The sequence below is a fragment of the Nostoc sp. genome, assembly GCF_036917635.1.
Taxonomy (GTDB): Bacteria; Cyanobacteriota; Cyanobacteriia; order Cyanobacteriales; family Nostocaceae; genus Nostoc.
Genome location: NZ_JBALCW010000021.1, coordinates 1 through 115,343, shown reverse-complemented (window position 1 = coordinate 115,343; position 115,343 = coordinate 1). Strand labels below are relative to the sequence as shown.

At 41.9% G+C, this 115,343-nt stretch carries 103 protein-coding genes, 1 tRNA gene and 2 pseudogenes; 52 read left to right on the top strand and 54 right to left on the bottom strand.

What is annotated here, in order from left to right; genetic code table 11:
* Positions 1-79: 79 nt before the first annotated feature.
* Positions 80-328 (bottom strand): DUF6761 family protein, encoded by a 249-nt coding sequence (locus V7K32_RS06500; RefSeq protein WP_334884950.1) that lies wholly within the window; start codon positions 326-328, stop codon positions 80-82.
* Positions 329-912: 584 nt separating this feature from the next.
* On the opposite strand from V7K32_RS06500, the gene V7K32_RS06495 reads away from it, so the two are divergent.
* Positions 913-1,683 (top strand): response regulator transcription factor, encoded by a 771-nt coding sequence (locus V7K32_RS06495; protein WP_334991370.1) that lies wholly within the window; start codon positions 913-915, stop codon positions 1,681-1,683.
* A gap of 133 nt (positions 1,684-1,816) precedes the next feature.
* Here the strand turns inward: V7K32_RS06495 and V7K32_RS06490 are convergent, their stop codons facing one another.
* The 4 genes from V7K32_RS06490 to V7K32_RS06475 all read right to left on the bottom strand — a co-directional run bounded on the left by V7K32_RS06490 (position 1,817) and on the right by V7K32_RS06475 (position 4,540).
* A complete protein-coding gene (locus V7K32_RS06490; RefSeq protein WP_334991368.1) occupies positions 1,817-2,590 on the bottom strand; it encodes an ABC transporter ATP-binding protein in 774 nt (257 codons plus the stop codon).
* Between the two features lie 83 nt (positions 2,591-2,673).
* Positions 2,674-3,240, bottom strand: a complete 567-nt coding sequence (locus V7K32_RS06485; protein WP_334991366.1) for a hypothetical protein — start codon at positions 3,238-3,240, stop codon at positions 2,674-2,676.
* A 98-nt stretch (positions 3,241-3,338) separates the two neighbouring features.
* A complete protein-coding gene (locus tag V7K32_RS06480) occupies positions 3,339-3,800 on the bottom strand; it encodes a DUF4079 domain-containing protein (RefSeq protein WP_334991364.1) in 462 nt (153 codons plus the stop codon).
* 344 nt (positions 3,801-4,144) lie between these two features.
* Positions 4,145-4,540 (bottom strand): DUF1830 domain-containing protein, encoded by a 396-nt coding sequence (locus V7K32_RS06475; protein ID WP_334991362.1) that lies wholly within the window; start codon positions 4,538-4,540, stop codon positions 4,145-4,147.
* Positions 4,541-5,124: 584 nt separating this feature from the next.
* On the opposite strand from V7K32_RS06475, the gene V7K32_RS06470 reads away from it, so the two are divergent.
* The 3 genes from V7K32_RS06470 (at position 5,125) to V7K32_RS06460 (ending at position 8,847) form a co-directional block, all read left to right on the top strand.
* A complete protein-coding gene (locus tag V7K32_RS06470) occupies positions 5,125-6,714 on the top strand; it encodes a photosystem II high light acclimation radical SAM protein (protein WP_334991360.1) in 1,590 nt (529 codons plus the stop codon).
* Positions 6,715-6,814: 100 nt separating this feature from the next.
* Entirely contained in the window at positions 6,815-8,212 is a 1,398-nt protein-coding gene (locus tag V7K32_RS06465) for a DICT sensory domain-containing protein (RefSeq protein ID WP_334991358.1), read from the top strand.
* Complete coding sequence (locus V7K32_RS06460; RefSeq protein ID WP_334991356.1) at positions 8,209-8,847, top strand: pentapeptide repeat-containing protein; 639 nt, start codon at positions 8,209-8,211, stop codon at positions 8,845-8,847. The genes V7K32_RS06465 and V7K32_RS06460 overlap by 4 nt, the downstream gene beginning before the upstream one ends.
* Positions 8,848-8,944: 97 nt before the next feature.
* On the opposite strand, the gene V7K32_RS06455 is transcribed toward V7K32_RS06460, so the two are convergent.
* The 7 genes from V7K32_RS06455 to clpS form a co-directional block, all read right to left on the bottom strand.
* Positions 8,945-9,427 carry a nucleotide exchange factor GrpE gene (locus V7K32_RS06455; RefSeq protein ID WP_334991354.1) on the bottom strand — a complete coding sequence of 161 codons (483 nt, stop codon included), beginning with the start codon at positions 9,425-9,427 and terminating at the stop codon, positions 8,945-8,947.
* Positions 9,428-9,432: 5 nt separating this feature from the next.
* Positions 9,433-9,786, bottom strand: coding sequence for a hypothetical protein (locus V7K32_RS06450; protein ID WP_334991352.1), 354 nt, complete (start codon positions 9,784-9,786; stop codon positions 9,433-9,435).
* Between the two features lie 16 nt (positions 9,787-9,802).
* The gene (locus V7K32_RS06445) at positions 9,803-11,596 is read right to left on the bottom strand and encodes a tetratricopeptide repeat protein (RefSeq protein ID WP_334991351.1); all 1,794 of its coding nucleotides are present in this window, start codon (positions 11,594-11,596) and stop codon (positions 9,803-9,805) included.
* Between the two features lie 62 nt (positions 11,597-11,658).
* A complete protein-coding gene (locus tag V7K32_RS06440; RefSeq protein WP_334991349.1) occupies positions 11,659-11,865 on the bottom strand; it encodes a hypothetical protein in 207 nt (68 codons plus the stop codon).
* Positions 11,862-14,057, bottom strand: a complete 2,196-nt coding sequence (locus tag V7K32_RS06435) for an Hsp70 family protein (RefSeq protein WP_334991347.1) — start codon at positions 14,055-14,057, stop codon at positions 11,862-11,864. Before V7K32_RS06435 ends, V7K32_RS06440 begins: the two co-directional genes overlap by 4 nt.
* Before the next feature lie 311 nt (positions 14,058-14,368).
* Positions 14,369-15,208 (bottom strand): CPBP family intramembrane glutamic endopeptidase, encoded by an 840-nt coding sequence (locus tag V7K32_RS06430; protein ID WP_334991345.1) that lies wholly within the window; start codon positions 15,206-15,208, stop codon positions 14,369-14,371.
* Between the two features lie 71 nt (positions 15,209-15,279).
* Positions 15,280-15,561 (bottom strand): ATP-dependent Clp protease adapter ClpS, encoded by a 282-nt coding sequence (clpS, locus tag V7K32_RS06425; RefSeq protein WP_334815609.1) that lies wholly within the window; start codon positions 15,559-15,561, stop codon positions 15,280-15,282.
* Positions 15,562-15,862: 301 nt separating this feature from the next.
* Here clpS and V7K32_RS06420 point away from each other — a divergent pair, with 301 nt between their 5' ends.
* On the top strand, positions 15,863-16,207 hold the full coding sequence (locus V7K32_RS06420) for a hypothetical protein (protein WP_334991490.1): 345 nt from the start codon (positions 15,863-15,865) through the stop codon (positions 16,205-16,207).
* Between the two features lie 319 nt (positions 16,208-16,526).
* On the opposite strand, the gene V7K32_RS06415 is transcribed toward V7K32_RS06420, so the two are convergent.
* On the bottom strand, positions 16,527-16,730 hold the full coding sequence (locus V7K32_RS06415; RefSeq protein ID WP_100899826.1) for a hypothetical protein: 204 nt from the start codon (positions 16,728-16,730) through the stop codon (positions 16,527-16,529).
* A gap of 459 nt (positions 16,731-17,189) precedes the next feature.
* Here V7K32_RS06415 and V7K32_RS06410 point away from each other — a divergent pair, with 459 nt between their 5' ends.
* The 4 genes from V7K32_RS06410 to V7K32_RS06395 all read left to right on the top strand — a co-directional run bounded on the left by V7K32_RS06410 (position 17,190) and on the right by V7K32_RS06395 (position 23,991).
* Complete coding sequence (locus V7K32_RS06410) at positions 17,190-17,519, top strand: STAS domain-containing protein (protein ID WP_334991343.1); 330 nt, start codon at positions 17,190-17,192, stop codon at positions 17,517-17,519.
* Positions 17,520-17,667: 148 nt separating this feature from the next.
* Complete coding sequence (locus tag V7K32_RS06405; protein WP_334991341.1) at positions 17,668-20,346, top strand: TIGR03960 family B12-binding radical SAM protein; 2,679 nt, start codon at positions 17,668-17,670, stop codon at positions 20,344-20,346.
* An 808-nt stretch (positions 20,347-21,154) separates the two neighbouring features.
* Positions 21,155-23,326, top strand: coding sequence for an Rne/Rng family ribonuclease (locus tag V7K32_RS06400; RefSeq protein WP_334991339.1), 2,172 nt, complete (start codon positions 21,155-21,157; stop codon positions 23,324-23,326).
* An 8-nt stretch (positions 23,327-23,334) separates the two neighbouring features.
* The gene (locus V7K32_RS06395; RefSeq protein ID WP_334991337.1) at positions 23,335-23,991 is read left to right on the top strand and encodes a ribonuclease HII; all 657 of its coding nucleotides are present in this window, start codon (positions 23,335-23,337) and stop codon (positions 23,989-23,991) included.
* An 8-nt stretch (positions 23,992-23,999) separates the two neighbouring features.
* On the opposite strand, the gene V7K32_RS06390 is transcribed toward V7K32_RS06395, so the two are convergent.
* Positions 24,000-24,587 (bottom strand): DUF1997 domain-containing protein, encoded by a 588-nt coding sequence (locus V7K32_RS06390; RefSeq protein WP_334991335.1) that lies wholly within the window; start codon positions 24,585-24,587, stop codon positions 24,000-24,002.
* A 183-nt stretch (positions 24,588-24,770) separates the two neighbouring features.
* On the bottom strand, positions 24,771-25,625 hold the full coding sequence (locus V7K32_RS06385; RefSeq protein ID WP_334991333.1) for a class I SAM-dependent methyltransferase: 855 nt from the start codon (positions 25,623-25,625) through the stop codon (positions 24,771-24,773).
* 439 nt (positions 25,626-26,064) lie between these two features.
* On the opposite strand from V7K32_RS06385, the gene pheA reads away from it, so the two are divergent.
* On the top strand, positions 26,065-26,940 hold the full coding sequence (gene pheA, locus V7K32_RS06380) for a prephenate dehydratase (protein WP_334991331.1): 876 nt from the start codon (positions 26,065-26,067) through the stop codon (positions 26,938-26,940).
* A gap of 186 nt (positions 26,941-27,126) precedes the next feature.
* Here the strand turns inward: pheA and V7K32_RS06375 are convergent, their stop codons facing one another.
* The 9 genes from V7K32_RS06375 to V7K32_RS06335 all read right to left on the bottom strand — a co-directional run bounded on the left by V7K32_RS06375 (position 27,127) and on the right by V7K32_RS06335 (position 37,019).
* Positions 27,127-27,774: an LON peptidase substrate-binding domain-containing protein gene (locus tag V7K32_RS06375; protein ID WP_334991329.1), complete on the bottom strand. Its 648-nt coding sequence runs from the start codon at positions 27,772-27,774 to the stop codon at positions 27,127-27,129.
* A 197-nt stretch (positions 27,775-27,971) separates the two neighbouring features.
* Complete coding sequence (rpsJ, locus tag V7K32_RS06370; protein ID WP_017320518.1) at positions 27,972-28,289, bottom strand: 30S ribosomal protein S10; 318 nt, start codon at positions 28,287-28,289, stop codon at positions 27,972-27,974.
* Between the two features lie 179 nt (positions 28,290-28,468).
* The gene (tuf, locus tag V7K32_RS06365) at positions 28,469-29,698 is read right to left on the bottom strand and encodes an elongation factor Tu (protein WP_334991328.1); all 1,230 of its coding nucleotides are present in this window, start codon (positions 29,696-29,698) and stop codon (positions 28,469-28,471) included.
* A 23-nt stretch (positions 29,699-29,721) separates the two neighbouring features.
* Positions 29,722-31,800 carry an elongation factor G gene (gene fusA, locus V7K32_RS06360; protein WP_334991326.1) on the bottom strand — a complete coding sequence of 693 codons (2,079 nt, stop codon included), beginning with the start codon at positions 31,798-31,800 and terminating at the stop codon, positions 29,722-29,724.
* Positions 31,801-31,939: 139 nt separating this feature from the next.
* Positions 31,940-32,410 (bottom strand): 30S ribosomal protein S7, encoded by a 471-nt coding sequence (rpsG, locus tag V7K32_RS06355; RefSeq protein ID WP_094331156.1) that lies wholly within the window; start codon positions 32,408-32,410, stop codon positions 31,940-31,942.
* Positions 32,411-32,984: 574 nt separating this feature from the next.
* The gene (rpsL, locus tag V7K32_RS06350; protein ID WP_334937366.1) at positions 32,985-33,371 is read right to left on the bottom strand and encodes a 30S ribosomal protein S12; all 387 of its coding nucleotides are present in this window, start codon (positions 33,369-33,371) and stop codon (positions 32,985-32,987) included.
* 147 nt (positions 33,372-33,518) lie between these two features.
* Positions 33,519-33,848 (bottom strand): HesB/IscA family protein, encoded by a 330-nt coding sequence (locus tag V7K32_RS06345; RefSeq protein ID WP_334991488.1) that lies wholly within the window; start codon positions 33,846-33,848, stop codon positions 33,519-33,521.
* Between the two features lie 228 nt (positions 33,849-34,076).
* A complete protein-coding gene (locus tag V7K32_RS06340; protein ID WP_118168994.1) occupies positions 34,077-34,496 on the bottom strand; it encodes a cupin domain-containing protein in 420 nt (139 codons plus the stop codon).
* A gap of 489 nt (positions 34,497-34,985) precedes the next feature.
* The gene (locus V7K32_RS06335; protein ID WP_442938701.1) at positions 34,986-37,019 is read right to left on the bottom strand and encodes a phosphodiester glycosidase family protein; all 2,034 of its coding nucleotides are present in this window, start codon (positions 37,017-37,019) and stop codon (positions 34,986-34,988) included.
* Positions 37,020-38,052: 1,033 nt separating this feature from the next.
* Here V7K32_RS06335 and V7K32_RS06330 point away from each other — a divergent pair.
* A complete protein-coding gene (locus V7K32_RS06330) occupies positions 38,053-42,750 on the top strand; it encodes a glutamate synthase-related protein (RefSeq protein ID WP_334991321.1) in 4,698 nt (1,565 codons plus the stop codon).
* A 931-nt stretch (positions 42,751-43,681) separates the two neighbouring features.
* On the opposite strand, the gene V7K32_RS06325 is transcribed toward V7K32_RS06330, so the two are convergent.
* Positions 43,682-44,596, bottom strand: coding sequence for a polysaccharide deacetylase family protein (locus tag V7K32_RS06325; RefSeq protein ID WP_334991319.1), 915 nt, complete (start codon positions 44,594-44,596; stop codon positions 43,682-43,684).
* A gap of 1,521 nt (positions 44,597-46,117) precedes the next feature.
* On the opposite strand from V7K32_RS06325, the gene lepB reads away from it, so the two are divergent.
* Positions 46,118-46,690 (top strand): signal peptidase I, encoded by a 573-nt coding sequence (gene lepB / locus V7K32_RS06320; protein WP_334991317.1) that lies wholly within the window; start codon positions 46,118-46,120, stop codon positions 46,688-46,690.
* 134 nt (positions 46,691-46,824) lie between these two features.
* On the opposite strand, the gene V7K32_RS06315 is transcribed toward lepB, so the two are convergent.
* Complete coding sequence (locus V7K32_RS06315) at positions 46,825-47,358, bottom strand: ComEA family DNA-binding protein (protein ID WP_334991315.1); 534 nt, start codon at positions 47,356-47,358, stop codon at positions 46,825-46,827.
* 13 nt (positions 47,359-47,371) lie between these two features.
* Complete coding sequence (locus V7K32_RS06310) at positions 47,372-47,749, bottom strand: NINE protein (protein WP_334991313.1); 378 nt, start codon at positions 47,747-47,749, stop codon at positions 47,372-47,374.
* Positions 47,750-47,938: 189 nt separating this feature from the next.
* Here V7K32_RS06310 and V7K32_RS06305 point away from each other — a divergent pair, with 189 nt between their 5' ends.
* The gene (locus V7K32_RS06305; protein ID WP_334991312.1) at positions 47,939-48,871 is read left to right on the top strand and encodes a DnaJ domain-containing protein; all 933 of its coding nucleotides are present in this window, start codon (positions 47,939-47,941) and stop codon (positions 48,869-48,871) included.
* Positions 48,872-48,996: 125 nt separating this feature from the next.
* Positions 48,997-49,320 carry a DUF1825 family protein gene (locus V7K32_RS06300; RefSeq protein WP_334991310.1) on the top strand — a complete coding sequence of 108 codons (324 nt, stop codon included), beginning with the start codon at positions 48,997-48,999 and terminating at the stop codon, positions 49,318-49,320.
* A gap of 64 nt (positions 49,321-49,384) precedes the next feature.
* On the opposite strand, the gene V7K32_RS06295 is transcribed toward V7K32_RS06300, so the two are convergent.
* Positions 49,385-51,310: a transglycosylase domain-containing protein gene (locus V7K32_RS06295; RefSeq protein ID WP_334991308.1), complete on the bottom strand. Its 1,926-nt coding sequence runs from the start codon at positions 51,308-51,310 to the stop codon at positions 49,385-49,387.
* A 173-nt stretch (positions 51,311-51,483) separates the two neighbouring features.
* Between V7K32_RS06295 and tyrS the strand changes: the two genes are divergently transcribed.
* The 6 genes from tyrS (at position 51,484) to gmk (ending at position 56,287) form a co-directional block, all read left to right on the top strand.
* Complete coding sequence (gene tyrS, locus V7K32_RS06290) at positions 51,484-52,671, top strand: tyrosine--tRNA ligase (protein WP_334991486.1); 1,188 nt, start codon at positions 51,484-51,486, stop codon at positions 52,669-52,671.
* Positions 52,672-52,685: 14 nt separating this feature from the next.
* Positions 52,686-53,414 (top strand): orotidine-5'-phosphate decarboxylase, encoded by a 729-nt coding sequence (gene pyrF, locus V7K32_RS06285; RefSeq protein ID WP_334991306.1) that lies wholly within the window; start codon positions 52,686-52,688, stop codon positions 53,412-53,414.
* Between the two features lie 110 nt (positions 53,415-53,524).
* Positions 53,525-54,241: a hypothetical protein gene (locus V7K32_RS06280; RefSeq protein ID WP_334991304.1), complete on the top strand. Its 717-nt coding sequence runs from the start codon at positions 53,525-53,527 to the stop codon at positions 54,239-54,241.
* A gap of 244 nt (positions 54,242-54,485) precedes the next feature.
* Positions 54,486-54,935: a DUF29 domain-containing protein gene (locus V7K32_RS06275; RefSeq protein ID WP_334991302.1), complete on the top strand. Its 450-nt coding sequence runs from the start codon at positions 54,486-54,488 to the stop codon at positions 54,933-54,935.
* Positions 54,936-55,152: 217 nt separating this feature from the next.
* The gene (gene remA, locus V7K32_RS06270) at positions 55,153-55,419 is read left to right on the top strand and encodes an extracellular matrix/biofilm regulator RemA (protein WP_100899850.1); all 267 of its coding nucleotides are present in this window, start codon (positions 55,153-55,155) and stop codon (positions 55,417-55,419) included.
* 268 nt (positions 55,420-55,687) lie between these two features.
* Positions 55,688-56,287 carry a guanylate kinase gene (gene gmk, locus V7K32_RS06265; RefSeq protein WP_334991484.1) on the top strand — a complete coding sequence of 200 codons (600 nt, stop codon included), beginning with the start codon at positions 55,688-55,690 and terminating at the stop codon, positions 56,285-56,287.
* 71 nt (positions 56,288-56,358) lie between these two features.
* On the opposite strand, the gene V7K32_RS06260 is transcribed toward gmk, so the two are convergent.
* The 3 genes from V7K32_RS06260 to V7K32_RS06250 form a co-directional block, all read right to left on the bottom strand.
* Complete coding sequence (locus tag V7K32_RS06260; protein ID WP_334879443.1) at positions 56,359-56,880, bottom strand: photosystem I reaction center protein subunit XI; 522 nt, start codon at positions 56,878-56,880, stop codon at positions 56,359-56,361.
* Positions 56,881-57,121: 241 nt separating this feature from the next.
* Positions 57,122-57,256: a Photosystem I reaction center subunit IX gene (locus V7K32_RS06255; protein WP_334991300.1), complete on the bottom strand. Its 135-nt coding sequence runs from the start codon at positions 57,254-57,256 to the stop codon at positions 57,122-57,124.
* A gap of 39 nt (positions 57,257-57,295) precedes the next feature.
* On the bottom strand, positions 57,296-57,793 hold the full coding sequence (locus V7K32_RS06250) for a Photosystem I reaction center subunit III (RefSeq protein ID WP_334991298.1): 498 nt from the start codon (positions 57,791-57,793) through the stop codon (positions 57,296-57,298).
* Positions 57,794-58,154: 361 nt separating this feature from the next.
* Between V7K32_RS06250 and tsaD the strand changes: the two genes are divergently transcribed.
* Positions 58,155-59,204, top strand: a complete 1,050-nt coding sequence (gene tsaD / locus V7K32_RS06245) for a tRNA (adenosine(37)-N6)-threonylcarbamoyltransferase complex transferase subunit TsaD (RefSeq protein WP_334991296.1) — start codon at positions 58,155-58,157, stop codon at positions 59,202-59,204.
* Positions 59,205-59,274: 70 nt separating this feature from the next.
* Here tsaD and V7K32_RS06240 read toward each other — a convergent pair whose 3' ends face one another.
* Together V7K32_RS06240 and V7K32_RS06235 are read right to left on the bottom strand one after the other, a co-directional pair.
* On the bottom strand, positions 59,275-60,192 hold the full coding sequence (locus V7K32_RS06240; RefSeq protein WP_334991295.1) for an alpha/beta fold hydrolase: 918 nt from the start codon (positions 60,190-60,192) through the stop codon (positions 59,275-59,277).
* Between the two features lie 264 nt (positions 60,193-60,456).
* Positions 60,457-61,176: a hypothetical protein gene (locus V7K32_RS06235; RefSeq protein WP_334991294.1), complete on the bottom strand. Its 720-nt coding sequence runs from the start codon at positions 61,174-61,176 to the stop codon at positions 60,457-60,459.
* 647 nt (positions 61,177-61,823) lie between these two features.
* On the opposite strand from V7K32_RS06235, the gene V7K32_RS06230 reads away from it, so the two are divergent.
* The 13 genes and pseudogenes from V7K32_RS06230 (at position 61,824) to V7K32_RS06165 (ending at position 77,369) form a co-directional block, all read left to right on the top strand.
* Entirely contained in the window at positions 61,824-62,375 is a 552-nt protein-coding gene (locus tag V7K32_RS06230; protein WP_334991292.1) for a GNAT family N-acetyltransferase, read from the top strand.
* A gap of 298 nt (positions 62,376-62,673) precedes the next feature.
* Positions 62,674-62,747: transfer RNA gene (locus tag V7K32_RS06225), tRNA-Pro, on the top strand.
* Positions 62,748-63,337: 590 nt separating this feature from the next.
* Positions 63,338-64,144 (top strand): Tic22 family protein, encoded by an 807-nt coding sequence (locus tag V7K32_RS06220; RefSeq protein ID WP_334991290.1) that lies wholly within the window; start codon positions 63,338-63,340, stop codon positions 64,142-64,144.
* Positions 64,145-64,169: 25 nt separating this feature from the next.
* Complete coding sequence (gene prmC / locus V7K32_RS06215) at positions 64,170-65,054, top strand: peptide chain release factor N(5)-glutamine methyltransferase (protein WP_334991288.1); 885 nt, start codon at positions 64,170-64,172, stop codon at positions 65,052-65,054.
* Positions 65,055-66,169: 1,115 nt separating this feature from the next.
* The gene (locus tag V7K32_RS06210) at positions 66,170-67,534 is read left to right on the top strand and encodes an aminotransferase class I/II-fold pyridoxal phosphate-dependent enzyme (RefSeq protein WP_334991286.1); all 1,365 of its coding nucleotides are present in this window, start codon (positions 66,170-66,172) and stop codon (positions 67,532-67,534) included.
* Positions 67,535-67,598: 64 nt separating this feature from the next.
* Positions 67,599-69,667: pseudogene (locus V7K32_RS06200) on the top strand (fatty acyl-AMP ligase).
* 231 nt (positions 69,668-69,898) lie between these two features.
* Positions 69,899-71,443 carry an acyl-CoA dehydrogenase family protein gene (locus V7K32_RS06195; RefSeq protein WP_334991482.1) on the top strand — a complete coding sequence of 515 codons (1,545 nt, stop codon included), beginning with the start codon at positions 69,899-69,901 and terminating at the stop codon, positions 71,441-71,443.
* A 32-nt stretch (positions 71,444-71,475) separates the two neighbouring features.
* The gene (locus V7K32_RS06190; protein WP_334991282.1) at positions 71,476-72,435 is read left to right on the top strand and encodes an acyl-CoA desaturase; all 960 of its coding nucleotides are present in this window, start codon (positions 71,476-71,478) and stop codon (positions 72,433-72,435) included.
* Positions 72,436-72,460: 25 nt separating this feature from the next.
* Positions 72,461-72,721, top strand: coding sequence for an acyl carrier protein (locus tag V7K32_RS06185; RefSeq protein ID WP_334991280.1), 261 nt, complete (start codon positions 72,461-72,463; stop codon positions 72,719-72,721).
* A 31-nt stretch (positions 72,722-72,752) separates the two neighbouring features.
* Positions 72,753-73,988 carry an acyl-CoA dehydrogenase family protein gene (locus V7K32_RS06180; RefSeq protein ID WP_334991278.1) on the top strand — a complete coding sequence of 412 codons (1,236 nt, stop codon included), beginning with the start codon at positions 72,753-72,755 and terminating at the stop codon, positions 73,986-73,988.
* Between the two features lie 147 nt (positions 73,989-74,135).
* Positions 74,136-75,092, top strand: coding sequence for an acyl-CoA desaturase (locus V7K32_RS06175; RefSeq protein WP_334991276.1), 957 nt, complete (start codon positions 74,136-74,138; stop codon positions 75,090-75,092).
* A gap of 514 nt (positions 75,093-75,606) precedes the next feature.
* Positions 75,607-76,227: an L-threonylcarbamoyladenylate synthase gene (locus tag V7K32_RS06170; RefSeq protein WP_334991274.1), complete on the top strand. Its 621-nt coding sequence runs from the start codon at positions 75,607-75,609 to the stop codon at positions 76,225-76,227.
* Between the two features lie 200 nt (positions 76,228-76,427).
* Positions 76,428-77,369 (top strand): sensor histidine kinase, encoded by a 942-nt coding sequence (locus V7K32_RS06165; protein ID WP_334991272.1) that lies wholly within the window; start codon positions 76,428-76,430, stop codon positions 77,367-77,369.
* Here V7K32_RS06165 and V7K32_RS06160 read toward each other — a convergent pair.
* The 6 genes and pseudogenes from V7K32_RS06160 to V7K32_RS06135 all read right to left on the bottom strand — a co-directional run bounded on the left by V7K32_RS06160 (position 77,311) and on the right by V7K32_RS06135 (position 83,064).
* Positions 77,311-77,826: a GNAT family N-acetyltransferase gene (locus V7K32_RS06160; protein WP_334991480.1), complete on the bottom strand. Its 516-nt coding sequence runs from the start codon at positions 77,824-77,826 to the stop codon at positions 77,311-77,313. The two genes, V7K32_RS06165 and V7K32_RS06160, sit on opposite strands and share 59 nt — an antisense overlap.
* Before the next feature lie 349 nt (positions 77,827-78,175).
* Positions 78,176-78,586: a hypothetical protein gene (locus V7K32_RS06155; RefSeq protein WP_334991270.1), complete on the bottom strand. Its 411-nt coding sequence runs from the start codon at positions 78,584-78,586 to the stop codon at positions 78,176-78,178.
* Between the two features lie 72 nt (positions 78,587-78,658).
* On the bottom strand, positions 78,659-79,636 hold the full coding sequence (gene secF / locus V7K32_RS06150; protein WP_334991268.1) for a protein translocase subunit SecF: 978 nt from the start codon (positions 79,634-79,636) through the stop codon (positions 78,659-78,661).
* Positions 79,633-81,051 carry a protein translocase subunit SecD gene (gene secD, locus V7K32_RS06145; protein ID WP_334991478.1) on the bottom strand — a complete coding sequence of 473 codons (1,419 nt, stop codon included), beginning with the start codon at positions 81,049-81,051 and terminating at the stop codon, positions 79,633-79,635. The genes secF and secD overlap by 4 nt, the downstream gene beginning before the upstream one ends.
* A gap of 83 nt (positions 81,052-81,134) precedes the next feature.
* Positions 81,135-81,968, bottom strand: a pseudogene (locus tag V7K32_RS06140) (preprotein translocase subunit SecD); the annotation flags it as partial.
* A gap of 112 nt (positions 81,969-82,080) precedes the next feature.
* Positions 82,081-83,064 (bottom strand): alpha-ketoacid dehydrogenase subunit beta, encoded by a 984-nt coding sequence (locus V7K32_RS06135; RefSeq protein WP_334991266.1) that lies wholly within the window; start codon positions 83,062-83,064, stop codon positions 82,081-82,083.
* 743 nt (positions 83,065-83,807) lie between these two features.
* Between V7K32_RS06135 and V7K32_RS06130 the strand changes: the two genes are divergently transcribed.
* The 3 genes from V7K32_RS06130 to V7K32_RS06120 are packed head-to-tail and all read left to right on the top strand — an operon-like array spanning position 83,808 to position 84,794.
* On the top strand, positions 83,808-84,074 hold the full coding sequence (locus V7K32_RS06130; RefSeq protein WP_334991264.1) for a hypothetical protein: 267 nt from the start codon (positions 83,808-83,810) through the stop codon (positions 84,072-84,074).
* Positions 84,071-84,490, top strand: a complete 420-nt coding sequence (locus tag V7K32_RS06125) for a putative toxin-antitoxin system toxin component, PIN family (RefSeq protein ID WP_334991262.1) — start codon at positions 84,071-84,073, stop codon at positions 84,488-84,490. Before V7K32_RS06130 ends, V7K32_RS06125 begins: the two co-directional genes overlap by 4 nt.
* 34 nt (positions 84,491-84,524) lie before the next feature.
* Complete coding sequence (locus V7K32_RS06120) at positions 84,525-84,794, top strand: hypothetical protein (protein WP_334991260.1); 270 nt, start codon at positions 84,525-84,527, stop codon at positions 84,792-84,794.
* A gap of 194 nt (positions 84,795-84,988) precedes the next feature.
* Here V7K32_RS06120 and V7K32_RS06115 read toward each other — a convergent pair whose 3' ends face one another.
* From V7K32_RS06115 to V7K32_RS06105, 3 genes are all read right to left on the bottom strand, one after another.
* Positions 84,989-85,165 (bottom strand): hypothetical protein, encoded by a 177-nt coding sequence (locus V7K32_RS06115; protein WP_334991258.1) that lies wholly within the window; start codon positions 85,163-85,165, stop codon positions 84,989-84,991.
* Between the two features lie 143 nt (positions 85,166-85,308).
* Positions 85,309-86,289 (bottom strand): porphobilinogen synthase, encoded by a 981-nt coding sequence (gene hemB / locus V7K32_RS06110; protein ID WP_334991256.1) that lies wholly within the window; start codon positions 86,287-86,289, stop codon positions 85,309-85,311.
* Between the two features lie 389 nt (positions 86,290-86,678).
* Positions 86,679-87,038: a DUF4870 domain-containing protein gene (locus V7K32_RS06105; protein ID WP_334991254.1), complete on the bottom strand. Its 360-nt coding sequence runs from the start codon at positions 87,036-87,038 to the stop codon at positions 86,679-86,681.
* Positions 87,039-87,162: 124 nt separating this feature from the next.
* Here V7K32_RS06105 and prfC point away from each other — a divergent pair, with 124 nt between their 5' ends.
* From prfC to V7K32_RS06060, 9 genes are all read left to right on the top strand, one after another.
* Entirely contained in the window at positions 87,163-88,812 is a 1,650-nt protein-coding gene (gene prfC / locus V7K32_RS06100; RefSeq protein WP_334991252.1) for a peptide chain release factor 3, read from the top strand.
* A gap of 108 nt (positions 88,813-88,920) precedes the next feature.
* Positions 88,921-91,182: a M48 family metalloprotease gene (locus tag V7K32_RS06095; protein ID WP_334991251.1), complete on the top strand. Its 2,262-nt coding sequence runs from the start codon at positions 88,921-88,923 to the stop codon at positions 91,180-91,182.
* 643 nt (positions 91,183-91,825) lie between these two features.
* Positions 91,826-92,338, top strand: a complete 513-nt coding sequence (locus V7K32_RS06090) for an RNA recognition motif domain-containing protein (protein WP_334991250.1) — start codon at positions 91,826-91,828, stop codon at positions 92,336-92,338.
* A gap of 702 nt (positions 92,339-93,040) precedes the next feature.
* Positions 93,041-93,475 carry a SufE family protein gene (locus tag V7K32_RS06085; protein WP_334882936.1) on the top strand — a complete coding sequence of 145 codons (435 nt, stop codon included), beginning with the start codon at positions 93,041-93,043 and terminating at the stop codon, positions 93,473-93,475.
* Positions 93,476-93,549: 74 nt separating this feature from the next.
* A complete protein-coding gene (locus V7K32_RS06080) occupies positions 93,550-94,458 on the top strand; it encodes an alpha/beta fold hydrolase (protein WP_334991249.1) in 909 nt (302 codons plus the stop codon).
* A gap of 365 nt (positions 94,459-94,823) precedes the next feature.
* On the top strand, positions 94,824-95,795 hold the full coding sequence (locus V7K32_RS06075) for a CobW family GTP-binding protein (RefSeq protein ID WP_334991247.1): 972 nt from the start codon (positions 94,824-94,826) through the stop codon (positions 95,793-95,795).
* Positions 95,796-95,908: 113 nt separating this feature from the next.
* On the top strand, positions 95,909-96,967 hold the full coding sequence (locus V7K32_RS06070) for a WD40 repeat domain-containing protein (protein WP_334991245.1): 1,059 nt from the start codon (positions 95,909-95,911) through the stop codon (positions 96,965-96,967).
* Positions 96,968-97,045: 78 nt separating this feature from the next.
* Entirely contained in the window at positions 97,046-97,318 is a 273-nt protein-coding gene (locus V7K32_RS06065) for a hypothetical protein (RefSeq protein WP_334991243.1), read from the top strand.
* A 659-nt stretch (positions 97,319-97,977) separates the two neighbouring features.
* A complete protein-coding gene (locus tag V7K32_RS06060) occupies positions 97,978-99,582 on the top strand; it encodes an NAD(P)H-quinone oxidoreductase subunit N (RefSeq protein WP_334991241.1) in 1,605 nt (534 codons plus the stop codon).
* A 238-nt stretch (positions 99,583-99,820) separates the two neighbouring features.
* Here V7K32_RS06060 and V7K32_RS06055 read toward each other — a convergent pair whose 3' ends face one another.
* The 7 genes from V7K32_RS06055 to V7K32_RS06025 all read right to left on the bottom strand — a co-directional run bounded on the left by V7K32_RS06055 (position 99,821) and on the right by V7K32_RS06025 (position 106,134).
* Positions 99,821-101,194 carry an ATP-binding protein gene (locus V7K32_RS06055; RefSeq protein ID WP_334991239.1) on the bottom strand — a complete coding sequence of 458 codons (1,374 nt, stop codon included), beginning with the start codon at positions 101,192-101,194 and terminating at the stop codon, positions 99,821-99,823.
* An 84-nt stretch (positions 101,195-101,278) separates the two neighbouring features.
* Positions 101,279-101,821, bottom strand: coding sequence for a methanogen output domain 1-containing protein (locus V7K32_RS06050; RefSeq protein ID WP_334991237.1), 543 nt, complete (start codon positions 101,819-101,821; stop codon positions 101,279-101,281).
* 311 nt (positions 101,822-102,132) lie between these two features.
* The gene (locus tag V7K32_RS06045; protein ID WP_334991235.1) at positions 102,133-103,176 is read right to left on the bottom strand and encodes a sensor histidine kinase; all 1,044 of its coding nucleotides are present in this window, start codon (positions 103,174-103,176) and stop codon (positions 102,133-102,135) included.
* Positions 103,177-103,182: 6 nt separating this feature from the next.
* Positions 103,183-104,334 (bottom strand): FIST signal transduction protein, encoded by a 1,152-nt coding sequence (locus V7K32_RS06040; RefSeq protein ID WP_334991233.1) that lies wholly within the window; start codon positions 104,332-104,334, stop codon positions 103,183-103,185.
* A gap of 55 nt (positions 104,335-104,389) precedes the next feature.
* Complete coding sequence (locus V7K32_RS06035) at positions 104,390-104,632, bottom strand: ATP-binding protein (protein ID WP_334991231.1); 243 nt, start codon at positions 104,630-104,632, stop codon at positions 104,390-104,392.
* 282 nt (positions 104,633-104,914) lie between these two features.
* Entirely contained in the window at positions 104,915-105,043 is a 129-nt protein-coding gene (locus V7K32_RS06030) for a hypothetical protein (protein WP_334991229.1), read from the bottom strand.
* Between the two features lie 392 nt (positions 105,044-105,435).
* Positions 105,436-106,134: a response regulator gene (locus V7K32_RS06025; protein WP_334991476.1), complete on the bottom strand. Its 699-nt coding sequence runs from the start codon at positions 106,132-106,134 to the stop codon at positions 105,436-105,438.
* Between the two features lie 604 nt (positions 106,135-106,738).
* Between V7K32_RS06025 and lipA the strand changes: the two genes are divergently transcribed.
* Positions 106,739-107,659: a lipoyl synthase gene (gene lipA / locus V7K32_RS06020; RefSeq protein WP_334991227.1), complete on the top strand. Its 921-nt coding sequence runs from the start codon at positions 106,739-106,741 to the stop codon at positions 107,657-107,659.
* 74 nt (positions 107,660-107,733) lie between these two features.
* Here lipA and V7K32_RS06015 read toward each other — a convergent pair whose 3' ends face one another.
* Positions 107,734-107,880, bottom strand: coding sequence for a hypothetical protein (locus tag V7K32_RS06015; protein ID WP_334991225.1), 147 nt, complete (start codon positions 107,878-107,880; stop codon positions 107,734-107,736).
* A 15-nt stretch (positions 107,881-107,895) separates the two neighbouring features.
* Between V7K32_RS06015 and V7K32_RS06010 the strand changes: the two genes are divergently transcribed.
* Positions 107,896-108,036 (top strand): photosystem I protein PsaX, encoded by a 141-nt coding sequence (locus V7K32_RS06010; protein WP_334991223.1) that lies wholly within the window; start codon positions 107,896-107,898, stop codon positions 108,034-108,036.
* Positions 108,037-108,057: 21 nt separating this feature from the next.
* Here V7K32_RS06010 and V7K32_RS06005 read toward each other — a convergent pair whose 3' ends face one another.
* The gene (locus tag V7K32_RS06005; RefSeq protein WP_334991221.1) at positions 108,058-108,924 is read right to left on the bottom strand and encodes a branched-chain amino acid ABC transporter permease; all 867 of its coding nucleotides are present in this window, start codon (positions 108,922-108,924) and stop codon (positions 108,058-108,060) included.
* Positions 108,925-109,128: 204 nt separating this feature from the next.
* On the opposite strand from V7K32_RS06005, the gene hrmK reads away from it, so the two are divergent.
* Together hrmK and larE are read left to right on the top strand one after the other, a co-directional pair.
* A complete protein-coding gene (gene hrmK, locus V7K32_RS06000; RefSeq protein ID WP_334991219.1) occupies positions 109,129-110,991 on the top strand; it encodes a hybrid histidine kinase/response regulator HrmK in 1,863 nt (620 codons plus the stop codon).
* 66 nt (positions 110,992-111,057) lie between these two features.
* The gene (gene larE / locus V7K32_RS05995; protein WP_334991216.1) at positions 111,058-111,888 is read left to right on the top strand and encodes an ATP-dependent sacrificial sulfur transferase LarE; all 831 of its coding nucleotides are present in this window, start codon (positions 111,058-111,060) and stop codon (positions 111,886-111,888) included.
* Positions 111,889-111,913: 25 nt separating this feature from the next.
* On the opposite strand, the gene V7K32_RS05990 is transcribed toward larE, so the two are convergent.
* On the bottom strand, positions 111,914-112,276 hold the full coding sequence (locus V7K32_RS05990; protein ID WP_334991474.1) for a DUF4864 domain-containing protein: 363 nt from the start codon (positions 112,274-112,276) through the stop codon (positions 111,914-111,916).
* Positions 112,277-112,320: 44 nt separating this feature from the next.
* Positions 112,321-113,376 (bottom strand): SGNH/GDSL hydrolase family protein, encoded by a 1,056-nt coding sequence (locus V7K32_RS05985; protein WP_334991214.1) that lies wholly within the window; start codon positions 113,374-113,376, stop codon positions 112,321-112,323.
* A gap of 739 nt (positions 113,377-114,115) precedes the next feature.
* Between V7K32_RS05985 and V7K32_RS05980 the strand changes: the two genes are divergently transcribed.
* Positions 114,116-114,328 carry a hypothetical protein gene (locus V7K32_RS05980; RefSeq protein WP_094349429.1) on the top strand — a complete coding sequence of 71 codons (213 nt, stop codon included), beginning with the start codon at positions 114,116-114,118 and terminating at the stop codon, positions 114,326-114,328.
* A 72-nt stretch (positions 114,329-114,400) separates the two neighbouring features.
* Here the strand turns inward: V7K32_RS05980 and V7K32_RS05975 are convergent, their stop codons facing one another.
* Complete coding sequence (locus V7K32_RS05975) at positions 114,401-114,547, bottom strand: DNA methyltransferase (RefSeq protein ID WP_442938698.1); 147 nt, start codon at positions 114,545-114,547, stop codon at positions 114,401-114,403.
* 454 nt (positions 114,548-115,001) lie between these two features.
* On the opposite strand from V7K32_RS05975, the gene V7K32_RS05970 reads away from it, so the two are divergent.
* Positions 115,002-115,310: a tetratricopeptide repeat protein gene (locus V7K32_RS05970; protein ID WP_334991212.1), complete on the top strand. Its 309-nt coding sequence runs from the start codon at positions 115,002-115,004 to the stop codon at positions 115,308-115,310.
* The last annotated feature ends 33 nt before the right edge of the window (positions 115,311-115,343 follow it).

Sequence of the window (115,343 nt, the reverse complement as noted above, 5' to 3'; positions counted from 1 at the left end):
TTAGTTGACCAATACAGATAATATGCTATAATCATCTGCGGTAATTAACGGTTACTATCAACGACTAGATAAATAGTACTTAGTAGTAATCGCGTAATGGCTGTGGTTGCGGGACTGCAAAATTTGATCCATCGTACAAGTAGCGGCTGGCTTCCTCTTCTAAGCGATGAATCAGGATAGGTTCAAGAATATTCCCATGTCGTAGTGCGGCTAGATATCCATCCAAATACATCCGCATGTCATCCGTGCGATAACCGCGATTCCATAACTCGACGAAGGCGTCGGTAAGTCTTTGGTAATAGCGGATGGTTTGTGTGTCTTGGAGCATAACTGCTGTATTAAACTCTTTGGAATGAGAATTGTAAATGATTTACGCTCAAATGTGAACTGTAATTTCACTTTGGCATCAACTCAAAGTCAACACATCTACTTTGGGGAGTACCCTCCTAGCAGTTACAAGCTACTCTAATCCTATTCCAGAAAACATCGATTCTAGTTATCTGCTAAGTTATTTTTATGATTTTCATACTCAACAGCCAAATTGTATTGGTGATATATTCGTGGGTGTAGGGACTAATTTCTGCAAGTTCCGAATCCACTTTTATCATCAGGTTAAAAAACTGTTGTGGTAAAAGCTAGCTGCTTAGGCTATAGTTTTTGGCAAGAGTTCTCATCTAAAAGCAAAATGTTAAGCTAGAAGAATTTCCCATAAGTTTAACAAATGTTTCGATAAATTTAATAAAAATTTAAGAATATTTCTAATCGCCTTCGGCAAGGCATAAATTCAAAGATATTGCCACTATTTTTATGAGGAAATGTAAAGCTAATAGCTATTGAAGTAACAAAGGCTACAAAACCTTAGAGATGAGCTTGTTACTTTGAAAGTCATCGACGCTAAGGGGTCTTGCCACTGTGGGTTCGGTTTGTATAGAAATCATTGAGGGGAATCCCCATCTGAGGTCGTTGCTGGGTTGGCACTTGCAACAACTGGAATACCGTGTGCATCAAGCTGCCAGCATTTATCAAGCAAGGGAAGTATTTTTAAGCCATCAACCAACACTGGTAGTTTTGGATGCAGACCTCCCTGATGGTGATGGCATTGAGTTTTGTCGTTGGTTGCATCGTCAGCAGCAGCCTCTAATCTTAATGCTATCTGCCCGTAATACTGAAGGTGATATAGTCGCAGGTTTAAAGGCGGGTGCAGATGATTATCTGAGCAAACCTTTTGGGATGCAAGAGTTTTTGGCACGGGTAGAGGCGCTAATTCGCCGGAAGCGCACACCTACTGCTCCAGCTTATTTGGATTATGGCACTTTGCAAATCGATTTAGTTCAGCGCCGTGTCCGCTTCCAGGGGGAGTTCATTGACTTAACACCTCAAGAATTCAGTTTGCTGTACGTTTTGGCACAAGCTGGGGGAGTGCCTCTTAGTAGGTCAGAATTACTGCGCCGTGCTTGGCCTGACGCTATCGATAACCCTCGTACCATTGATACTCACGTTTTATCGTTGCGGAAAAAGGTTGAACTTGATCCTCGCCAACCCAATTTGATTCAAACTATCCGTAATGTAGGATACCGTTTTAATATGGAAATTTTGAATAGCAATATTTCACAATCACAAACAACAAAGTTAGCTAGAGAGAGATTTAATAATCAACGTTCAACGCTTAGTAGTAGTGTGTGATAGGAATGGGGAGTGGGGAATAGGAATATGGGGGAGATGAGGGGATAATTATTAACTCTTAACTCCTAACTCTTAACTCCTAACTCAGCACTCTTAATGCCCAATGCTCAATGACGATTGACTAATCCAAAATTTAAAATCCAAAATCGTCTTGAGCTTCTGCTTGAATTAAGCTTTCTCGTAATTCAACCCAGTTGATTTCAGAGACTGTTTGATTTGCTAATAAATGGCCTTGGTGTAAGTGTAATAACTGAGTGCAAAACATCTGGGCTAGTTCCAGTTGGTGGTTTACCATCAAAATCGTAGTTTGATGAGTTTGACTTAACTGGGTTAAGACTTGCATTAGATGAGAAGCAGTACTAGCATCAAGCGCAGAGGTTGGCTCGTCTAATAATAATATTTTAGGCTGGATGGCTAAGGCACGAGCGATCGCTACTAGTTGTCGTTGTCCAGCAGAAAGTTGTACCTCAGTTCGCCCTAACCATTCACTGGGAATATGCAGTTGTTCTGTCGAATGATTGACTCGTTGCTGAATTGTCTGTTTGGATAAACCACGCAAAACTAAAGGATAAGCCAAGGCTTGCCCAACTGTCATCCCTAACAGTTTTGATTCTTGTAATACAAGTACAAGCATCTGGCGTAGCTGGATGACGGGAATTTGGCGATATTCTTGGTTTTCTAGATAGATTTTGCCACTACTGGGTTCAATGAGGCGATTGAGGAGTCGTAATAACGAAGTTTTCCCAGCACCTACTGGCCCTACAATGGCAATGCGATCGCCCTGAAATATTCCTAAGCAAATATCTCGCAATATGGGGTATCCTTGCTGATTGCCTGGAAGTTGGGTTTTCAGCTTCGTAAACAGATTAACTTGCTCTAGCCTGAGTGTGGCTTTTGCTGTATTCAAGGGGACAAGGGGACAAGGGGACAAGGGGACAAGGAGACAAGGGGACAAGGGAAATAACTATGCCCAATACCCAATACCCAATTTTAAGTTAATTGTCTGGTAGTTAAGGCTGTAGCGATCGTCCAGCCATCGACTAATAGTAACAGCAGTGTGAATACTAGTAAAATCAAGTACATCCACGGCTGTGCTAAAGGGCGAACATCTGTGGTATCGAGACCTGTCTTTGCTTGGACAATTTGCACGAAACGGGCAAATCCGGCTACACGCATTGGTAATAAATAAGCTTTCCCATCCTGGCTGAGGAAGTAATAAACTAGCCCTCCTTGACCAGTGGTGCGGGGTTTTAACTCTTTCACATCTGACCAAGGTAAAAACCAGCCTTTACGAAAAAAGCTAGGTACCCAAGCGGGGTAAGTAACCTGAATTCCCTGGTCATCTACCGTTACTCGTTCAGTCAATACAGCATACAAAGCAACGAAGCCGATGCTAATCCCTATCCACAATAATTTTGGGGGTACTGGTGCTGCTGTTACCTGCGATAAGAACGGTAATGGGACTGTGAGTGCTATGTATAGACTCAGCAGCGTTATCCGAATCAAAGGAGACAGACGAAATACAGAAGCTGAAATATTGGCTGAGTTTGCTGTCACGGCTCAATTACAATGCTTTTCTTCATTGTAGGGTAGGTCTATGTCCTACTTCGCCCGTCGCACATAAGCTATGCCACTTTGAAATTGCAAATTATCCTTTACGGTAAATACTTTTGCACTACAATCCAACCAGTAAGGGATACCCAGGCAAATCCTATAAATAGAATAATATTTACGCCGACGTGTAAGGGTCTAGCCCAAGGTCGTCCGGCGCTAATTTGCGTCGCACTGAAAGCAGATAGTAAAACTAATCCTACTACTATCAATCCAGAAACTAAATGTGATGAGTGACCCAAGGAGCCAAAGTGACCGAGAGTTCCAACAATGCCGATCGCTAGCAGTAGTAGTACTAAACTTACCATGCTGATGCCCATTGTATAGTGGAGCGATCGCACCCCTTTATTTCCGCCCATAAATGGGGTAATAAAAGGGAATTGCTGCGAAGTTCTCGCCTGAAACATCCAAACGCCGGTGACTGCTAACATTAGATATGCTAGCAGGGACAACCCCATCGACCAGGCGGCTATTTTCCACAACCAAAGAAATGAAGGCAGATTCATAAGAATGATTGTAAATGAGATGAGGGGATAATTCTTAACTCCTAACTCCTAACCTTTAACTCTTAACTCCTAATACCATTTCTTTGTGAGGCTGCGCCAAACCCTCTTAACTTCTTCTTTCTTTGTATTCTTTGCGGACTTTGCGGTTCGTTTTTCTTTCTTGTACTTAAATATGGTTTAGCGCATCTTCATACAGAATTGGTATAACTCTTAACTCTTAACTCTTAACTCTTAACTCTTAACTCTTAACTCTTAACTCTTAACTCAGCACTCTTAATGCCCAATAAATAATAAACAAAAAGGGCTGCTGAATTAGCAACCCTTAAATTTAATAAATTTTTTTTTTAATCAACCGACGCTAAACCAAGAATTTGCAAGGGTTTTGTAGTATCTCCGATTTTTGTATTAATTTGCTGCACCATTAGTTTGGTATTAATAGGGTCTTTTTCATCTGATGAGTCTGTATAAAACTCACTAGTACTGGGTTCTTCGAGCATCAAGCGATCGCACGGAATTTTATCGGATAAAATTGCACTTGCCATCATCCCTGTATGAATCTCCAACTGACCTTTTCGCGGGGCTTCAAACACTAAACGCTGTCCAGGGAAAACAACTCTTTCAAAGTACCAGTTGGGAATATTGGAGATGCGGGCTACCTGTATTTTGCTCGTGGCATTAATGTAGCAGCAGAGAATTTTTCCCGATTGCTCAGGTGGTAGAGGATCTAATATTTGAGCCATAACTGCTGAGGAGCTTTACGCCACAATTTTACATTACACTAGCCAAGCCTAGCATTGCTTGATCCCCAGTTGCTGTAACTCCGACTACCAACTGAACTTTTGTAGATTATTTTTATCTTAAGATATATCGCAGTTTATAAAAATTTTGTAAAAATTTATGCTTTGTCTGCAATTATACACTATATGAACATCTTTTAATTTTTAATTTATCGCAAAAAACCTTTAACTTCTTTAGGACAAATAACTACAGGGTAGCTATGGCAAAGATACCCTTACCTTGAGCCTAGTTGAGGAGTGGATTTTTGTGTTTCATCTATCGCAGGATTAAAAGCCTGGGATCATCGCTTAATGAATGAACTCGATGTTATCGTAAAGCTATATGAAAAATGTCTTCATAAAACCTCTCTTGATGCCATGCGGTTGGTACAGAAACCAATTTCATTGATTCCTATATCTTTGAATAAAATTTCTACCTATATCAGTAATAGGCTTTAATGTCAAGCCAAATTGTCACAGATTAAAAGCAGCCAAAACAAAAACACCCTTTAAAACTGGAATTTATCTCGTCCCCAACGATTGGCAAGATGGAAGTCAAAACACCCATGATGGAAAATCGAATTCTTTACGTTCGCCTTCCTTGTAACCCTATCTTTCCCATTGGGGTTGTCTACCTGAGCGATCACGTCCACAAACAGTTCCCTAATATTGAACAGCGCATTTTTGATTTGGGAACAGTGCCACCTTTAGACTACAGTTCTGCTCTGGATCGCTGTATCGATGAATTTAAACCGACACTGCTAGTATTTTCGTGGCGGGATATTCAAATTTATGCCCCAGTTGGTGGACGTGGTGGCAACCCACTACAAAACGCCTTTGAATTTTACTACGCGAAGAATCCTTTATTGAAACTACGTGGGGGATTGGGCGGTTTGCGAATCTTCATCGCTTACTATGTAGAGTTGTGGCGGAATCAGGGCTTAATCAAACGTGGCTTAAAGCGCGCCCAAAAATATAATTCTGATGCCCGTGTAGTTGTAGGTGGTGGTGCAGTCAGTGTATTTTACGAACAGTTGGGTAAGAGCTTACCCCAAGGGACAATTATTTCTGTGGGTGAAGGGGAAACCCTGCTGGAAAAACTTTTAGGTGGCAAAGATTTTCGAGATGAACGCTGTTACGTTGCGGGAGAAACTCAACCACGGGAAAGGCTAATTCACGAACAACCCACTCCACTAGAAAAAACAGCTTGTAACTACGACTATATCGAAAGCATCTGGCCAGAATTTAACTTTTACCTGCAAGAAGAAGACTTTTATATAGGTGTACAAACTAAGCGTGGTTGTCCTCACAACTGCTGCTATTGCGTCTACACTGTCGTCGAAGGTAAACAAGTCCGCATCAACCCAGCAGATGAAGTAGTTGCTGAGATGCGCCAATTATATAATCGCGGCATTCGCAACTTCTGGTTTACCGATGCCCAATTCATCCCAGCCAGAAAATTTATCGACGATGCCATAGAGCTATTGCAAAAAATCGTCGATTCTGGTATGACAGATATCCACTGGGCAGCATATATCAGAGCCGATAATTTGACACCCCAGTTGTGCGACTTGATGGCAAAAACCGGGATGAACTATTTTGAAATCGGGATTACCAGTGGTTCTCAAGAACTCGTGCGAAAAATGCGGATGGGGTATAACCTACGCACCGTCTTGGAAAACTGCCGTGATTTAAAAGCAGCTGGTTTCAACGATTTGGTTTCCGTCAACTACTCCTTTAACGTCATTGACGAACGTCCCGAAACCATCCGCCAAACCATCGCCTACCACCGCGAACTAGAACGAATTTTTGGTGCTGATAAAGTCGAACCTGCCATTTTCTTTATTGGATTGCAACCCCATACCCATTTAGAAGAATACGCATTCAAAGAAGGCATCCTCAAACCAGGATACGATCCAATGAGCTTGATGCCCTGGACAGCCAAAAAGCTCCTTTGGAATCCTGAACCTCTGGGTTCATTTTTTGGAGAAGTCTGCTTGCAAGCTTGGCAACAAAACCCTAACGATTTCGGACGCGAAGTCATGAAAATTTTAGAAGAAAAGCTGGGTTGTGCCGACTTAGAAGCAGCACTTACAGCACCAATAGAGAAAAAAGACAAACAGTTAGCAGCTGTTTGATAAAGTTCCCAGAATCAGACAAGAGCAAATTTTATCACCTTGTCTCGCGCCTACCCCTACCCTAATCATTCCCCCTCTGCGGTTATTTTCACCCAATCCAATGTTAGAAGGTTCAATCCTACAAAAGCTAGAAACAGCCCATCGCCACACCACCAGGCCAATTCGATTCGGTGTTTACTACAAAAATACCTTAGTTGCCCTGTGCCATGCTCTAGAAGACCATATCTTAACCGACGACGGTACATCCCTAGTAATCTCAGCTTTCCAACAGGGGAAATGGTATCTACAAGAAGCCGGGCGATATGCAGATATCGCCCAGCGCAGCCGCCAAATTGTGATTATGGCTGCTGCTGAATCCGGCTTTGCTGAACATCCCACAAGTCTTTTACCCAATGTAGACTTAGTGGCATTAGATTCAGCCGATCCAGTAGCTCAGGAGTGGCACTTAATTATTTTATCGCCTAAATACACAGCAATGGTAATTTGTCAAGAATTATCAGAGGCTGATTATGGCAGCACTGGAGTACCGACATCAGACTTAGAGCGTAAATTCTATGGTTTGTGGACATTTGAGCCAGAGTTAGTGCAAGATACAGCAGAAATAGCGATCGCTCACATCAAAAAATACAACCCAGAACTGGCACAAAAGCTCACAGCCGAGAAAGAACAAATTGTACCGTCAATGGACAGATCGCAAAATTTAGGTGCAGTTGTCTCCCGTGTAGTAGATTACCTCCAGACTGGGCAAGATAATTTATCCATCCCTACAGCACTTCAGCAACAAACCCTAGATCGCAATTTGGTTTCCAACGAAATCCAAGCCTTTTTGCGAATGGCGCAACTGATGGATATGGCAGATGTCAACAATCCAATGGCAGCTGCGGAAGTAGTAGTACTTGCAGAAGCGATCGGACAGCTTTTGGATCTTCCCGCATGGCAGATTAAGAGGTTACGGCTAGCAGCTTTGTTGCATCGCATAGATCCGTTACAGAAAGCAGAAAGCTTACTCAGTGGCGGTATATCCACACGCTACCAAGAAGATGCCCCCAGTTCTCCCTTAACTTGTCCCTTAGTACCTGGGGCGCAAGTATTGCGAACCATGCCAAGACTGCGAGCCGTTGCCCAAATTATCACTCACCAAAGCGAGTCGTGGAATGGCACAGGTGAACCAGCAGGTTTAGCTGGAGATGAAATTCCCCTAGAGTCGAGGATTTTGGCATTATTAGCAGACTTTCAGTGGCGAGTCAATGAGCGAAAATCGTCAAATCAAAGCCGGGAAGAGATATTTACTCAAGCTTTAGATGAGTGCAGACAGCAACAATCTACCCGCTTTGACCCTAAACTTGTAGATACCCTAGCTTTATTAGTTATGGGTTTACAACAGGGACTCGACTTACCCGTGATGACACCCAAAGTCAGCGCCGGCATCTGGATACTTGATTCCCAATGGGATAGCCAAAGCAAGATAAGTGAGGAGATTGGTAGTTACTTTACATGAATATTGAAGCCATTAAATTAGGAAAACTCAAACAACTTCCAGGGGCAAATTTAGAAGACGAGGAACTTTCTCGACTGGATTTAAGCCGGATTAATCTTGCAGGCGCTACCCTTGTCGGCACTAATTTCGCTAGTTCCAAACTCGAAGGTGGGCATTTGGAGGGGGCAAATTTGATGGGAGCAAACCTCCAAGAAACTGACTTGCGGGCGAACTTGATGGGAGCAAACCTGATGCAAGCAGATTTAACAGGCGCTGACTTACGAGGTAGCAATTTGCGCGGCGCTAACTTAATGGGAGCAAGACTCAGTGATGTGTCATTAATGGGTGCTTTCTTGAGTGGTGCTAATTTAATGAATGTGAACTTGCAAGGCGTGGACTTGCGCGGTGCTGACTTGCGCGGTGCAAACCTGACAGGGGCAAATCTCAAAGGTGCAGATTTGAGTCGCACCGATTTGCAGGGGGCTTTGTTGAGTGAAGCAAACTTAGAAGAAGCTGACTTGCGGGGGGCGAATTTAGCAGGGGCGAATTTGACAGGAGCGAATTTACTCTGTGCAGAGTTAGAAGGTGCAAATTTGAGCGGCGTTAATTTGAATAAGGCGTGTGTGGTGGGTACAGTTGTGGAGGCGGTTTCGTAATTAAACTGGGGACTCAGGAGCAGAAGAAAACTTTCTCTCTCGTCTTTCCCCTCTCCCCCTACCGTCTGAATGGGCAAATTAAAAGCACAACAGCTTACTACTTTTCTGTCTTGGAAGTGATAACTTCAATAGCTCGTAATAGTTTATCACCTACATTAAACCCACGTAAAATAACTTTTGTAATTGTCTGGTTTGGTAAATCGTTGCGGATTTCTCTATCTACTACTTTACACAACCTAAAATCTGGTTGAGTATCTTGAAAATCTATAGATTTAACTCCCCGTTTTTGGAGTATGTTCAAAAGCTTGTTCTCTACACTTTTAAGAGATTTTGGGATCCGCTGCCAAGATGTAGGTACACACTCTTGATTTTCGCTCATATAGTTGTGTAAAAATTCTAAGGAATCCAACACTTCTAATAACTCTAAAAAAAGTTCTTCTGAATCTGCGATCGCTTGCTGTTGTTGTTCGCGTAAAGTTTGTTGGAGAATGACTTTTTCTCTAATAATTGAGCCAAACTCTTGGATTAATTGATTGCGTTGTTCTTTATTAAATCTAAATACTTCAGTTTTTTTATTCATAATTTCTACAAAAAGTTGATCAGATTTAATCCAATTCTGCAATCACTTTCAGAGATTTTTTCTACATTGGCGCTCGCTACTTCTAAACCATCAAATTCATCTAAAAAATTAAGGCATTTTTCCTCTTCTAAATACGAAAAATCTTGACGTTGAAAATCAATGATATTATTGGGTATAATCGGATGTAAATAGTCAGCAATAATACGTTCTTGTTTATTAAGTAAAGCTTTACGAGCTTTTGCTATAACATCTGGGGGATATTTCTGCGTCTTCATCGCCATAGCAAATGCTTTATTAATTTCAGCATTTGATGCTTCCGGTGATACTTCCAGAATTTCGTAGGGATTAGTATTTATCATTTGAAATATTTAATTATTAATAATTAACTTGTTCTAAATAATCTTGAGCAGTAGCACTAGCTATTAAATTATACCAAAATTGTGTAAATTCTTTACTATCTTCCTTGTTCCAAGAAATAATATTATATTGTTTTTGACAGAGTTGTTCGATATGTTCTAACCACTCATAATTTTGATTAATTTCTGATTTGGCTAAACTCAAAGGTACAACTGCTGAACGCCAACGTGGGTATCCTCCCAGAGGAATATCAAGATAGTAACAACCTTCATGGTAGGCGACAAACTTTCGTGCATACATCTCTGCTTCTGAGGTTGGTTCGCTTTTAGGTTTAATTTGCATAGCTGTGAAAGTATCCCCTTCCATACAAGCTAATACAGACCGCCACCAACTTGTGTATAATGCCCATAATGGACTACCTGCTGATAGGTTTACCTTCAATTTGTGGCAATAGCATTGGTAAAAACCAGGGGTAATAAATAAACCTTTTACCCGTAAACCAGCGCTTGAAGGAGTACCCATCAAATTCAAGGCTTTGACTTCTAAGCGGTATAAATCAAATAGTCGAGTGTATTCTGCTAAATTTGGCTCCTCAATCCTTTTCAATAAAGGTTCTATTTGTTGCTGTAATTGTAAGGTAACTTCTTGCCAGTCAATTGCTGTTTCTCCCAACCAAGGAAGATTATGAAGTGATGGGTTGAGATGTAAATTGGCAATTGCTGCTGACCAAGTTACAATTAAGTTTTCTAATTTGGTAGTATTAGTTCCAGCTTGATAATAATTTGCTAATGCTAAGTTATGTAAAGCAGCGATATCCCATTCACGCAACCAACGCTGTTCTATAATTTGGTTTACTATCTGCCATTTTTGTTCTCTCCACAAAGTAATTTCTATACGTGGAAGAATATTTTTATAAAGATTTTCTTTAACAATTGGTTCATCACCAAATTTTTGGATAAAATCTTGACTATCTAACATCGCTTGCCAAAGATTTCCTTGATCAACTAATTCTTGAATTTCCCGTTTGGCATTGTCCTTATCGCGTACTAAGTCAGAAGTCGGATATAATTTTTTTAAATCTTTTAAATCTACTAAATGAGATATATTTTGCCACTCCTGTTCAGCCTGTGGCAACTTCCCTTGTTTAGCTAAAGCAAATCCTCTAATATAAGTAGCTTGTTCTGTATTAATACTTTCTAAGTGGGAAATTGCCTCTGCCCATTTTTCACTTTTGACAGCGATTATACCAAGTCTAATTTGACACTCCAAATTCCATTCTGGCGATACTGATATCGCATTTTGGTAATGTTCTCTTGCCACCTCCAAATTCCCTGCTTGCTCTGCAAACAAACCTAATTTCAATGAAGTCTTCCCGGCAAAAATTTGATAAATTTTATCAAGTAATTTTTTGCCCTGTGGTTGAAAAAATTGATGTTGAATTGGTTCTAATAATGCGATCGCCTCTTGCCATCTTCCTTCTGTCGCTAACCAGTGCGATCGCTCCAGTGCTGCATCATACTCTCGCAGTGCTAAAGGTTCCCAAATAGCTAAATGTGCTTTGGCTTCTTTGAGAAAATTCTTCATCATCAAGCGGCGGAATTGATCCTCTACATTCAGTCTAATATTATACCATTCATCAATAATTTGTTCTCCTATTTTTAAAGCTTCAATGTACCGATGCTTTTTGGCAATTTCACGAGCCTGTTGAAATCTAGACTTAGAAGCAGAAGCTTTTTGAAATAGGTCAATTATGCCGATTCCTAAAAGCCAACGGCTGATTGAATTTACCCAGTTAACAATCAGTTTGAGCATTTTTTTCAAAATGTTACTTAATACTTATTTTAGGACTCTTAATGACCCTAGCTGCGGTATTTTCAATATACAAACACTCGTGAACAAAGTATTCCTAGAATTAAACAGGCGATCGCGATTAAAACTACGAATACAACAGGAACACCTCTAGGTTGGCTGGGTAATTCTACAAGTATCCGCATCAGATGAAGATTAGTCTCGCAATTAGGGCAAATATCATCTACAATTTCTTGGCGATCGCACACCGGACAGGTAAGCTTTGTTTTCATTTTCTCATCCCTGTTTCAAATCTTCCTGGTGGTAGTTGCTGATATGACCAATATTGGATTTCGGGCAGTAGTTCTAACCAAATGCGATCGGCTTCTTGCCTATCTAAACGCCTTAGTGCTGACACCATCCGCTCTTTTTGGTCATTCATTGCTTCTGCGCGTGCAGGAGAAATGCGACTAGCTTTGAAATTAGCATCACGACAGTCAAGAATCTTTTTAACATCGTCTGGAAGCAAATTTATTTCCTGGGTTGCTTGTTCCACACCCATTTGCATTGCCGCAATATTATTTTGATGTAGTGAATTACGTAATTGCGTAGAAATTGTTTGTAACCTTTCTTGTTGTTCTGGGTGTAATAAAAACCCATAAGTATAAGCCAGAAAATTACACTCATCAGCCCAAAAAGTAGCTAGCTTGCGGTCAATAGATATAGAAGACTTTAATTCTGCGTGCTTTTGGTAAGCGGAGGTACGTAAATCTTCTCTTTCTTTGCCAGTGATTCGGTCAACAATTTGGTTAGTAGCTTGAATTACCCGGATGACTTTTTCGCTAAACTCTTCAATTGTATCGGTTGGATAGCCGCGAGAATTAATTTCTTGGATAATTCCATCTACTTCGTCATTTATCTTTTCGTCTGTTCCACCTCGTGAGAACAAACTACCTACTTTCACCGAAGGGTCATTTTTAAGTATCGCCGTAATTTGCAATTCGCCTCGCAACTCATCCAACTCCAAAGTTACCAACACCTCAGTTCCTTTGGGATAACGCTGGTACAAAGGCAACCACATTTTACCAATCGCTTCCATAACCTGACGCTCGTCATCGCGGTTAAATAATTCCAAGCGAATTAAGCGTTGTCCGTCTTCTACAGTCTTAAAAGTTTGAGTAGTTGTAATCGGTAGAACTTCACCACGACTAATAATTTTGTAAGCACCATCAACTAGTTGAATATAATAGTCACGCGAGACTGTTCCAACTTTTTCCGTCATTCCGGCTGCAACAATTGCGGCTCCTTCCGCAACAGCATACATCGGACGAGGATGAACAACTACCATTGTTTCACCAAATGCCTCGCGGACTTTTTGTTGCACCAAAGGAATTTGTGAAGAACCTCCCACTAGCAACACTATATCTATCAAGTCGGGTGTATATTCTGCGTAGCGAATAGCATCGTGACAAATCGGAATAGTCCGTTCTACTAAAGGAGCAATGATTTCTTCAAATTGCTCCCGCTTTAACTCTACATCAATCATTATCGGCATTCCTAACTCATTCAGTAAAGGAGTTGGAGGAATGATGCGAACGCTTGATGCATTACTCAAAGCTGTTTTTGCCCACTCAACAGTAATTTTTAAATCTGCCAAAAAGCGCAGACGTTGGTAATTAGGCATATTAGCAATTAATGCATCGATACTTTCGATATCTTCTTGTTGTGCAACTTGCATTTTCACAAACTGAATTATTTGCTGATCAATATCATCACCTCCTAACCAAAGGTTCCCAGCTTTACCCAGTTCGATAAATTGATTACCGCTAGCTGTCAAAAGCGAGGCATCAAACGTACCACCACCAAAGTCATAAACTAAAATTGTTTTAACATCACTAGATTCATCCGGTGTAAACCCATAGGAAATAGCTGCTGCTGTAGGTTCTGGCAACAATTCGCGGGGATTTAAACCAGCCCTTTGAGCTGCGGTGAAAGTTGCGTATCTTTGCTTATCGTTAAAATATGCGGGAATAGTAATAACAGCTTCTGTAATAGTGCTTGTCTGCCCTAACTTACTTTGGAAATTTTGGGCGTTTTGGACAATTTTTTTGAGAATTTCTGCTGATATATCCTCTGGTTGATATTCTTGACCGTTTAACCAAACCGCTATGCTATTTTCTGTACCATGGGTTCCCTGAGTAATTTTATAACCAAAACGAGATAATTGCTCCTGTACCTCTGTGTCAACAAAACCTCTTCCCATCAAGCGTTTAATTGAAATGATCACATTTTCCGGGTCAGCTCGTAATTGGTTGTAAGCTTCTTGACCGGCCACTAGATGATTTTGAGTTAAAGCTACTACAGAACGGGTCAATTTCCGGTCAGGTGGTGTATTATCAGCAGAGGTTACTACCTCGACTTGGGCAAATTTAAAAGCAGCTAAAGAGTTGGTTGTACCTAAGTCAATCCCAACTATATTACCCATTACATCCTCCTGGGTTGGTTAATGGTGAGGTTTATGATACTGATTAATTTTCTGATAATAAGTTATACCATTATTGATTTTGGATATGAAAGAGTGATTGATAATCGCTTTTGTAACTCAGTATATCACAATCAATTTTCAAACTGGTATTAACTTTAACCACTGGTTAATTACTTAAATTTCAATACTTTACACACATAAAGTATCAACAACCTCAATTTATTTCATTTCCGAATATTCACTACAAATTTTTGTAGAGCCGCTATTGTTTTTTGAGTATGTAATGGTTCCAAAGTTATTCAGCAATGCTACTAATTCAGCACACCCAAATTTTTAACTGTTCGTCCCCTTATCCACCACGCCAATACACTCATTAACAACACCCCCATCACTCCTTGCAGGGGATTATTATTCACACCAGTTACCCAATCAGGAACTTGGCCAGAATATTTCACTAATTTACCTACATTAATAATGTAGTAACCCCAAACTAAACCACCATGCAAACCAATTGGTAAACCCAAGCGTCCCCTCCGCCAACGCTTTCCCCATACCTGCGTTAATCCCAACAATACTAAAGCTGGAAATTGTGGCAGTGTATGAATAATTGCTTCCAAAGGTTTAATAAAGTGCAATGTAGCAAAGGCAGTTGCATCTGTCCACATTGCCACACGCGGACTATAATCTCGTTGTAACTCATCTAACAACCAGCCTCGGAATAACAATTCCTCAGCAAACCCGATACCCAAGCCAACAAGTAAACCCTCTAAAATCACTTTCAGCAAAAAAACTTTCGGTTGTTGCCACACCAACCAACCCAACAAACTTTCTACCCCAAAAAGGATCAGAATATTAATTATCCCTATAGCCAAGCCACGCAGTAAATCTACACCGTTTTGTCGTGTAAATTCTAAGCCATAATGCCCCAAAATTTGGGGCTGTTGGTAGACATATTTACCCCATAGTCTCAGGACAAAAATAAATACTCCATATAACAATACCAATGTCAATATACTTTCTAAATTTGAATCATGCACTAGTAAGTATATTGGTGTAGCCAAAGGTAACCATAGCAACAATAAAGTCAAAATAAAACCACCCAGCCTGATAGGGGCAGGGCGTTCGGCTAAACGGACAAGGTTTTTTTTCATACTAAATAAATCATCAATCACCAGTCAATACTCTAAATTTCGACTAATGACCAATGACCAATAACCAATGACTATTCATCAGGTTCAATCGTGCTACTTAAACCGTGACTTATCAATGTTTCGCAATAAAACTCAGCGTGTTCCAGAGCGCAAGCAATGACTAAAGCTAGCCCGTTAGTATGGGCTTCCATCATGATGCTCACAGCTTGGGGTTGGGTAAGGCTAGGTACAGTGGCTATTAATGACTGTACAACATGCTCCATCGAGTTGTAGTCGTCGTTATGGAGCAAAACGCGATACCGAGGCGCGAGCTTACGGGTTGTGGAAGGCTTTTCAATAGTTTCAACTGACACGGCTCTTTGCTCTTTTCTCGTTAATTCACTACAACAAAATAACTGTTAAGCGATCGCTTAACAGTTATTTACCTATTCTATAGTATTTCTGTCCAGATACTATGCTAATAAAACCCTCTGCTGCCAGAGATTGGTCATATTAGTTTGGCGTAGCCACTTGTGAGGGATATCTCTTAAGACATCGTTGCCGTGAGAGTGCTACCCTAATGTTACAGAAGCTTCCTTTAAAAGTAGGGCATTCTCACTTTTAAAATTAAGGAAGTTGCAAAATAATCCTTGCCCCTGCCCAAATTGCATAATGATGGACATTAGCCTAAATTTTCTTCAACCAGGACAAATTGTGTCTTTAGAGCATGGTGACAGGAATCTGTATGCAGAAGTCATTCAATTTGTAGTTTCCCGCCAGTTGTGCTGGGTGCGCCCTTTATTAATGGTTACTTTCATTCAAGAATCGCCACTAATTACAGATTTGCGAGATGCGTCTGATTTGCTTTGGCCTGCCAATTTATTTCGGCCAGCATTAGACACAGAAGTAATTACCTTCTTGAGCCAAGTTTTAGCAAAAGAACCAAAAACTGAAGCTGACTCAGCCGCCAAGCAGCAACTCAATCAGTTTATTCACCAACTTTGGCAAGCATATCAATAGGGATTTGGGTATTGGGCATTGGGGGCATTGCAAACAGGACTTGGGGACTCTTGAGAAAGACTTGTTGCTAGTTCTCACCTGTTGTCACCTTGTCACCTTGTCCCCAATTCTCCCCTTACCTCCCCTGCTCCCTCATCCCCCCACTCCCTACTCCCCATTCCCTTGTACAGAAGATGTTTCTGAACCTTTGATGTTAATAAAAATACTTTTCAAATATCCTCTTACTAAAACTTGTTTTACCTACTTTAAATTTTGATTGCTTCAGCCATAATCAAATTCAATTGATATAGATAGGCAATAAACCTCTATACCTAAGCAATTAGGAATATCCCAAGTTAGGAACCAGCTGAATTCTACCAGCATCCATCTCTGCCATTAATAATTCCAGAGCTTCGTAGTCAACGTCAGAAATATAACCTAGTTCCGTCAATTCTGAGTTGATTTCATTTTCTATCTCAGGAGTTAATTTTTTAATGTCAAGAGCCTTTTCTACTAATTTACGAATAGCGTACTTAGTTCTCATAAGTAATAACCTAGATTTATATGATACTAATTATTCCAAATTTATCTAAGCATAAATAGCAATCTAATGGTCATATAGATCACATTTTAATTAGTTAAAGAAATAATTCGCTATGAGGATGTAGTATGCCGTCAGCAACGCTAAAGTGAGGAATTTAACTTACCGTTAAAACTTGGCTAAATTAGCTTCAGTTATAGACTAAGCAAGTTTGATCAGCATACTTACTGATGATTTGTCGTTTCTATGGCTGTCTATAGTTGATTGTTTTTGAACTAGCATAAAAAAAAAGTATAGATAATTACATTTTAACCTGGAATTATGACAATCTTTAAACAGAGATGCTAAAGCAATAAAGATTCAGCAAAGAGAACTAAGACATATGGTCGATGCAACAAAATAGAGTTTATGTTCAAATAATTCTTAGCTTGACGCTTTAACAATTCTCAATAGGATGTAACTATGCAGGCAGTTCTTAACTATCCCAAGATTGCAGTTATTCGCCCCCAAGGCTTTTTGAATGCTACAAACGCCTTTGAATTTGAACGAGATATGACTACAGCGTTAGCACAAAGTGGTATTTCTATCTTGGTAGTAGACCTCGCAGCAGTAGAATCGTTAGACAGCGCGGGTTTGATGGCATTGTTATCTATACACAAACTGGCTCTTAGTTTAGGAAGGGGTTTCCAACTTTGGGCTGTTGCTCCGTCAATTAGAATTATTTTTGAATTAACGCAACTCGATAGGGTGTTTGAAATAGTGGATGGTGAAGTTGAGTTGGCTGCAACATAACTTTATGTAAAAGCACAAAGGTTCGGGTAGGAAGTGGACTTTATGTAAAGGAGTTATAAGTTGCAACGATAAACTATGCTAGAAAACCTAATTCAATGCTAATGTTGGGTTTGATTAGCTGTAATTAAGGTAGCTAGAAGATAGCACAGTGGCTGTTGCAGTTGAAAAATTAATAACATCGGATATTTTAAAACCAGGACGTTACCTGGGTAATGAGCGTTTAGCAGTACACAAAGCTTGGGATACGGCAAAAATACGCTGGGTATTAACTTATCCAGAAGTATATGAAGTTGGTGCATCCAATTTAGGGCATATTATTCTCTATAACATCCTGAATGCCCAACCGCGTCAATTGTGCGATCGCGCCTACCTCGCAGGAAAAGACCTAGCAGCCAAACTACGCGAAACTAATACGCCATTGTTTGCGGTAGAGTCGAAGCGATCGCTCATAGAATTCGACATTTTAGGTTTTAGCCTCAGTTACGAACTGGGTGCAACTAATATCCTAGAAATGTTGGATCTAGCTGGAATCCCCTTGACGTGGAGAGAACGCCAACAAACAGGGGGAGAATTTACAAATCTCCAATCCCAGTTTCCATTGATTTTTGCTGGTGGGCAAACAGCAACATCCAACCCTGAGCCTTACGCTGACTTTTTCGACTTTATCGCCCTTGGAGATGGAGAGGAACTGCTGCCAGAAATTGGTTTAGTGTTGGAGGAAGGCAAACAAGCAGGATTGAGTCGGCAAGATATATTACTGGATTTGGCACAGATACCAGGCCTATATGTTCCCCAGTTTTACGATATGGCAGAGGATGGCTCAGTTCAACCTTGTCGCTCTGACGTGCCCAAACGAATTCTGCGACGGGTTGCAACTCCCATACCAGCATATTCCATTGGGTTAGTTCCTTACGTAGAAACGGTGCATGACCGTTTAACAATTGAGATTCGGCGTGGTTGCACTCGTGGCTGTCGCTTCTGTCAACCAGGAATGCTGACTCGCCCAGCACGGGATGTAGAACCCGATAAGGTTGTAGAAGCAATTGAACAGGGAATGCGGGCAACTGGTTACAATGAGTTTTCCTTGTTATCTCTGAGTTGTTCTGATTATTTGTCCCTACCAGCAGTGGGGATGGAAATCAAAAATCGCTTAAAAAACGAAAATATTTCTCTGACTCTACCAAGCCAACGGGTAGACAGATTTGATGAGAATATTGCCAATATCCTGGGAGGTACGCGGCAAGGTGGACTGACTTTTGCTCCAGAAGCTGGAACTCAGCGAATGCGAGACATCGTAAATAAAGGTTTGACGAATGAAGAATTGTTGCGGGGAGTGAAAACCGCTTGGGAGCAAGGCTGGGATAAAATCAAGTTGTATTTTATGATTGGCTTGCCGGGTGAGACGGATGTTGATATCTTGGGCATTGCGGAAACAGTCAGTTGGCTACAGCGAGAATGTCGGGGCAAAGGCAGAAAACCCCTAAACTTTAACCTGACTATTTCTAACTTTACGCCCAAACCCCATACGCCATTCCAATGGCACTCAGTTTCTACGGCTGAATTTAAACGCAAACAAAACCTGTTGCGGCAAGAATTCCGCCGAATAAAGGGAGTGAAGGTAAATTTTACCGATGTTCGCATTTCGGCAATGGAAGATTTTGTGGGACGAGGCGATCGCAAATTGAGCACAGTAGTCCGCCGCGCCTGGGAATTGGGCGCAGGAATGGATTCCTGGTATGAAAATTTAGATCAAGCTTTTAGCGCTTGGGGAGATGCGATCGCCGGGGCCGATCTAGACTGGAAATACCGCCAAGTAGAAGATGGCGAATGGAATTTGTTTCACGCACAAGATCAGACGAGATCGAAAGATGCGGAAAATACCCCACTCCCAACTCCTAACTTCCCACTCCTAACTTCCCACTCCCTCGATACTCCCCTCCCTTGGGATCATATTGATACCGGAATTGACAAAAAGTGGCTCAAAGAAGACTTGCAACGCGCCTTAGAAGCTGCAATTGTACCCGATTGCTCTTTTGAAGGTTGTTCTCACTGTGGCGTATGTGGAACCGACTTTGGCCATAACATTGTGATTGAATCACCTGCCATCCCGAAGTTCGCTGGCGAGTTTGTCCCCAACACAACTAAGCTACAACGACTGCGAGTTTGGTTTGGAAAACAGGGTAATATGGCTTTGGTAAGCCACCTAGATTTAATCCGTCTGTTTGACCGAGTTGTGCGGCGAGCAGGCTTACCAATCGCTTTCACTGGTGGATTTCATCCAATGCCGCGAATTTCAGTAGCAACTGCTTTGGCTTTAGGGGCTACTAGTAGTGGTGAAATTGCGGATTTTGAGTTAACTGTACCAATGGCAGTCGATACTTTTCGAGAAGAATTGGTTCGGGAAATGCCCACAGACATACCTATATATAATGTGGAGCAGATAGATTTAAAAACTCCGGCAGCGACTCAACTGCTAGAAACCGCAGAATATTTAATTACCGTAGCAGCACTTGAAGAAGTAACACCTATACAATGGCAAGAATGGATTGATACCATCAAAGCAAAAGACGAACTGTGGTACGAGCATACAACAAAGTCAGGCAAGAGCCAGTTAATAAATCTGCGCGATCGCTTGTTTGAACTGGAATTAGTAGAAACCCGCAAAAGCATTGCAGAATCTATATCTGTTATCCGTTATGTAGGTAGCTATCGCCAAGATGGTTTTCTATTGCGTCCTGAACAAATCCTGTTTATGCTAGGGATGGTGGCTAATGGAGAATTCCAACTCCTGCACATCCACCGCAATCGGCTAACTTTAGGGGTATAATCCCTGTAGGGCAGCTTGCTAGTAGTTGTCCTAACGTGGGTATATCGTTGGAATTGATTTTTAGCAAGGTTGCGTTAGAATGGGGTGAAGAGAAATTTTCTGGCGCTGCATTGAATTAGCTGGTTCACTACCCTGGTGTTCAGGGGGCGAAAGCAAAGATATTAGAGTGCAAATTCTAGGATTTTATCCCAGACAAACTGAGGCAGATTAAAGAACACACACTCTCTCTATAGCTACCTTGTGAATCAGTAACTAACAGCAGGCTCGTTTAGATTCTCTAAATCCATGCTTTTTAAACAACTGCTGAATGTTTAATCCCCAGTAGTGCCAAAGAGCTAGTGAGCCACTTTTCTACTAGAGTTGTTCGCCTTTGGCGTTAATGTAGGTTAGGTTAAGCTAAATTTGCAAGACGTTCACAACGCGCAAAGCGCGGCTTAAAGTAGGGTAGCATCTGGCGTTTGGAAAATAGAAATAGTTTCTTTTTCTTAACGACATCAGTAGGTTACTCTCAAATGAAGCTTCCTGAGTTAAAAACTCACTCAGGATTCAGAACTTTTAACGAAGAACTCTCTTTATTGAGGGTATTGCATCACAAATCAACCACGGACGGTTGATTTAATTGCTTAAACATGCAGCCGTTCTGGAATAATCCGCCGTAAAAATGCTCTTAAGAGCGCCAATAGCTATTTAATTTAGAAGCTCAGGTTTGCGATTTTTATTATCAGTAGCGCCTTTTGAGGGTTGCAGGGGCAACAAAGGTATAACAAACCTCCAGACCTATTGGTGCTGCCAATTTTGAGGAAATTGAATGCCAAAACAAATTATCATCGCGGAGCAGCACCAAATTGCTGCTGTATTTTCTGAAGATCAAATACAAGAATTAGTTGTTGCTACGGGTCATCACCAAATAGGTGATATCTACTTAGGAGTAGTTGAAAACGTATTGCCTGGGATAGATGCAGCTTTTGTCAATATTGGCGACCCAGAGCGCAACGGTTTTATTCACGTCACCGACTTAGGACCATTAAAGCTAAAGCGTACCGCAGCAGCAATTACAGAATTACTAGCACCACAGCAGAAAGTTTTGGTGCAAGTAATGAAAGAGCCAACGGGGACAAAAGGCCCCCGGATGACGGGTAATATCACCTTACCCGGACGCTACGTAGTACTGATGCCTTATGGTAGAGGCGTAAATTTATCCCGACGGATTAAAAGTGAAAGTGAGCGCAACCGCTTGCGAGCACTAGCAATTTTGGTCAAACCGGCGGGAATGGGCTTGCTTGTGCGTACAGAAGCAGAAGGCAAACCCGAAGAAGCGATTATGGAAGATTTGGAATTGCTGCAAAAGCAATGGGAAGCCATTCAGCAGGAAGCGCATTCCACCCGTGCGCCAGCACTACTCAACCGGGACGATGACTTCATTCAGCGCGTATTGCGGGATATGTACGGCGCGGATGTAAATCGAATTGTCGTAGATTCCAGTACTGGTTTGAAGCGCGTGAAGCAGTACTTGCAGAACTGGAGCGGAGGTCAAACACCACAAGGATTGTTAATTGACCATCATCGCGATCGCTCCCCTATTTTAGAGTACTTCCGCATCACTGCCGCCATTAGAGAAGCCCTCAAACCGAGAGTAGACCTACCTTCTGGAGGCTATATCATCATTGAGCCGACAGAGGCATTAACCGTAATTGATGTTAACTCAGGTTCCTTCACGCGATCGGCAACAGCTAGAGAAACAGTTTTGTGGACAAACTGCGAATCTGCAACAGAAATTGCTCGCCAGTTGCGTCTGCGGAATATTGCTGGGGTGATCGTTGTTGATTTTATTGATATGGAATCACGACGCGATCAACTGCAAGTTCTCGAACACTTTAATAAAGCACTCAAAGCAGACAAAGCTCGTCCGCAGATTGCCCAATTAACCGAACTGGGTTTAGTAGAATTGACCCGCAAACGCCAAGGTCAAAACATTTACGAATTGTTTGGTGATACTTGCCCCACCTGTGGCGGTTTAGGACATACTGTGCGTCTGCCTGGAGAAATCGAAAACCGATTACCAATACCAGCAGAAACACCAGAGCGTGAACGTGAGCGTTTTATATCCCTGCCTCACCGAGAACCACGTCAGCCTGCTACCCGCATCCCAGAACCACGAGAAACCTATGATGGATTTTCAGAAGCATTTGAGGGTGACCTAGAATCGGGTAACCTAAATCTGATCAATCATCCTAGTTATCAAGACCTTAATGATAATAAGCGTCGTACCCGCACTCGCCGCAGTCGAATTCCCATCAATGGGTTAAACGGTAAAGATGAAGCTCGGGTTATAGCCAATCCACTGGCTTTTGTCAACGAGCCAGACTTAGACCTTGATATTGAACCAGAACTAGGAGTTGCACCAGAGATTCCCTCACCCACCCTTAGTAAACCAGGTTGGAGTGAAAGACTAGAGCGCGCTGTAATAGATCGGACTATAGATCGGACTATAGATCGGACTATAGATCGGACTGTAGATCGCACTAAAATTACCAAGGCAGAGCCAATTAAACCAGTGGTAGAACCACCGGAGATTAGAACTGTAGAAATGAGCCTCCAGGAACAGGATATTTTTGCTTTGATGGGAATATCTCCCTTGGTGAAATTAGAGCAAGAGGTTAAAAATCCCAAGTCTGTGATTATTAATGTAATTCAACCTGGTCAGCAGCCAACGACTCCAACTCAATCAACCTCAGAATTAACTATTGTCCAAAAAGCAACACCTGAAATAACCCCAAGCAAGCTACCAATACCAAAAGTTATTGACCCAGAACCAAAACCTTTGATAGAAGAGATAACTGAACCATCTGAGTTGACTGCTAGCCCAACGGGTAGCTTGTCTGCCAAAGCTTCCGATAACGAAGATGAAAGTGATGCCAACAGCGCCGCCACTGCCAGCCGTCGCCGCCGCCGTCGTTCCTCAGCGATCGAGGATAACTAATTTGCTTTATGGTAGAAACGTCGCCAACGCCCTTGGAACAATCCAATTGGCTGGAGTTTTCTACCTTGTCAGGGATTCCAGGGTTGGTTGCAGGTGTGGATGAAGTAGGGCGAGGCGCTCTATTTGGCCCTGTGGTGGCAGCAGCAGTGATCCTACCAGATTATGCTCTGCCAATACTGATGGCAGCTAAAATCAAAGATAGTAAAAAGTTATCTAGTTCTCGGAGAACTCAGCTAGCGCAGCAGATTTGTGGGCTGGCTATAGACTGGAAAATTGGGTTTGCTTCTACTGCCGAAATTGACAAGATAAATATTTTGCAAGCAACGCTGTTAGCAATGAAGCGGGCTGTGCTGAAGTTAAAGGTACAGCCTGCACTCTGCCTGATTGATGGTAATCAGTCAATCAAAGACTTGCTATTGCCGCAACAAACAATAATTAAGGGGGACGAGCGATCGCTCGCTATTGCCTCTGCTAGTATTGTCGCTAAGGTTTGGCGTGACGATCTGGTACTGCGTCTAGCATTAAAATACCCCATGTACAACCTGGAGTGTAACAAGGGTTATGGTAGCCAGCGGCATTTGCTGGCTTTGCAACAATATGGGCCTTCGCCCCTACATCGTCAGTCTTTTCGTCCTTGCCAAATCAAAGTATCGAACGCTGAGTGATTAAATAATTACTCAGCATTCAAGATTGGCAATTCAGTACTGTTACCGCTAATTCCTCTATCTTTGGTTTGTGATATCACCCAGTAGCGATAATCCGCCAAAAGTTGATTTAATAACCGTTGCTTGACCGACAACAGCACGCTTTTGAGCAAAGCATTGCCAGTAGCTTCTAAAATTGGCTTAGGAGTGAAGCAAAATGGCGGTGGCAAATCCACTAGCACTTCTAAATCAGCCCTTCCTTGCAGGCGAGTGCCAGTGCTTAACTCTTTGGGAGACAAATGACCTTTTAAATTGAGAGCAAAGCGCTGGTTAATATACTCGAAGCCCAGAATTTCACAGCCTAGCGATCGCAAATTAATTATTCCATTTGATTCTGCCCAAACTCTCATGTCTACAGTAGGTTGAATACTCAATGACATAAAAGTTAACGGACGCATTTTCAAGCGAAATACTTCCTCAGAAAGCTGCTCAATTCTACTGTTGTCAGCCAAAGCCTTAACTAGACGTTGAGGCTGGCGCAAGTAGTGCTGAATGGGAATAGGCTGCTCTGGAACAGCGATTTCAACCGATTGGGAGGCAGTAAACCGGGTAGCCATGAGCGGATAAAAATATTTGTTTCTTAATTTTAATATTTTTTAATAAATTAAATCTAATTATTAAAAAATTACAAAATTTATTGACCATAAAAATGATTGTTGCTTATCAGCTATACATCACTAGCAAAAAGTTGCTACGCTTATTACTATCTTTAGTTCAATAAATATAGATTAGGGGTGAGCTCAACTACTATGTAAGATGCTATTTTTTGGCTTGCGACCTATCACATACCAAGTTGTAACATCATCCCACACGCCCTGCTCTGTTTGTCGCGCCTCTAACTCTGCTTCAAATTCGGCTTTGGCTTGTTCTAACTGCGCTTCAGAAAGTCTTGATAAGGGTTTTTCCGGTTGTCCAGGGGTTGGAAAAGAATTGCCGCCCCAAGCTGCTTTTGCTTTGTCTAAGCTCAGGTAGCTACCGTGCTGCTCAGTTTTAATTTCAACCGCTTCAAAACACGCACTTAAGAACAGTTTCCGACACTCTTCAAATGTTCCAAGGCGATTACTCGGTTCTAGCATTACTCCGTACCTCGCAAGTACCTCCCGAAACACCACATAGCCGACATAGGCTGTTTCAGCAGGAGTATGAACGCCAATCAGTCCATCTGGTTTAAGAAACTGATGCCAGAGGCGTAATGTCGCTGCTTTGTTTTCTAGCCAAGGGAATGTGTTGGCACACAAAATTCGGTCAAAACTGTTGGCAGGAAAATTGAGTAATTCAGCGTCTGCCAGTTGAAACTCAACGTTGCCTAAATCTAAAGCTTCAGCTTTGTCCCTTGCTTGTTCCAGCATCCCAGCAGAAATATCTACACCAATGACTCGACCTGAATTTCCAACAATTCGAGATGCTTCGAGTACAAGATGCCCTGTCCCAGTTCCAATGTCTAAAATCTGATGACCAGAACTGACTTGTGAATATTCAAGTAAACGACGACAAATTTGCAAATGCCAATTGGTATCGTCGTAGGTCTGACTTCTTTGGTTGTATAAATCAGCGATTTTCTGCTTGTAATTGTTTAAGCTAAGTTGCTCAACCATTGGCAAGTCCCCTTTAACTGCGACTCAGTTTAACACTAACTCAGGCTCCATCGCATTACCGATTAATTCTGAACCCTTAATACGCCTACTTACCCCAGAAATTGTTGCTTCCCTGACTGGTTATGACTACATTTTGAATGCCCTATCTATCGTAAACATTTTTTGAATTGGTATTAAAATTTCATTCTTGACACCAAATCAAGAATATGAATTGTTATTTGGTCAGAAACTAATATAATTGCTCTTAAATCTTCAGAGGAATTTAGCAAAAAAACTGCCAGGAAATTTATCTGCTAGAAGACTGATTTCCATAACCTATTTTCCTGGATACATATTTCGGTCTATTCGTTTAGTAAGAGTAGATGTTAGATACATTTGCCAAAACCAAAATATCATAATCTCTGTTTACTTATTAAACTTGCAACTCAAGGCTAAAGGTATGACTTTATCGATCGCACATTTAGGGCCTCCCGGCACTTATACAGAACAAGCAACTGTTTTTTATGTCAACTGGCTAACTAAAAGTATGGGAGTTGAAGCTAGCCTATGTCCCTATCCCACCATCTCCCAGTCACTGCACGCCGTTGCTCATGGCCAAGCCAACTTGGCTGTTGTGCCTGTGGAAAATTCTATTGAAGGGAGTGTGACTATGACACTAGATACACTGTGGCAGTTGGACACTTTGCAAATTCAACTAGCCTTAGTATTACCTATTGTCCATACGTTAATTTCTTGCGCGTCTAGCTTAGATAAAATTAAAACTGTTTACTCTCACCCGCAAGCTTTGGCACAATGTCAGGGATGGTTAGAGCGGTTTCTCCCGACTGTACAGATTATTCCCACCAATTCTACAACCGAAGCACTACAGCGATTGGAGCAAGAGACAACAACAGCAGCGATCGCTTCTAGTAGAGCAGCGCAACTCTACAACCTGCCGATACTTGCTAGTGGCATCAACGACTATCCAGAAAACTGTACTCGTTTTTGGGTAGTAAGTCAGGGTGAAGTTGACGCTGGATATCAGGTATCAAAAGTGCCTACCAGTCACACATCACTGGCTTTTAGTATGCCTGCCAATACACCCGGAGCATTGCTCAAACCTTTGCAAATATTTGCTCAACTAGGAATTAACCTCAGCCGGATTGAATCTCGTCCGACGAAGCGATCGCTTGGCGAATACTTGTTTTTCATGGATTTAGAAGCGGATGCCAAGGAAGCACAAATGCAATCTGCTTTAGCAGAATTGACTATGCACACAGAAATTTTAAAAATTCTTGGCGCTTACAATCTTTTGCCAATCAGCGCTCTTACTTGATAAGTTAGGAGTGAGGAGTTAGGAGTTAGAAGTTAAGAATTATTAGTTAGGATTTAGGAGTTATCAGTTATTAGTTATCAGGTAGAGGGAATATAAATTATAAGTTGCCAATCTTTTATTTTTTTGTTATTTATTCCTAACTCCTAACTCCTAACTCCTCACTCCTAACTCCTAAATCCTAACTCATCACTTTTCATTAAACGTGTCTTTAAGAACAGCGCGAGCCGCCAAGTGATTCCGAGTAGAGGTTAAAATTTCTGCTTCCCGCTCAAGACGAGTTGTAGTATCTTGCATTTCTAGCAATAACTGCTGCTCTGCGGCGACACCATAAAGATTACTCGCTACCCAATAAGATAACTCTGTTGGTAGGTCAGGTAAATCTTCTGGCAGTTCGATATTTTGTTCGGTTAATTTGCCTGATAGACGCACAACATCTCGCAGTAGTTGTTCTACTTCAGTTGATAAAGGTCGCAAATCTTTAGCTGGTGGTTGGTCTTCAATCCACTCAACTAAGCCAACCATATATGGCTTTTCCCGAACATACTCTAATACCCGAAATCTTTGCTGCCCTAAAGTCAACATCTTGATGCGATCATCTGGCAGCCGTTGGTGATGAACGATTTCCGCACAGCAACCAGTGTTTGCAATTGTACCTTTAACAGGATCGACCATCAAAACACCGAACCTGCGATCGCTCTCCAAAATCGTGTTCATCATGATTCGGTAGCGAAATTCAAAGATGTGCAAAGGCAATGGTCTGGTAGGAAACAGAACTACTTCGGGTAACGGGAACAGAGGTAGTTCACGAACTGCAATTTTAGAAGATGATGTCATTGTTACTTTGGTATAAACTTAATCTTAAAAATAATTTTTCTCTGCTTTTCCCGTACTTCATTTACATTCTATCATTTGTTTCCTAGCTAAATAAAAGCCCTGAGATATATTTCTTCAGGGCAATGTAAAAATTCATACTAATCTCATTTGTCATTTTTCCTTTGCTAATGACTAATGACTAATGACCAATGACTAAATTAAAGTTTGACTTCGATATCTACACCTGATGGTAGATCCAATTTCATCAGGGCATCTATAGTCTTAGAAGAGGGCTGGTAAATATCAATAATCCGGCGATGAGTACGGGTTTCAAAGTGTTCCCGTGAATCTTTATCTACGTGAGGCGATCGCAGCACACAATAGATCCTGCGTTTTGTTGGTAAAGGAATTGGGCCTACGGCTGTAGCATTTGTGCGGTTAGCTGTATCTACAATCTTCTCGCAAGATGTGTCTAATAAGCGTCGGTCAAAAGCTTGTAAGCGAATTCTAATTTTCTGCTGCTGTAGAGTTGCCATCTTTAATTTTCCAGGTTCTGCGTAATTAGGGGAATATTTACAGGTAAAAGGTTACAGGTTAAAGGTTACAGAAAACTATTACCTGTCCCCTGTAACCTATTACCTTATTTATAGAGGGAAGAGAAAGGAGCAGAGAGGAATTATACCATCTCTGCTCCTTTGTTATGAGCGAAAAGGTGCTATTTGATAATTTTGGAGACGACACCAGCACCGATGGTGCGGCCACCTTCGCGGATAGCGAAGCGCATTCCTTGTTCAATAGCGATCGCGTTGATCAATTCTACTGTCATCTTGATGCGATCGCCTGGCATCACCATTTCTACTTCTTTGCCATCATCAGAGGTGTAGGCTTTGATAGTACCAGTTACATCGGTTGTCCGCACGTAGAACTGGGGACGGTAGCCAGCGAAAAATGGAGTCTTACGACCACCTTCTTTTTCTGTTAAGACATAAACCTCACCTTCAAATTCATTGTGAGGTTTAATCGAACCAGGTTTGGCGATGACCATACCCCGTTCAATATCAGCCTTCTGGATACCCCGGAGTAGTACGCCAGCGTTATCCCCAGCCATACCTTGGTCGAGACTCTTCTTGAACATTTCAATACCAGTTACGGTAGTGGCGCGAGTATCTCTGATACCCACTAGTTCAACGTTATCGCCAACTTTGACTATACCCCGTTCAATCCGACCAGTGGCGACAGTACCACGACCTGTAATTGAGAACACGTCTTCTACAGCCATCAGGAAGGGTTTATCAACATCCCGCTCAGGAGTGGGGATGTAAGAATCTACAGCATCCATTAATTCGTAGATTTTGTCTACCCAAGGATTTTCACCGCGTTTGGTCTTGGGATTTTTGGTCATTGCTTCTAGAGCTTGCAGACCAGAGCCTTTGACGATGGGGATGTCGTCACCAGGGAAATCATAGCTGCTTAACAGTTCTCTCAGTTCTAGTTCTACCAGTTCCAAAAGTTCTGGGTCATCCATCAAATCTTCTTTGTTCAAGAAGACAACCAGACTGGGAACGCCTACCTGTTTTGCCAACAGGATGTGTTCGCGGGTTTGGGGCATAGGACCATCGGTAGCAGCAACTACCAGGATTCCTCCGTCCATCTGGGCAGCACCGGTGATCATGTTCTTCACATAGTCAGCGTGTCCTGGACAGTCTACGTGAGCATAGTGCCGACTTTCGGTTTCATACTCTACGTGAGCAGTATTGATGGTAATACCCCGGGCTTTTTCTTCTGGGGCATTATCAATTTGGTCGTAGCCCTTAGCTATAGCCTGACCCATAGCTGCCAAGGTCATGGTGATGGCTGCTGTCAAGGTAGTTTTACCGTGGTCAACGTGGCCAACTGTACCGATATTAATGTGGGGTTTATTCCTTTCAAACTTTGCGCGTGCCATGAATGCTCATTTCCTTATTTTAACTAAGCGTTCCCTTTGCTTTTTGCAATGATAGTTTCAGCTACGCTGCGAGGAACCTCTTCGTAGTGGCTGAACTCCATCGTGAAGGTACCCCGACCTTGCGTTTTTGACCGGATATCAGTGGCGTAGCCAAACATGCTCGCCAGTGGAACTTTTGATGTTACCTTAGCAAGTCCCTTTTCCGTGCTTTGGCTTTCAATCTGCCCTCGGCGGGTGTTGAGGTCGCCAATGACGTTGCCCATATAGTCTTCAGGAACTTCAACTTCAACTTTCATCATAGGCTCTAAGATGACAGGTGAAGCTTTCAGCACAGCCTCTTTCATCGCCATTGAACCAGCGATTTTGAAGGCCATTTCTGAAGAGTCTACATCGTGGTATGACCCATCAATTAGCGTCGCTTTAACGTCAATCAACGGATATCCAGCTAGAACACCGGATTCGCAGCTTTCTTTCATCCCTTGTTCTGCGGGGCCAACGTACTCTTTAGGTACTGTACCGCCAGCAATTTTGGAAACGAATTCAAAGCCAGTACCGGGTTCTCCAGGCTCCAAATTGATCACAACGTGACCGTATTGACCTTTACCACCACTTTGGCGGATGAATTTGCCCTCAACTTTGTTCACAGCTTTCCGAATTGTTTCTCGGTAAGCTACTTGTGGCGCACCTACATTCGCTTCCACCTTGAATTCTCGTAACATCCGGTCTACTAGAATTTCTAGGTGTAGCTCTCCCATTCCGGCGATCACGGTTTGGTTTGTTTCGGGATCGACGCGGACGCGGAAGGTGGGGTCTTCTTCTGAGAGAGATTGCAGAGCCTTGGACAGTTTGTCCATGTCGTTCTTGGTTTTGGGTTCAACCGCCACCGAGATTACAGGCTCAGGAATGAATAGGGATTCCAGAATTACTGGCGATCCATCATCACAGAGGGTGTCACCTGTCAAGGTGTCTTTCAATCCCAGAGCTGCTCCTAAATCACCCGCTCGCAGTTCATCGACATCTTGCCGATCATCTGCCTTCATTAGAACTAAGCGGGAAATCCGTTCTTTTTTATTCTTGCTAGCGTTGAGAACGTAGCTGCCCTTTTTCAGGACACCAGAATAAACGCGAACAAATGTTAGGCGACCGTAAGGGTCAGCCATAATTTTGAATGCCAAAGCTGCTAGGGGTTCGTTGTCATCAGCCCGCCGCTCAATAGTATCGCCATTGGGCAGTAAGCCTTGAATTGGCGGTACTTCACTTGGCGCTGGCAGGTAATCTACAACGGCATCCAGCATCAACTGCACGCCTTTGTTTTTGAATGCTGAACCACAAAGTACTGGTACAATTGTTCCCGCAATTGTGCCTTTACGCAGGGCAGTCCGAACTTCCTGCTCTGTAAGTTCTTCGCCCTCGAAGTACTTAGCCATCAGAGCATCGTCGGTTTCTGCTGCGGCTTCTATGAGCTTGGTGCGGAATTCGTCTACCTGCGCTTGCAATTCTTCGGGGATATCGGTTTCCTGGATATCGGTTCCTTGGTCATTGGCGTAAATATACGCACGTTGCCCTACTAGGTCAACGATCCCTTGGAAGTCGTTTTCACTACCAATTGGTAATTGAATAGCGATCGCATTTGCCCGCAGGCGATCGCGAATTTGCTCGTGAACTTTATAAAAGTTCGCTCCGGTGCGATCCATTTTGTTGATAAAGGCGATCCGAGGTACTTTGTAGCGCTCTGCTTGCCGCCACACTGTCTCAGACTGCGGTTGCACGCCGCCCACAGAACAAAATACTGCGATTACGCCATCTAACACGCGCATGGAACGCTCAACTTCAATTGTGAAGTCTACGTGACCCGGAGTATCGATAATGTTAATTTGATGATCTTTCCAGCTGGTACTGATAGCAGCCGCAGTAATGGTAATTCCCCGCTCCCGCTCCTGCTCCATCCAGTCTGTGACGGCAGTTCCTTCATGAACTTCGCCAATTTTATGAATTATCCCAGAGTAAAATAATATTCTCTCTGTTGTTGTTGTTTTGCCCGCATCTATATGCGCCGCAATACCAATGTTGCGTACTTTGTCTAGCGGGATCGTGCGTGCCACAGCTACCTCCTATAGTTTTTGCCTCATGATATCTTGTATATTACTCTTTGTTAAGATTCTATACTTTTAGGGAAAACCGTCTGCTTTTTGTAAATCATCCGATATACCGCTTCTGGAGGGCGATATATCGCTTTTCTACTTAGTAACGATAGTGTGCGAATGCTTTGTTAGCTTCCGCCATCCGGTGCGTTTCTTCGCGTTTCCGAATTGCATTGCCTGTTTCATTGGCAGCATCCATTAATTCATTTGCCAGTTTGCTTGCCATTGTCCGCCCTGGTCTAGACCGGGAATATTGCACTAACCAACGCAGTGCTAGGGTAGTACCCCGTTCTGTACGCACTTCCATTGGTACTTGGTAGGTTGCTCCACCAACCCGCCGAGCTTTTACTTCTACTAAAGGCGTGGCATTTCGCACTGCTCTTTCAAAGGTTTCTAAAGCACCGTTACCAGTGCGTTCCTCAATAGTTTTCAATGCTTCATAAACAATTCGTGCGGCAAGTGATTTTTTGCCATGACGCATGATTCGCCTGATAATCATGCTCACAAGGCGACTGTTATATACAGAGTCAGACGGGACTGGGCGCCTTTGAATAACACCACGACGAGACATACTTCACCTTTAATTCGGAATTTGGCAACGAAATTATATGCTATCAGAGACCGGAAACTAAAAGCTGTGGAACCCAACCCTCAGACTTTTTCAACTTTGTTTTCGACTGTTACAGCAGGGCTGACCTATTGACTGCCAATTTTGGATTAGAGTTTTTGGTAGACGTTCCGACCACAAGGATTGGAAAAAATCAAAAGTCTGTAAGTCTCATCCCCTTGTGGGTTCGACCAATCCAAAATTGCAAATCGTTCGATGCTTCCTGAGCGAAGTCGAAGGACTGAGCCTAGTCGAAGTCTAAAATCTAAAATTCATTGACTTGCTACCTGCAACTAAATACTCAAGGCGAAAAGATTCTAAATCTTAATGTTCAGATTAGATTCTGCTGTGGGTTACAGCTTTCTCCTCAGAACTTCTACACTTGCTCGCTCAGTGTAGGTGTAGCTTGCTTGATTTTTTTTTAAACTTGAGCAGCTTTCATAACTGCTGTGAGAACACAGACCCTGATAGTTTTTTTGTCCTTGAGCGTTTTTCAGGTAGACGATTAACCGTGTTGGGTGCGATTAATCGTCTAATCCTATTTTTTCGCTGCTGCTTTCGGACGCTTGGTTCCATACTTGGAACGCCCTTGTTTACGGTCTTTGACTCCGGCTGTATCTAAGGTGCCACGAATAATGTGGTATCTCACGCCTGGTAGATCCTTAACCCGACCGCCACGAATCATCACAACTGAGTGTTCTTGTAAGTTGTGACCAATACCTGGAATATAAGCTGTGACTTCAAATCCAGAGGTAAGTCTGACTCTTGCTACTTTACGTAGAGCTGAGTTCGGCTTTTTTGGTGTGGTCGTGTATACTCTGGTACAAACTCCCCGACGTTGGGGGCATTGTTTCAGAGCCGGGGACTTGGTTTTCTGACGCGCTTGTTCGCGCTCGTTACGTATTAGCTGCTGTATTGTTGGCATGAGTTACAGCGCGTAAAGCTGCTTATATGTCTAAGTTTTAACAAATCCTAATTATATCGTTTTTTACGGGTTTATGTCAATTGTAATTTTTCCTTAATTACTTGGTCATTTTTCCTTTGTTATTGGTAAACGATCGCTAATTAAGGACTATTGACTAGTTGTGGAGAATGAATTACCACAGCCACAGGTTGCGATCGCCTGGGGGTTGTGAAAGCGAAAACCACCACCCATTAAGTCTTCTGAATAATCCACCCTCAAACCGTTGACGTAATTTAAGCTTGCGGCATCTATGACTACTTGAATCTCATCTAAGTTGAAAACCTGGTCGCCGACTTTTATTGCTTCATCAAAGGACATATCATAAAATAACCCGGAACAACCACCTGGTTTTACTGCCAATCGAAACAAGACATTTGGCTGCTGCTTGGACTTTATTCGCCCAATTTCACTGGCGGCTGCAAGACTCAGATGAATCATGGAACTCGTTTTTTGCAATTGAAGACCCCATCTTCATTTTACAGACAGATGGGTTAATCCTAGCTTCTTGAAAATTCCAAATCATCGAAGCTATGAGTGCGATCGCTATTACTACATTTATAGCACAACATGCTTCAGTCCCCACCTTAACTAGGTAGGGACTTCTGGGGTGCAGTGGTTCCAAAAGCTGGTTTGCACAAAAATGTATTGAGTTTTTAGATTAGAGCTTTAATCCTTAGTACGGGCATAGTCATCTTGGTAGCGAATAATATCATCTTCTCCCAAGTATTCGCCATTTTGGACTTCAATTAACACCAAAGGGATTACGCCAGGATTCTCTAAACGATGAGATGTACATTGGGGTACATAAGTTGACTCATTATTGCTCAGTAGTACTTCTCTCTCGCCACAAGTTACCCTAGCTGTACCAGAGACGACAATCCAATGTTCGCTGCGGTGGTGGTGCATTTGTAGACTGAGGCGGTGTCCTGGCTTAACTTCGATGCGCTTGATTTTGTATCCGCGCCCTTCTTCCAAAACTGTAAAAGCACCCCAAGGACGTAACTCAGTTGCAGCAACGCCTTTGGATGTGATAATTGAAGGTAGATGTAGAGTTTCAGTCTGTGTAGTTTCTTGATATCGAGCCATAGTTACCTCATTTGGAGACATAACAAACCGTTGGTACTCTTACTATTGATATAAAAATCTGGCGCTATCTTGCAACTTTGGAAATCAGCAATTTTGTCGCACCTTGATAAAGATAGCAAAATCAAACGTGACGGTGTAAATCATCACTACTGAAATTCTGGCATCTACACCAAGTCTTCATCAAGCAAAATTACAGCTTGTTCTAATCTTTAAGAAAGATTGGGCATTAAGAGTTTGGAGTTAGGAGTTAGGAGTTTGGAGTTAGGAGTTAGGAGTTTGGAGTTTGGAGTTAGGAGTTTGGAGTTTGGAGTTTGGAGTTTGGAGTTTGGAGTTTGGAGTTTGGAGTTTGGAGTTTGGAGTTATCCCCTCATCTCCCTCATCGGGAGCATCCCAATTTTGGCTTAAATCTTTTCCCTCAGCCCCAGCCTCTCTCCCATATCACGGGAGAGGGGAGACATAATTCTAGTTCCCCGAATCCCTACTCCCTCATTATCGTGGTTTCAAGAAAATACCAATTCCATTATGAACACGAGCAGCTGTACTAGGTGAGCGATTGAGTAGTTGTCCTCCTAAGTAAAGGCTGGTAGAACTACCTCCGTCCAAATTTAGGGCATCCACACAGCCCATCTGTTGCAGCAATTGGGCATGTTCTGCCAAATTAGGGCCATAACCGCCTGCACGATTATGTATGGCAGTAATCATCAATGTGCCTGTTGCTGTTGTGCAAATACCGCTACGAATAGCCTTTTCGGCAATAAAGGCATTGCTGAATTGTTCGCTTTTGGCATCGAGGACAATTTGACGATTTTGGACTAATAAAGGACCTGCTCCGATAATCTGGGGATAACGGCTAAAATCAGCCGGAGTAGTGGCGCTAGAAATACTTACTGCGGTTCCAATCGGTAGCTGTGAGGCAGCACTAGCAGCGTTGGCGCGTAAGGTTAGTAGGTAGCCATCCTGGGGAATGGGAACGGCCGTCTCACCAATTTTGCCGCCTGGTAATTGTTGAGTAATTTGGTCTTTCTGTACGACTAGGATAATTTCGTTATCCGTCAAGGGCGTGTAAGTTGATCCCCAAGCTGGGGTGTAACGAGCAATGCCACTCTGGACGTAGCCACTGTTAAGATACAGAATTGGTAGGCGCTGGTTATTTGCTGTGATTAAAGTTTCTTCTAAGGTGAGACGACCGAAGTAAAATTGGCCAGAATCATTCCAAGCGATCGCACCACGGTTGAGAATGGGGCTTGATAACCACTGACCATCCCGACGAATTGCACCCAAGGGGAATCTGTTATTGCGGTTAAAATAACCACCGTTAATTCCAGCTACTGCTAAGTAACGTTGTGCTGTTTGAATTAAGGGAGCAGTACCCGCAAGCCCATCAGGACTAGCCCACATAGGTTTCAACGTTAGCCCAAATTTACGGGGATTAACTTCTAACCAGACCACCGGGAAGCGTTCTGTGCCTAAGTTGACATAATGCTGTCGCCAGCGCAATCCAGGAGCCCAACTAATATCTCTTTCTTCTAGGGGATCGGGTCGAATATCGATAATCAAGCGATTGGGGTTATCTACAGTACTAACTTGAGGCGATAGACCAAAAGGAACGCTCAGACTAATTATGGTTTGGTTTTTCACCACCTCCACTTGTTGAATCAGTGGTTCAGGGGCTGGGGCTGCTGGTATTGGTTGTGTTGGTGTAACTGGTAATAATTGTTTGAGCAAGTTTGGCAGCAATGTTGGTGGTGCTGCTGGTGGCATTCGGGTATAGCGTTCTATCAAAAGGGGATCAGCTATTCCATCCAGGGTAATTGTCCACTCTCGATTTGCCGGTGTAGTCGGTTTTGGGGTTGGTGTGTCTGGGTCAGAAGATGGAGTTTGGGGTTTTGCGATCGCTGACCCTTGTGCAACTTGCCAGGGTGTTGGACGATCTAAATCAACAAGAATGCGAGCCTGTTGCAAAGGAGTAACACTCGCCTCTGGAGGTTGCTGGCTCTGAACAATATTTGTAATTTGTGCTTTTGGGGTAGCAATCACCAAAATGTTGTCATTGGTTCGGATTTCCCATCCAGATGTTTGAGCAAAATTAGTAATATCCAAATAGCGATATGCGCCTAGTAGCTTGGTGGATAAAACCTGTGGCTTTATCACCGATGAAAACCACTGTATTGGTTGCCTTGCTGAGTTACTACTGTTTAAGAAATTTACTCCAATTAACTGCCTAAATGCCCCATCACTCAGATGAGTTGTAATCCGACCAGCTTTTCCAGGTCGCTGGAACCATGTTGCTGGTAAAGTACGACCATTGAGGGAAATTTGATTACCAGAGGATAGTACGCCTGTTAAAGCAGGTACAGGTGACTGGGAGATCAGCCTGGGTATTGATTGGGCGTTGGTAGTACAGGTAGTAGTTAAGCATAGTGTTATTAAAAATAATGGTGACACAGTAGCCCAGAAAAATCTGCGATCGCCTTTGACCTTGGCTTTGCGATCGCTATTCCCTGATTGTCCATAATTCGGCATTTTTACCATAATTTCTTACGTTTTTTGGAAAACTATCAGCCAAGGTATAAACTAACTAATTATTTGGAAATATAAAAAAAACATGAGTTTATTTTGGAAAAAACATGATATTCTATATATTGGCTAGCTGTCTCTTTTAAACGCCAATCAATTTATATAGACGCTAAAGCCACTGCAATCAAGTGTTTTAACTGGCACTAATTCTAACCACACTATACACGGTAGTTTTGATTATCAAAACTGGATTAATATATTTAATCCTGACTGAACGTTGCTAATTCAGTAAGGTCTAGTTAATAGTAATACATGTGCCAACTGATAAGCGGCAAAACTCTAGACAACAATATTTGGGAATTGTCAAATGGGTATATATTGTAATACGCTGATTTTATTGCTGGATCGGGATAACTAAATAATTACTAATTCGTAATTCGTAATTCGTAATTAAAAGGGTACAGCAGCCCACACTAAATTAAAAATTTAGTGGTTAACAACACAATGGAGGGTACAACCCCCCACTGATTGCAACTACGAATTAAGGTAGCGTAACTAAAGCCTTCTCTTGTCCCTTGGCGTTAGCCTCTCCTAAAGGGAGAAGGGGAGAGGCTACGCCAAGGCTTAGAGCGAGTAATTGATCGTGACGATCAATTACGAATTATTTTGACTTTGGCTTTAAAAGATAGTAGAGCGTTCAGTTTTAGTTTTGTTTCAGGTGAGCCGAAATAGGCTCTATGAGTAGCTAGCGTGCATCTGGAAAAAGGGAATTGAGAAAATATTTAGCTTCACAATATAAAAAAGAAACTGTCAGGGCAAAAATCATGTCTTGGCGGAGGTAACTTGTCTAACACCGCATAAATACATAAAAAATACGCCAAAATTTTAACTTAACACGGGTGAACTAACACAGTAAAACCGAAGTTAAAATTTTTTTTCCCTAAATTTCGGTGCTTGTATATTTTTCCATCGCTGAATTTAGAAATTTTTCCGATAACGTAGTGGCAAAATTGCTAACTCAATACTTCAGGAACAGGGTATGAATAATAAACCGATGAATCAAGACCAACAAATCACAGAGGATATAAACTCAAGAGATACCTATCAGGGGCAGAAGTGGTTAGTAGAAGAACGAGATGCCTGTGGTGTAGGTTTTATTGCTCATCGCCAAAATCATACCAGCCACGAAATTGTCGAAAAAGCCTTAGCTGCCTTAACCTGCTTAGAACACCGGGGAGGTTGTAGCGCCGATCAAGATTCTGGTGATGGGGCTGGAGTATTGACAGCAATACCTTGGGAGTTGTTCCAACAAGACTTTGCCCAAAGAGGAAAGGAATTTCCATCCACCAATAATATAGCTGTGGGGATGATATTTCTACCACAAGACGAGCAAGCAGCAAAAAAAGCTAGGGTTGCAGTTGAGCAAGTAGCTGCTGAAGAAAAATTTATTTTACTTGGTTGGCGAGTTGTGCCAGTGCAACCTGATTTACTTGGGGTACAAGCAAGAGAAAATCAACCCCAGATTGAACAGGTTTTGTTAGCTTCTGTTGACAAAAGCGGCGATGAATTAGAACGACAATTGTATATTACCCGCCGCCGAATTACTAAAGTTGCAACCAACATCTCAGAAGAATTTTATATCTGCTCGTTGTCAAGCCGCACAATTGTCTACAAAGGTATGGTGCGTTCTGCTGTCTTGGGCAGCTTTTATGACGATTTAAAAAATCCAGCTTACAAAAGTGCTTTTGCTGTTTATCACCGCCGCTTTAGTACCAATACAATGCCCAAGTGGCCCCTAGCTCAACCAATGCGGCTTTTGGGTCACAACGGCGAAATCAATACTTTGTTGGGTAACATCAACTGGATGATGGCGCGAGAAGCTAGCTTAAATCATCCTGTATGGAGCGATCGCATTAAGGAACTCAAACCATTAGTTCATATTGATAACAGCGACTCAGCTACTCTAGACAATGTACTGGAATTGCTAGTGTGTTCTGGACGCACCCCCTTGGAAGCTTTAATGATTATGGTTCCAGAGGCTTACCAAAATCAGCCTTCTTTAAATGACTATCCAGAAATTATTGATTTCTACGAATATTACAGTGGACTGCAAGAAGCATGGGACGGGCCAGCACTTTTAGTATTCAGTGATGGCAAAAAAGTTGGTGCAACACTAGATCGTAATGGTTTAAGACCAGCCCGCTACTTGATCACTAAAGATGACTACATTGTTGTAGCTTCCGAAGCTGGTGTAGTGGACTTTCCAGAAGCCGATATTGTCGAGAAAGGTAGACTCGGACCAGGACAAATGATTGCCGTGGATTTAGTCAACCATGAAGTGCTGAAGAATTGGGAGATTAAGCAGCGCATTGCCAAACAGCACCCTTATGGGGAATGGCTGCAACAGTACCGTCAAGAACTCAAACAAATTGTCAGTAGTCAGTCGTTAGATGTCAATGGAAATGGACATCTGGCTGCTGAAAATGGCAACGGGCATAGTACAACAGACAAAATTGACAAGCAAACCTTACTTCAGTATCAAACTGCCTTTGGCTACACCACAGAAGATGTAGAAATGGTGATTCATCCAATGGCGATCGCAGGTTCAGAGCCGACTTTTTGCATGGGGGATGATATTCCTTTAGCAGTGCTGTCAACAAAACCCCACCTGCTGTATGACTATTTCAAACAGCGTTTTGCTCAGGTGACGAACCCAGCGATCGATCCCCTACGGGAAAAGCTAGTGATGTCTCTGAAAGTCGAACTGGGTGAACGGGGTAACTTATTAGAACCCAAGGCAGAATATGCTCGGAGATTGAAGCTGGAATCGCCAGTATTAACGGATGGTGAGTTAGAGGCAATTAAGCTGTCAGGATTTGCCACAGCTGAGTTATCAACCCTATTTGCGATCGCCACTGGCCCAGAAGGATTAAAAGCCGCAGTCCAATCTTTACAAGCACAAGCAGCTGAATCAGTCCGCGCAGGTGCAAAGATTTTAATCTTAAGCGATAAGGGAAATGACGGTATCAGCCCAGAAAATACATACATTCCTCCCCTGTTAGCAGTGGGTGCTGTACATCATCACCTGATTCGGGAAGGGTTGCGAATGAAAACATCCCTAATTGTCAATACTGCTCAATGCTGGAGTACCCATCACTTTGCTTGTCTCATTGGTTATGGTGCTGGTGCAGTTTGTCCGTATATGGCTTTGGATACGGTGCGTGATTGGTGGTCTGATCCCAAAACTCAAAAGTTAATGGGTGTGCAAAAAATTGCAACCCTCACCCTAGAACAAGCTTTAGGAAACTATCGCAAAGCAGTAGAGTCGGGTTTGCTAAAAATTCTCTCCAAGATGGGAATTTCTCTGCTATCCAGCTATCAAGCAGCCCAAATCTTTGAAGCTATTGGCATTGGGGGAGATTTAATTGAACTGGGATTCCGTGGTACGACTTCCCGGATCGGTGGTTTGAGTGTTAGCGAACTCGCTGATGAAGTGCTTTCCTTCCACAGTAAAGCTTTCCCAGAACTGACGACCAATAAGTTACAAAACCTGGGCTTTGTGCAATACCGTCCTGGCGGCGAGTACCACATGAATAGTCCAGAAATGGTGAAGGCGCTGCATAAGGCTTTAGATGGCAAAAACTACGACCACTACGAAGTTTATAAAAAGCACCTCCAAGGTAGACCAGTAACAGCTTTGCGTGACTTGTTGGACTTTCAAGGCGATAGCACACCCATTTCTCTAGAAGAAGTAGAGTCAGTAACTGAAATTGTCAAGCGCTTCTGCACCGGAGGCATGTCTTTAGGCGCTTTGTCAAGAGAAGCCCATGAAACTTTAGCGATCGCCATGAACCGCATTGGCGGTAAATCTAACTCTGGAGAAGGCGGCGAAGATCCAGTGCGCTATACAGTTTTAGATGATGTAGACGAGTCTGGTCACTCGCCAACCCTACCTCATTTAAAAGGATTGCGGAATGGCGATCAAGCTTATAGTGCTATCAAGCAAGTTGCATCGGGACGTTTTGGTGTCACACCAGAGTACCTAGTCAACGCTAAACAAATTGAAATCAAAATTGCCCAAGGTGCCAAGCCTGGGGAAGGTGGACAACTGCCAGGCCCCAAGGTGAGCCAATACATTGCCATGTTAAGGCGCTCAAAGCCAGGTGTAACGCTGATTTCACCACCACCGCACCACGATATCTATTCCATTGAAGACTTAGCGCAACTGATTTTTGACCTGCACCAAATTAATCCCAAAGCAAAGGTGTCGGTGAAGCTAGTTGCAGAAGTTGGCATTGGCACGATAGCAGCTGGTGTAGCTAAAGCAAACGCTGATATCATCCAGATTTCTGGCCATGATGGTGGTACAGGTGCATCGCCGCTAAGTTCGATTAAACACGCTGGTTCCCCGTGGGAACTGGGTTTAAGTGAAGTGCATCGCGTCTTGATGGAAAATGGCTTGCGCGATCGCGTGATTTTGCGCGTAGATGGCGGTCTGAAAAGTGGCTGGGATGTGGTAATAGGTGCATTGATGGGCGGTGAAGAATTTGGTTTCGGCTCCATCGCCATGATTGCTGAAGGCTGTATTATGGCGCGAGTTTGCCACATGAACACCTGCCCTGTAGGTGTTGCTACTCAAAAAGAAGAACTCCGTAAGCGGTTTACGGGAATGCCGGAACAGGTTATCAACTTCTTCTACTTCGTCGCCGAAGAAGTGCGTAGTTTATTAGCACGACTTGGTTACCGTTCTTTGTCAGAAATTATTGGACGTGCAGATTTGTTGAAACTGCGCCCAGAGGCAAAACTCACCAAAACGCGATCACTGAATCTCGACTGTTTACTGAAGCTACCAGATACCAGAGACAATCGTAGTTGGTTAGTGCATGAAGAAGTCCACAGCAACGGTGTAGTTTTGGATGACTTGATGCTTGCCGATCCCGACATTCAGACTGCCATTAGGGATCAGTCCACTGTTACCAAAACTTACCCTATTGTTAATACTGACAGAACAGTAGGCACAAGATTAGCGGGAGCGATCGCTTCTCAATACGGTGATAGTGACTTTGAAGGACAAATTAATCTCAACTTTACAGGTAGTGTTGGGCAAAGCTTTGGTGCGTTCAACCTCGTTGGTATAATTCTTTACCTAACAGGAGAAGCAAACGACTACGTAGGTAAAGGGATGCATGGTGGTGAAATCATCATCAAACCTCCAACTGATGCTACCTATAACGCATCACAAAACGTGATAGTTGGCAATACGTGCCTCTATGGTGCTACTGGTGGCATGTTATTTGCCAACGGTTTAGCAGGAGAGCGTTTTGCTGTAAGAAATTCCAAAGGCATAGCAGTGATTGAAGGCGCTGGGGATCACTGCTGCGAATATATGACTGGTGGTGTGATTGTCGTCCTCGGCAAAGTAGGACGTAACGTAGCAGCCGGAATGACTGGTGGACTGGCATACTTCTTAGATGAAAACGACTCATTTCGTGAGTTAGTCAACCCCGAAATTGTCAAAATCCAACGGGTGATTACAGAAGCAGGTGCAAAACAACTGCAAGAGTTAATCAAAACTCATGCGGAACGCACTGGTTCACCAAAGGCGAATAAAATTCTGCAAAACTGGCAAGAATTTTTGCCGAAATTCTGGCAGTTAGTACCACCTTCTGAAGCTGATAGTCCCGAAGCCAATCCTGAAAATAAAACAACTGAGTTCAGTTTAGTTAGCAGTCATTAAGTAATACCAATTCTGTATGAAGATGCGCTAAACCATATTTAAGTACAAGAAAGAAAAACGAACCGCAAAGTCCGCAAAGAACACAAAGAAAGAAAGAAGAAGTTAAGAGGGTTTGGCGCAGCCTCACAAAGAAATGGTATAAGTAGGTCGGCGAGAAAAAACCAAACTATGTAACGAAAAGTAAAATCTCTGTATTTGGCTCGTAAGTAGGGAGGCAACATAAAACCAAACTATGTAACAAAAAATAAAATCTCTGTATTTGGCTTGTAGTTGCGCTATCTTGCGCTAAAGCGCAACTACGAGCCAGTGATGATTATTTGCGCCCACTTACTTAGTTGCGCTATCTTGCGCTAAAGCGCAACTACAAACCAGTGATGATTATTTGCGCCCACTTACTTACCTACTTAGTAACTGTAACCATTTTCATCCTCAGCCTTAAGCCATTCTCTCGTCAAAGAAGCTGCACAAACAGCTACTCTGCGAAAATCCCTTTGGATACTTAAAACAGTCGCTTGAATTTACTTCTTAAAAAGACTGTAGAGATAAAAAAATATTCCCCCTTATTTAGGAGGAATATCACTAAATGATTCCCAACTGGACTTTAAACTAAGCCAACAAAAGTGACTGTCAAAGTCCAGGTAATAAAGTCGAGATCAGCACTGTTTTGAAATTTATCTAATTGGGTATAGAAGGCATTATCTAAATGCTGGTAAACTACTATATAAATGTTTCCTAACAACTAGGATTTGTCTATAAAAATGCTTATAGATACAATAGCAAGCTTCCGAGCGCAAAAGTTCTGAAGAGAACGTTTCCAAAATGATTATTTTTTACACTTTGCAAGCACTACTGACCATTGCAAGGAGTACCCTAAATATCTGGGCAGTTTAGACAGTTATTGCTTCTTCATCGCTGGTTAAACGCGATTTTATTACTTTTTGCTTTTGTTAACAATCAACTTTTGGTCTGCATCTTCCATTTGTAAAAGCTCTGGAATAGTAACAAAGCGATAGCCTTGCTTTCTAAAGTTGTTAATAATTTCTGGCAAAGCTTGCACAGTTTTGGAACGGTTACCACCTCCATCATGCATTAGCACAATACCACCAGGTTTTGAATCTTTAATCACGTTATCTATCAACTTTGGTACAGCTGGCTGCTTGTAGTCTGTGGAGTCAGCTGACCACATCACCACAGCATATTTTTGCCCTTTCGCATAAGCAGCTAATCCATTGTGCAGGAAGCCACCAGGCGGTCGGAATATATTTGTTTTAACACCTGTAATTTGAGAAATTAAGTCTTCTGTGCGATCTATTTCAAAAGCAGCAGCTTGTGGATTCATGAAGTGATACCAGTGATGCCAAGTATGGTTGGCAATGACGTGACCTTGAGCTACAATCTGTCTTCCTAATTCTGGATAATTTTTTAGGTTCTCCCCAACGACAAAAAACGTCCCTTTGATATTATTTGATTTCAGAATATCTAGCACTTGCTCTGTGGTCTTAGGCCAAGGGCCATCATCAAAAGTCAGAGCAATTAGTTTCTCTCCCTTAGTGAGTTTTGCCGCTTCAATTATTGCCCCTTGAAAACGTGATGGTATAGCGTAGGATATTCCTTTTGTTTGTGCTTCTTGCTGCCAACTTGTAAGCATCGCCGCCTTTAATTTCTCAATCCGCTCCTGAGTTCCTACGTTAGCAGCTACATCTTTGACATTTATACTCTGTCTACTCTGAGCCTCAGAAGGATTTGGCCTTAGAAGCATCATGAAAGCAAGGCTAAAAACACCACATAAGGCAAGTAGTGCAATTAATATTCCTTCTGGCCACAGAAACGACTTATTGTTTTCCACCTAATAACTCCTTCAAATATCGAACCATCAACCACGTTATGACGGTATGTTATAGCACATTTTTTTGAGATATTTTAGATACCAGATGCTTTCTGGTAATCCTGAAAATTGGAATTGGGACTAACGAAAATTCATAATCGAGAAGATAGACTATACAGCTTTAACTGAAATTTAGATGCTATAGATTTGGGGAGCATCCTAATTTTGGCTTAAATCTTTTCCCTCACCCCCAGCCCCTCTCCCATTTTTGGGAGAGGGGAGACACAATTCTAGTGGGAGCAATGCCAAATGATGGGATTCGGGGTTAGGGGATGAGGGCTATCAAGGTTTTTGCACCTGACGGGATGCTTCCTAGATTTGGGCGATCGCTTATACAATACTTGATACTGCTTAATGTCAATCCATTTATAAAAGGCAAGGTCTGAACTTCCACATTCTTACCGCTAGCTCTCACGGATGAGCGCAATCAGATAATTAATCAGACCCCAAAATCCTGTTTATCAAAGTTCTGAATTCGTTTGTGTCTTTCACTTCACGGCTAAGGCAGCATATCCTTTCAAGTTTTATAGCTTTACAAATAAGATGTAGCTCAACTCTCACGCCTACGATTTGCATTTTTCGCGGGCTGAAGTTTAGCAAGACTTTCTCAGAGAAAAGCTGTATAATTTGTAGCTGAGTAAATTATTTAATTAAATACAAAACTACTTACAAGGGGCAGGGTATCTTTTAGAAAAGAGTCTAATAAACTATTAGCTCTATTCTTGATAAGATATATCTTACTGCCTGCTGCCATTCTTTCCTTTTTAAGAAAAAATTAAATTTTTAACTTACAGAATGTTGCCTTGAACTTTCTATGAAACAGACAGACGAAAATTGATTAAATATAGTTTCTCATTGCCAAGGGGCATTTCTTCGTTAATCGAGATACCTTGAAATCATTCAACAAAAATGATTTTATCAGCAGCTTAACTCTGTTTTTGATACTGATACTTAAGCCTAAATTACTATAGGATTACTATTTGATTTCTGAACGAAATTAGGTATTGTAGCGTGTGTTAGAACGGAGTTCGTAACGCACTATTCTCAAGGGTTTGATGCGTTTCGCTGTCGCTAACACATCCTACGTATATTTTCAGAAATCAAACCGGATTCCTATAGTAGCTTTTTGTTTGTTAATCTTCTTCTTGATACTAAGGGAGATTTATATATTATTAATAGTACAATTTAGTATATACTGTCACAGTAAAATTACGCAACTTATTCACCTCTTTATAATCAAGCTGTTAGAAATGTAATTATATAGTATCTATCTATACTAAAGCATCAGTCCAGTAGAACTATTTGACGTAAAGGCTTTATACTTGGCTTTGAGACTTAGCTAGTGTACCTCAGTAAATTGAAATCTGCTGTATTTAATATATAGTATGGATTTATGCAGAATCCAGCTTGTTTATTAGTATACATTTTGAGTCAAAATAATCAAGGTATTTGTTCCACTTTTTAACCTGGCTAGAAACTTTTATGATTCCTCACGAAAGTGATGCAAAAGAAGATCGTGCGTCGTTAAAAGTATGGCGTGGTTGGCAAGAAAATCTGATTTTAATTGCGATCGCATTGTGTTTGGCATTTCTAATCAGGACTTTTATCGCCGAACCCCGCTATATACCTTCTGATTCGATGCTGCCTACCTTACATACAGGCGATCGGTTGGTAGTTGAAAAAATATCCTACCATTTTCACCCTCCCATAACTGGTGATATTATTGTTTTTCAGCCACCCGCAGAACTACAACGTCGAGGATATCCCAAAGACCAAGCCTTCATCAAGCGGGTTATTGGCCAGCCTGGTCAGGTAATTAGTGTTGCTTCTGGCAAAGTCTATCTCAACGGTCAACCCTTGGCAGAAGACTACATCGCTGAACCCCCAAATCAGCCATATAAACCAGTGAAAGTTCCAGAAAATGAGTTTTTTGTCATGGGAGATAACCGCAACGATAGTAATGACTCTCGTTATTGGGGCTTTTTACCCAGAAAAAATGTCATCGGTCGAGCAGCGTTTCGCTTTTGGCCTCTCGATCGCATTGGGTTCATTTAATCAATTTTGGATTTTGGATTTTAGATTTTAGATTTTTCCTTTAATCGAAAATCTAAGTTGCACTGTAAGGGGATCAAAGGTGTGACTCAAAATCTAAAATTGCCGGAGTTAGGAGTTATTTTAAAACTTCTAACTTAAAAGCTCAAATAATACATCAGTTGAGCGATCGCATCACCAGTTAACTCTAACCGTCGTTGAAAATCAGCTAAGTTACGGTACAATCCCCCTGATTGCCGATTTTGCACCACTGCTTGCGCTAGAGACAAATCTATAAATGGAATTTGGGCTAAATTTTCAACTGTTGCTGTATTTGGATTGACTAAATGGATCGGACTTTCTAAAGATTCATGGTCATAATAAATAAAATTCAGCAGAGGCTTTAATGGCTCTAACCGGGGCGATGGTACAGCCAAAGCCGCAGCGATATCTTCAATACAGTAAAATTTAACACCCAAACGTGAAAGTTCTACAAGCGATCGCGCTTGGTGAATTGACAAACCTGGTAAACGTAACCAATCATCTACAGTCGCTTGATTAGCATCAATGCGAATACCTAATTTAGCCGCTATCTGAATTTCTTCGCCAGATTGTAGGCGATAGTAAGGATCGTTGAGGAGTTTGGCGCGGAGTTTTTGCAGTCTGGGGTTCAAAGGTAGCCAGTTATTCATGTTGTCGCTTACCTCAAGAAATCTGGTCTAGCAATTGGCGGCGCTTTTGCTCAAATTCATACTCTGAAATTAGCCCATCCTGGCGCAAAGCATCTAATTCACGCATTGCATCAGCGATCGCTCCTACCTGATTACTCACCTTTTGTGAGTTCCTTGTTGCTGACTTACCTAGATTAAAATTGCGATCGAAAGCTTCTTCATTTTGGGCTAAATACCAAACTCCCTCAATCGTACTAGCTACCTTGGGGATCGGTGTCCAGGAAAGCAACATATACAAAAGACCCCATAACGGCTGTCCCAGATAGAATTTATGTAATCCTGAAATTGGTGCCAGTGTGCCAGAAAAAGCTAAAACAGCAGCAACACTTCGGCTTTTGCGCTTAGTCAACATATTTTTAATAAATATACTAATACCACAGCTACGACAATCAGATAGTCAACTACCCTACCTTGCCCTTGGGACTTTTAGATGGGAATTCCCAGACATAATTTAGTATTTGCAGAAATTTGAGTAAGTTTCACATGACTATGCATTGAGCTTTAATGCTAATTTTAAGTTTTTAACAGCTTAATTACTACTATGTCACAGACCTTCCTACCGCCAAAATGGCTTCAACAGCTTTGTAATCCTTACGCTGTGCTAGGAATTTCTGTCAGTGCTGACAATCGCCAGATTTTAAAACGCTATCACACTTTAGCAAAGCTCTTACATCCCGATCGCCAAGCCAAAAACTGCAATCCAGACTCAGAATTAGCAACGGCAATATTTAGCCGCTTAATCAATCCAGCTTATGAACAACTGAAGCATCAACCGAAGCGCTTGATGGCGATCGCTATGCTGCGATCAGATGCAAAAGCTTTGGAGCAGAAGCCTTTGTCTTCTCAAAGTGCCATAACTGAGAAAATTATGGAAATGTCTACACCCCAAGCAGAATTGTTTTACGAAGAAGCGATCGCCTCCTATGCAGAAGATCAATACAAATCATTAGAGCGGTTTTATCAGGTAACGCAACAAATTAGTATACTGAATCTTGTATATTTACGGTTGCATAAACCAGACCTGACATTAACGCAAAAAGCTGTTCGCATCCTCCCTGAGGTAGAAGTTAAGCCAGTTGAATTGACATTAGATGAACAAACTGATCTCAAACCAGTTTTGACAAACTACGCTCAACGTCACTACCAGCGAGCTATTGAGTACGTCAGGCTAGCCAAGTGGCCTCTAGCCGTGCAAGAATTGCGTGATGCTATCAAATTAGAGCCAGATAACAGCGACTATTATGCCTTATTAGGTTTGGTACATCTCAAACAAAAATTTATCGGGATGGCTAGGGTTTACATCCGTCAAGCATTAAAACTGAACCCGCAAAATTCCCTAGCTTTAAAATACGCTCCCGGACTGAAAATTGAATCTTATGAAAACACCACTCCCAAATCAATGGCTAAAGCTATGAGTATTGCGGCTTTATTAAGTCGGTTTAGTCCGGGCAAAGGTTCTCAAGTCAAGTGTTGAAATTTCGGTAACAAACCGTACTAAAACCGAAGCTTTGTTACTATATTACTCTCCTAGACTAAAATAATAATAGAAGTAAAGCTATTAAGCTGCTGAGTCTAGACACTCAGTTTAATATAAGCAATATGGGATTTTTCGATTCTGAGATAATTCAGCAAGAAGCAAAACAGCTGTTTGAAGATTATCAAGCACTAATCAAGCTTGGTAATAACTACGGCAAATTTGACCGCGATGGCAAAAAGGTATTTATTGAGCAAATGGAATCAATGATGGATCGTTATCGCATCTTTATGAAGCGCTTCGAGCTATCAGAAGATTTCATGGCACAAATGACAGTAGAACAACTGAAAACACAATTAGGTCAGTTCGGTGTCACCCCGCAACAAATGTTTGACCAAATGCACCTCACTTTAGAACGCATGAAAGCCGAACTAGAAAAACAAGCTTAGTCAATTTTAGATTTTGAATTTTGGATTTGCAATTAATCCAAAATCTAAAATCTAAAATCCCAAATTATTGTGACTTGGGCCGAGAAAACTGGGAAGGTGACTTAAAGTTTTCTACTGGTGTATTCTTCAGTGCCTTCTCCATAAAATCTTTCCAGATGGGAGCAACCAGAACACCACCTGTTGCATGGTCAGCTAATTGTTTATTGTCGTCTCTCCCCACCCAGACAGCAGTTGTTAGTTGTGGCACAGTGCCAACAAACCAAATATCTTTTTCTGATGATGTTGTTCCCGTCTTCCCTGCGGCTGGGCGACCGATCGCAGCACCTTTACCTGTACCTTCAGAAATTACCGATCGCATCACATCGATAATTGATGCTGAAGCCCAAGGATCGAGAACTAGCTGTGGTTTAGGGGTATTGTCTAGCAACACGTTACCACTACTATCGGTGACACGGGCAATTACAGTTGGTGGAGATTGCCAACCATAATTAGCAAAGGTAGCATAAGCACTAGCCATTTCCAAAGGTGTGACACCAATTGCACCAAGGGGCAAGGAAGTCACAGGTTCCATTGGACTGGTAATGCCCAAGGTACGGCAAGTTTCTATGACTCTATTCATCCCCACAGCCTTACCAATCTTAATCACGGGAATGTTGCGCGATTGGGCTAAAGCTGTGCGGATTGGCATCGCTCCCCTAAAACTATTATCATAATTTCTAGGAAAGTACCAACCATTACCATCTCGATAGCTAACTGGAGCATCTACCACCGTTGAGTCTGGCGCATATTTACCAGTAGCAAAAGCAGTATAATATACAAACGGTTTAAAAGAAGATCCGGGTTGCCTCTGAGCTTGAGTTGCCCGATTAAATTCACTAGTCTTAGGATCTATACCGCCCACCAGTGCTTTAATAAAATGTGTGCGCGGATCTATTGACACCAAGGCCATTTGATTTTTAGATAATCCTTGCTCCAGAAGGTTTTTATGCCACTTAGTGACAGTTTCCTCTGCCATCATTTGGAAGTTGGCATCAACTGTAGTTTGTACCCGCATCCCGCCTTTGAGTAGTGTCTCACGCCCAAACTTTTTAGCCAACTCCTGCGCTACGGTATTAGTTACATAAGGTAGGGCGCTACCTTGAAAAGATTTGATTTTACCAAGTTTGATTTGTTGTTTGAGGGCATCGTCGTACTCTGACTGGTTAATCCAGTTCAAGTCCCGCATCCGTCCTAGCACTTCTTTTTGTTTCTGTTTTGCCTTCTCCATGCTCACAAACGGGCTGAATTCTTCAGGTGCTTGGATTAAACCCGCCATCATTGCCGACTCACCCAAGTTTAAATATTCTGCTGACTTATTAAAGTAACTGCGGGCTGCTGTTTGTACACCATAATTGTTATGACCCCAATAAACTTGATTGAGGTACATTTCTAAAATTTGGTCTTTAGTGAGAATTTGTTCTAACCGAATTGCCAGCACAGCCTCTGCTAACTTCCGGGTAAAGGCACGCTTGTGAGATAAAAATAGATTTTTTACCAATTGCATAGTAACAGTAGAGCCACCCTCTTTGACTCCACCTGCTACAGCGTTAACTATTACAGCACGGCCAACACCAGTAGGGTTGATACCGTGGTGATCGTAGAAGTGGCTATCTTCACTTGCTAATACTGCCCGTTTTAAATTCGGGGAAATTCTATCCAGGGGTACGACTTCCCGGTTGGCTTCCCCGTGGATACTCGTTAAAAGTTTACCCTTAACGTCATATATGTAAGTTGTTTCTGAGGGAAAGAAGTTACGTAGCTGTCTGACATCTGGCAAATTGCGGAAACTAATGGCTAAACCAACCAGTCCTCCGGCTACAATAGAACTTGCCAGCATGGTCATTGAGAGCAGAGTACCGCCAGTTACCTGACCGACTCCTTTCAAAAACTCAAAACCCGATGAAGCCCGACGTTGTGGCTGTTTATCTTCAAAAGTCCTAGAAGACGACACGGCGATTTCACTTCCTCACTTGTAAATTTAACTGTAATTGATTGGACGAAGCAAGGCGGTTGATTTTTTGCAATTATAGTAGTTTGGCAGATGAGAAAGCGGATAAATTGCAAGTGTTTATAACCAACTTAACTTCTAGTGTGCAAAATATAGCTAACAGTGGATTTTCTAGTATGACGCAAGATTTTGCTTGGCTGCGTCGTGGTGTGGTAGAAGTTTTCCCACAACCAACTGATGTTAACAGTGAAACTCTAGAAAAGCGCTTGGTAACTACAAACCGACCTTTGAGGATCAAATTGGGCATTGACCCTACAGGTACTGATATTCATCTTGGTCATAGCATACCAGTACGGAAACTGCGAGCGTTTCAAGATGCAGGCCATATAGCAGTTCTGATTATTGGCGATTTTACCGCACGCATTGGCGATCCGACAGGTAAATCTGAAGTGCGTCGTCAGCTTACAGAAACAGATGTAGCCCAAAATGCTCAGACTTATCTTGACCAAGTACGTCCTATCTTGGATTTTGACACACCAGGAAGATTAGAGGTGCGCTATAACTCCGAATGGCTCTCTGGGCTAAACTTAGAGAAAATTTTGGAGTTACTCTCAACGATGACGGTGGGGCAGATGTTAGCTAAAGAAGGATTCGCCGATCGCTATAAAAAAGAGAATCCAATTTTTATCCATGAGTTCCTGTACCCGTTAATGCAAGGTTTTGATTCCGTTGCTGTTGAGGCAGATGTGGAATTGGGAGGAACCGATCAAAAATTTAACATTGCTGTAGGCAGAGATTTGCAACGCCATTTTGGTCAAAAACCCCAGTTTGGGATGCTAATGCCGATTTTAATTGGCACGGATGGGGTGCAAAAAATGTCCAAGTCTTTAGGTAATTATATTGGGTTGTCGGAACATCCGGGGCAAAAATATCAGAAGTTACAAGGAGTTCCCGATAATCTGCTGGAGGAGTATTTTGAACTGCTGACAGATTTACCTTTGGATCAATTGCCAGAAAATCCGCGCGATCGCCAGACACTTTTAGCATGGGAAGTTGTCAAACAGTACTACGGCGAACAAGCAGCCCAAGAGGCGAAAGAAGCTGCCCAAAGTGGCGGAAAGGAAGGTGCAGTTCCAGAATTCTCTTTAACTGAAGTATCGCATCCCGCTAAGTTAGCGTATATCCTCAATGTCACTGGCTTATGCAAAAGTACAGGTGAAGGAAAGCGAAAAATTATTGAAGGTGGAGTGCGCTTAGATGGCGATCGCATTACCGATGTTGATACTACTTTTGCTGAACCAGCCCAGTTACAAGGTAAGGTTTTACAAGTTGGGAAAAATAAGTTTGTCCGTTTAGTGCCTTAAATGGGGAGTAGGGAATGGGGAATAGTGAACAGGCACAACGAATTATAGTGCCTTTGGATGTGGCGGATGAACAAAGTGCGATCGCTCTTATAAATCAACTCCCGCAAGTGGTTTGGTGGAAAGTCGGCTTAGAGTTGTTTACTAGCACCGGCCCGAAAATTCTAGAAGTGCTAAAGTCCAAAGAAAAGCGCATCTTCCTAGATTTAAAGTTTCACGATATCCCGAACACAGTCGCTGGTGCAAGTCGGAGTGCAGCTAAATATGGGGTAGATTTATTGACAATTCATGCATCATGTGGTAATGAAGGTCTAAAAGCTGCAACAGAAGCGGCACAAGAAGGGGCAGCCCAAGCAGGTGTAAAACCGCCTAAATTAATAGCAATTACTTTATTAACGAGTATTTCTGCTAGACAATTGGCGTTTGATTTAAAGATTCCTCTAGAGTTACCAGAATACGCCCTAGAAATGGCATTGCTAGCTCAAGAGGCGGGATTAGATGGGGCAGTTTGTTCACCCCAAGAAGCGGCACAACTACGGCAAACTTGTGGAGATGACTTTTTGCTAGTTTGTCCGGGGGTTAGACCAACTTGGGCTGATATTGGCGATCAAAAGCGATCGCTCACTCCAGCCCAAGCAATTATTGCTGGTGCAGATTATCTCGTGATTGGGCGTCCCATTACTACTGCTACTGAGCCGCAGTTAGCCTGGAAGAGGATTTCTGAGGAGTTAACCACGGTGGCATGAAGCTAAGACAGGACTTACACACTGAAAACCTCAAACCTAGATCCCCCCTAACCCCCCTTAAAAAGGGGGGAACCCTAAGAGCCAGCTTTTTAAGGGGGTTAAGGGATAGGGTGCAGGGTGTACGGCAGAACAATCTTACCTCTTCGCTCAAAAAGAAAAATTATAGTTGGCTTTTAGCTTGTGGCTTCTGGGTTTTACTATCAAATAGCCAAGCTTTACCAGCGTTCTCGATAAACAACATACAAAAACCCTCTGCGCTAGCAGAAAAAGAAAATGTCAACGGTGGGGTAAAGTCTTTATGTTCTGAGCAAAATTTAGAAACATTAAGTATACAGCTTCTACAAGATTTACCTAGTTATACTAATCGTGCTAGTCAACGCGCCCGCCGCCTCAAAAGAAGCAGTGATATTTACACTTATATGCTAGTGGCAGGAAGACCTGAGTTTACTCCTCTGCCCCTTAACCTTGAAGAATATAGTGCAGACGCTTCTAAAATTTCTGCATCAGGAGTTGAGCAAGTTTTCTTTACTACCTTAGAGCGGCAGTACATCGGAAAGAAAGCAGTAGAATTGCAGGAATTCCACTGGCTATTGTTGACTAAAACTAAAACCGGTTGGCGTTTAGTAATGATGTTTTCTCAAATTGGTTCCTATTCAGCACAGCAGCCAGTATCTCCGCCACGCGATAGTAGTAACGGCACTGTTGCCCAAGGAGTTAAAACTTGGTTACGCGATTGTCAAGCTGGAAGTGTACGTCAAAGAACAGGAAAAGGGGCAGGGAGCAGGGAGCAGGGGAAAGAACCCCATAAATCAATAGGCTTGGGTTAAGTAGGTAGGCAAGATAAAACCAAACTATGTAACGAAAAGTAAAATCTCTGTATTTGGCTCGTAGTTGCGCCCTCTTGCGCTTTAGCGCAACTACGAGCCAGTGATGATTATTTCCGCCCACTTACTTAAGGATTTTTGGTATTGATTTTAAGTATGTAGAGACGTTGCTTTTCTTCGTCTCTTACATTGGATTTGGGGCTAAAACCTAATTCCAAATCTTCGTCAATTAGGAGAATATTAAATAATGTCTAAACTACTCACTCAAATTATTTATGAACAGGATTATCATTTGTGGTTAGAAACTACGTTGAAACAATTACAAGAACGAGATTTAGAGCATCTTGATTGGGATCATTTGATTGAGGAAATTGAAAGATTGGGTAATGAACAGAAACACAAGCTCGAAAGTTATCTACTGCAACTTCTCAAACATCTGCTTTTGTATCAACATTGGAGTCTTCCTGAATGTAAAAATCATTGGGAAGTGGAAATTGATAATTTTCGGGTGGAACTCAGGAAATTAACCAAATCTAAAAACCTCTACAACTATCTGCTCACGGTGCTTAAAGAAGTCTACATTGATGCGCTACGACAAGCAAAAAAGAAAAGTGGATTGAATTGTTTTCCCCAAGCTTGCCCTTATAGCATTGAGCAAATTTTAGATGTGGATTATTTACCACCATTTATTTATTGATAAGATACATCACCCAACTAGCTGTAACAGTGGGATTACGCCTATGTCTTTAGGAAGATTTTGAGGAAAAATAGCCGATAAATAGCGAAAAAAAAGCAGACATTATTTAAAAACGAAGGCTGGCTTGAATTTAATCGTTGTGACTCCTGTTTTTTGGCGATAACATGTAAATAAGTTTACTTTAAGCTTTTCAAACCGCGTTTGGCGTCATTTTTTTATGGAGATTCAGTTAATCAATATCGGTTTTGGTAACATCGTGTCTGCCAATCGAGTAGTTGCCATTGTCAGTCCAGAGTCTGCCCCGATTAAGCGGATTATTACCGATGCACGGGACAGAGGTCAACTAATTGATGCAACTTACGGTCGGCGGACTAGGGCTGTAATTATCACCGATTCCAGCCACGTAATTCTGTCGGCGATTCAGCCGGAAACGGTAGCGAATCGCTTTGTGATTTCCCGCGAGCATCAAACTGTAGATAATTGATTAGGAGTGGATAACAATCTCACTTCTATTTGCACCACATCAGCAGTACTATGTGAATTAGATATGTTTTCTGTCACCCTTGCTACAAAATCTTTAGTCACTAGTACAGCGCTGCGGAAATAACCCACCCATTTGAAATGTCTAAAACCTTTACGAATTACGAATTACGAATTACGAATTACGAATTACCCAAAGCGGTACTAGTGGACTTGGCCAAAAACACAAGACTAATGAATAATATCTATTGATTGATTCACAGATTGAGGGGATGATGCCAGTTTTACCCATCCAGAGTATTGCTACTACCGAAGAACGCTTACATTTAGGCAGGTTGATTGTCTTAACTGGCCCTAGCGGGGTCGGTAAAGGCACTTTAATGCGATCGCTCCTAAAACGTCATCCAGAATTGTATTATTCCGTATCAGTGACGACTCGTTCTCCCCGTCCGGGAGAAATCGATGGCAAAGATTATTACTTTATCAGCCGCAGTAAGTTTGAACAATTACTTGCTGAAGGTGGATTTTTGGAATGGGCAGAATTTGCTGGAAACTATTATGGCACTCCCCGTGAAGCTGTACTTAACCAAATCCATTTGGGCAAGTTGGTGGTGCTAGAAATTGAGCTAAAAGGAGCAAGACAAATTCGTGCTTCCTTCCCCAGTGCCTTCAGCATTTTTATTTTACCGCCTTCTTTTGATGAATTAGAGAAACGGATACGCGATCGCGCCCAAGATTCTGAAGAAGCGATCGCCCGTCGTCTAGTCCGCGCCCAAGAAGAAATTCAAGCCGCAGATGAATTTGATACTCAAATCGTTAATGACGATTTTGAAACTGCTTTAAATAACATTGAAACGGTTTTGTTTAAATAAGTTAAGAGTTAAGAGTTAGAAGTTAGGAATTTAAACTCCTAACTCCTAACTCCTAACTCCTAATTTCTAAATTAACCAAATAAACCTTGAATTACTCCCAGATTGCTAGTCAAAAAGTAAGCAACTACTGCACCACCAATACCACCAATTAAGAAAGAACTGGCAAAGTTGTTCCAGCTTTCTTTAGAGTTAAAAGCATCTACTGGAGGATTTGGTACTGTAACACTACCAAGGGCTTTGGGTGGATTGCTATTCGCATAGAGGGATAGTCCCGCCGTAAAAAGAACAATCAAACCAAAGGTTGCCAGTAAACCAGCTAAGTTTGCATTAGCTGTATCTCTTAGTGGGCCCAATTTGGCAAAGGGGCCAAATATCCAGTAACCATGAGCCATGCCAACTTCTAAACCGCGTCTGGCAGGAGCTAGTCCTGGGCGATAAGCTGGCAAGTTATTAATGAACCACTTGCTCAAGGGAGAACCATTAATCGGGGTTTCTAGATTACCCTTCTGCGGATCGCGGAATGCGGGAAAAACAACTTCCCGATTTCTGGGATCGCTGGGAAGATTCTTTGATGCATCTACTGCTTGTGCCATATTTTATGTTCGCCTCTAAATTTAAAATGGTGGCATTTTTATATTAATAATAATTGTCGCTAAAGATGTTTTTTGCGTAATAAGTTTAGAAAAATTAATTTAGCTGCTGTCAAAACTTTGAAACTCGCAAGCTGGTTTCAGGATCGCGAGTTTCAAAGAATTAATTTGTTAGTAGTTTAGTTAGTAGTTACTAGTTAATTGCCAACTAACGGCTAACAAATTTTTAAATTCTGTCTTCAACTTATGGTAGTGGGTGGAAAAGTAGGTCAGGAAACCAGTAATTAAATAAAATCAATATAACGGCTGTCAATGACAAATTGACAAAAAGCAAAACTGGCCCCAAGGATAGATACTTAACCAAGTATTTCTGCTGCATGAATCATTCTCCCAAATAAATCAAAAGTTGTGGTAAGGGTTAGCGTGGCGAAATCGGAATTTCTGTATCTTTAGCTGTTAATTCGCCAGAGAGAAATTCTTTTATGGCTGATACAGGCCAAGCAAAGCCTGAGAGCATAATTGGCAGTGCCAAAGGAACTTCAATGATTGCTTCTCTCAATTCCACGTCGCCGCCTTGTTTCTTGTTCGCTTGTAGGTAGGCACGACCTACCCAGCCAATCCAACCAGCAATATATAGAAACAGAATACTGGGTATCAAAAAGTCACCAGCATGATTTAGACTACCATCAACAATCAAGTGAGGGTAACCCTCTGGTCCGCATAGCGCCTGAGAATAACGCTCAAACCGCTTTCTCCCAGATTCGGGGTCAGCAGTGGTGTTACGGGCATTAGCTGCTAGCTGTTGAAAAGCGGGATTATCCTTGCACGGTGTCAAATTAGCCCCTAAAGCTTTTGCTGGGGAGGCAAAATTGAAGCAAAGACAAATCGCTAAAATCAAAGCAAACAATCGTCGCATACAGTTGTTTCCTTTTACTACAAAACAAAAAGTTTTATGTACAAAACGAAGCGGCTTGTACAGTGTTTATTTGCATAACTAGGAAGTCATCATACTCTTGGGTGGGAACCGAGTAAAGTTTAAGTAAATAAAAGTTAAAGCTTCTCAACCAAGATGAGTGACGAGTGGGGAGTGGGGAATGGGCAACGGGGAGTTGGGAATGGGGAGTGCTGAGGATAATAATTGTTGTAGTAGGGTAGTTATGGAGTGCTGAGTATAAGAATTTTGATTGTACGGTAGTAAACAAGCAAGATTTTGTTTGTGCTACTCAAAACTCAGGACTCATAACTCCCTACTCCCCACTCCCTACTCCCCACTCCCAATGACAACCGTTTTAGCAATAGAAACCAGTTGTGATGAAACAGCAGTCGCAATTGTTAACAATCGTAAAGTTTACAGCAGTATTGTAGCCTCGCAAATTTCAGTCCATCAGCAGTATGGCGGGGTAGTGCCGGAAGTAGCGTCTCGTGAACACTTGGAAACGATAAATGTTGCGATCGCTCAAGCCTTAGAGCAAGCCCAGCTAGACTGGGAGAAAATTGACGCAATTGCTGCCACTTCTGCCCCTGGACTCGTAGGAGCGCTGTTGGTGGGGTTAACTGCTGCCAAAACTCTAGCGATGGTACACAACAAACCATTTTTGGGAGTTCATCACCTCGAAGGTCACATTTACGCAACTTATTTGAGCGAACCAAGTTTAAATCCCCCTTTCTTGAGTTTATTAGTTTCTGGCGGACATACAAGCTTGATTTATGTCAAAGATTGTGGTATCTATGAAACGCTCGGACAAACTCGTGATGATGCTGCGGGTGAAGCTTTTGATAAAGTAGCGCGATTGTTAAAGCTGGGTTATCCGGGTGGCCCAATAATTGACAAGTTGGCACAACAGGGAAATCCCCAAGCCTTTGCTCTACCAGAAGGAAAAGTTTCTTTACCTGGTGGAGGGTTCCATCGTTATGATGCGAGTTTTAGTGGGTTAAAAACGGCTGTATTGCGTTTAGTGCAGCAGTTAGAAAAAGATGGTGGAAAAGTGCCAGTGGCAGATGTAGCAGCTAGCTTTCAGGAAACCGTCGCGCGATCGCTAACCAAAAGAGCGATCGCCTGTGCCTTAGACTATGATCTAGACACAATTGCAATTGGTGGCGGTGTAGCAGCTAATAGCGGCTTAAGAAAAAACCTCCAAGCCGCCGCCATTGAACATAACCTACGCGTCCTATTCCCACCTCTAAAATTCTGTACCGATAACGCCGCCATGATCGGCACTGCCGCCGCCGAACATCTATCTCGTGGTCATACATCCCCCCTCACACTAGGCGTTGAGTCTAGGTTAGCCCTTACCCAGGTCATGAAGTTGTATCAAACTATTGAGTAGTCATTTGTCATTTGTCAAGAGAGAAGAACTTTCTGCTTGCTCCAATGCCCCATGCCCCATGCACAATCCCCTATGCCCTATAACTATTGACTATTGACCGGATGTGATCAGCCACTGCATCTGGCTGTTCCAACATAGCCAGGTGTCCGCAATCAGGAATTTCCAGAACATTGTCACCACAATATTGGAACAGTCTGTGAAAGCTAGCTAAATGGCGCACATACTTAGGTTCCATAACCTTATCTTCCGCACCAGCCAAAAAATAAACTGGCTGCTTCAATTGGGATACTAATTCAGGTAAACGATTGATTTCCTCTTCGGTTGTGGAGTCTAACAGACTACCCAGAGCCGCTTCTGGGTCAGCCACAACGAAATCAATCAACCTCTGACGGGCCCAATGGCGTCCCAAAGGATGTGCCACACTGGCTCTGGTAAACAGCAAATCAATCAAAGGTACTTGGGACAGCCAGCGCGGGCGGACTTGCAAAAATTTCTGACCCGCCGAGCGAAACTGCTCAAAGGCTTCTTTGAGGTAAATACCACCGCCAGCGTTGATACAGATCACTCCTTTAACACACTCAGGTATTTGATCTGCTCCCCAAAGAGCGATCGTGCCACCCAAAGAGTGACCAATCAGCCAAGCACTGTTAATATTAAGCTGTTTCAGGAGAATTCCTAAATCCTGAGCATACGCAGCAGGAGTATAAAGAGAATCGATAGTTGAGCCAAGCGCACTACTGGAGATGGGCATCAGGCTCAAAGACGTTTCTGCCCGACTAAAATCGGTTTTTACCTGAGACTGGGATTCACCAAAACCCCGCAAATCATAGGAAAGGCACTGCAAATCATCTGATAGGCGGGAAATCACAGGTTGCCAATATCCACGGCTATTGAGCCAACCGTGGATAAATACTAAAGCATGGGGGCAGGAAGTGGGAGCCGTTAGCTCGTATGCGTGAGGAACGCCCAAGATTTCGATAGTTGCCATACTTATATCGTACCCCGAAGGGCGGATGCGACTAAATACGGAGTGCGAAAAATTAGGAGTAGAGACGTCATTAATCGCGTCTCTACAGGAGTTGTTAATTATTAACTCCAAACTCCAAACTCCTAACTCCTAACTCCAAACTCCAAACTCCTAACTCCTAACTCCTAACTCCAAACTCCAAACTCCAAACTCCAAACTCCAAACTCCTAACTCCTAACTCCAAACTCCTAACTCCTAACTCCTAACTCCTAACTCCTAACTTTTTCATTTATCCAGCAACCTATGTCGCACCCCGTCAGCAATTTTGTGACCCAGATATTCAGGAATAAGACTTTCATTAGGCCCCAACAAGTACAGGATTAGCCGTGTACGTCCGCGCCAAACCAGTAAATTTGCATTGACTACCAGCAGGTCTTCCTGCCAAATGGCGTACATCACTTTGTAGAATAATCCTGGTTGATTATCGGCTTCAATCATTAAAGCAGGAAGATGAAAGACCGGATCGACATAGAACTCAGTTTGTACCTGCTCTAAGCCAGTGTCAAGATTGAATTCTACTGCCAGCATCTCTTCTACCTCAAAGCGACCTCCTAAAGCTTCACGAATCGCACGACAGACATTTTCTGCGGTTTTCTCGGTCAAGGCTTTACTACCCCGAGATACCAACAGTTTGATAAAAACTAACATTGGCGGACGGATCTGACCGTATAGACTCAGACCGTGAATAGTCAACCCATAAGCTGCTAGTACACCAAAAATATCGCTGAGAAGAAAAGACTGGTTGCGGTAAGCAAAATGCAAGGCACTTTTGCTACCTTCAGGTTTTAGCTCAATAACAGCGCGTCTAGTTTTATAGAGACGGTATGCTAACCGCAAATTTTGCAGTTGAATCTCACTGCTGACGAATTGCTCATAAAACTGAGGAAACGCTCGGTTAAAGCGTTTTAGGAGTTCCAGTGTCGAAGATTTTAAACCAGAAGCCATTGTTAAGGGTAAGACTCGCTTGCTTTCATCACTTGGGGACTAGGGGCTAAATGTTGGAGAGTAGTAGTCTGTCAAATTCATTTTGACCGTTAGAGAGACGCGATTTATCGCCGTCTCTACTCTTAATTTATCCGTCAATTAGTTCTTGACAGACTACTAGAGACTGGGGAAGAATTTTCTCAAATATCTTCTTATATATATAATTCACTCCTAAGCTAACGTGCATTTAAGCTCTATAGGAGCAATTGCCAGGATTAGGTTTTTCCATTTTGAATTTTGAATTACAGCAGTTTGCTTTTTAAGTGAGGTACAAAATGCAAAACTCACGCATCAGATGATATAGATATATAAAAAGTTTCCGCCTCCTGCCTCCTGCCTCAAAACCCGCAGTACTTCATGCAAAAGAAAACTGCTGTATTTATATCCTTACCCTTTTGGTGAATTTCTCCTAGCCTCTACAACAAAATGCTAAAGTTGAAAATGATTGGTGTGAAACACGCCCTAATTGGCTGTTACCATTGCAAATCCCGAAAACAACCGAAAAAATTTGAGTGTAAAAGGTAGTAAATGGGCTAGCTATGTTAGACGTGAATCAACACTCCTAAGAGTGGAAACCAATTCAGTTATACTACCCGAACCACGTTGGCATGGGTTTTTGGAAAACTTGGTTTAGTACTCCTGAATCTGTAGCACCTAGTAGGACAAACCCCTTTGAAGAATATAGAGCCGATGCTGCGGGCAACTCGAACCCCAGCAGCATTGGCGAAGCATCTTCAAAGGAGACTCGTATCGTCTTCAGTACGGAGCGAGACATTGACCTTTATGAGCTAGAAGAACTCTGTGATGCAGTTGGTTGGTCGCGTCGTCCTCTAAGAAAAGTTAAAAAGGCTATTGAGCATAGTTTTCTTGTTGCCTCAATGTGGCAGGTGAGAGGAAACCAAAAGCGGCTCATTGGTTTTGCCCGTGCTACCTCAGATCACGCGTTTAATGCCACTATTTGGGATGTCGTGGTTCACCCAGACTTTCAAAGTCAAGGACTGGGCAAGGCACTGATGAAATACGTTCTCAAAAAACTTAGGAGTGAAGAAATTAGTAATGTCACTCTCTTCGCTGACCCCCATGTTGTAGATTTCTACCGAACTATGGGGTTTATGGCTGATCCGGAAGGCATTAAAGGCATGTTCTGGTATCCTCACTAGCGCTTAATCAAAATCAAACCCGATTTACACAAAAAAATCAGGTATAATAGCGAAAATCTATGATTTTGATGTGGTTTTGCTTTTTTTTCAGCCGACGAAGGCGCAAGTATATATCTTGTAAACTAAGTCGGCAAAAAACCTTTATCAGTGTGAAAATGTAATCTATCTTGTCTTTGGCAATGGATAAAAAAGATTAGGCATAAGCGGTCTGATGTGATATACTTACCTTAATGCTTTTGGTAAAGCGCGATCGCTTTGATGGGATAAAACCAAACCACAAAAAGCAAATAAGTCGAAACGGGATGTAGCGCAGCTTGGTAGCGCGCCTGCTTTGGGAGCAGGATGCCGCAGGTTCAAATCCTGTCATCCCGATTTAAGTAATAGATTTAACGGCTAAGGTGATTGACTAGAGTTATATTGCTAAAACGTGCAATTAAATTGTAAATTTTTTCCGATAAAAACAAATTGCCTGTTATAGTGTTGAAGCCTAACAGGCAAATTCCAGTTTTAAGCAGTAAGATATTCCTGGCACTAAGCCTTGTATAGATTTAAGAAGATATTAAAGCAAGCGCGATGGAACGATTGATTAAGTAATAGCGTCACTCGATATTAGAGAAAGCCAGATAAAATGGCATTTATCAACTCCAAGGTCGAGAGACAGAGAGATTTTTGACTGTCTCAGAAGACATATAATAGGCATCTACAGCATTTCGTGGTGAATAACAAAACGAAATCGAGAAAAACACAACCTTAGCACAGTAGATTTTTCAAAAGGCTACTATAGCAACCCTAAATAGTTGCGGAACATTGGATTTTGACCGTTGACGCTTAACACTCAACCTCAACGCGCACAATGAATTTTTCACAATTGAAATAGATTGCTATATAACTAAAACTAGTTGGTGCTGTGCAACATCCAACCATTTGTTTAATTAATTGGACTATTAATGCGAGGAGCAATCATGAAATCATTTATTCGCTTAGGCGCAACATTGGGTATAGCTGGCACTGTATTTTTAACAGGGCTTTCAGGAATAGGTAATCTACCAGGAATAAGCAATCAAGAGGCGATCGCATTGCCACAAGATCAGGTAGTGAAAAAGCTCCAAGAAGTACCTGTATTCACGCTAACCAATCCTAAAGGCGAATTTGTAGTACTTTCGAGGAACAACGCATCCAAGCCAATTTCGCAAGTGGGATTTTTTATTAGCAAGCAAGATGCTCAAAAATTCCTTGACAATCGGCTCAAAAAAGAAAACCCCCAGTTGGCAAGCACCCTAGAGGTTAGACCTTTGTCCTTGGCAGACTATTATAAAATAGTCCAAGAAAGCAAAAAGAAATCAGACTCTGTAATTTATACTTTAGTACCGACGCAAGCACAGGTAGCTTCGGCAACAAGTATGCTGAATCAAAATGGTAAAAAAGGAGAGCAATTTAATGGTATTCCCTTATTTGTACCCAAATTTAAGAAAGATAATAGCTATTTGACGATTCCTCTTGCCAACGGCAAAGAGCGGTATATCCCTTTCTTTTTTGAGAAAGAGCAAGCAACAGCTTTGTTAGACGAATTCAAAAAAGCCGTGCCAAAGGAAGCAGACAACACTGAAATTCAGGTAGTGGATTTGTACGGTGTTATGGAGGCTCTCAATAGTAGTACCGACCCTAGTATAAATAAAATTGTTCTCTATCCATCGCGGGAGTCGATCAATTTTATTCGCTCGCTTGCACCGAATCAATCTCCTGCTGCCAGAACCACTCCGAAAAAATAACGGTTATGCAATCTAAGGTTGAGGCATGGGGGAAAAACATCTAATATCTGGTTTACAACTTTGGCAGTGGCGCAATACTGCTCAACAAGCAGCAGGAGCCACTGATGTACCACATGCCGAGGTAGATTGGCTGCTCTTAGAAGTTGCTGGGTTAGATCGCTTGGCACTGCGTTTGGAGTCTTTTAAAAACTGGCCTAAAATTCAGCTGCAATTGCCTCTAGAAGAGTTAGAGCGTTTGTGGCAGAGGCGATTAAATGACCGCTTACCAGTGCAGTATATTGCCGGAGTTACACCTTGGCGTAACTTTAAAATTGCAGTCTCAAGTGCGGTTTTGATTCCCAGACCTGAGACAGAATTCTTAATTGATTTAGCTTTAGCATCTGCCAGTAATGCTTCAGGACACTGGGCTGATTTAGGTACTGGGAGTGGAGCGATCGCACTGGGACTAGCAGATATCTTACCAGCAACAATTCATGCTGTTGATTACAGTTTAGAAGCTCTGGCGATCGCCCAAACCAACGCCCATAATTTAGGTTTTGCTGACAGAATTAAATTTTATCAAGGTTCCTGGTGGGAGCCACTGGCATTCTTAAAAGGTCAGTTCAGTGGTATGGTGTCAAATCCCCCTTACATCCCCACCAGTACCTTACCTACTCTGCAACCAGAAGTAGTTAACCATGAACCACATCTAGCTTTGGATGGTGGTAGTGATGGCTTAGATTGCATTCGCCATTTAATAGAAATCTCCCCTAGTTATTTGCAACCTGGTGGCGTGTGGCTAATTGAGATGATGGCTGGACAGGCAGATACAGTGCGAGAACTTTTACAAAATCAAGGGAGCTATTGCAATATTCAAATTCACGCTGATTTAGCTGGAATTGAACGCTTTGCCCTAGCTTATAGAAGTTAGGGTTTCCATTGCTCAATTTGGCTATCTCCATCTCTTTTAGCCATTCCAATATCACTGGAATATCACAATTGCAAGAGAATTTATTTCCACGGTTTACCCCATAGCCAAACCCGCATCAATCATCTGCTTCTTAGACTACCTTGATTACTAAAGTGTAATGCAATTGGGTTAGAAAATACCTCTATTCCTTTTCCCTCAAGGCACTAATTTCTCTTGACATCTTAAAATGAGCGGACGTACAGTTATTGACATATCTTCACTATTAGCTATTTTTTAGGTTAGCACAAACAATCGGCAACTTGTCACAACTAATTATGTGTTTGTGATATATATCTAGCCAGATTATGTATCTATATCTACCTATATATTTTTATCTAAACGCTTTATTTAACTGATTTTATTTAGCTTTTGTTCATTGACAACAAAAAAAAACAATGATAGCTTTAATCTCAGATTAAAAATTTACCTTAATCCAAATTTCCCAGACATCTAAAAATATTTAGATATTGGTAGTTTTAGAGTAGAGGAAGCACTTTTGGTTTTTGGTGGTTAATCTTTCATTAGAAAAGAGCATTTCTATTTATATGCCTTGTCTTCCAGTTAAAATTATGTTTAAAGTTGAAAATTGGGTAGAATATTGGCCAACTGGTACTCCTCGTTAAATTAATATTACACAGTAATCTTAAATACTTTATAAAAGCTGAGAAAAGGTTTGTTTTCTCTGGTTTTACGATTCTCATACTTTCAATAATATTGCTATACATAGAAAGTAATTGACAGTGTTTTTTGTTAATCATCCAAATCAAAATAACACTAATTAGAGCGGCGTAAATAATTCAAGGTTTGTAGTGAGTTAGCGCGTGATTGACTATTAAGGAAAACGCATAATCGGAAAATATAAAAAAACTTATAGGGTTTCCTAATTAGATTAGGTACATCATAGTCCCCGATCTTCGAGGGGGCTAAGGTTCTTGTACCTCACAAGGTTCGAGAAACGCTATATGTGTTTAGACATTTCATAATTTGATTCACGCAAGAGGTCTATTGCTTAAAAGATTTAAGCGGTTAATTTGCCTTGCTAAAAACAGAGACATAAATGTAGGTTAGAGTTCACAATGTTAAGTAAACAGACTAATAAATTCCCAGAAGATGTTAGGAATATATGGGCTGCACCGGATACCAGCAGCCATGCTGAGAATTTTTCCTTCAAAGATTTTTTCCCAACGATTGGTTCATCTTTAGCAGAGCGCGTGAAACCTTGCTCTAATTGGTTGCATACACCAAATGCCTCCATAGGTTCCAATGCCTGTATGCTGACCTATTTTCCTCGTGAGGTTGTTGGGCCGATTGAAAATCGAACTCTGATTAAAGATCCGCTCACTGGTGAAATCAGGTCAATGCTGATGTTCGGATCAAATAACTACCTGGGATTGACCACCCATCCTTATATTCGAGAAGCAGCAAAACGAGCTATTGAAGAATTTGGTGTTGGCATGGGTGGGCCACCTCTACTTAATGGCATGAGTAGCCTCCATCGCCAACTTGAAGCCCGTATAGCCCAGTTCAAAGGCGCAGAAGATGCTCTCCTTTTTGCCAGTGGATTTCAGGCACAGTTAGGGTGGGTCAATGGTCTGTTACGTGATGATGATGTTTTGATCTGCGACGAGTTAAGCCATGCCAGTCTATATGATGCCATTAAGCTTGTCTCTATGGGTTCTGGGGTTCGCGCTTTTAGCTTCAAGCATAACGATTGTGATGACCTCGAACAGCGTCTGATCAAATGCAAGCAAGTTGGAGGAGCATCAAATCGATTAATCTATGTGGCTATTGAAGGCGTATATTCGATGGATGGCGATTTAGCTGCACTGCCAGCAATTCGTGAACTTTGCGACCATTACGGGGCTATTCTTGTCGTGGATGATGCACACGGCACTGGTGTTATGGGTAAAAAGGGCGGTGGCACTGATGAACACTTTGGTCTGAAAGGTCGGATTGATGTCACGATGGGGACTTTCAGTAAGGCATTGGGTGTTACAGGCGGCTTCATCGCTGCCAGTCGTGAGGTAATCGAGTATCTGCGCTTCTTTGCTCGGTCTTATATGTTCTCGGCATCTTTGCCTGCTCCTGTTGTTGCGGCTATCTTGGCAGGTCTAGATATCATTGAGCGGGAGCCGGAGCGTGTTAGTCAACTTCGAGCCAATAGCACTTACTTATTGCAGCAACTGCAAGCGGCAGGATTCCAAGCCAGCAGCGACTCCGCAATTATACCAGTGAGAATCCCATCTGAAGTCGAAATTCGCACTCTTGCCTGGAGATTTCACCAAGAAGGCATCTTTGTGAATTCGGTCGAGTACCCTGCTGTTCCCCTCAATGCCCAAAGACTGCGAATCAGTGTCATGGCAACTCATACACATGAAGATTTAGATACATTTATTGACGTTTTCCAAAAGTTGGATCGTGAATTAGGCATCATCCGATAAATGCCTCTAGCTGACAAACCCATCCATACACATCAAGTTACTGTGTAAACTGTGAAATTGGCTTATGACTATTTGTTTGGCTGATCTCCAAAACCCTCTTGACAAATTTTCAAATTTAATAGAATTACTCAGCTACAGAGCTAAAAATCAGCCACAGCAAAGGGCTTATATATTTCTCAAAGATGGAGAAACTGAAGAAAACAGCCTGACTTATGGAGAATTAGACCTGCAAGCGCGAGCGATCGCTACCCATCTTCAGTCTCTAGTATCTCCTGGCGATGTCTACGACGGGCTACGCCTACGCGCTTTGCTGTTATATCCACCAGGTCTAGAGTTCATTAGCGCCTTCTTTGGCTGTTTATATGCGGGTCTTGTAGCAGTTCCCGCTTATCCACCGCGAGCCAATATGAACTTGCTCAGGTTGCAGGCGATCGCTAAAGGTGCCCAAGCCAAGGTAGTCTTGACCACAAAATCCTTGTTAACGGTCGAAAATCCAGAATTGGCAACTATGCGCTGGTTAAACCCACATTCCGCACTTCAAAATGTATTATCTATCTTTTCAATAAAAATTCCTAATAATGTTCAAATTATTAAGTATTAATATTGAATACCATTGGCGATTTATGTTGTTGATTTAACCATTTTTTTCCACCTATGGGAAATCTACGCATATTACACGATGAAGTGCGGAAAGTCGGGTTAAACACTGATTGCATTGACAGCAATCTCAGTTCCGATTGGCAAAAACCAAGACTAGAGAGAGATACTCTGGCATTTCTGCAATACACTTCCGGCTCTACGGGAACGCCGAAGGGAGTGACAATCACTCATGGAAATTTACTGTGCAACCAGAGATCCATCAGAATGGGTTTCGGACATACAGATAAAACAATTTTTGTCGGTTGGTTGCCCTTATTCCACGATATGGGACTGATTGGGAACGTTTTGCAGCCTCTATATTTGGGTATCCCGTCTATTTTGATGTCACCAGTTGCTTTCCTGCAAAAGCCTTTTTCCTGGTTGCAAGCTATTTCTCGTTACAAAGCCACTACTAGCGGCGGGCCAGATTTTGCTTACGATTTGTGCGTTCGCAAGATTACTCCTGAACAGCTTTCTAGTCTTGATTTAAGCAGTTGGGAAGTCGCTTTCAATGGAGCCGAACCAGTCCGTGCTGAGACAATGGAGCTATTTGCTAACTATTTCGCTCCTTGTGGTTTCCGTCGAGAAGCATTTTACCCCTGTTACGGGATGGCTGAAGCAACTTTATTCGTTTCTGGAGGTTTAAAAACAGCTTCGCCGATTCTGTACCAAGTTGAAGCAGCAGCCCTTGAGGAAAATCGGGTAGTGGCTGCTGAATCTGGGGAAGGGACTAAAACAATTGTCGGCTGTGGTCGTACCTGGTTAGATGAGAAAATCGCCATTGTCGATCGCGAATCTTTAACTCAGTGTCCTCCTGGCAAGGTGGGGGAGATTTGGGTATCAGGTTCTTCTGTGGCTGCTGGCTATTGGAACCAACCAGAGCAAACTGCCGAAACCTTTCAAGGTTATCTGGCGGATACAGGAGAAGGCCCATTTCTTTGCACGGGGGACTTGGGATTTTTGCAAGATGGCGAATTGTTTGTCACCGGACGACTAAAAGATGTGATTATCATCCGAGGACAAAATCATTATCCCCAGGATATTGAGTTAACAGTTCAAAAGAGTCATCCAGGATTGCGATCGCATTGTGGAGCAGCTTTCACTGTAGATCAGAAGGGACAACAGCGATTAGTTGTTGTTCAAGAGGTAGAACGAACCTATTTAAGACGGTTGGATATTCAAGAAGTCGTCGGCAATATCACTGAAGCAGTAATCAACGATCACGGTTTACAAGTGTATGCCACAGTTTTAATTAAACCTGGGAGTATTCCCAAGACATCTAGCGGGAAAATTCAGCGTCATGCCTGTCGGCGTGGGTTTCTAGATGGCAGTTTGAATGTGATGGCGGACTGTAGTGGAACTCTTCAGCATCAAGCCCAGTTTCAAAAGTTGGAAGTTGATGTCAACTCACTCTTAGTAAAAGTGCAGCAAGGTAATCCTGATTCGCAAAAAGCAAATATTCAGGAGGGCGCAAAAGCTAATGCAGTTCAATAGTCAAAGTCAGTCTTTAGAACCGACTTTCCGCACTTCATCGTGTAATATGCGTAGATTTCCCATAGGTGGAAAAAAATGGTTAAATCAACAACATAAATCGCCAATGGTATTCAATATTAATACTTAATAATTTGAACATTATTAGGAATTTTTATTGAAAAGATAGATAATACATTTTGAAGTGCGGAATGTGGGTTAGAAAGTTTAAGTCGTCAACGTGCAGAGCAAGTCATCCATTGGTTACGTGACTATGCCCAAAGACGAATCAATTCTAGACTTATGGACGAGCGACGGTGTATAACTCCTCATGTCGTTCTAGACTTTGGCAAAAAAGGCTTGTTGGGAATGATTGTTCCTCAAGCATCCGGGGGTCTTGGCTTAAGTTACAGTGATATGTTGCAAGTGATGGAACAACTTGCAGCTATTGATCTCAACTTAGCTTCATTTGTTGGTGTAAACAATTTTCTCGGAATCTACCCAATTCTTAAGTATGGTACACCTGAGATTAAAGAAACCTATCTCAAAAATTTAGCCCAAGGGAGAGATTTAGCAGCCTTTGCTATTACCGAACCATCTGCGGGAGCTAATCCTAGAGGAATCAAGGCTGAAGCCCATCCAGATGGAAGTGGTGGCTGGTTACTTAGCGGTACCAAAATTTGGAGCGGTTCTGCATCTTGGTCAAACGCGATCAATATTTTTGCTCATGTTGTAGATGAACAAGGCGAATCTTTGGGAATCACAGCATTTACCATTCCCGAAAATGCTCAAGGATTGAGGCAAGGTATTGAAGCTCTGACGATGGGAATGCGAGGTATGGTTCAGAATACTATTCACCTTGAGCAGGTAAAAGTCAATCATGAAAATATTTTAGGCGAAATTGGTTCGGGTTTTGAAGTAGCCCAGGACGCAATGCAACTAGCGAGATTGGGAATTTGTGCCACCTGTATTGGAGGAATGAAACACTGCGCCCAACTCATGCTTCGTTATGCTACCCGTCGCTCAATTGGTATAGAACGGCTAATAAATCAACAGATTACTTTACAACGTCTGAGTGATTTAACAGCAGCAATTGGTGCAGTTGAGTGCTTGGTAAAAAACATTGCAACATCCCTAGATGAAGAAAAACCTGTTCCTTTAGAAGCTTATCTTGTCGCTAAAATTATCGCCCCCGAATTAATGTGGCAAGCAGCAGATAATCTGGTTCAGCTACTAGGTGGACGGGGTTATATCGAATCTAATATTGCCCCGCAAATCTTACGGGATGCTCGTTTATTTCGGATTTTTGAGGGGCCAACTGAAACTTTACAGATGCACTTGGGTTTATTAGCTTTATACCAAACACCTCAAGTCTGTTCATCTCTTAATGAGTTTCTGGGAGCGACACAAATCAGTGAACAATTGCAACATACGGCTGAATCTTGTGTTTCTTACCTCAAAAATAAAAACCTATCTGGGAACAGTAATAAGAAATTAAGTAAAATATTATCCCAAAAATTGGGCGACGTAGCTGCATGGGCATTTGTGCTTGCTTGCATACAAAAGTCATATCAAACTGAACCGACAGATGAATTACAACGTGTCGAAAAGTGGGGTCAACAATATTTTCAGGCAAAGATAGCTAATGCTCTTACAGCAAATATCTATGACCAGACTTTACTAGACATTAATCAGGTGGAAAGTCTGATTAATCAGTATGCAGAAAAAATTGGTGATATTGAGCAAGGTTTAGCTGGAGAAGAAAATGAACTGGATGAATATCTCTGTAAAAAAGCCTAATTTTAAAGGATTGAATGAGGATGTAAAAGCTCATGCAGTTAAATAATCAAAATCTTTCTTTGTTGACTTCAACTAAAGAAACAAAAATCACAATCAAAAATGATTACTTACAAACAGTCCAAAAGCGGTTTGCTGCCGCCACTATTATCATTCCTTTGATCGGGACACTGATAGCGCTCAAATTCGCTTGGGATTTTGGAATTAATCTCATGGAATTAGCATTGCTTTTGGTTTTCTGGTTTCTCACTATGATTGGGGGGGTGACTGTAGGTAATCATCGGCTTTTATGTCACTGTGCTTTTAAGACCCACCCATCTGTTCGAGTTGCTTTGGCTATCTTGGGTTCTATGGCGGCTCAAGGCCCTGTTATTAATTGGGTGAGCAATCATAGACGGCATCATCAATACAGCGACCAAATAGGAGATACTCATTCACCCAACCTTCACCAAGGAGGATTTTGGGGAAGTTTAAACGGAATATGGCATAGCCATGTTGGCTGGATACTTAACGGCGAAATCACAAATACTACAGTGTTTGCGAAGGATTTGCTGCAAGACCCTCTGATAAAAAAAGTCAATCAACAATACCTAATTTTTGTTTTTTTAGGTCTTTTGATTCCAGCTATTCTAGGAGGACTTTTATCAGGTACTTGGATAGGTGTAGGGCAAGGATTTTTGTGGGGAGGGCTTGTGCGAATTTTTGTAGTGCATCATTTAACTTGGTGTCTTAACTCCATTGTTCATCTGTATGGTAGCCACCCTTTCAATACTAGTGAACAGAGTACTAATAATGTTTGGCTGGCAATTCCTACAGGAGGAGAAGGATGGCATAACAATCATCATGCTTTTCCTAACTCAGCAAAGTTTGGGTTGCAATGGTGGCAAGTTGATTTAGGGTACTGGTTAATCCGCACTCTGGAAGTATTGGGTTTAGCTTGGGATGTTAAATTTCCCACGCTAGGAATGATTGAAGCGAAAAAAACTGCTAGCTGATTTTAGTCTAAATTTTGGAGGATCTATGCTTTCTCAAAAAACTGAATCTTTGAAAGTATCTACTACAGAAATCAAAGAATGGTTGATTTCTTATCTAGCAGATTTGCTAGAAATCGAACCCGAACAAGTAAATGTAGAAACCACTTTTGCCCGTTATGGTTTAGATTCATCGGTAGCGGTGGTTTTAACCGGAGATTTAGCAGATTGGCTAGGAAAAGAGCTAGAGCTAAGGCTAGTTTGGGATTACCCGACGATCGCATCTCTTGCACAACATTTAAACGAATAGTTTTAGTTTGAATTTTATGGAGATGCTGGAAATGGTTTTATCTACCTTGCAAGAAACAAAAGACTACATTGCTCTAGCTGCGTCATTAGGAAAGGAGTTTGCTAAAACAGCGCTCGAACGGGATGCCAAAGGTGGTAGTCCGACTGCCGAACTAAATCGTCTGCGCCAAAGTGGTCTGCTTAAACTCCTGATCCCAGAACAATATGGTGGATTTGGTCAAAGTTGGGTTACAGCCCTGAAAGTTGTACGAGAAATTGCCAAAGCGGATGGCTCCCTTGGTCAACTTTTGGGATACCACTATGTCAATTCTGTCATCCCTGAACTAAATGGTACTCCCGAACAAAAAGCCCGATTCTACAGCGAAACTACTCGTAACAACTGGTTTTGGGGTGATGCTGTTAATCCGCGAGATCCTAAATTGGTGCTAACAGCAGATGGAAAAAATTTCCGGCTCAATGGTACTAAAAACTTTGCCACAGGCAGTACTGGCTCCGACATTATTGTAGTGACAGCAGCGCGAGGATATGTAGAGAATCTTCCCGTTAGCATTGTTGCCAAGCATCGAGAAGCTGTGGAGAATCTTCCCGTTGCCATTGTTCCCACCCATCGAGAAGGAGTGGTTCTCAATGACGATTGGGATTACATTGGACAGCGACAAACTGATAGCGGTAGTGTCAGTTTTAATAATGTCTTGATTCACCGAGATGAGATTCTGGGCAATCCTAACTCTAAAGATGCGCTTAGCTCGTTTGCCTCATTGGTAACTCCTGCTTTCCAGTCCGTCTTTGTCAATTTCTATCTGGGAATTGCACTAGGCGCCTTTGAGGAAGGCAAGCAATATACATTATCTGGAACTCGTCCCTGGATTTTTTCACCTGCCCACACGGCAGCTAAAGATCCTTATATTATTGAGCAATACGGTAATCTCTGGGTGAGTTTGATTTCAACCATCAGCCATGTTGATTATGTCAACTCGGTCTTCCAATCTGCCTGGGAAAAGGGAGAAGACTTGACAGCCACCGAACGCGGTGAAACTGCTGTTATTATTAGCACTGCCAAAGTGTTGACTACACGAGTGGCATTAGAAGTGACAAGCAAGATTTTTGAAGTGATGGGAGCTCGTTCTGCTGCGACAAAATATCGCTTTGATCGCTTCTGGCGCAATGTCCGTACTCATACTCTGCACGATCCTGTTGTTTACAAAGTCCACGAAGTTGGTGACTGGGTACTCAACGAACAAATCCCACCCTTCACCATTTATACCTAAGCTGAATGGTAGGAAGTTAATAGGTAAGACTTACGCAAAATGACCACAAAACGAACCGCAGAGGACGCAGAGAACACAGAGGAATAAGAGTTTGAGAGAGCTTTTGCGTAAGTCCTGTAGTGAATACTTGAAGGATGTAGAATCTAAATGCAATTAGATAATCAAAGTCATGTGGCGACTTTAAGTAAAACAACAAAGATAATAATCCAAAATGATTACTTACAACAAGTACAAAGGCGTTTTGCTATAGCCACAATCATAATTCCTTTGATCGGGACACTGATAGCGATCAAATTCGCTTGGGATTTTGGAATTAATCTCATGGAATTAGAATTGCTTTTGGTTTTCTGGTTTCTCACTATGATTGGGGGGGTGACTGTAGGTAATCATCGGCTTTTATGTCACTGTGCTTTTAAGACCCACCCATCTGTTCGAGTTGCTTTGGCTATCTTGGGTTCTATGGCGGCTCAAGGCCCTGTTATTAATTGGGTGAGCAATCATAGACGGCATCATCAATACAGCGACCAAATAGGAGATACTCATTCACCCAACCTTCACCAAGGAGGATTTTGGGGAAGTTTAAACGGAATATGGCATAGCCATGTTGGCTGGATACTTAACGGCGAAATCACAAATACTACAGTGTTTGCGAAGGATTTGCTGCAAGACCCTCTGATAAAAAAAGTCAATCAACAATACCTAATTTTTGTTTTTTTAGGTCTTTTGATTCCAGCTATTCTAGGAGGACTTTTATCAGGTACTTGGATAGGTGTAGGGCAAGGATTTTTGTGGGGAGGGCTTGTGCGAATTTTTGTAGTGCATCATTTAACTTGGTGTCTTAACTCCATTGTTCATCTGTATGGTAGCCACCCTTTCAATACTAGTGAACAGAGTACTAATAATGTTTGGCTGGCAATTCCTACAGGAGGAGAAGGATGGCATAACAATCATCATGCTTTTCCTAACTCAGCAAAGTTTGGGTTGCAATGGTGGCAAGTTGATTTAGGGTACTGGTTAATCCGCACTCTGGAAGTATTGGGTTTAGCTTGGGATGTTAAATTTCCCACGCTAGGAATGATTGGAGCGAAAAAAACTGCTAGCTGATTTTGGTCTAAATTTTGGAGGATGTATAAGATTTAAGACTTACACATCAAGTACGAAATGTAGGGGCAATTAATGAATTGCCCCTACGGGAAATCAAGGCTTTCACTGCTTTTTGCGTCAGTCCTAAGATTATTTGAGCATCTCTTTTTCAAGATTTAACCGAGTAATTAAATAATTCGTAATTCGTAATTCGTAATTCGTAATAGAGCCTCCGGCACGCTCCGCGTTAAGCCAAGCGTTGCCGTAGGCTTTACGTAAATTTTGTTTTGTAATGGGGATTTAACCCCACGCGCATTACTTGCCGATTTTAGAACCGGGGGACTTAAACCCACGGAACCAGTTAAATACCGTGTTACTGGTTGATAAATATTAGACATCTTGCATAAATATATTTATGCAAAAATGGGGGAAAGGATTTTGAGTCCTTTTCCCTTTTGCCTGACTTATGCAAGAATTTGATTTAAGCTCAAATCAAAATATATACTAAATTGTTCTCCCCGACTTACTTAGTAAGATGACGCAAGTTTACCTCGCAGACCTAATAGCTGGCGCACGGGCCGGCCTTTTGGTTAGCTTTCCCACGGATACTGTTCCTGCACTTGCGGCGATACCAGAAAAAGCCGGATTAATTTTTACGGCTAAACAACGCAGTCAGGATAAACCTTTGATTTTGATGGCGGCTAGTGCTGAGGATTTGTGGTTATATGTCAAAGGTAGTGAGAATGAGTATAAGATTTGGCAAGAATTGGCAGAGAAATATTGGCCAGGAGGGCTGACGTTAGTTTTACCAGCAAGCGATGTCTACGACGGGCTACGCCTACGCCTGCCAAAAGTTATGAACCCTATTGATCCAACGACAATTGGTATTCGAGTCCCAAACAGTGCGATCGCTCAGTCTATTTTGGCCCAAACCGGCCCGCTTGCCACCACTAGCGCCAATTTTTCTGGTCAGCCGCCTTTGCAAACGATGGCAGAAATTGAGGTGCAGTTTCCTAAGGTTTTGACTTTAGAATACCAGGGTGAAATATTAGGGGTGGGTATACCTTCTACCGTTGCTAAATGGACAGGAACAAATTGGCAGATTTTGCGGCAAGGTGCGATAAAGTTAGATATTTCCAGTGATAACCAAATATAGGTAGCTATAATGTTGTCTTCCTGGTTTTAATATCAATTCACGAAAATCCTGTATATAGATTTATCGTCGGGGCATGGCATTGCCATGCCCCTACCAAGGTATTTGTATCATTATTAAAGTGAAATGGTATAACAACAGAGAAATCTGGAACTTTAGTTTGCGCTGTTGTGGTCAATTAACAAGTTAATAATTGCCAAATTATGAATTGGAGCAACTGGATATATCTAGGAGCAGGAATAGCACTAGGTATGATTTTCCGTCAGTTATTTGTGCGATCGCCTAATGTTTCATCTAGCTCATTCCCAGTAGCGCCATTAGCTGAACAGGATATGCCATCAATATCGCAACAGCTACAGCAAACGCAGTTGGCATACCAAATGGCAAGGGAAATGAGCCTGTTTAAAGGTGGTTTTTTGGCGCGGACTACCCATGAATTGCGATCGCCCCTCAGTGGTCTGATCGGCTTGCATCAGTTAATTTTGTCGGATCTGTGTGAAGATCCGGCTGAAGAACGAGAATTTATTGCCCAAGCTTACGAGCGAACCCTGAAGCTACTCAAGCTGATGGATGAAATTCTCAGCGTTGCCAGAACTGAACACGGTACTAATAAATTAGATATTCAGCCTAGACCCTTAGCTGAAGTTTTGGAAGATGTTCATAAATTAACTTATATGCTGGCGGCCAATCGCAATTTTCCCTTGCAATTGTTACCCGCCGATCCAGAAATTTATGTTTTGGCAGATTACCTCTGGCTCCGCCAAATATTAATAAGTTTAATAGATACTGCTATTACTCAAATGGAGGAAGGGAGCATCTGCATTTCTAGCAGCACAGTGCCTACAAGTAATTTTGTAAACATTTGGTTGGATGTACCAACCCATGCCATACCCTGGAGCGAACCGATTGATTTAATTAAATCTGAAGATCAGGCGATCCAGATTGACCAAAGAAACGCTGCTCTTTCCCCAGGAATGAGGCTATTAATCAATCAAACTCTGGTGGAAGTTATGGGAGGAAAGTTAGAAATCCTGCCCCTGACGATTGCGAAGGAATCACATCAAAAGATTAGCAGACTACAAATCTCTATCCCCCTAGTGATTCCTGAAGCTGAACTTCTGCATCAGGAACAAAATCAAGGTTAGGTCGGTTGTGTAACACCATCGTAGTGGTAGTGTTGGGTTGAAAACCAATCTTTTCGTAGAAACCCTCTTGGTGAGTAGTCATCAGGTAAACGCGCTCAACCCGCCTCATGCGGGGATGACTCAAAACAGTTTCTACTAACTTGCTTCCCAACCCATGACTTTGATACTCTGGATGAATCACAACATCCCAAATTGTGGCGCGATATATGCCATCAGATGTTGCTCTAGCAAAGCCAATGAGGCGATCGCGAAGGCAAACCGAAATCACTGGCTCACTGTTGGCAATGGCTATACCTAAATCTTCAATATTGCGACCTTTTGCCCAGAAAGCTGAAATGTTTAACAGTTCTTGGAGTTGGTAAAGGTCAATTTCAGACTTGCTCCGGCATAGCCCGTCGTAGACATCGCCTTTGACGCATCGCAGATGTTCGCTAAATTTAATCTGAGAATCGATCATGTATGGCATCTACCTTTGGATATATCTTTCTATGCTTAAGTCATATTTTGCAATAAATTGCTGTACGTGTACATATATATTCAACGAGAAATAAAATTTAACAAGTTCCGTGGGTTTAAGTCTCTCGGTTCAATAAAAAAGCAGGTTTTGTGGTGGGGTTAAACCCCCATTACAAAACATAATTACGAACGCACAAAGCGTGCCGGAGGCTCTAAACTGTCGCGCATTTAATTTGCACAACTAGGGCGGGCTTTTCGGCCTACCCCACAAGAGATTCATTTTTTTGAGGATGCAAATTAAAAGATTTTTAGCTTATTATGTTGCCAAGCGTTGCCGAGGTACGAATTATTTAATGACAAACCCACTTCCATAGAGGATGAGTTGGGCCTTGCTGACGTATCCGATAAACTTGTTTTTCTAAACGTTGTTTTTCCTGCTGTGGTAGTCCGAGTAAAATATTTCGACTTTGCCAAACTAAAACAGCAGTAGTCATCCCAATACAAAAAGCTAAACCGAAGGTAGACAGTGGATGGTAAAAGAGTCCATATCGCACCGCTACCCAGGTAAAATATTGTTCCAACAGAGAAATTTCTGTACGTAGACCCCACAAGGAGACAGGCGCAATCGTGAGCCATAAACAGCCCACAAACAGCCACCTGCCATATACTGTTAACTGATGTAGCTTTTGTACTTGTTGAGCAAAGGATGGGTCAGATTTCTCATCTGGGACAGGAGTTAATGGTTCTTCGGGTTGATGCATAGGTGAATAGAATTGCAAGGTGTGGGTGAGCAATTCAAAATGCTTTCACCCAATTGTGAAATATAGACAAGTTTAACTATCCTGGGAACCGGCAGATGTATCAATCGGCTCTGCGTTGTCTAGTACCTGGGATTGACTTTTGCGCTCTCGCCACCAAGCAAGAAGAGTACTGGCGATGAAAATACTTGAATATGCACCCATTGTAAATCCAATAATTAAGGTAAGGGCGAAGTTTCTCAGGGTTTCACCACCAAATAGAAATAGGGAAAATAATGTTAGCAAAACCGTTAACATGGTATTGATTGATCGCGTTAAAGTTTGATTGATTGCATCATCAACAACTTTGTCAATGCGATCGTTAGGATGTAGATTCAGTATTTCCCGAATGCGATCGTAGATGACCACGGTATCTGTCACCGAGAAACCAGTAATAGTCAAAATAGCAACCACGAAAAGGCTATCAACTTCAATACCTATTACTAATCCTAAGATGGAGAAAACACCCAGCGTAATCAAAATATCATGGAACAAAGCAATAATTGCAATTACGGCATAGTCCACCTGGAATCGCACACTTAAATAAATAACGATCGCAGCAAAGGAGACAACCAGAGCTAATAACCCTTGAGAAAATAGCTCACGACCAAGTGTTGGCCCAACGGTGTCAATTTGAGTGGCTTTTGGGTTAAAGACTCCAATTTTTTGACTCAAAGCTGTTTGCAACTGGGTGCGTTGATCGACATTTAATGTCTTTGTACGAATGGATATTCCCTGTTGTTTTTGACCAACAATTTGGATGCTACTATTATTTAGCTTCTCGCCGTCAACTACTTCTCTGACATCAGAAATTTCAATCGGTTGAGTACAGCTGTTTGGTTGCGTACAATCGCGTTCAAATTGTAGTCGTGTACCACCAACAAAATCTAAACTGGGACGTAGCGGTGCGCCTAGTTGTTGCCAAGAAATCACCATCGCCACAATGCTAACGATTATCAGCGTGGCAGAAATTGTCCACCAAATTCTCCGAGGTTTGATGACACTAAATTTCATGACTGCACCTCCGCACCAGACTTAATTGACGTTGAGAGATTGGGACAAAACAACTCTGGCTTACGCAAGTTGGGAAATCCCAATGTTAAGAACAGCAGTGTGCGACTACAAGTAATGGCAGTAAACAAATTCACCCCTAACCCTAGCGCCAATGTCAAAGCAAAGCCTTTAACTAAACCTGCTCCTAAGAAAAACAGTGCTGCACAAGAAATTAATGATGTGACATGACTATCTAAAATGCTAGACCAAGCTCGGTAGAATCCTGACTCTAGAGAACGATATAAAGTTTTACCAGCACGTAGTTCTTCACGGGTGCGCTCAAAAATCAATACGTTAGCATCAACTGCCATGCCGATACTAAGGATAAACCCAGCAATACCGGGGAGAGTTAATGTAATGCCTAGCAAAGCGAAGGTGGCATAGGTTAATAGCGCATAGATAATCAAAGAAAAGTCGGCAATTAATCCTGGTAGTCGGTAGTAAACTAACATGAAAATTAATACTAACAGCAATCCGCCGATACCAGCGTAAATACTGCGTTGAATACTATCTTTACCTAAAGTTGCCCCGACGGTACGGTTTTCAACTATTTCTACTGGTACGGGTAATGCACCACCACGTAGCTGCACGCCTAAGTCATTGGCTTGTTGTGCAGTAAACCGTCCTGTAATTATGGCAGAGCCACCACTAATACCTGCGGCGGCAAATTCTATACCCACGGTAGGAGCGCTAATAACTTCATTGTCCAGAAAAACACCAATGCTACGCCCAGTACCGGCGAGATTTTTTGTCAAATTGGCAAACAGTTGACCACCCTGTTGGTCGAAGCGAATGGCAACATGCCAGTTGTTACCTTGACTGGGTTCACCATAGGCATCCTTGAGGTATTTGCCAATTAGGGGTGGTTGGGTGCTTTCAAACAATTCTGCGATCGCTTGATTATTTTTTTGTAAATCTTCTTGATTCTTGACAATTGCTGCTTTATCTGTACTCTTTTTTAACTCTTCTTGCTTGGCTTTCAACTCGGCTCTAGATCCTTGGAAAGCAAACAGTTGAGTTTCTGTATTCGGCTTTTGGGTGCGAAATTCTAACTGCGCCGTACCCCCTAGCACCCGTTCAGCTTGCGCCGGATCGTTGACTCCTGGTAGTTGCACCAAGATTTTATCTGAGCTAATTGTTTGGATCAGTGGCTCAGAAACACCCAGACCATTAATCCGTCCTTCGACAACTTTCTTTACACCTTCCAATTCTCGTTCGGTGATTTTGGGAATTTCTGGTGATGGTTTCACCTGAATTGTGAGCTGTGAGCCTCCGCGCAAATCCAACCCAAGAGGTATCGGAATTGTGGCAATCACCGTAATAGCGGCGATTACCATGACTAAAATCAAAATTAATAGCGATCGCTGTCTTTGCATACCATAACTCGCAACTGACAAACGCTATAATAACGCTCTTTTGTAGCATCCATCATGAGTTAGGACTCCCGCTTCGTCGATAGGATTTCTATTGGTACAGGTAATGCCCCACCGCGTAGCTGAATGCCTAAGTCATTGGCTTGTTGTGCGGTAAACCGTCCTGTAATCACAGCAGAGCCTCCAGTAATACCAGTGGCAGCAAATTCTACACCCACGGTAGGAGCGCTAATAACTTCATTGTCTAGAAAAACACCAATGCTACGCCCAGTCCCAGCAAGGTTTTTCGTCAGTTCGGTAAACAGTTCACCACCCTTTTGGTCGAAGCGAATGGCAACATTCCAATTGTTCCCTTGAGTCGGTTCGCCATAGGCATCCTTGAGGTATTTGCCAGTTAGTGGTGGATTGGTGTTTATGAACAATTTGGCGATCGCTTGATTATTTGAAAGCAAATCTTCTTGATTCTTGACAATTGCGGCTTTGTCGTTAGTGTTTCTCAATTCTTCTTGCTTGGCTTTAAATTCGGCTCTAGATGCTTGGAAAGCAAACAGTTGGGTTTCTGTATTCGGCTTTTGGGTGCGAAATTCTAACTGCGCTGTACCCCCCAGCACCCGTTCGACTTGCTTTGGCTCGTTAACTCCTGGTAGCTGTACGAGAATTTTGTTTGCACCCACTGTTTTAATGACTGGTTTTGAGATGCCCAGACCGTTTAGACGACCTTCGATTACTTTTTTAACAGCTTCTAATTCTCGTTCGGTGATTTGCGGAATTTCTGGTGTTTTTTGTAACTCAATAATTAACTGATAACCTCCTCGTGGGTCTTGGCTTTGTCCCAATAGTGCAGGAGTGCAAGAACTCAACGTCATTCCCACGACTACCTGAGTTGAAATTAGGGCTAATAATGAGTGTTGTTTTTGCATACCATAACCTGCTTCGACTAGAGATTATGATACCGTTCTCTTACGGAGTTAAAAGTTAAGAGTTATAAGTGATAATTTTTACTCCTAACTCCTAACTCCTAACTTTTAACTTTTAAACTCGCAACGCCACCATTTTTTCCACAGCTTCTACTATTTGCTCTGGTTGGATGATTGTTAGTCGTTCCAGATTGCCGTTGTAAGGTGTGGGGATATCTTGGGAAGACAGCCGCAGTACTGGCGCATCTAATTCATCGAATAAGCGATCGTTTATTGAGGCGATGACTTCTGCTCCAATACCCGCAGTTCGCATCGATTCTTCTACAACAATGACTTTATGGGTTTTACGTATTGATGCCCCAATTGTATCAAAATCTAATGGTTTTAGGGAGATTAAATCGATAACTTCTGGATCATATCCTTGTTTCTCAAGGATTTTGACCGCTTGTAGCACATGATGCCGCATCCGTGAATAAGTGATAATTGTGACATCTTTCCCAGTTCGCACAATTTCTGCTTTATCCAGAGGTAGCAAGTATTCTTCTTCTGGTAAATCTTCTTTCAAGTTGTAAAGCAGAACGTGTTCAAAGAATAACACGGGATTATCATCGCGGATAGCGGATTTCAGTAGTCCTTTGGCGTTTCTTGGTGTGGAACAGGCAACAATTTTCAACCCTGGCACAGCTTGAAAATAAGTTTCTAGTCGCTGGGAATGTTCTGCACCTAGCTGTCGTCCGACACCTCCAGGGCCGCGAATTACCATCGGAATTTTAAAGTTACCGCCAGAAGTATAGCGCAACATCCCCGCGTTGTTGGATATTTGGTTGAAAGCGAGCAATAAAAAGCCCATATTCATCCCTTCAATGATGGGACGTAACCCTGTCATTGCTGCTCCTACAGCCATCCCAGTAAAGCTATTTTCGGCGATGGGGGTATCTAAAATGCGGAGTTCGCCATATTTTTGGTACAGGTCTTTGGTAACTTTATAGGAACCGCCGTAGTGTCCGACATCTTCACCAAGAACGAATACGCTGGAATCACGCGCCATTTCTTCATCAATGGCTTCCCGTAAGGCGTTGAAGAATAGTGTTTCTGCCATTTAGACCTTTTAGTACGATTATGATTTTAGAATTTTATCGTGCTGCTGTCGCAAATACGGTGAGCGATCGCACTAGTTAGAGTTTAGGTTATTTAAACTAACCGCTCCTAGCATAGAGCAAGTAATTGCCATAACTAAGTAAGTGCGCGAAAATAATCATCACTGGCTCGTAGTTGCGCTGTCTTCGCTAAAGCGCAACTACGAGCCAAATACAGAGATTTTACTTTTCGTTACATAGTTTGGTTTTATCTTGTCTAGCTACTTACACACAAGTCATCGAATTACCCAAAAATCTTGAAAAACCTCACCCTGTCCTAACGGACATCCCTCTCCTTGCCAAGGAAAGGGAAAGATTTACCCTTGGTAAGGGACTTCCAAGAAATAAATTATCCAATCTTGTGGGGTGGGCATCTTTGCCCGCCTTTGACTATGGGCGGGCGAGAAGCCCACCCCACAATAAATAGTTGTATAAGTTGTATATTTTTTTATTTGGAAGTCCCTAAAGCAAGGGTGAGGTTTTGATTTGTGAGTTGTAGAGTCAATTTGGATAGAGAATTATATAGAAACCTTTCACAAGGTTGGACATCGCCGAGATATCTACAACTAATTAAGTACAGAAGGTAGTGGCGTGGCAAGCCTAAAATAGTGCATTAGATGTAGGTTGGGTTTCCCGTTGCTCAACCCAACAGCAGGAAGAGGGTAGATGAGGATAAAATTTATGAAAGTCGAGGAAAAATTAAACTATGAACACAGCTATAATTGCCAAAGTAACGGCTGATGGAAAGCTAGAAATTCCTCCAGAAGTGTTGGCACAGCTTCAGCCCTCTACTGAGTATGAAATCTCGGTTACAGAAGATCAGATAGTTTTCAAAAAAACTTATAAACGATTAACACTAAAAGAATTAAGAAAACAAGTGAAAGAGGCTGGTTCAGATCCAAATCAACCAACGCTTGAAGAAATCAGTCAAATAGTCAAAGAAGTTAGACAAGAACTTTGGGCTGACAAATGAGGGTTGTAGTTGATGTCAATATTTGGATTTCAGCATTATTGTGGGGAGGAGTGCCAGATAAAGTTGTGATACTGGCACAAAAACAGACAATAACTATATTTGCTTCTGATGCTTTATTTCTGGAACTAGAAACTACTTTACATCGCCCAAAGTTTCAGTCCAAAATACAGTCTTTAAATTTAAATTTGGAAGATGTTATTAATGCCACAAAAGATGTACTAGAGTTTTGTCCAACTATCTCTGTAGATGCTCCTCAATTGCGCGATCCAAAAGATACTGTAGTTTTAGCTGCGGCTGTTGCGGCAAATGCTGAAGCAATTGTTACTGGTGATTTAGATTTATTGGTGTTGATAGAATTCAACGGAATTCCAATTTTAACTCCGCAAGATTTTTTAAGTCGTTATTTCTTAGATTAAGTTTTAGCGTTGTTGTCTGAAGGTGTCTCCTGATATGTCATATAGTGATTTTACTTTAGAGAAAGTCAAACATAACTTTCAAATAAATACTATTGAAAAAACTGATATTTTTGCTAATATACCTGCAAGAATATTTAACGAACGAGCAGGTAATGAAAATTTGATAATTTATGGAACTGTCACAACTGGAAGTATTTGGCAATTTTTAAAATTAGAAGGGCAATCTATCCAGATAGACTTAAGTGAATATTATCTTAAAGATGTCAATAAAATTTTAGGAATCTTAGCTAGTGCTGTACGCTGAAAAGATTATAGTTGCTGACGGTAAAATAGCGATCGCATCTCTAAAACACCCGCTCAAAAGGCTTTTTCCGATAACGCTGATAAATATCAAAATCACTATCCAGTACAACCCTCACTCTTTAAACCTTCTTTCCTGTCGCACTTCCTTTACCATCTTGCTAATTTCTTCAAGAGTAGGTTGATTTGGGTCAGGGCTTAATTCCTCAATCGGCGAAACCATTCTTTTATGTCTAACTCTTTCTGTATTTTTTTTAAAACAATAGAGTTTTCTATTAGAGAAACCTGATATTCATCGCCAGGACAAAGTTGTGCTTTTATTTCATCTGGCAGTTCTATTTCACCTTTCGGCATTACTTTGATCACAAAATCCATAATATTTTGCCTAATGACGGAGTTGTTTCAATACTAGCCAAAATACAACAATCTCACGACCAGACACAAAACACAACTTTCCGTCTTTGCGTGGCAGTCACTCATGAGTGACTGCTTTACCTCTGCGTGAGATTTCTAAATTCTTACTTTAACCATCGCGCCGCATCTTTGGCATGATAGGTCAAAATCAAATCTGCACCAGCGCGTTTAAAGCCAGTTAAAGTTTCTAAAACCACGCGCTCCTCATCAATCCAACCATTGAGAGCCGCAGCTTTCACCATCGCATACTCACCAGATACATTGTAAGCCGCAACAGGTAAGTTACTCGCTTCCTTCACCCGCCAGATAATGTCCATATATGCCAACGCTGGCTTAACCATCAGCATATCAGCACCTTCGGCAATATCTAATTCAACCTCTTTAATTGCTTCGCGGGCATTCCCCGGATCCATTTGGTAAGTTCTTCTGTCCCCAAATTGCGGTGTCGAGTCTGCTGCATCCCGAAATGGGCCATAATAACCCGAAGCATACTTAGCAGCATAAGACATGATCGGCGTGTCTTGAAATCCGGCTTCATCCAAACCTACGCGAATTGCCTGGACAAAACCATCCATCATCCCCGAAGGCGCGATGATATCGGCACCGGCTTTCGCTTGAGAAACTGCTGTTTTCTTCAGCAATTCTAAAGTTGGATCATTTAAAACTCGTCCTGTTAAATCACCAACTTGCAGATAACCACAATGACCGTGGCTAGTATACTCACATAAACAAGTATCAGCAATGACAATCAAATCTGGTACTGCTGCTTTTACCGCCGTGGCTGCTTTTTGGACGATACCGCAATCATGCCATGCGCCAGTGGCTTCTACATCTTTATCAGCCGGAATCCCAAATAGAATAATCGAAGGAATTCCTAAGTCGTAAACTTCTTTTGCCTCTTCGACAATTTTATCTACCGAAAGTTGGTAGACTCCGGGCATCGATTTTACTTCGTTAGCGATTGCCTCACCCGGTACAGCAAATAGTGGGTAAATTAAATCGCTTGTTGTCAAAACAGTTTCACGAACCATTCGACGCAGTTGAGGATGAGTACGCAGACGACGGGGGCGATGTGTAGGAAACATAAAATTTTATGAAGAAAAACAACGCAAATGGACACAAAATAAAGCGTCACAAAAGCAGGCTAAAATTTTCCTGCCGTCAGACAGACTACAAACAGTGCTTAACTGTCCTTTGCCCTACTCTTAATCAAGTTGTGGGGCAATTTTGTATTCTACAGCTTGGTTGCATCTATCCGACGGGCTGGAAAAAAAACAACATAGTAAGCAATTCACGGATTGAAAATGATAAGACTGTCTGTTGGTAAAATCGTGGGGAACTGAGGGTTGAAATTTAAACGCAAAGTGGCGCAGAGGCACGCAGATAATTCGCTACTAATTGGTAGCAAATAACTGATAATTACCAATGACCTCATACCCCATGCCCCATGCCCCATGCCCAATGATAATCTGGGTTAAAAAACTCGGAAAATATAGGGATAACGGAAGGGTACATCAGGATTGTTGAAAACTCCGATGAGCGCCCAAATTGTTAATCCCCAGTGCAATAGATATCCCAGACCGGCTAGTGGCCCCAATATTAATAGTGGTAGCACCAACCAACCGAATAGAAAAAACAGTGTTCCTAGAATCACTGCATAAAGCCAGACATTAAAGTGGAAATTTATCGATTCTCTAGCGTTTTCTTTGACAACAGGATCGTCAGACACGAGCAGTATGGCAATAGGTATACCTACAGATACCAATGTCGTGCTTAAAAAAATGGCTCCATGAGACAAGGCAGATAAAAGCTTTCGCTTGTCTGTGTCGTACATTGCTTTCTCCTATTTAGTCAGATTGTTAGTTATATTACGACCCTATCACGAGCATCGTTGTCTTAAGATTAAAAGACTTGCCAGAGTCCAAAAAAATTAAGTTAGCTAACAAACAAATACACTTATGTCTACTGAACTTGAGTCTGAACTTATTGCAGCAGTTGAACTTCGCCGCAACTTTGCGATTATTTCTCACCCTGATGCGGGTAAAACTACACTAACAGAAAAATTACTCTTGTACGGAGGTGCAATTCACGAAGCTGGGGCGGTTAAGGCACGACGCGCACAGCGTAAGGCAACCTCTGACTGGATGGCGATGGAGCAACAACGGGGTATTTCTATTACTTCCACGGTGTTGCAATTTGAATACCAGGACTGTCAGATAAATTTATTAGACACTCCCGGACACCAAGACTTCAGTGAAGATACTTATCGCACCCTCGCCGCCGCCGATAATGCAGTGATGTTAATTGATGCGGCAAAAGGTTTGGAACCCCAAACTCGGAAATTGTTTGAAGTGTGTAAGTTGCGGGGTATCCCAATTTTTACATTTATCAACAAGCTGGATCGCCCAGGAAGAGAACCTCTGGAACTTTTGGATGAAATTGAGAAAGAATTGGGATTGCAAACCTATGCAGTCAACTGGCCGATTGGGATGGGCGATCGCTTTAAAGGTGTTTTTGACCGACATAAGCAACAAATTCACCTGTTTGAACGCAGCGCCCACGGTAGCCGAGAAGCCCGTGATACGGTAGTCGAATTAACTGATCCGAGAATAGAAGATCAGCTAGAACAAAGCCTGTACTATCAACTGAAAAATGATTTAGAACTTTTAGAAGGAGTTGGTCCAGAGTTAGATTTGCAGCTGGTACACCTCGGCAAAATGACGCCTGTGTTCTTTGGTAGCGCTATGACCAACTTTGGGGTAGAGTTATTCCTCAAGTATTTCCTCGACTATGCCCTCAAACCCGGCTCTCATTACAGCAGTGTTGGCGAACTTCCCCCTACATACCCAGAATTTTCGGGGTTTGTTTTCAAACTGCAAGCGAATATGGACCCGAAACACCGCGATCGCGTCGCATTTATCCGGGTTTGCACTGGTAAGTTTGAAAAAGATATGATGGTGAATCACGCCCGCATTGGTAAACCCATCCGTCTATCTCGCCCGCAAAAACTCTTTGCTCAAGAGCGGGAATCGATTGATGTGGCTTATCCTGGCGATGTGATCGGTTTAAACAATCCTGGTGTTTTTGCGATCGGAGATACAATTTACACGGGACAAAAGCTCGAATATGAGGGGATTCCGTATTTTTCGCCGGAACTGTTCGCATCTCTGAGGAATCCCAACCCCTCGAAGTCTAAACAATTCCAAAAAGGCGTTGCGGAATTGCGAGAAGAAGGTGCTGTACAAATTATGTATTCAACTGATGAAGCCAAGCGCGATCCAATTTTGGCGGCGGTGGGTCAGTTGCAATTCGAGGTAGTGCAGTTTCGCTTACAAAATGAGTATGGTGTAGAAACCATATTAGATGTATTGCCCTACAGTGTCGCCCGTTGGGTTGAGGGTGGTTGGGAAGCATTAGAAAAAGTGGGACGAATATTCAATACCACTACAGTTAAAGATAGTATGGGCCGCCCAGTGTTGCTATTCCGCAACGAATGGAATTGTCAACAATTACTGGGCGACCATCCAGAGTTAAAATTAAGCGCGTTGGCAGAGCCCGCCGTAGGCATCGCTCCAGTTTTTTCTAGTCAACAACCAGTGGAGGAATAATTCACTTGACAAGCAAAACTTGGGCGCGGTTGATTTCCACGGCATCCGAGGTTCGCGCTTTTGCACAAACGTGGATCACCAAGAAGAGATTGGAGTGCCAGAATTTGTATGCCTTCACATGCCAAACCGTCTTTGGAGGCTGGTTTAGTTGCCCTCAAGCAGGGAAATTACCAAACAGCGATCGCTCAACTAGAACCTATTGCTAGTAGTCATAATGGTACTGCTAGCTTACAAGCCCAGGTTGGTTTAGTGATGGCTTATGCACGGATTGGAGAAGCCTCCAAAGCGATCGCTATTTCTCAGAATCTCATTGAGAGTAACAATCCGCAAGTTCAAGAGTGGGCAACACGCGCACTCGAACACCTAACAAAACGTCAAAAACGCGATCGAGAATCAAAAAATGTCGAAACTGGATTTGTTGCTTTTGATAATTCAACCCCAGATTCAACCCCAGCTACTCCCCCGGAAACTCCGATATTAGAGGAACCAAAAGAGCAAGTAATAGAAACCAAAACCGACGACACCCCGCCGATGGTGCCACTGGCTAAACTCAAAGCTACAGTAGCGACACCATTGCCAGCAGCAGGATCTCTGCCCTTAAGCGGCTTCATGGGTTCTGTTACCCGCACCCAAGCGAAATTATTCGGCGTTATTTATTGGCGACAAGCACAACGCGCCAGAGCATGGCAACCCCTACGCAAACCGAAATTAATCCCTTTGCGGTTGCTAACAGCAGGAACATTCATTGCTCTGTTTTGGGTGATGCGAGAAATCCTCAAGTTAGCAATGGGATTAATCAACCAGACTTTAGTTAAACTACCTTATCTGGAGCCGTTGCAGCTTTTATACCGCGACCCTACTAAATTGTTGTTAATAGTATTGGTGATTTTGCTCGGAGTATCACCTTGGTTGCTGGATCTGCTACTGGCGAACTTGTATGGTCAGCGAGAATTTCCCAAAGATGTATTAAATGCCCATAGCCGCGAAGCTGTTCGGGTGCTACAACGTTGTTCCCAACAACGGCACTGGCCGTTACCCAAACTGCGGATTTTACCAATGGCTGCACCAATTATCCTGACTTATGGTAGTTTACCACGTAATGCCAGGATTGTTGTAAGTCAGGGGCTATTAGAGCAACTGGCAGATGATGAAATCGCCATTATCTACGCCACGCAGCTAGGGCATATTGCTCACTGGGATTTTGCTGTGATGTCTTTGTTGCTGCTGGTGACACTACCAATTCATCAGCTATATCAGCAAGTGTCGAACTGGGGAGACAAAATATCAGGGATTTGGCGCTATCCGGTGACACTTCTGGCTAGTATCGTTTATGAAGTTTGGTGTTTGCTGACTGGAACTGGATTGTGGTTGTCGCGGTTGCGGCTTTATTATAGCGATCGCGTCGCCTCTGAAATTACTGGTAATCCCAATGCCCTGATTCGCGCTTTACTCAAAATCGCCATTGGCATTGCAGCTGATATCCAAAAAGAAGAAGAGACAAGTTGGCAACTAGAAAGCTTAAATCTCCTGACACCAGTAAGCCACCAACAGAGCCTTTCTTTAGGCACTATTGCCAGTAATTTATCTTTTGAATCATTTTTGAAGTGGGATACTGCCAATCCCTATCGCCGATGGTTTACAATTAATAATAGTCATCCCCTGATGGGCGATCGCATCGAACGCCTCTGCGAAATAGCCCGTCACTGGCATCTAGACACCGAACTACATTTTGCAAGCGTTCCATCAAAAGTTAAGCGTCAGTCTTTCTTATTACAAATCGCTCCTTGGTTGGGAATTCCTCTAGGGGTTCTGTTTGCAGCTTTCGTCTGGCTAACCTGGCAACTAGCATTCGCACTCAAGTTTTTAAATCTAAAGTGGATATATGAAGATTGGTCTTTCATTACAGGCTGCCTTCTAATTGGCTTTAGCATCGGTACACTGATGCGGATTAATTCTTTCTTCCCCGATATTAAACCTGCCACTGTGCAAACTGACGATTACCTACCTAACCTGTTAGCTGACCCTGACGCGTTACCAATTGATAGTATCAGCGTGCGTCTTGTAGGCAAACTATTAGGTCGTCAAGGCACTAGCAACTCCCTAGCGCAAGATTTAATCCTTCAATCCAGCGCAGGTTTAGTGAAATTACACCACATTTCTTGGCTAGGACAGCCAGTCAATCACCAGGAGCTAATTGGTAGGCAAATTATTGTCACAGGTTGGTTTAGGCGAGGAGCAACACCTTGGATCGATATCCAAACCCTGGAAACCCAAAGTGGTAAAACCATTCATAGCCCTCATCCTATTTGGTCTACTTTTTTAGCAGTTGCAGCACAGGCTTGGGGCGCATACATTTTTCTTACTGGTTAGTTATTGGTCATTGGTCATTGGTCATTGGTCATTAACAAAGGACAAAAGGGAATGTAAACAAAAGTTGCAGGTTATCTTTCAAAATGTTACATTTATTTACACAAACAATAGCAAGCGACATAACTCAGTATTACAGCTTAGTTGTGAATTCGGATGCTTTTCCCCCCGCTCCATACCTTTTTACCCTTCTAACACAGCAGGAAATTAACCAGCCAGTGGCTGGTTTTTGTTTCAAAATATGCTCCCTTGAATAAAAAAATGTGTTTTATGTTACGATCCAGTAATACTAAGGTCAGAAATGTATGCGCTAAACTAGCTACGTAGAAAATACCGTGGTAATGTAAGGAATGGTATTTGATTCTGCGAAAAAAGGCATGGAAGAAAGCGTGTACTTTAGCAGGCAATAGGCTATTAAATTTACAATTCTTAGAATTAAGGTGTTATTAGCTCACCATAATGTGGGCGTTTAGATTAAACAAGCTTGATCCCGACGAAAAACTGTATTGTTGTATAGGTTGACAGTTTCGAGCAAAAAAATTGGTTGATGGCAGTCTTGGTCAATAGCATCTATTTAAATAAAAGCCAAAGCCAAGTGATTGTTTTCTTGCCTTGCCATGTTCATTCAACTCTGGAGGTATAGTTCATGTCCATTCGCCTATATATAGGTAATTTGCCTAAAGAAGAAATAGATCGTCAGGATCTGCAAGCAGTTTTTGCAGCAGAAGGTGATGCTGTAACTACTAAATTAATTAAAGACCGTAAAACTGGCAAATGCCGTGGTTTCGGTTTTCTTACAGTCAACAACGACGAGCAAGCTGATGAAATTATTGAAAAATATAATGGTCAGATGTTCAAAGAGACTCCGATTAAGCTAGAGAAGGCATTACCTCGGACAAAAGGTGATGAAGGCGAGGAGCAACCTCCAAAACCAGTTACTCTTGCTGCTGCTAGTAGTACCCCTACTCCTATGCCTACTAGAGAAGGTAGCCGCCGCGATAAAAGCTCTAAGAAGCCTCGCCGTGGCTCAGGTGGCGGTGGCGGTTCTCGTGAAAACAGCACCACAACCACCGATTCAGATGCTATTCGTCCAGATCCTCGTTGGGCTTCGGAATTAGAAAAGCTGAAGCAGATGTTAGCTGCACAAACTACGAATTAATCCTTAAGGGAGAGAAATTAAAAATTAAAAATCAGAATTTTTTTTTGATTTTTAATTTTTAATATTACTTAGCTGCTTAGTTAAAAACTAATTGCAGTTAATTTTTTAAGTGCGACACCGAACAGCCCATCGTACATTGGTGTCAACTTAAGTAAGCTAGAAATCGCTTATCCGTTGGCTTCCACGCCCGCCTAGAAATTAATTTCAAGGCTAATAGCCAAAGTCTACTGAAGTAGACTAAAGATTTTAGAGATTATTTAGTCATTAAGAAATGACTTGAGCTATAAGAGAAGGAACTGAAGTTCGTTGTGGGACATGAGTTTTAAGTTAAGTTGACACCAATGCCCACCGTAGGCATCCCATAGTAAAATCAAGCGACACATAAATTTGACGCATTTCACATACTTACGTAATCCTAGTAAGTATATACTGATACTACAGTAACTTAAATAGAGTTACTGTAAGAGCTTGCTTATAAAAAAATTAAGTTTTTGTGATTAGGCGCATTGAAAAACCTGACTGAAAGTGAATGCGATGCCTAGGGTATTCTCTGCGCCTACGCAGTAATTGTCTAGATTTGACATGTTATGGCTAGCTGATATGCCAAGTTAAGCAAAGACGCAAAGCCGCAGAGAATACCGTAGGCATCGCTCTAAAGATAATCTACACTCAAGGTGATACCGATCGTTTGCAGCTTCTGTTATGTCCTCAACTCTGGATTCTTTGCCACCTGCGCTCGCTAAAATTGTCCAGCGCTTTCAACGCGCTTCCGAACCGAAGCGACGCTATGAACAGCTAATCTGGTATGCTCAGAAGCTCAATGAGTTCCCAGAAGCTGGAAAATTACCCGAAAATAAAGTTCCTGGTTGCGTGTCTCAAGTTTATATCACCGCAGCCTTGGATGATGGTAAGGTTGTGTTTCAGGGCGATTCCGATTCTCAGTTAACCAAAGGATTAGTCGGGCTTCTGGTTGAAGGATTACATGGACTAACGCCAAGTGAGATTGTCCAGCTTACTCCAGATTTTATTCAAGAAACAGGTTTAAATGTTAGCCTGACACCTTCCCGTGCTAATGGATTTTACAACATTTTCAAAACCATGCAAAAAAAAGCATTGGAATCTAAAATTGGTCATTAGTCATTGGTCATTGGTCATTGGTAATTAGCAAAGCACAAATGACTAATAATGTAAAATTACCAAAATTTAGTCTAATGTCAACAAATTTATTATCTACGTCTGCTGCTATTGGCTTTGGTGGAGTAGTTCAAGAATATCTCTGGAATTGGGAAAATCAGCAATTGCGCGTTATTTATGAAACCCTCGGTAAAGGTTCACCGCTATTGCTGCTACCATCTTTCAGCACTGTTTCAACACGTTCGGAAGTAGGCGAACTTGCCAGGTTGCTAGCTCCCCATTTTCAAGTTGTAGCCTTAGACTGGCCTGGATTTGGTGAATCTTCTCGCCCTAGTTTGGATTACCAGCCGGAAATATATCAGCAATTTCTGGAAGATTTTGTCAAAGCTGTTTTTAATACTTCTATTACTGCGATCGCGGCTGGTCATGCTGCTAGTTACGTTTTACAATTAGCTGTGAAACAACCTGCTACTTTCTCAAGAATTTTATTGTTAGCTCCTACTTGGCGTGGCCCTTTGCCGACAATGGGGGCAAGTCAGCAAATAGCTGGCATTGTGAGAGAATTAGTGCGATCGCCTATACTTGGTCAAGCTCTCTACAAACTCAACACTACCCAATCTTTTTTAGGTTTTATGTACCGCCGTCATGTCTTTACTGACGCGGCTAAAATTACACCCAGTTTCATTGAGAAAAAATGGCACACGACTCAACAACCAGGAGCGCGTTTTGCATCTGCTGCCTTTGTAACTGGTAATCTCGATGCTGTACACAAACAATCGGATTTTCTGGGACTTGTGGAGTCTTTAACTGTACCGCTCATGGTAGTAATTGGAGAATCCAGCCCCCCCAAATCACGAGAAGAAATGAACGCTTTAGTCGCCTTACCAGGAGTGAAAAGCGTTGTTATTCCCGGTTCTTTGGGACTACATGAAGAATACCCAGGAGTTGTTTTAGAAGTAGTTCAAGATTTTTTGTTCTCTTCATAAAATTAAATCTTGGTGCAAGATTAAGATTAGTTCAAGCTACGCCAAATTGTGAATAGACCTCTTATACCAATGCAAAATTTGCCCTCATCCCCCAACCCCTTCTCCCAAAATTGGGAGAAGGGGAGCCTATTTCAAAGTCCCTCTCCCAAGCTTCGGAGAGGGATTTAGGGAGAGGGCAAAAATTGATTCAAGAAGTTTAATATAGATTACTTATTACAGATGCGTAAAAATAAAATGTTTCTAGATTAAATTATGTGATGATTTTGCTTAAACCCTAAATAACAGCAAGTTCGCACAAAAATATAAAAAGTCTTATCATGGGTGATAATGATTATCCATAAGGTGAGACAAGAGGAATTTAGAGTATGGTGGCTGACGTAATCAACAATTCAGTTCCCGTTACTGTTCTTACAGGCTATTTGGGAGCAGGTAAAACGACTCTACTCAATCACATCCTCACCTACGAACACGGCAAAAAAGTTGCTGTGATTGTGAATGAATTTGGGGAAGTGGGTATTGATAATCAATTGATTATCGATGCAGATGAAGAAATTTTTGAAATGAATAATGGCTGTATCTGTTGTACAGTGCGCGGCGATTTAATTCGGATCATTGGCAATTTGATGAAGCGACGCGATAAATTTGACCATTTAGTAATTGAAACAACTGGATTAGCCGACCCTGCACCAGTGATTCAGACATTTTTTGTGGATGAAGATTTGCAAAGCCAACTGTCTTTAGATGCGGTGGTGACAGTCGTAGATGCCAAGCATATCTCGCAGCACTGGGATGCAGACGAAGCCCAAGAACAGATTGCTTTTGCCGATGTAATTTTACTTAATAAAACAGATTTGGTAGCGCCAGAAGAGTTGGATGAATTAGAAAAACGGATTCGGGCGATGAATGCGATCGCAAAAATCTACCGTACCCAAAATTCTGAACTCGGAATGGATGCTTTATTAGGTGTAAAAGCCTTTGATTTAGATCGTGCATTAGAAATTGATCCAGATTTCTTAGGCGAAGATGCCCACGTACACGATGAAACTGTCTTTTCTGTAGCTTTAGTAGAAGCAGGTGCAGTCGATGGAGAAAAATTAAACACTTGGATTTCCGAGTTATTGCGTACCCAAGGCCCAGATATTTTTCGGATGAAAGGCATTTTAAATATTGCAGGAGAAGATAATCGATTTGTCTTTCAAGGAGTCCACATGATATTTGATGGTAAACCAGATCGCCCCTGGAAAGCCAGCGAAACCCCCAAAAACGAACTAGTATTCATCGGCCGCAACCTTGATGCAGCCCAACTCAAGCAAGATTTTCTCGCTTGTCTAGCTTAAAAAGTGAGTGAGGAGTGATGAGTGAGGAGTGATGAGTTAAAAATTCCTAACTCCTAACTTTTAACTCCTAACTTTTAACTCCTAACTTTTAACTTCTAACTTCTGTAGAAAATATGAACTCCACAACCAAATCTAAGGAATTTGAACAACATTATTCGGGGACACTTTCAGATTATGTAACTGCGATCGCTTGGTCGCCACAAGGTAAAACTTTAGCAGCAACCTCCGCCGCCGGGGAAGTAGTTCTGTGGAATGATGGCGAACTCACAACTTTACAAAGTAGTAACGGTAAATCAGTAGACTGTCTAGCTTTTTCACCAGATGGAAAATTTTTAGCTGTTGGTGGACAAGATGGACAGGTGAAAATTTGGCGCGATACTGAATTAATCGCCACTTTAGAAAATGCCCCCGCATGGGTTGATAAGCTAGCTTGGAATTACACCAGTAACCAACTAGCTTTTAGTTTGGGGCGTTATGTCCAAGTTTGGGATGCAGATACTCATGAAATTGTCGTGACGCTGAATTTCGACAACTCTTCAGTATTGGGGATAGATTGGCGGATTGATGGACAATACTTAGCCATTAATGGTTATAAAGGAGTCAAGATTTGGCACAGTCAAAACTGGGATGAAGAACCATACAACCTAGATATGACTACTGTCAGCGTAGCGATCGCTTGGTCGCCCGATGGCAAATTCCTCGCTTCTGGTAATATGGATCGTAGTGTCACCGTTTTAGAATGGAACAACCCCGACCCTTGGGTGATGCGTGGCTTCCCTGGTAAAATTCGCCAATTGGCATGGTCAGAAACTATGACTAAACTGGGTGCGCCAATACTGGCATCTTCTAGCGTTGAAGGTATTGTAGTATGGGAAAAGCTAGAGGATGATTCATTCGGTTGGGAAGCGCGAGTATTAACAAATCATGTGGGTGTGATTAATGCGATCGCCTTTGCACCGAAAAGCTTCCTTCTCGCTTCTGTTGCTGCTGACGGCTGGTTATGCTTGTGGAACAAAGCCAAGGAAGTATCCCAAATTATCACAGGTGTCTCAGGAGGATTTTCTACCCTAGCTTGGCATCCCCAAGGGAAGTTACTGGCCGCAGGGGGTGAACAGGGTGAATTAGTTATATGGTCAAAGGTTTTGCGGGGTCAAGGATTTGGGCGTAGTTAAGCAATACTTGGTAATTAAAGTTGAACCTCGGCAATTTATTGGCTATGCTGTATCAGCAAAGGTATCTTTGTGTGAATTATGAACATAATCAAACTGATTTTACTTGCCTGTCCCGCATTTCTGGTATCCATGCTGCTGGTAGTCAATCCAGCAAACGCATCCAGCCTAAAATCTGCTTATGCTACCCAAATTATGACGGTAGTATCTACACAACAAATTCCTGATCTGGCAACACCACATTTGATTCAAACATCTAATCCGATTATTGATCAACTTGGTTGCAATTGTGCCAACTGCGTTCAGTCTAAATCTCAGTCGCTACAAGGCAAACTGCCATCAGTCGATTTTTAATAAACTTAGGAGTCATGAATATTGTAGGGACACAGCATTCCTCATTGGTGTCAACTTAAGCTATAGCAGTCCTAAATCATTCGTGAGAAATAAAATCGCTGAAAAGGCTATAAATACGTACTTTTAATCATCGTATTTTCTCACGGATCAATTCGGATTGCTATAGAAATAGCTTAACTGTTAGCTTCCTCACCCGCCCAGAAATAAATTTCAGCGGCTCATAGCTAAAGTCTACTGAAGTAGACTAAATATTCCTAAAAATCTTTAGTCTACTTCAGTAGACTTTATCTATTAGCAAGGAACTTCAGTTACTTGCGGGACATGACTTTTACGTTAAGTTGACACCTATGAGCATTGCTGTGTCCTTATTAATTTTATGAGCTTTTTGTCCGTGGCGATCGCCTACGGCAGGCACTAGCTGCGGCATCCTTATTTATGATATTCGCTAAAGGTCACACCTGAAAAACGAGGTAGGAAAGCTGTTAGGTAAATTCCTGGATACTGAGAAACCTGCTGGTAAGCCAGTGAAATTGGTGCAATCGCCATCTGCACCCAAGCTGTTAAGCTCTTGTTAAAAGAGGTAGTCTGGGGATTAGAAAACTTGCTAGAGTGAACGTAGAGTTAGCCTTAATGTCTAATCCCCAAAACCTATACATCTCATGGATTTTGCTAATATTGCATCCCAGCTAAACGCTGGAACGATTTTGCCAGAGGGGATTGTTATTCTCACCCTCTTGGGGGTTTTGATTGTTGATTTGATTTTGGGGCGTACATCCGCACGCTGGATTGGATATCTAGCGATCGCAGGTTTATTTGCTTCGATTGTCGCCCTATATTTTCAATGGGACGCTCCTAATCCCATCGGTTTCACCGGGAGCTTTAACGGTGATGACCTAAGTATCGTCTTTCGCGGTATTATCGCCTTGTCTGCGATCGCCACTATACTGATGTCAATTCGCTACGTTGAGCAGAGCGGCACCGCTTTAGCAGAATTTATCGCTATTTTGCTGAGTGCTACTCTGGGAGGGATGTTTTTATCCGGGGCTAGTGAGTTGGTGATGATTTTCATCTCCCTAGAAACCCTGAGTATTTCATCTTATTTATTGACAGGTTATACTAAGCGTGATCCCCGCTCCAATGAAGCGGCGCTGAAATACTTGTTAATTGGAGCTTCTAGTACAGCAGTATTTTTGTACGGTGTATCACTGCTGTATGGACTATCTGGAGGACAAACAGAACTAAGTGCGATCGCTAATGGCATTGCCACAGCTAAAGTAGGACAATCTTTAGGTTTAGTGATTGCGTTGGTTTTTGCGATCGCAGGTATTGGCTTCAAAATCTCCGCAGCACCCTTCCACCAGTGGACACCAGACGTTTACGAAGGCGCTCCTACCCCAGTCATCGCCTTTTTATCTGTCGGTTCCAAAGCAGCTGGGTTTGCCCTAGCCATTCGCTTACTGACAACAGCCTTCCCCTTAGTTGCTGAAGAGTGGAGATTTGTCTTCACTGCTCTAGCCGTTCTCAGCATGATTTTGGGTAACGTAGTCGCCCTAGCCCAAACCACCATGAAACGGATGCTAGCTTATTCATCCATTGCCCAAGCTGGGTTTGTGATGATTGGCTTGATTGCTGGTACACAGGCGGGCTATGCCAGTATGATATTTTACCTACTGGTTTACCTGTTCATGAACCTGTGCGGCTTTACCTGCATCATCCTGTTCTCACTGCGGACGGGAACCGACCAGATTGCCGAATACTCTGGTTTATATCAAAAAGACCCACTATTAACACTGGGCTTGAGTATCTCCCTGCTTTCCTTGGGTGGTATTCCACCATTGGCTGGGTTTTTCGGCAAGATTTACTTATTCTGGGCTGGTTGGCAAGCAGGTCTTTATTGGTTAGTCTTGCTGGGCTTAGTTACCACCGTCGTCTCCATCTACTACTACATTCGTGTAGTTAAGATGATGGTAGTAAAAGAACCCCATGAAATGTCCGACTCGGTGAAGAATTATCCCCAAGTGCGTTGGGATTTGCCTGGGCTAAGACCTTTGCAGGTCGGGTTGGTGGTAACATTAATTGCCACATCCATAGCAGGGATTTTGTCAAATCCACTGTTTACATTGGCGAATAATTCCATCTCTAATACCCCAATTTTGCAAGCAACAATCAACACTAATGTAAAAGCCGAAAATCCACTGGTTTTACCAAAGTTAGATGCGGTTAGTCAGTCTCAACCCTCAGTTGATTCTACCGCTAAGATTTAACCGAGTCTCAACCAAACTTTGTACTTCAATAAACGCCTGTTTGCTCATTAGCAGACAGGCGTTTATCATATTTTTTAACCTACGATCAAATTCCCAACTTATAGCCCAATATGCTTGGGTTAAGGAGAATTCTAGGTTGGGTTGCCCTTTGCTTAACCCAACCTACGAAAATATAACTATTACTAATAGCTTATGATTATATTGATGTTTCGCAAAAATACTAAAACTAAAATAGTAATTAAATTTCATGAGATTGAGCTACAGGTATCCTAATTACAAATTCTGCACCTTTTCCTGGAACAGAAAAACAGCTAATTTGTCCCTGATGTTTTTCAACTATAGTTTGATAGCTTATAAATAGCCCTAGTCCAGTACCTTTGCCCACAGCTTTAGTGGTGAAAAATGGATCAAATAGTTTTGAGTGAACTTCTTCATTTATCCCCAAACCATTATCAGCAATACTAACCATTATCCAACTTTCATCGATTATCTCAGTTTTAATTTTAATTTGGGGATTATTCGTAGTTTGTGGATTTTCTGACCACTGACCATTGACCGCCGACGCCTCCAGCGCATCGATCGCATTAACAATAATATTCATAAATACTTGGTTAAGTTGACCAGGGTAGCAAGTTACATTGGGTAGCTGACTATATTTTTTGATGACTTTGATTTCTGGGTACTCATGCCTAGCTTGCAGCCGATGCTCCAAAATCATTAAAGTATTATCAATGCCTTCATGGATATTAACTTGCTTAAGTTCTGCTTCATCCAGTCTGGAAAAGTTACGTAGAGATTTAACAATTTCCTGAATGCGCTGTGTTCCTACTTTCATTGACTGGAAGAGTTGAGTTATGTCTTGAATGAGAAAATTTAAGTCTATTTCTTCTACATACTCTTGGATTTCTGGAGGAGTATTTGGACAAAAATGTTGATAAGCTTGCACCAATTTTAGTAAATCCTGAGTGTATTCATGGGCGTGGTGAAGGTTTCCATGAATAAAACTGACGGGATTATTAATTTCATGGGCAATACCAGCAACCATTTGTCCTAAACTAGACATTTTCTCCGCTTGGATAAGCTGAATTTGGGTAAGTTGTAGTTCGTTTAGTGTTTCTTGCAAAGCAGTTGTACGTTCCTCAACCCGAATTTCTAGCTCTTGATTCACTTTCTTTAGTTCTTCCTCCGCCTGTTTCCGTCTCTGAACTTCTTTTGCTAACTCATCAATTTTTTGGTTTAAAATAATGAAGTTACCGGTGGCTAAAGTTCTATTTTCTAAGCGTAAGAGAATTAAAGCTGAAGATTCAGGCGACCAAGGTTGAATAACTGCTCCTTGACTACGACATATTAACGTTTGTCCATCATTCTGTCGTAAAGTTAAGGAGCCAATAACCATTGCCCTGCTACTTGAACAAGCTTGCAGGTACTTTACAACATCATTAGCAGACTCAGTTACAAATTCAAAGAGCGTTCTTCCCCGCAGTTGCTGACGGCGCAACCCCAGCATATCTGCTACTGGTTGATTGGTAGCCAACAACTGACCATCACTAGTGACTAAGAGTAAAGGTTCTGGTAAAACTCTAGCAAATTCAATAAATTGTTCAGGAGTCATGGGGCTTCTAATTTCAGGGTTCGACTATACTTTACATATCTGCACTCAAGCTTGTATCTTGGGGTTGGTTTGCTAATAAAGGGTTTACACAGATTCTAGTCCCCTAAAGTATTCTCGACCTTCTGCATCTTCTGCCTCTTCTGTAAGTTTTAAGTAAACAATAACTCTACATCCAGAAGCACCCTGTGCTATGGTTTCTTGCAATTCTACTTTCGCATATCCCAGATTATTAGCTGCGATCGTTCCAAAAACGTTTGAAGTCATCATACACATGGCAGGGCGATTAACCACTTTTTCGGCAAATGGGCAGACGCGGTTGCCAAAAATAATTTTTTCATCATCCTCCTCAATGACATAAAAATCGCCTTGGATTCGTCTTTTTAAATCAATCAAGACATCAGCTACCTGCTGACGCGAAAGATTTGAGACTTCTAGGGCAGATTTGTAATCTTGGTTTAGCTGCCTAGCCATCCTTTCACCAACTACACTAATAAATCCAGAAGCTTCTTCTAAGCCAACTACATCCTGCAAAGTACCAGATAATTCTCTGATTAATGTACGTAAAAATATATCGCGTTCTAAAGAAAGACTAAGCGTAGCCATTGAGTGGTCAAGTCGATTGCTCATAAATTTTGAGGACACAATTTTGGAACTACAGTTCTAGAGTTCCCCAAAATACATCTAAAATAACTGCTTAATCTTTTTATTCAGACAATTTGATGCTTGCTTTTGTTTATAATAAATGGGAATGGTCAAAATACAGCAGTTTTCTTTTGCATGAACAGAACTTACGCAAACAATAGCCGCAACCCTTATTTTCTTCTTAGGGCAATTCATGACAAATTATGAATTTAAAATTATTCGCTCACTATAGACTGCTAGCAGATTGAACATTTATTTTCCTAATATTAACTTGAATAATTAGTATATTTTTTAATTTAATAAATTGGAATGGTGATTATAAACTCAGAACCTTCCCCTAACACAGAATTTACGTTAAAAGTTCCTTTATGTTTTTGGACAATTATTTGATAGGCGATTGATAATCCTAATCCTGTCCCTTTTCCCACAGGCTTAGTTGTGAATAAATGGTCAAACATTTTTTGCTGAACATCAGATGATATACCCACGCCATTATCTTGAATCCGAATCATTGCGTGATTTGTATCTTCGATTAAAGCAGTATGAATTGTAATTTGATTGGGATTTGCCTTGATTTTATCAAAACTCAGTCCAGAGTTAGACTCTTCTAAAGCATCAATAGCATTTGCCAATAAATTCATAAATACCTGATTTAGTTGTCCTGGAAAACATTTGACTAGAGGCAATTCTCCATAATTTTTAACTACTTGAATATTTGGATGAGTCTTATTAGCTTTCAAACGGTGCTTGAGAATGATGAGAGTGCTTTCAATACCTTCATGAAGGTTAAAAATAACTTTTTGTTCTGTATCTGCTCTAGAGAAAATTCGCAAGCTATCGCTAATGCTACAAATACGATCTGTACCTTCTTTCATCGATGAAATTAGTTTAGGCAAATCCTCGCGCATATATTCAAGGTCAATCACTTCGATTGTTTTTTGAATTTCCTGAGATGCCTTGGGATAGGTCTGCTGATAAAGGTTTATTAGATGTAACAAATTCTCAATATACTCTTGAGCCGGAGTCAGATTACCTGCTATAAAGCTAACTGGGTTGTTAATTTCATGAGCTACATCTGCAACAAGACTTCCCAAACTAGACATCTTATTCTGCATTATCTGAAGATTAAGAAGCATCATTTCTAGATCATGGCTTCTTTCTTCTAAGTTATTTTGATATTCCTTTAACTCCTCAATTACTGTCCTCAGTAAAGATTCTTTTTTTTTATTTATATCTTCAAGTTTGATCCGGTCTGATTCAGAACGATCCAATTGCTTTTGGATAATCCTATTGGCTTTTTTTAGTTCCTTAATTTCTTGTTGATAATCCACAATTTCCATCAGCTTTTACCGATTTCCCAAAATTAAAGTTACAAAAGTTTCATTGTGAAATTGCGTCTGGCTAGATTGCTCTATAGGAGCAATCTCTCCGTAAGAATAAAATCCACAGGCAGGTAAATAGCCAGTCAGACAAAGTTTAGTATTCTGGTATTCTTCTTGTGCTCTCGTCCCAAGTATTTGCCGACGAGCTACACATGAAAAAAATAAAACAGCACTTGGTTCTGTACCTGAATAATTATCTAAGGCATTCATGAATGATGCTTTAGAAGCTGCTAAAATATCTTCATAAGCTGCTTCTGAAATTTGAATAACTGCTTGATCGGGAATATCTCCAAAAAAGGTTATGCTACCAGATTCCTGATTGTAACCAATAGGTGCTCTTATATAAAAATTTTCTCCATTCTGATCAAAGACTGCTAGCGGATATTCCATTGAAGGAGGAAGCAAACCTAGATAATAATGATAAAAATCTAAAGCTGGCTTACCATCTATTTCATAGAGAATATTTTTATCTACTTTAGTCACTTTGCTTCTTTGACCAATGGGATGCCAACCACTTGCAACAGCGTGAGAAAACAATATTGCGCCGGAAAAAAGCAGAATTGGTACAGAATCGCTTAATACTTCTGTTTGAAAAAATTGATATGTATTTTGATATCTTGACTGATCGCCTGCCAAACCACCGAATATTGGCACATCTTGCCCAAGAGCTAGTTTTAAGCCATTCAATATAGACACACCACTAGTTGTGAGGCTCTCTGGGTGAGTTAAACATAGCTTTGGGGCTGCGGTACTTTTTGCTTTGGCTTGCTCGATAGCTTGTTTAGTTGCAGTAATTGGATCGTCTGAAACTTTACGTCCAACTCCTGCATAAATTTCAACTTCGTCTGAGGAAAATAACATTAAGGTGATTGAATCTTGCTGAAATTCTAAGACTGAAGAAATTTCTCCATCTGTTGTTCCACCAATCAACTCAATCCCCGGAAAAGCCTGATAAATTTGCTGTAAAATCAGAGAATGTTCAAAGTCAATTGCAGCAAAAATAATACCAGCTTTGGGTATATCTCCTGCGAGAAAACTGATACATTGCTGAATAACTTCTTCAACTGCCGATAGAGAATCTGGATCGTTACTGTGACCAACTACTGCCTTAAACATAAATTTATCTATATGGATGGAGAATTCTTTTTGCAATGATTTTCAAACGGGAAGCTTAATGATGAACTAACTCTGAACCTTGTCCTGATGATGAATTTACTTCCAGAGTTCCTCCATGTTTATCGACAACAATTTGACGAGCAATTGATAACCCTAATCCTCTGCCTTGACCGACAGGCTTGGTGGTGAATAAATGGTCAAAGATTTTGTGCTGAACATCAGGTGACATTCCCAGTCCATTATCTTTAATCCGAATTAAAATATCTTTCTTGTTTTCAGTGATGCTAGTCTGAATCAAAATTTGATTGGGATTGGCTTCAATTAACTCCTTCTTAGTTATTCACTATTGGCTCTGCGATCGCAGCTAAGTTACCTTTGTTTTATTGCGGACTGACTGACAAATTTTTAGCCTAACAATCCTATAGTTCCCAAAAACTCTGAGAACAGCAACATTTTCAGACTAAATTCCTGTATGCGACCACGGGGGCGATCGCTATAATACTTCAGTTCGTTATGCAACGCTTTACCTAGCTAAACATACTTAGAGCTTTTGAAACATCAAATCGGATTGCTATAGATATCAGACTGTTACATCAGGCATCTCTGGCAGATTAATTAAGCCCTCAATGATTCTTCCGTTGAGATTTGATGTTAATTCTGCCATTGCTAACTGAATATCAGACTGGCTTGGATGTTCAGGAAACTCCACTCCCAAAAGTTTGAAAAAGGTTAGGGTCAAGTTTTGAGGCAGATTTTGTCAGCAGACCAAATAAGAAAAAAGCCTGCCGTTCTCCTTGCATTAAGAGCAAACTACGGCAGGTTTAGTGGGTATTGGGCTGTTTTGCTAGACTGTCAACTTCTTCTTTTGCGAAGATGCTATGTTTCGACTCCGATCAAATTCGCGTTCGGGGAAAACAAAATTCAAAATTTATAGAGGTGCAGATAATAGCTAGTTATTTTTCCTGCTTTTGAATTTTGTTTTCAACGATGATTTGTCAACATAAGTATTTTTGAACTAACTATTTTTACCCGCTTTTAATCGGACACCCGTTACTATAAACGGGGTATTTTTGGCTGCGATAATAATAATGAGTACAAATGCTACTTGACTTTTTGTTTAATAAAGGTCACAACCTGAGTTAGCTGTTTCTTCAAGCCATCGATTTCAGCTTGCATCTTGACAATTTTCTCATTCAATGCGTTAATTTCTGCGTTGGAGACTTCCCCGGCACTAGGAGTTGCGTTGCTTGCCGCCGTAGGCATCGCAGTATTTGCAGCACTAGGGGTTGCGTTGCTTGCCGCCGTAGGTATCGCAGTATTTGCGACGCTAGGGGCTGCTACCGTAGCAGTGGCTACACTAGAAGTTGCAACCGTGCCATTTTTGACAGCAACTGCTCCTACTGACACTAGTTCTGGGCGTGGCTGTTTCGCCTTGGTCATAGCTAACTTAATTGCGTTAATTAGTTGCTTCTGATCAAAAGGCTTACCCAGAAATTCAAAGTATTCAAAGGGTTCTGTGATTTTCTCAGTCACCTCTTCTTTGCGACCAGACATGATCACCAAAGGAATTTTCCTTAATTCCGGATCGGCTTGAACTTTCTGGAAAACCTCCCAGCCACTCATTTTAGGCAACAGGAAATCCAGCATAATCAGGCTGAGTTTTTCCTGAAGAATGAAATTTAGTCCTTCTAAACCGTCTTTTGCTTCCAGTACCTCAAAATTGCCCGGAGGCAACATTTCTCGTACTTTTACCCTGACAACTGTAGTGTCATCGATAACTAAAATTTTGTTGCTTGCCACGACTGTTTGCTCTAACAGAAACTTTAAGTGTAAATAGCGGCTTTGCCGATTGTCATTGAGAATTCCCCCACTATATACAAAATTTTTAGCAATTGGGGGATAGTATATTTCGGTATAAATGACATTGCAAGAGGTGTTTTGCAAAACGTTTGCTTATGCTCATTTCAATTTGTGTCATGGTTATATTTAAGGCTTTAGCTTTGTTCTAGGGCATAAGGGACATGTTCAGGGGTGCTGAGTGCTGTTAGCGATAGCGGGGCGTTGAGCCAGTGCGATTATTACTTTTTTACTCTAAGCCGAGTTACTAGCCACTCAGCAGTGTTTCGGTGATACCGAGACATGGTGACTTCATTAAGAGACTGACAAATAAAAAAATGTTCCAAAACTGACGCAAAAACTCTCTCTATTTCTTCTCTCTGCGTTCTCTGTGCGGCAGTCGCTCATGGGGGAAACCCCCAAGACCGCGCTGCCTTGTCTGGAGTGGTTCGTTTATTGGAATAATTTATTTCTTGTCAGTCCCTAAGAGCATCCCCGCGTCTATTGTTATCTATCATTTGTTAATTAGCAGACCATTACTCTATAACCGTATCTTGCTTGGATGTCTATGATTTCGTCACAACAAGCCGAACTAAAGTCTGAAATTACGGCAATGCCTAGCTGGTTACGTCGTCCTATTGCCAAAGCCAGTGAAATCTCTACCGTACAACGCATTATTAAGCAGCGCCAAATTCACACGATTTGCGAAGAAGGGCGCTGTCCCAACCGGGGAGAGTGCTATGCCCAAAAAACTGCAACTTTTTTACTAATGGGTTCTGTATGTACACGTTCTTGTGCTTTTTGTCAAGTAGATAAAGGTCATGCACCAATGCCTCTTGATTTAGAGGAACCCGAAAAAGTAGCCCAGGCGGTGCAGCTTTTGGGATTGCGTTATGTGGTGCTGACTTCTGTAGCCCGTGATGACTTGCCCGATCAGGGCGCAGGGCATTTTGTAGAGACGATCGCGACTATCCGCCAATTAAACCCAGAGACTCAAATTGAAGTGCTGACCCCTGATTTTTGGGGTGGGGTTGGGGTTGGGGAATCAGGTCAACGCCAGCGAATAGCCATGATTGTAAAAGCTAAACCGGCTTGTTTCAATCACAATATCGAGACAGTGAAACGGTTAACAGGGCCCGTGCGCCGGGGAGCGAAGTACGATCGCTCCCTCTCGGTACTAGCTATGGTTAAAGAAATCGATCCGACAATTTCCACCAAATCAGGTTTAATGCTGGGACACGGAGAAACACTTGATGAAGTCGTTGAAGCAATGGCTGATCTAAGGGCTGTGGGGTGCGATCGCTTGACTATCGGGCAGTATATGCGTCCAACTCTTGAACATCTGCCAGTCCAAAAATATTGGACTCCAGAGGAATTCGATCAACTTGGCAGATTAGCATGGGAAATGGGATTCAACCATGTTCGTTCTGGGCCTCTGGTTCGCAGTTCGTATCATGCTGGAGAGGAGGGAGTCGGGAGTCGGGAGTGAGGGGGATGAGGGAGCAGGGGGAGCAGGGGGGGCAGGGGGAGCAGGGGGGGCAGGGGGAGCAGGGGAAGAAATAACTAATGCCCCATACCCAGTCCCCAGTCCCCAGTCCCCAGTCCCCATTCCCCAATCCCCATTCCCCAATTCTTAACTTCACACAAATATTCTTGAAGAATTTGAGTATTTGGTACACCAGTTTGGTATTTCTTAAAAAGTCCTGACATTAGGAGAATCGCATTATGACTGCTAAAACGACGAAGAATTCCCCAGTTGCCGACAGTGGAGCTAAACCTCCCTACGCCTTTCGCACAGGCTGGGCATTGTTCTTGTTAGCTATCAACTTCCTGGTAGCAGCGTACTATTTCCACATTATTCAATAGTTAGAAGTGGAGTGGTGCTGCTCAAATCGTTCCTTTGAATAAACCTTTGGGACGAATGAGCAGCACCAAAATCATGATTAACAGTGCTACACCCTGTTTATACTGTGAACCCAGCCAAGGGGTACTGATTTCTTGGACTATGCCAATGATAAAAGCTGCTGCGATCGCACCGTAAGGATTGCCAATCCCACCAAGAATTACTGAGGCAAATAAAGGTAAAATTAAAAACCATCCCATATTCGGACGCACGGCTGTAATCAACCCATACATACTGCCGCCCAATGATGTAAGAGTGCCAGCAATTACCCAAGTCCATAAAATAACTCGGTCAACATTGATACCTGAAACCCTGGCTAAGTCCAGATCGTCAGCAACTGCTCGCATCGCTTTACCAATTTTGGTATTTTGCAGTAGGTAATGCAGTGCCAAAATTGCTAACACCGCCAAACCCAATACTAGTAATTGATTTTGCGGCACCTTTAAACCCGCGATGTCTAAAGCTGGCGTCACAGGTAAATTATAATTTTGGTTCTTGCCACCCCAGATAAAAATAATGCCGTTGCGAAGAAATAAGGCAAGTCCGATAGAAATAATAATCAGCGTAGTGGAAGTAGCACGGATAGAGCGCATCTTTGACCACAGTAACTTTTCCGATAACAGCATTGCTGCTACTGTTCCTATCGCCCCCAGAATCATCGACAGCCAAATATTGACTCCAATAGTGTTTATCAGCCAGGTCAGGTAGGCTCCTAGAGTGAGAAAATCACCATGAGCAAAGTTAGATAGCCGTAAAATTCCGTAGGTAAGAGTAAGTCCAACTGCCGCTAGAGCAATAATGCTCCCCACCGCAATCCCATTAACGATTAATTGGGCGAATTGTGTATCCATAAGCCTTAAGTTGCTTTAAAAAATTTACGTCAGTGGCTTGTATAATAATTTTTTTAAAATAGCTGCTAAATTGAACATCATAAGTTATGGTTTATAACAACATAAGTTATGGTTTATAAATAAAAAAGAATTGTCAGTTAATATACATAGAATCCTTTTTGGATTCTTATGCGAAGTTAAACTAGTTCATCTGTCTAGTTGACCATGCAGCAGTACTCAAGCTTACCAGACCAGAACTCACAGATAGATGCAAGGCCAAAACCTTTGACAACAATTGAGCAACTTCGGGCCGAGTTGTGGCTGGAGACCAGCTTGAACCAGTTGCAAGGTCGTCTTAATGATTGCCTGCTTTCTGCTTGTAACACTGTCCCACAGGCAGGAGCCGCAGAAGCAGAAATTCTCCAAACTGTGGTCAACGAGATTAGCAGTGCTGTGAACAGCAGTAATTTGGCCCTTACAGATTGTGCCGTAGGCATCGCTTTGTTTGAACCACAAGAAACTGTTGCCACAGTTTGCTATGTTTCTTGTTTTTTATCTCCAAACTCACAACCTTTATTTATAGAATTGCTGACAGCAGAAAAAAAGCTGCTGTTGAGATTGCAAGAGGTTATACAACTTGAAGATTTGCAGCAGCTTGAAAATCAACAACCACCGAGCGCTTGGCGGTTAGCTGATGATTCTGGCAACGTCATGGGCTGGCTAATTATCGCCGCAGCGTCTTTAAACTCTGCTGGTGATTCGCTTATAGAATCACTTGCTCAACTCAGATCACAATTGATGGGAAGGTGTGCAAAGCATTGTATTACAGCCGTAGTACAACTTAGACACATTCTATCTTGGCAGCAACGGTATCAACAGTTCAGTAACTCTAATCAAGAATTGGAGCGCACCAATCAGCTGAAAAATCAGTTTTTGGCAAACACCAGCCACGAAATTCGTACACCGCTTAGTTCTATTATTGGGTTTACCCATCTGCTTTTAGCACCAGGATACCAACCAACTAAAGAACGCCAGCAAGAGTATTTACATATCATTCAGTCTAGTGGCAAGCACTTGTTAGCTCTGATTAATGATATTTTGGATCTCTCTAAAATTGAAGCAAATCAGCTAGAGGTGCAATGGGAAACAATTGATGTGCCAATGCTATGTAGCAATGTTTTCGCACTGGTGAAAGAGAAAGCCGCTAATAAGGGTTTAAAAATCCGTCTAAAACTTGAACCCGATATCACAACCCTAGTAGCTGACCCCTTGCGACTCAAGCAAATGCTATTGAATTTACTCTTCAATGCCGTAAAATTCACGACTCAAGGAAGTGTTGGCTTAGAGGTTGTTCCCAAAGGTCTATTTGTGCATTTTACAGTTTGGGATACTGGCACTGGCATTTCCCAAGAAGACCAGGCTCAACTGTTTGAACCATATTTCCAAATTGCCAAGGCTGTCGCTGGTGGTGAAGGTACTGGTTTGGGTTTAGCAGTGACTCAAAAACTCGCCCAAATTCACGGTGGTTCTGTGAAAGTGGAATCTGAAGTAAATTACGGTTCCCGTTTTACCCTTGTACTTCCCTTTAAGCAAGAGGCGGGAGTGGGGGGAGATGAGGGAGCTGGCGTTGCAGGGGAAGCTGGCGTTGCAGGGGAAGCAAAATACCCCTCATCTCCTTTGCCTTTCACCCCTAGTTCTTCTGTAAATATTTTGTTGGTAGAAAATGATTTATCCAACGCTAATTTGATGCAAATTTATCTACGTAAATTGGGATATCAGGTAACTTGGGTTAAAAATGCTGCCGAGATGTGGGAAGCTTTAACACAGTTAGACCCAGTAGTGATTTTGATGGATGTTCATCTGGCAGATGGAAATGGTCTTAAGTTGGTACAGCAGCTGCGAGAAAATCGGCAATATCGGGCGATTCCGGTAATTGCCCAAACAGCAATGGCAATGAAAGGCGATCGCGAAATTTGTCTAGCAGCTGGAGTAGATGACTATATTTCTAAACCAATTGATTTACCACTTTTAGCCAGTCTGCTAGCTAAATACAGCAAACCGCCAACAACAGGAGAATTAGGGGAGTAGGGAAGCAGAGGGAAATGGCTACAATGGAATTTGTTGGGTGCTATAGGGTTTGGGCAGGATTGGGAAATGATGCTGACAGAAAAATTTGAGCAATTAAAAGCCTTATTTCAAGAAATGGAGCAGGCGTTGATTGCCTACTCTGGGGGCGTTGATAGTACTTTGGTTGCCAAAATTGCTTATGATGCGTTGGGCGATCGCGCTTTGGCTGTAACAGCTGTTTCTCCTTCGCTGTTACCAGAAGAGTTGGAAGATGCGAAAATTCAAGCCGCAACTATTGGGATTCATCATAAAATCGTCCAGACTCACGAGATGGAAAATCCCAATTACACCTCTAACCCGGTTAATCGGTGTTATTTTTGCAAAAGTGAGTTGCACGACACTCTCAAACCTTTAGCTTTACAGTTGGGTTATCCCTACGTAGTGGATGGGGTAAATGCCGATGATTTGCATGATTATCGCCCAGGAATTCAGGCGGCGAAAGAAAGAGGGGCGCGATCGCCTTTAGCAGAAATTGGTGTCTCCAAAGTTGAAGTTCGCCAACTTTCGCAACAACTCGGTTTACCTTGGTGGGATAAACCCGCTCAACCTTGCCTTAGTTCGCGGTTTCCTTACGGTGAAGAGATTACTGTCGCTAAGTTACAACGAGTTGGTAGAGCAGAAATTTTCTTAAGAAACCTGGGTTGGGAGAATTTGCGGGTGCGATCGCAAGGGGATACAGCACGCATTGAATTACCACCAGAACAAATTAAAGAGTTTGTCTTAACTACGGATTTACAGAAAGTAGTTTCTGCATTTCAGGATTTTGGATTTCTTTACGTAACCCTGGATTTAGAAGGTTATCGTAGCGGTAAGTTAAATCAGGTTTTGAATCGGGAAGCCTTGAGCGTTAAATTATAAGATTTTGGTTGTATGAAGATATAATTTATACTTCTTTACTTTCTACGGAAACTAGAAAGCAACCGTTAATTCTCCAGGTATTATCTGGCTGTTTTTGCATAAAATATAAAGCCCTCAAGGGAACTCCATCAGGAGCTAGTAGTAGCACTGGCTGAGTTATGTTTCCCTGGATGGTTGTTATCTTTTCAAAAAAGACAGAACGAGGACGGTATACTGCTGGGTAGCTTATCTTTACCATCTGGATAAAATATTCTGGGGTGACAAATTGCCCCTGAATTGCTGGACTAGCTCCGTCAAAAGCGCCTTGGGCATCATCCTTTTGAAAGGCTGCCAATTGGTGTTCAATTAGAGAACGGATGGTGATGGCATCGTTATCAGTAACTTTCATAAATCTAAAAATTGCGACACCGAATAGCCCGTCGTAGACATCGCTCACTTTCCCCGTTGAGTTAGCTTGTATTCGATCTGCTGTAGTGCCGATCGCCACACATCATAACCTTCTTGAGACAGGTGCAACCCATCTGTGGTCAACTCTGGGCGCAAATTGCCTTCCATATCGGTAAACCAACTATAAATATTTAGATAATTAGCGCCTTCTTGTTTGGCAATCTGGGTTAGTTGTATGTTGATGTGACGAATGCGGCTATTGGAAAGTTTTGCTAGGCGAGTAGGCAAAATTGATTCGACAATGATTTGAGCTTGTGGATGAGTCTGCCGTAAGCGACGGATTATCCGGCGATAATTACGCAAAATTGTGTCATCACTAGCGCCTTTGCGTAAGTCGTTAATCCCAGCCATGACATAAATCATATCCGGCCGCGTTGCCGAAAATGCCCCCAATCTTTTTAAAACACCACTGGAAGTATCTCCAGATATACCTTGATTGAGCCACAATTTCCCAGTAGGCAGTTTTTCTCTAGGAAACCACATGCTCAAAGAATCACCAACTAAGATACTTAGATGATTTGCACCTTGACCTTGAGCGATCGCTCTTGCTTCTAAAGCTAATAAACTTTTCCAGTCATCATAAGTTAATTGACGTTTCTTGATCGACTCCCACAATGATTGCAAATTATCACTATCTACGCGTGTATAAATCTGACCTGTTTTCAGAGCCGCCAATCTTTGGTAGTAAAGTTGATTCCCAGATGTCAATGAGAGACCAGTTGCTTGGGGGCTGGTGTTGAGTGATGACTCTGTTGGGGCTGGTAATCCTTGACTACTGACTTCTGGTAAGCTCTTAATGTTTTTCTCACCTGCTGTTAGCTGCAAACTTTTTAGGGGTTGGAACGCTTGGCCGCTGAGTTCTGGTAAGGAGATATCAACGCTATTGATAATTTTTGTACTGACTATTGCCGGAGAACGCTGTTTTAAATCCCACAGGGATCTAGAATTTTCTGGCAGGACAATCGGCAAATGTGGAAGAGCCAATGCTGGTATTGCTAATACTGTTAACAAGCCTGCTGCCAACAGATAAGGGTCCCTCATCGCTTTGTCTCTCCTCTACTCACTGCTTTTCCCTATGACAGCATTAGTTGCCTGTATTCAGGAAAATTTTACTTTGGTTAAGTTATTATTCTTATTTAAACTGTATAGTTCTGTAAAGCCTGTTAACAAGATTATATTTGACAATTCACGATCTCTTTAAATTACGGCTTTCCCGGTGGTATACAAATTTTATTTTTGAGGATATTTATACTGAAAGCTCTATTTTCACAAGCCGACTATTTATAACTCAGTTACCACAAATCTTGCAAGTGTGTAAGAACTCGGCAATTAGTAGGTGATTTTTGAGTATCTCAGGAGAGAGGTTTTAGTTTTTGCCGTTGCTAATATAATAAATAACCATTTGATTTCAGGTTTAAAAATTTCAGTTACTTGTGGCGATCGCATGAGACTTTACGAGAACATCGAAAAGGTTTGGGATAACTACTGTAGAGTTATTTATAGGACTGTTAGACACTATACCTGTTATTCTGGGATAATAAAAGTTAAATTTATTTTCATCCAAAAGTAGGCTCTTACCTTTGATGTCATAATTGAGTGAGGTTTTGATATAAATTGTCCATTTGTGGGACAATGACCTGCACTTAGAAGGTTATTCTCTACATACCTAATTTAAAATTAATCTTTACTTATTGAAGTATGAGTTGAAACACATTTAAATTAAGTTTTAACTATAGAAAATAACTTCATGGGAGGTGCTAAGATTTAGTCTTAATCATTAGTGTTTTCCTTTTATTCCGTGGCTAGAGCTAGTACAGCGATTGGTGTGAGTCCCATTATTAAAGAGATTGTGCAAAAACAGGCACATTCGACACGTTTGACCCTGAAAGAAGTTATTCTCATGGGGATGTTAGCAATTGATAAACTAGACGATCGAGGTCGTCAAGAGTTAGCGGATCAAGTTCATCAAATGCAGGTGAATGGAGAAATTTAAGTAGTTAGGAATTAGGAATTAGGAGTTATATATTTTATATTATAACTCCTGGCTCTTTACTTAATAATCATATTAAGTAAAGCGATAACAACTTCCCATTACATAATCCTCATTAATTTCAAAAGACATCCATCGGCGTTGCAAAGTCTGTGCTACAAACCCGCTTGTGTTAGAACCTGGAAATGGATATAAAACTATATGACCTTTTTGGAGAGACATTAGATAGGTTCTCCGTCGTCAAGTGAGTATATGTCTGGTTCATTTTCAAGAAAGTTAAAGGCTCCTCCAGTCTGGGCAAGTAGCATTAAATCACGAGTTGAAGGCTCTGATAAATCGAAAAATAGTTTTTCTTCCAAAAGCGATCGCTCCTCATAAGAGAGAGATAATATTACTTAAACTAGAGATTTAATCAGGGACTTTCAAATAAAAAAACATCCAATAATTTCTTGTGGGGTGGGCGTCTCGCCCGCCTTAGCTATAGTAGCGGGCAAGATGCCCACCCCACAAAACCATAAAGATTATCCGGTAAATATGTAATGTCGAGTCAGGGGTAGCCAGTATTTAGATCAGCATAATATCAAAAATTTGGTACATTAGCATAATACTCACAATGCTACAAAAAATTTTTACTCCCAGAAAAAATTCTATTCAATTAAGAAATCGGTGCGATTGTATGACAAATAACTTAAACAATCACAAGTCTAAATATTTCTTAATACCTTATGTAGGTGGAGCAATTATAGGAGTGGTTATAATACAGTCTGCCTTTACTACTCTGAAATCTTTTACTTCTCCATCAAAGTATATTGAGCAAAGTTCTACCTATAAGGCTTCAGGAAATTATAAAGCAGCTTTAGAGGCTCTTAATACAGCTATTAAGCTAGATTCTAAAAACCCCCAGTTATACATTGACCGTGCTGAACCCGGATTTCTCACAACTAAGAAAAAAACACTTGGATTAGTCAGATTTAAGATGATTTAATTAATACATCATCAAAATATCTTTAGAGCGTGG

Coding starts and splice junctions, on each gene's coding strand:
- V7K32_RS06500 (WP_334884950.1), bottom strand. CDS start 328: ATGCTCCAAGACACACAAACCATCCGCTATTACCAAAGACTTACCGAC.
- V7K32_RS06480 (WP_334991364.1), bottom strand. CDS start 3,800: ATGAATCTGCCTTCATTTCTTTGGTTGTGGAAAATAGCCGCCTGGTCG.
- V7K32_RS06475 (WP_334991362.1), bottom strand. CDS start 4,540: ATGGCTCAAATATTAGATCCTCTACCACCTGAGCAATCGGGAAAAATT.
- V7K32_RS06470 (WP_334991360.1), top strand. CDS start 5,125: ATGGAAGTCAAAACACCCATGATGGAAAATCGAATTCTTTACGTTCGC.
- V7K32_RS06465 (WP_334991358.1), top strand. CDS start 6,815: ATGTTAGAAGGTTCAATCCTACAAAAGCTAGAAACAGCCCATCGCCAC.
- V7K32_RS06460 (WP_334991356.1), top strand. CDS start 8,209: ATGAATATTGAAGCCATTAAATTAGGAAAACTCAAACAACTTCCAGGG.
- V7K32_RS06455 (WP_334991354.1), bottom strand. CDS start 9,427: ATGAATAAAAAAACTGAAGTATTTAGATTTAATAAAGAACAACGCAAT.
- V7K32_RS06450 (WP_334991352.1), bottom strand. CDS start 9,786: ATGATAAATACTAATCCCTACGAAATTCTGGAAGTATCACCGGAAGCA.
- V7K32_RS06445 (WP_334991351.1), bottom strand. CDS start 11,596: ATGCTCAAACTGATTGTTAACTGGGTAAATTCAATCAGCCGTTGGCTT.
- V7K32_RS06440 (WP_334991349.1), bottom strand. CDS start 11,865: ATGAAAACAAAGCTTACCTGTCCGGTGTGCGATCGCCAAGAAATTGTA.
- V7K32_RS06435 (WP_334991347.1), bottom strand. CDS start 14,057: ATGGGTAATATAGTTGGGATTGACTTAGGTACAACCAACTCTTTAGCT.
- V7K32_RS06430 (WP_334991345.1), bottom strand. CDS start 15,208: ATGAAAAAAAACCTTGTCCGTTTAGCCGAACGCCCTGCCCCTATCAGG.
- V7K32_RS06420 (WP_334991490.1), top strand. CDS start 15,863: ATGGACATTAGCCTAAATTTTCTTCAACCAGGACAAATTGTGTCTTTA.
- V7K32_RS06415 (WP_100899826.1), bottom strand. CDS start 16,730: ATGAGAACTAAGTACGCTATTCGTAAATTAGTAGAAAAGGCTCTTGAC.
- V7K32_RS06410 (WP_334991343.1), top strand. CDS start 17,190: ATGCAGGCAGTTCTTAACTATCCCAAGATTGCAGTTATTCGCCCCCAA.
- V7K32_RS06400 (WP_334991339.1), top strand. CDS start 21,155: ATGCCAAAACAAATTATCATCGCGGAGCAGCACCAAATTGCTGCTGTA.
- V7K32_RS06395 (WP_334991337.1), top strand. CDS start 23,335: ATGGTAGAAACGTCGCCAACGCCCTTGGAACAATCCAATTGGCTGGAG.
- V7K32_RS06390 (WP_334991335.1), bottom strand. CDS start 24,587: ATGGCTACCCGGTTTACTGCCTCCCAATCGGTTGAAATCGCTGTTCCA.
- V7K32_RS06385 (WP_334991333.1), bottom strand. CDS start 25,625: ATGGTTGAGCAACTTAGCTTAAACAATTACAAGCAGAAAATCGCTGAT.
- pheA (WP_334991331.1), top strand. CDS start 26,065: ATGACTTTATCGATCGCACATTTAGGGCCTCCCGGCACTTATACAGAA.
- V7K32_RS06375 (WP_334991329.1), bottom strand. CDS start 27,774: ATGACATCATCTTCTAAAATTGCAGTTCGTGAACTACCTCTGTTCCCG.
- rpsJ (WP_017320518.1), bottom strand. CDS start 28,289: ATGGCAACTCTACAGCAGCAGAAAATTAGAATTCGCTTACAAGCTTTT.
- tuf (WP_334991328.1), bottom strand. CDS start 29,698: ATGGCACGCGCAAAGTTTGAAAGGAATAAACCCCACATTAATATCGGT.
- rpsG (WP_094331156.1), bottom strand. CDS start 32,410: ATGTCTCGTCGTGGTGTTATTCAAAGGCGCCCAGTCCCGTCTGACTCT.
- rpsL (WP_334937366.1), bottom strand. CDS start 33,371: ATGCCAACAATACAGCAGCTAATACGTAACGAGCGCGAACAAGCGCGT.
- V7K32_RS06345 (WP_334991488.1), bottom strand. CDS start 33,848: ATGATTCATCTGAGTCTTGCAGCCGCCAGTGAAATTGGGCGAATAAAG.
- V7K32_RS06340 (WP_118168994.1), bottom strand. CDS start 34,496: ATGGCTCGATATCAAGAAACTACACAGACTGAAACTCTACATCTACCT.
- V7K32_RS06335 (WP_442938701.1), bottom strand. CDS start 37,019: ATGCCGAATTATGGACAATCAGGGAATAGCGATCGCAAAGCCAAGGTC.
- V7K32_RS06330 (WP_334991321.1), top strand. CDS start 38,053: ATGAATAATAAACCGATGAATCAAGACCAACAAATCACAGAGGATATA.
- lepB (WP_334991317.1), top strand. CDS start 46,118: ATGATTCCTCACGAAAGTGATGCAAAAGAAGATCGTGCGTCGTTAAAA.
- V7K32_RS06315 (WP_334991315.1), bottom strand. CDS start 47,358: ATGAATAACTGGCTACCTTTGAACCCCAGACTGCAAAAACTCCGCGCC.
- V7K32_RS06310 (WP_334991313.1), bottom strand. CDS start 47,749: ATGTTGACTAAGCGCAAAAGCCGAAGTGTTGCTGCTGTTTTAGCTTTT.
- V7K32_RS06305 (WP_334991312.1), top strand. CDS start 47,939: ATGTCACAGACCTTCCTACCGCCAAAATGGCTTCAACAGCTTTGTAAT.
- V7K32_RS06300 (WP_334991310.1), top strand. CDS start 48,997: ATGGGATTTTTCGATTCTGAGATAATTCAGCAAGAAGCAAAACAGCTG.
- tyrS (WP_334991486.1), top strand. CDS start 51,484: ATGACGCAAGATTTTGCTTGGCTGCGTCGTGGTGTGGTAGAAGTTTTC.
- pyrF (WP_334991306.1), top strand. CDS start 52,686: ATGGGGAATAGTGAACAGGCACAACGAATTATAGTGCCTTTGGATGTG.
- V7K32_RS06275 (WP_334991302.1), top strand. CDS start 54,486: ATGTCTAAACTACTCACTCAAATTATTTATGAACAGGATTATCATTTG.
- remA (WP_100899850.1), top strand. CDS start 55,153: ATGGAGATTCAGTTAATCAATATCGGTTTTGGTAACATCGTGTCTGCC.
- gmk (WP_334991484.1), top strand. CDS start 55,688: ATGATGCCAGTTTTACCCATCCAGAGTATTGCTACTACCGAAGAACGC.
- V7K32_RS06260 (WP_334879443.1), bottom strand. CDS start 56,880: ATGGCACAAGCAGTAGATGCATCAAAGAATCTTCCCAGCGATCCCAGA.
- V7K32_RS06255 (WP_334991300.1), bottom strand. CDS start 57,256: ATGCAGCAGAAATACTTGGTTAAGTATCTATCCTTGGGGCCAGTTTTG.
- V7K32_RS06250 (WP_334991298.1), bottom strand. CDS start 57,793: ATGCGACGATTGTTTGCTTTGATTTTAGCGATTTGTCTTTGCTTCAAT.
- tsaD (WP_334991296.1), top strand. CDS start 58,155: ATGACAACCGTTTTAGCAATAGAAACCAGTTGTGATGAAACAGCAGTC.
- V7K32_RS06240 (WP_334991295.1), bottom strand. CDS start 60,192: ATGGCAACTATCGAAATCTTGGGCGTTCCTCACGCATACGAGCTAACG.
- V7K32_RS06235 (WP_334991294.1), bottom strand. CDS start 61,176: ATGGCTTCTGGTTTAAAATCTTCGACACTGGAACTCCTAAAACGCTTT.
- V7K32_RS06230 (WP_334991292.1), top strand. CDS start 61,824: ATGGGTTTTTGGAAAACTTGGTTTAGTACTCCTGAATCTGTAGCACCT.
- V7K32_RS06220 (WP_334991290.1), top strand. CDS start 63,338: ATGAAATCATTTATTCGCTTAGGCGCAACATTGGGTATAGCTGGCACT.
- prmC (WP_334991288.1), top strand. CDS start 64,170: ATGGGGGAAAAACATCTAATATCTGGTTTACAACTTTGGCAGTGGCGC.
- V7K32_RS06210 (WP_334991286.1), top strand. CDS start 66,170: ATGTTAAGTAAACAGACTAATAAATTCCCAGAAGATGTTAGGAATATA.
- V7K32_RS06190 (WP_334991282.1), top strand. CDS start 71,476: ATGCAGTTAAATAATCAAAATCTTTCTTTGTTGACTTCAACTAAAGAA.
- V7K32_RS06185 (WP_334991280.1), top strand. CDS start 72,461: ATGCTTTCTCAAAAAACTGAATCTTTGAAAGTATCTACTACAGAAATC.
- V7K32_RS06180 (WP_334991278.1), top strand. CDS start 72,753: ATGGTTTTATCTACCTTGCAAGAAACAAAAGACTACATTGCTCTAGCT.
- V7K32_RS06175 (WP_334991276.1), top strand. CDS start 74,136: ATGCAATTAGATAATCAAAGTCATGTGGCGACTTTAAGTAAAACAACA.
- V7K32_RS06170 (WP_334991274.1), top strand. CDS start 75,607: ATGACGCAAGTTTACCTCGCAGACCTAATAGCTGGCGCACGGGCCGGC.
- V7K32_RS06165 (WP_334991272.1), top strand. CDS start 76,428: ATGAATTGGAGCAACTGGATATATCTAGGAGCAGGAATAGCACTAGGT.
- V7K32_RS06160 (WP_334991480.1), bottom strand. CDS start 77,826: ATGATCGATTCTCAGATTAAATTTAGCGAACATCTGCGATGCGTCAAA.
- V7K32_RS06155 (WP_334991270.1), bottom strand. CDS start 78,586: ATGCATCAACCCGAAGAACCATTAACTCCTGTCCCAGATGAGAAATCT.
- secF (WP_334991268.1), bottom strand. CDS start 79,636: ATGAAATTTAGTGTCATCAAACCTCGGAGAATTTGGTGGACAATTTCT.
- secD (WP_334991478.1), bottom strand. CDS start 81,051: ATGCAAAGACAGCGATCGCTATTAATTTTGATTTTAGTCATGGTAATC.
- V7K32_RS06135 (WP_334991266.1), bottom strand. CDS start 83,064: ATGGCAGAAACACTATTCTTCAACGCCTTACGGGAAGCCATTGATGAA.
- V7K32_RS06130 (WP_334991264.1), top strand. CDS start 83,808: ATGAACACAGCTATAATTGCCAAAGTAACGGCTGATGGAAAGCTAGAA.
- V7K32_RS06125 (WP_334991262.1), top strand. CDS start 84,071: ATGAGGGTTGTAGTTGATGTCAATATTTGGATTTCAGCATTATTGTGG.
- V7K32_RS06120 (WP_334991260.1), top strand. CDS start 84,525: ATGTCATATAGTGATTTTACTTTAGAGAAAGTCAAACATAACTTTCAA.
- V7K32_RS06115 (WP_334991258.1), bottom strand. CDS start 85,165: ATGGATTTTGTGATCAAAGTAATGCCGAAAGGTGAAATAGAACTGCCA.
- hemB (WP_334991256.1), bottom strand. CDS start 86,289: ATGTTTCCTACACATCGCCCCCGTCGTCTGCGTACTCATCCTCAACTG.
- V7K32_RS06105 (WP_334991254.1), bottom strand. CDS start 87,038: ATGTACGACACAGACAAGCGAAAGCTTTTATCTGCCTTGTCTCATGGA.
- prfC (WP_334991252.1), top strand. CDS start 87,163: ATGTCTACTGAACTTGAGTCTGAACTTATTGCAGCAGTTGAACTTCGC.
- V7K32_RS06095 (WP_334991251.1), top strand. CDS start 88,921: ATGCCTTCACATGCCAAACCGTCTTTGGAGGCTGGTTTAGTTGCCCTC.
- V7K32_RS06090 (WP_334991250.1), top strand. CDS start 91,826: ATGTCCATTCGCCTATATATAGGTAATTTGCCTAAAGAAGAAATAGAT.
- V7K32_RS06085 (WP_334882936.1), top strand. CDS start 93,041: ATGTCCTCAACTCTGGATTCTTTGCCACCTGCGCTCGCTAAAATTGTC.
- V7K32_RS06080 (WP_334991249.1), top strand. CDS start 93,550: ATGTCAACAAATTTATTATCTACGTCTGCTGCTATTGGCTTTGGTGGA.
- V7K32_RS06075 (WP_334991247.1), top strand. CDS start 94,824: ATGGTGGCTGACGTAATCAACAATTCAGTTCCCGTTACTGTTCTTACA.
- V7K32_RS06070 (WP_334991245.1), top strand. CDS start 95,909: ATGAACTCCACAACCAAATCTAAGGAATTTGAACAACATTATTCGGGG.
- V7K32_RS06065 (WP_334991243.1), top strand. CDS start 97,046: ATGAACATAATCAAACTGATTTTACTTGCCTGTCCCGCATTTCTGGTA.
- V7K32_RS06060 (WP_334991241.1), top strand. CDS start 97,978: ATGGATTTTGCTAATATTGCATCCCAGCTAAACGCTGGAACGATTTTG.
- V7K32_RS06055 (WP_334991239.1), bottom strand. CDS start 101,194: ATGACTCCTGAACAATTTATTGAATTTGCTAGAGTTTTACCAGAACCT.
- V7K32_RS06050 (WP_334991237.1), bottom strand. CDS start 101,821: ATGAGCAATCGACTTGACCACTCAATGGCTACGCTTAGTCTTTCTTTA.
- V7K32_RS06045 (WP_334991235.1), bottom strand. CDS start 103,176: ATGGAAATTGTGGATTATCAACAAGAAATTAAGGAACTAAAAAAAGCC.
- V7K32_RS06040 (WP_334991233.1), bottom strand. CDS start 104,334: ATGTTTAAGGCAGTAGTTGGTCACAGTAACGATCCAGATTCTCTATCG.
- lipA (WP_334991227.1), top strand. CDS start 106,739: ATGATTTCGTCACAACAAGCCGAACTAAAGTCTGAAATTACGGCAATG.
- V7K32_RS06015 (WP_334991225.1), bottom strand. CDS start 107,880: ATGTCAGGACTTTTTAAGAAATACCAAACTGGTGTACCAAATACTCAA.
- V7K32_RS06010 (WP_334991223.1), top strand. CDS start 107,896: ATGACTGCTAAAACGACGAAGAATTCCCCAGTTGCCGACAGTGGAGCT.
- V7K32_RS06005 (WP_334991221.1), bottom strand. CDS start 108,924: ATGGATACACAATTCGCCCAATTAATCGTTAATGGGATTGCGGTGGGG.
- hrmK (WP_334991219.1), top strand. CDS start 109,129: ATGCAGCAGTACTCAAGCTTACCAGACCAGAACTCACAGATAGATGCA.
- larE (WP_334991216.1), top strand. CDS start 111,058: ATGATGCTGACAGAAAAATTTGAGCAATTAAAAGCCTTATTTCAAGAA.
- V7K32_RS05990 (WP_334991474.1), bottom strand. CDS start 112,276: ATGAAAGTTACTGATAACGATGCCATCACCATCCGTTCTCTAATTGAA.
- V7K32_RS05985 (WP_334991214.1), bottom strand. CDS start 113,376: ATGAGGGACCCTTATCTGTTGGCAGCAGGCTTGTTAACAGTATTAGCA.
- V7K32_RS05975 (WP_442938698.1), bottom strand. CDS start 114,547: ATGTCTCTCCAAAAAGGTCATATAGTTTTATATCCATTTCCAGGTTCT.
- V7K32_RS05970 (WP_334991212.1), top strand. CDS start 115,002: ATGACAAATAACTTAAACAATCACAAGTCTAAATATTTCTTAATACCT.